The following is a 115,343-nucleotide window of genomic DNA, read 5'->3' as shown; positions in this document are numbered from 1 at the left end:
ATGCTTTGTCAATTCATTCATACCCAAGCAGAACAGGGCAAAAGATGCTTATTAATTATTCACGGCAAAGGAGGAATTCAAGGTGCCCCCCCTGTAATAAAAAATCTCCTTAATCGCTGGCTCCCTCAAATGAATGAAGTTATTGCCTTTCATAGTGCACTCCCTAAAGATGGCGGCAGTGGAGCAATCTATGTTCTCCTGAAAAGAAAAAAATAAGATCCGTTAAGATCGTACATGATCCTCATCCTTTACTTGCGTTCATTCTCTATTCTGGTGATAATTCGCTACATTAATAAAACATCAAGAGCGAAACATGGAACATTTAGGTCAATTTATTATAAATCACTGGCAACTATGGTTAGCCCTAATTGTGATTTTGCTGTTAACCTTTATTAATGAATTAATCACCCAAAAGAAAAAGGCGAAAGAGCTGACGCCTCAAGCAGCTGTCGATTTGATTAATAATGAAAATGCCGTAGTGATTGATTTTCGTGACAAAGAAGCATTCAAACAAGGTCATATTATTGATTCTATAAATGCTAAAAGTGAAGATTTTGAGCAACAAAAAATGAATAAATTCAAAAACAAACCTATTATTTTAGTCGGAGCTCGAGCCCTAGATACACAAAACATCGCGAAAAAAATACAAACACAAGGTTATCAAGCTTTAGTACTTAGTGGGGGAATTGCTGCCTGGCAAGAAGCAAATCTACCCCTGGTGAAAGGAAAATAAGGCAATGGCTGAAATAATTATGTACAGTACTGGCTATTGTCCGTACTGCACCAGAGCACGAGAGTTATTCCACAAGAAAAATGCTGTGTTTACTGATATTCGTGTTGATTTACACCCTGAATTACGTGAAGAAATGATAACCAAAAGTGGTAGACGTACAGTGCCACAAATTTTCATCGATGACCAACATATTGGGGGCTGCGATGACTTATATGCCCTGGATGCCCAGGGACAACTCGATCAATTACTAAGAGGATAGCGATACTATGAGCGAACAAGCGAACCAGATTCCACAAAACAATGAAACCCAATTTATGATTCAAAGAATTTATGTCAAAGATTTATCTTTTGAAACACCGAATACTCCTGCAGTTTTCCAACAACAATGGGAACCTGAGCTGAATCTCGACCTGAATACCACTACGACAAAACTCGAAGAAAATGTTTTTGAAGTTGTATTAACAGTAACTGCCACAGTGACTAATCAAAAAAGTACTGCCTTTTTAGTTGAAGTCAAACAAGCAGGTATTTTTACTATCCAGGGTGCGCCAGATAATCAATTGGACCATCTTCTAAACAGCTTCTGCCCCAATATCCTATTCCCGTACGCGCGAGAAGCAATAACAGCTCAAGTTATTCGTGGCAGCTTCCCGCAACTAGTACTAGCGCCTATTAATTTTGATGCTTTATACATGCAACAACTTGCAGAAAAACAAAAATCAGCTCAAGCTAATGAAGAAATCGCACACTAAAAATAAAATCATCTACGAAAATAGATAGGTGCGCCACTATTAAATTAAAAAATCGTTATTCCCGCGTAAGCGGGAATCTATTTTTTATGAAGAAATTAATTTAAGATATTCCTGGTTTTGCTTGTCAGGCATAACTGCAACTTGTTTAAGAACTTTAAAAATGAATCAAAAAACAATTGCCATATTAGGTGCAGGATCTTGGGGCACTGCCATTGCAATACATCTTGCTCATATAGGACATAGAGTTCTATTGTGGGGACATGACCCTCAGCAGGTCGCTCTTATGGCAGAGAAAAGAGCAAATCATCGTTACCTGCCCGACATTAATTTTCCTCAAACCCTTTTTCCTACTCATGATTTTGCCTACTGCCTCAAGGAGGCGGAGTACGTGATTATCGCTGTACCATCCCACGCATTTGCTGAAATTATCGCGAAAATTCCCCAGACACTCCAAGGCTTAGCCTGGCTCACTAAAGGGATTGATCCGCAAAATCATCAGTTATTAAGCGAGTTAGTCTCTAAAACTTTCGGCTCTTCTTTTCCTCAAGCCATTATTTCTGGCCCCTCCTTTGCCAAAGAAGTGGCCTGTTTATTACCTACTGCAGTAACTTTAGCCTCTAACAATCCAGAGTATCAAAAAAACATCCAAAATTTACTTCATCATCGTAACTTAAGAGTTTACTTAAGCAATGACCTTATAGGCGTCCAAATTTGCGGGGCAATTAAAAATGTTTTGGCGATTGGTTGTGGAATAAGTGATGGTTTAGGTTATGGTGCAAATGCTAAAGCTGCTTTAATCACCCGTGGCTTAGCAGAAATGGAACGCCTGGGACTTGCTTTAGGCGCACAACCAGAAACGTTTCTTGGCTTAGCAGGTGTAGGGGATTTAGTATTGACGTGTACCGATGATCAATCCCGTAATCGTCGTTTTGGCTTACTTCTTGGGCGCAATATAAGTATTACTGAAGCAGAGCAACAAATTGGGCAGGTAGTAGAAGGAAAAAGTAATGCATCCCAAGTCTGTTTCATAGCAAAGCAACATCAAGTAGAAATGCCTATCTGTGAACAAATTAATGCCCTTTTACAAGGAAAAATTAGTGCTAAAGAAGTAGTGCAAAACCTCATGAATCGCCCCCCCAGAGAAGAATAAATCTCAAAGTGAGTGCGACATGAAGGATTCCATTATATCGCTTTATAAAACAGGATTAGAAAAACACCACTTAGTCAATAACATGGGTATCATACAGTACTTGATTAATGAAGTTTCAAAAGCCCACTCTACTGAAGACTTGATTAAACTTTTTTCAAATTATCTTAATTCAGACAGAGCTCAATATGGAACCATAAGCTTGAATTCACAATTATCTGATTGGAAAAAAAATCTTGAAAATCTTAAGTCGGTTCAACAACAAATTCGTGTTGAATTAGGTAAAATATCAATCACATCCAGAAATAAAAACATCATTTTACTTCTTAAAGAAATCCTATCTGACTCTAATTTATTGTTACATAATCACATAATAAAATTCTTGAATATACTTAACAATAACTCCATATCGGAGCTGATTGGTTATATAGTACAAATACCCATTGCCCCCAAACCAAAAAATCCTCCAACCGACTCCTTAATTGCACAAACACCTAGAAGTGAGCAACATGCGGAATGTCTCGTTTTATTAAATAACTTAGCATCAGTTCAAGACAAAGAGCGTTTATGGGAAACGGCAAACTGTTTATTGCAAACATCACTGATTATGTATCAAGATTTGGAGTTTTTAGAGGTCAGCCTTGATGATGATAATGATGAAAAGAATTTGCAAAAAATAGATCACAACTGTTGTTCTCTAATGTAAAAAACCACCAACTGAAATACACCTCTCTATATCACTCTCTGCAAAAGGCTGATGAGCCCCTGATAAATACGTCACCTTCCGCAAAAGCGGAAGGTCGATAGTAGCAATAACCTTGGCAGTAGCTTCATATAGAAATATATATTCAATAGCCCCCCTGCTTTCGCAGAGGGTGACGGACTCCTATACATGCGCTACCTTCCGCAGAGGGTGACGAACTCCTATACATGCGCCACCTTCCGCAAAAGGCTGACGGGTTCCTACACATGCTTCACCTTGCAGAATATATTCAATAGCCCCCCTGCTTTCGCAGAGGGTGACGGGCTCCTGTACATGCGTCACCTTCCGCAAAAGGCGGAGTAGCTCCTCTACATTCGCCACTTTTTCTGGAAAAGCGGAAAGTCTATAAAAGCATCAATTGTAGTGACGCGGTAATATATAATTAACAAATATCTTCATATAAATCCCGCCATAAAGGATTAACAGACTCAATTAACTCAATCTTCCATGTTCGCGAGTATTTCTTTAATCTTTTTTCTCGTTTAATTGCCTCTAGGACATCTATGTGTTGTTCATATTCATAGTAGACAAGGCGCGTGCAGTTATATTTTTTTGTAAAACTCTCAACGAACTTATTTTTATGTTCCCAAATTCTTTTAACTAAATCTGTGGTTACCCCAATGTATAACGTTCCGTTTTTATGATTCGTTACAATATATACGTATGAATATTTTTCCATAACAACATCTTGTCCTACAAGTGCTCCCGTTTTTAGCCCCTGCTTTTGCAAAGGTTTGCGCTACATACGTCACCTTCCGTGAAAACGGAAGGTCTAAAAGCAACAACCCTTGCTAGAAAACTCTTCTTGCTGCATCCCTTTAAGAGACTGGCTAATACCGAGCACGTTAGCATTATCCCCTGACATCAACCAACTCAATATCCTCCAATGCTAAGGGCTCACCTAAAAATATCTCACCAACAGTCTGAAAGCGTTTGATCGAATCCGTGACTAAATAATTGACTCTCCGATACAGCGAAGGCACATCATTGAGTAAATCCTGCTTTTCTAACAGACGATATAATGCAATTGCTGTTGCATGTGCTGAATCAACTATGCTCACGCCTTCAGGTAATATGCGCGTCAACAATGACTTGAACACAGGAAAGTGCGTACATCCCAACAACACGGTATCTTCATGCGTAAAATCATCCAAATAATATTTTAAAGCTTCGCGTGCGACTTGATTATTAACCATTCCTTCTTCTGCTAAAGCGACTAAAACACTACAGGCTCGAGTATTAATGACTGCGCGTGGTAATTGCTGGGCAATGAGCTGTTGGTATGCATTTGAAGCAATCGTTGTTTCCGTAGCCAAAACAATAACATGATTATTTTTAGTCGCCGCAACTGCTGCTGCAGCACCTGGAGCAACAACACCCAATACTGGCATGTCCGGTAACATGGATTGCAAATAGGGCAATGCCGCTGTAGTTGCTGTATTACAGGCTATAACCAAAGCTTTAATACGTCGCTCTACCAATAGCTTAGCCATTTGCATTGCATATTGTTTTACCGTATCGGGACTCTTAGTACCATAAGGAAGACGTGCTGTATCTCCCAAATAGACAAATGATTCTTGTGGTAACCCCTCTCGTAAGGCACGTAAAACCGTTAGCCCCCCCATCCCGGAGTCAAATACACCAATTGCTAATTGGTTTGTATTCAATTGTATTCCCCTCTTATTATTTTATTTACCGCCACTCGTCATTCTTGCAACGTTGGATGATACCCCTGCTTGTTTTTGCCTTTCTTCGGCCTCGTGCTCCATTTTATCTCGGAGTCCAGTAACCCCATCTTTAATGTGAGTTTGCTTCTGTATTTGTTTATCGACGTCTTTTCCAACTTTAGCTTGTTCTTTATTTTCTTTAGTCTCTTTTACCATATCGTCAATAGTGTCTTTTATAAGGTTTTCTCTTGGTTTAAAGTGTTGTTCATATATCGAGTTAGGGGCAAATCCCGTGTCTCTTCCAAACATCCCTTTTTGTCTTTGTTGCAAAGGATTAAACCCAGAGCCACCTCTTACTACTATTGCTTCAGGGGGAAATTGCATGTTCTTATTTTTCTCACCAAGAACAACCAGAGCAGTCCACATAAGAGCTGCCTCACGCTCTTTTCCAGGAGGGCTTTTTATCACTATTGGATTGTCTTTACTAGGTGGTGGATCCATATTTTTTAAAATTTGCACAGCATCTTGCATGTATTTTTGTATTTCCTCATCCAGAAGCTCTTGGCGCACGTCGTCAGGAAGATTATCGTAATCTATAGGAGAGTTAATTAATTCAAATTTTCCTGTTCTGGCTGCGTGAATACCATCTCCCTTCAGAGTGGCAGAAGCTTCTCCTCGATAATCGGGATCGTAGGTCATGCGTCTTGTAACATCAAGAGTTTTGGCAGTGTTATCTTTAGGATCCAGATATTGTTTCCGGGATAACTTATCAAAACAAATCACCTCATTAGGACCAGGTTTACCCGTTGATTTAAATAGTTGATCTTCATTTTGATTTGCCAAGATTATGGTAGAATTCAAGCCTCCTTTAGCAGATATAATTTGTTCTTGTTTAAGACCACGTGGCACTGCTGGTTTTTGTGCCGTTGCACGATCTTGACAATAAATCACGACCCCTTCTGGCATATAAACATTCTTTTGCGAACCAGTCATTACGTTTTCAATGTTTTTTAGTATCTTTGACAGTTTAGGTTGGACTTCATCTCGATAATAACGCAGTTCACGTTCAATAAGTTCTTCTTCTTTTGCCAATTCTTTTTTAAGCTTTTCTACATCCTTAATGATCTCATTACGGTCTTTTACTTGTTGATCATTAGCAGGAGGGTTGCTCAAAGCGGGAGGAACGGTGATCTGTTGTCGAGCTTTTACCTCTTCTAAAGAATGTTGAAGATGATCAATGATATTAATGCATTCCTTATTCAAACCTTTATAATGTGCCTGCGTTTCCCTAAGTACCTTTCCTGATTTTCCCTTCAATCCCTGGGCAAAAGCGGAGGCTTCTTCATCAAGTTTTTGTAGAGAAGATAAATTTCCTTTATGCTTCAATATCTCCTTATCCACTTGCTGCAGTTTTTCTAAGTCTCCTTTTAGTTGCACAACTGCATCCTTCATAGGTGCATTATCTTTTCCTTTAAATAGATTTTGTGTCTGCTCTTCTTTTATTGAACGAAACTCTGCTTGAGTAAGCTCTTTACTTAGGGCATCTTTAAAAGGAGCCACATTAGGCTGCTCAAGAAATGCGCTCAAAGAAGAACTGTTATTAAATGCCTCCATTACTTCATCAATATTTTCCGCCGTGAACTCAGCTGTTTTTTCTAACCTTAAAAGTACCCCGATTAATCTTTGCTTATCTTGATTTGCTTCTGAATCTGGTGGTCTGGCTTCAGTAACCAAGTCCTGCAGCCTGTCTAATAGATTTGTATTATGCACATGTTGATCTTTGATCGGCCCTTGGTTTGTTTTTGATGGCTCAAACTCTCCAGTACCTTTATTAAAATCAAGAGACTTACAAAACCCCGTTTTATCTAAAATCTGGCATTGAGTACAAAGAACGTCAAGTACCGCGCCATATTGGACGTTATCATCCAAATTACGTTGTGCTAATAAAACTTCATTGATATTTTTAATTTGTTGGTCATTAAGAGTAATAGGAGGTGTATATTGATATAAATGTTTAGCAAGTGCAGCATTATGTATCTGTTGAAAATCTGCATTTCTTTTGTTCTCTTCCAAGAGTGCCGTCATATCAAGATCTTTTCCTAAAGAATCTTTTTTTCCTAAATAAAATTGCAGTACATCTTTATCATTTGCTTTAAATATAAAGGGCAAATTTTCTTTATTTTCAAGAAGCTTCAGTTGTTTCTCATGGGGTAATTTATTAAAAACAGCAATTAATTGCTCATGTGTTTTCTCACCAAAACGTGCGGCAGAAGGGGCTGTAACAAGCGCTTTAAATTGCTGGATACGTGCTTCTTCCTTTAAAGCAGGAAGATGAGTATCTTTAATAAAATCAACATCAGTTCCTATTGCTAAAGCCATTTTGGTTTTAAATTCTTGAAGATTATTTGCTTTTACAAGGCTATCTAGTTGATCAGGATTCAGCTTTTTAATATGGTTTTTCAACAGGGCCACTTGAAGTGAAACCATATTTTCCTTAGTGACGCCTTGAGTAATAATATTATCATGATCGGGAACACCGTCTTTTAATGCGTCGGTTAACGTCTCAGGAGTTGTTGCTTTAAGCGCTGCTTGCAATTGAACAAGTACACCAATTCCATCCTTTTCCAATTTTGCTGGCAAGTATCTCTCACATAATTTCTTTTGAATATCCTTTTCAACCTCCGTCTTGGCACTCTCCTTAATATCAGTTCTACTAATATGTTCAAATTTTGGATCAGCTAACAAACCACCAATAAACAAATGCTCATTTTCGGCGCAATCTATGCTTAAAAGATCTTTTTTACCTAAGATCCACTCATTATCAAGTCTCCGAACAACTTCATCGAGATTTTTCAAGGCGTTTGTATGTTTGAATTCCTTGGTTCGCTCTTCAGCAACTTTTTTTATTTCACTTTTATTCTTCGTAAAAATTTCGCTGAGAGTTGCAGAACTTTGGGGGTCATCTACCGGATATCCAAGCGTCTTAGCATTCTGTAGAAAGTTAACCTCATTATTTTCATTTATTGCTTTAATTAATTTGTCCAATGCATCCAATTTATTTTGTGGCGCATTTTTTAAAAGTTTCATTAAAATAAGTTGCGCTGCATGTTCTTTAATGGAGCCAATAGAATCCTCTGTAAGAACTTTTTGACCTTTATTCACTTCATCAAATTTCTTATTTATATCAGGGTTAGGAGTGGAAGCCTCCCATCCAGGAACTTGGGTTAATACACGGTCCCTTGTTGCTAAATAAGCTCTGCATTCCTCTTCATTGTATTTTAAAATGTTAAGTAAAACGGCTTTATCCTCTTCGGAGTCATTTTTTAAACCAAGTTTTACTCGTTCTTCGGCGGCTTTTTGTTGGAGTTCGATGAAACTTAAGTCATCCTCGGGGTCTAAGAAATCGTCTTCCTGGAAATAATGAAGATCATCGACCTCTTTTCTCATTCCATACACCCCTTCCCATTTTTTCCTGCACTTCATTAGATCACCAAATTCTTTCCAGACCTTTGCATGATCAACTACCGCTTGCCTAAACGCATCATCATTTTCTTCAGTTAAATCTATCATTAGCAACGCGTCTATGGCGTTAATCCGATCTTCTATTGGGATCTCTGAATCCTTTTTATCGCGTAACTGACCTATCGCTTCATGTAATTTTGTATTCTTAGGCATAATTGGACTCCACAAACCCTTATGTATCTATTTTAAGCATTATTAATTAAAGAAACCTTAAGTTTTCATCACTTACCCAGATCTTGTATGTATAGATACAGTAAAGATGGACTAACTTATAACCATAGTATAGCAATTTTTCAAATATGAAATGCTTAAAATCATACTGCTAATAAGATTACTTTTCATTAACAAATTCTATACCCTACACAACAAACTACCCATAGTAGCCATTCTCCCTTGCGCGAGAAGGACAAAGCTATTAAGTCAATGGCAGTGCTTCTCTGTCAAACTCACTTAAAGTAGCACATTACCCCATCATCAAACATGAATAATTATCTAATTCGGGCACCCTATTAACATGATCTCTTTGCGGCTTACTCGAGAAAAATGAGAAACAACCGGGCTCTTTGGCTTTGTGTTGTGCCAATGCCTGGTTAATGGTTGAATTAATTTCCCATTGGGTTGAAGTCCAGCCATATAAACCACGTAATTGACGAATAATCCATAGCTTGCTGCGCAATTGACGGATGTATTTGACGCCTGCTGATTCCTCATCCGCGGAATAGCCATTGATGTCGTCTCTTAACTGCAGCAGCCGGTTCTCAAAATTTGGGTGCTGCTTATTGACTTCTATAAAACGTTTAATGCATTGCACAGCCAAATTTTTTTGAAATTTTAAACAAAAACGATGGTCTTCACCGATGTTTCTTAAAATCCGTTTAAACTCACCATAGGATATGCTGACTCTGATCTCTTGCAAATAAGGATTCGAATAACGATACGCTTTAACGGCCGAATCAATATCAGAAAGTTTATATAGATTTGTTTTGCGGGCACCATTATTTAATAAATGCTTCATTATAAAATAGGCATTTTTACCCACATTTTGATCATTGCGAAATGTATGAACACGCTCTAAAGCCACATCCAAAGGTGTTTTACCTTCTTTATTCTTTACATTAATAAACTGGCCAAACATACTGATTGTTTCTTCATAGCGATATTCACCCATTTTAATGGCAGTGTGTAATGGCGTATCTCCGTTTTCAAACCCAAATTGTTCATGGCACAGTTGTTTGTAGCGCACTATGGATTCTTGAACCTGTTGGATGAGCGTCTCATTAGGACTATGAGGCAGGAGAATTTCTTTAAGCAAGGCCTTTGTTTCTTGTTCATTCAATTGAGAAACATAATCACGAAATTCTTTAATGGAAAACAATACCGCACGCAAACGAGCAAGCCTTGCTGTCAAAGTTTGAGTCACCAAGGCAACTTGGGCACGATCAGAAGCCTTTTTGATATTGCGTGATTCTTTTAAAGTCTGCTCAATTAATTGCGTCGGAATCAAAATATGCTTATAAAAAGACTTCCATTTCGCCTTGATAAAGGCATCGTTGTTGCTTAGGCTGGCAAAAGCATCAATGTCTGCATAATTACGGTATTCCTTATTATCGAAGGGATTCGCAATATAACCAAATTTAGTAGGCCAGTAGGAGTTGCATGAATTCTTTAAACAGGCAAGAGACATCAAATCATCTACAGTAATGTCAAATGCATGTGCCCCATGAGTTAAATGGAAAGGCCTTCGCGTCTGAAAACCCATAATGCTGTCCACGAACATAAGATCATGATCGATTTTAAAAAATACCGCATGCGGTTTCCCAGCTTTTTCTACCAAGTAAAAACCAAAATTTCCTTTATGTAAATCATCTTCTTCGAGAGTATACGAAGTAGAAAGAATACTGGCTAAAGACTCATAATCAATGGTTAAAATATCGTTTGCTTCAGCAGCCACCAAACTTGCATAAAAACCTTGAGGTAGACTATTCAAAAAATAAATGGGGATGTCTTTTGAATCATTAACCTTTGCTTTTGTGTATCCACAACCAAGTTGTTGAGAATCAGTTAAGCTGTAAAAAGGATGTTCCAATCCTTCTTTTTTAGCGATTACATGGGACAAATGTTCAATAGCCAAACCGAGGACATTTTTATCTTTATCAATGACCAAATGGGAACTAGGGGTTAAATTCGGTAATAAAAACAGACGAGCCAACTGACTAAATGTAACTTCTAAACGGGAAAAATCAGCACAACCATGCTTATTCTTTTTATAAATGATCCGATTGCCAGTTGGCTTATGTATTGCCTTGAGGTAAGCCTCATGTCCTGAGGAATTTGAAACGGGTCCTGGAGTAATCTCTTCAACACGAAAATTGCCAGCCATGGGACATTAGAATAGGAGTAAAAATTGTACTAAATTTTACCACACAGTTTAATATAGATCAATGCTCATCCGATTCTATAGTCAAGTCACCCTCAGGCGAATCAAAATTTTTACCACTATTCAAACGAATTTGTAAGCCCACATTATTTTTGGAATCTGCATATTTAATAGCATTTTCCTCTGAAATCAAACCATTTTTATAAAGCTCTAATAAAGCCTGATCAAAGGTCTGCATTCCTTGCTCGGTACTCCGTTCCATAACCTCTTTAATCTCATCAATTTTTCCTTTCTCAATTAAATCAGAAACATAAGGCGTATTTAATAGGATCTCTACAGCCACCATTCGTTGATGGTTTACCCCAGGAATGAGACGCATGGAAATAATAGCTCTTAAATTCAGTGATAAGTCCAAAAGCACTTGCTTTCTTGCATCTTCAGGAAAAAAATTAATGATCCGATCCATCGCTTGATTTGCATTATTCGCATGCAAAGTGGAAATGCATAAATGGCCTGTTTCTGCGTAAGCGATTGCATGTTTCATTGCATTGCGCTCGCGAATTTCACCGATTAAAATCACATCTGGCGCCTCTCGCATTGCATTGACTAATGCATTATCGTAACTCATCGTATCTATGCCTACTTCACGCTGATCTACTATGGATTTTTTGTGCTGATGGAGAAACTCTATAGGATCTTCGATTGTTAAAATATGCCCACTTTGATTCTGATTACGATAATCAATCATTGCCGCGAGAGTTGTTGATTTCCCTGACCCAGTCGCACCAACAACTAAAACTAAACCACGCAATTCCATGACTATAGACTTTAAAATAGGTGGTAAGTTTAATTGCTCTATAGAAGGAATTTTATTTTTAATATAGCGCACCACCATAGAGATATCACCGCGTTGACGAAATAGATTAATCCTAAACCGCCCTACTGCAGGAATCGAAAGTCCCATATTCAGCTCCATTGTGGCTTCGAATTCTTTACGCTGATCATCATTCATCAAAGACAAAGCAATTTCAGCCATCTGTTGGGCTTTAAGCGGAACGTGGCCAATGGGCAAAATAACCCCCTCAATTTTAATATTCGGTGGAGCGCCTACACTAAAAAAGAGGTCTGAAGCACTTTTATCCACCATTAATTTAAAAAAAGGTGTTATGTCCATATATCCGTCTCCAGAAAGCGCATACTTTTCTTTTAGTATATTCTACTTGGGCTATTTTATAAGAAAAAATAACAATCGCGCTAGAAACCTCACCTTGCGCAATAACTTCAACAGCCCCCTGCTTGCCAAGAGGGTGAGGTATTTACCAAGACCGTAGAATTTTAATCGGACCCTACATTTTTTCTAAAACTTCATGCAGGTATTTCACAGGTTCTATAGTCATAGAGGAGTTATTCTGCTTAGGTGCATTAGCAAAAGGAATTATTGCGCGTTTAAAACCATGTTTTGCTGCCTCTTTTAGACGCTCCTGCCCGCTTTGTACCGGTCTGATTTCCCCCGCTAATCCCACTTCACCAAAAATAATGGTTTCGCGATCAAATACTCGATTACGCAAACTAGAAACCACTGCTGCTAATAAAGCCAAGTCTGAGCCTGTTTCTGTTACCTTTACACCACCTACTACATTAATAAATATATCTTGATCATAGGTTGCAATTCCCCCGTGCCGGTGTAACACAGCAAGTAATATAGCCAAGCGATTAGATTCAAGACCCACTGTAACGCGTTTGGATTGCTGTCCGTGTGCTTCATCAACCAATGCTTGTACTTCAACGAGCATGGGTCGTGATCCCTCCCAGGTCACCATTACTGCGCTTCCGGAAGTAGGTTCTGGTTGACGCGATAAAAAAATTGCGGAGGGATTAGCCACCTCTTTTAAACCTTTATCCGTCATGGCAAATACACCCAATTCATTCACTGCACCAAATCGGTTTTTAATAGTGCGAATGACTCGAAAACGACTGTCATTTTGTCCTTCAAAATATAAAACACTATCAACCATATGTTCTAAAACTCGCGGTCCTGCCAACGCACCTTCTTTGGTTACATGCCCCACTAAAAACACGGCTGTTTGGGTCATTTTGGCAAAACGGACTAACTGTGCTGCCGATTCTCTAACTTGACTAACCCCGCCTGGGGCAGAACTTATAGTTTCTGTAAAAATAGTCTGCACCGAATCAATCACAATAATCTTAGGCTTTTCTTTTTGCGCTTGGGCAATAATTGATTCAACTTGTGTCTCTGCTAGAAGCTTTAGTCCCTCTAACGGTAATCCTAAACGTTTGGCTCGCATAGCGACTTGCTGCAACGATTCTTCACCCGTTACATAAAGTACCGTTTCTTGGAGAGAAAGATTGGCGAGTGTTTGTAATAATAAAGTAGACTTACCTATGCCAGGATCACCTCCAATAAGAACTACTGAACCATAAACCAAACCTCCTCCGAGTACCCGATTTAACTCTGATAAACCACAATCCATACGTACTTCTTTATCCATAACCACATCTTCAACAGCAGTGACTACTGAACGCTGATTGACCCAAGATCCGCTACGAATATTGCGTCCTGCAGCTATAACGCCTTCTTCTGCAATCGAATTCCATGCGCCACAGTGGGTACATTGCCCAGCCCATTGTTTAAAAAGTGCTGCGCATTGATTGCATACAAATTGGGTTTTTGCTTTCATCTTGATTCCGTTATATTGGTTGATAGCTACTATACACGATTTACGCTATGGAGGCGTTATGATCTATGTCTTAAGTTTCACAGTCTATTTGCTTTAAGTACAACTGAATTTTTAAGTTGAATCCTCAGAGCAACCCAGTATAATCATTACATTTTGCACACTCAGGATAAATTCTATGAGCAAAGGCTTCCATTTTGAACAATCAATCACGGAATTGGAAGAAATTGTCAGGCAATTAGAAAAGGGTGAACTCTCTTTAGAAGATTCCCTCAAACAATTTGAAAAAGGAATAAACCTAGCACGACATTGTCAAGATGCATTGCTAAAAGCCGAACAAAAAATAGAACTATTAACTTCTGCTGAACCAAGCTCGGACGAACAATTAAGTGATTAGCAATTATATAAATCGACATGAAGCATTTCTGAAGCAGGTCATTGCCCATTCATCTGTTCCTGCGGTGATCATACGCTCTGCAATAGACTACTCTCTTTTCCCTGGTGGAAAAAGAATCAGGCCAATTTTAGTTTATCTTACTGGAAGCCTGCTTGATCTGGATCTAAATATTCTCGATGCTATTGCTGCTGCAGTAGAATTAACCCATTGCTACTCTTTAATTCATGATGACCTTCCTGCAATGGATAATGATGATTTACGCCGCGGAAGACCAAGTTGTCATAAAGCATTTGATGAGGCTACTGCGATTTTGGCTGGGGATGGCATGCAAGCATTAGCTATTGATGTGCTTTTAACTTATCTTCCCCACTTGGTGCAACCTGAGCGCGTCATATCCATAACTCGCGAGCTTGTTCAAGCAACTGGTATCAGCGGGATGGTAAGCGGGCAGAGCCTCGATTTATCTGAATTAGCAAAATCGTCTGTTGATGACGAGCGACTCAAAGAAATCCACCATCTTAAAACTGGACGACTTATCCTTGCATGCATCGAAATGGTTTTGAGAATACAATCAACCCCTGAAGCGTATCAATCAGCTTTGCGAACTTATGCGAACCACATTGGTCTTGTCTTTCAAATGCAAGATGATTATTTAGACTACCATGCTCCAGCTGAATTTTTGGGTAAAGGACGTTCTTCTGATTTGGCGAACCAAAAAACTACTTTTGCTACTTTATATACCAAAGATAAATTAGAGCTGGAAATCAGCAAACATTATCAAATTGCTCTCGATGCATTACAAATATTTGGTCAAAAAGCACTCTTATTAATTGATTTAACTAAAGAATTGCAAGAACGTAGTAATCGATTTTAACCTCTTTAAATTGCTTATGGTCATCAGGTGTTACCTAGGAAAATTGACACCTTTTATCCTCTTTTCTCTGTAAAAACTACTATACTTAAATGTGTATTAATTGAGCAATAAAGCATATAAAGGAGCTCATATGTTCTTTAAAAACGACACATCTAACCCGCAAAAAAAAACCGATCCGATTGAAGAAGAGTTGAAAAAATCACTTAAAGGCGACTTATTAAACAATGAACCATTTATAAAAAATTGCGTAAAAATAGAAAATTTTCTCATGGATAAAGACGCTGTAGACCAACAGCTTATTCGTTTAAATGATCTACTCGCAACCAAGTTAGAAAATAGCAACTTAAAAGTAGGTAAAAAAGCAACGAAGCAATTACGAACACTGATTCAAGAACTACTAACCAGTGCCGGATTTAGAGAGGGAATGATCCAAACAATTGGCGATAAAGGATTGAGCAAAGAGGATTTTATGTTTTTAACCTCTTCAGGATTTATGCTCAAAGACAGTAGCCTTCGTGGTAAACCTCATGGCGAATTTACTCATGCTATCCAATGGTGTTTAATTATATTAAAACAACAAGAAGATCCGACTTTTCTTGATAATATGGAGATAAAAGATATTTGTAATCATATTTTTAAACTTTTAGGTCATGAAGATTCAACAACAAAATATCCATTTAATTGTTGGGACCAGCTTGTTGACAGGGCAGAAGACGATGCTCGATCGCCAGAATGGCTTTCTGGGCATATTCAGGATAACGAAAATGAGGATTACCCGTTATTAGCTGAAATGATAAAATTAAGAACTGAAAAAGGTAAAGGTTCTCTCTCTAAATCACACTTAGAAGAGAAGCTAAAAAATCCCCCTGAACGGTATGAAAAACATCCTGAAATTGAAGATATTCTTATGCCTAAATTGAATAAGTAAGATTGCCTCTACTGTTTTAATCCATTTAGCAGTAGAGGATACATAGCCCTGGTTGCAAGCTCATTAGGCTCAGTCATGTATTTTTGTATCCTACCTCACCCACTTATTTGCGCCTTGTCTCGAACTTAATGGATGATGCTCTAGGTAATTTAATAAAACCAAAAGCAGACCAACTGCAGCATGAGGCTAACTTTTAAGCTTCACTATTTGGGATACTGGCACCATTGTTTCTATTCCGAACTCTGTTTTCCTTTGCTCCCCCTTCCAGGCATGTCCGTAAACTACTTCATAAGTCAGAGGGTATTTTCCGTTGTCGGTTTGCATTGCGGTATAGTTTTGTTTAAATTGTTGCCAAGCTGTTTTTCCAGTTAATCCTTGGTTTCTTTTGGGATTAATGTTTTTGACTCCTTGAGCCTTCAAAGACTGTAACAATTTAGGCAAACTTTCATAATGCACCGCCAACAATTCCATATCGATAACTGGATCTAAGAAATGTTCCGACATTAACCAGTCCCCTACATCATGCATGTCAGCAAATTCATTAACGTGTGCGTAATGGTTCACGCCAAACCAAGCGGCTTTTAATTCCTGAAACGTGTCAGGCCCTAAGGTAGTAAACATCAAACATCCATTGGGCTTGATGATTCGATTTAATTCACGAAAGACCGAAGTTAAATGCCCCCCCCAATGAATCACTTGATTGGCAAAAACCAAATCAAACGCCCCATCGGCAAAAGGCATACGTTCCATGTCTGCTGCGACTAAAGACCAGCGACGCCGCCAACCTTGTCTTTTTCGTGCCTGTAATAACATGATCTGGGCTAAATCCAAACCTACAACTTGGGCTTTGGGATACATCCGCGCTAATTCTTGAGAAAAGAAACCTGGGCCGCAGCCTAAATCCAAAATGCGTTGCGGTTTCATGCTTAAATAATGCAAGCGCTCTAATAGACGCCCCCCTATTTCTTGCTGTACTTTAGCAGCAACTTCATATTCGGCGGCATGTCGATTAAATGCCTTGCTAATTTCATAGATAACAGCCATTATAGAACCAGGAAAGATTAAAGGAATCCAACTTACTCGTGCGTCAAAAAATATGGAGTTTAGCACAAAGTTTACGTATATACTCAATATGTATCTTATGTAATCAATACCACAACAACAAAATGGCCGTGTGTTCACATTGCCTTGAACTCATGCCTTTGCTAGGCCCTGGTTGTCGCTATTGTGCTTATCCCTTACCTGACACCCATTTTCTCGTCTGCGGAAATTGTATTAAAAAACCACCCTCTTTTGATAGAGCATTCATAAAGTATACTTTTGAAGAGCCACTGCGAAGCCTTTTACATCAATTCAAATATCATGAGGGGCTATATCTTACATCTTTTTTAAGCTATTTAATTTTTAAATCACTATCAAACCAAGCAGATATGCCTCAGTGTTTGATCCCTGTCCCCATGCATTCACAACGAATCAAACAACGTGGATTTAACCAAGCCGCCGTCTTAGCTCGTTCTTTAGCTAAAAAATTACAGCTCCCTTGTAATTTATTCAGTTGCCAAAAAACGCTCAACACAAAACCTCAAGCAGGTCTGGATGAAAAACAAAGGAGAAAAAATTTACGCTCTGCCTTTATAACCCAAAAACTTCCTTATCAGCATGTCGCCATTATCGATGATCTTCTTACCACCGGTAATACCGCAAATGAACTGGCACGCACCTTAAAGAAATCCGGAGTAAAGCAAGTGGATGTTTGGTGTTGCGCGCGCACCATAGAAAAACAGTGAAGACTTAAATTTTTTAATTAACTTAAAGTCTTTGCAAATCATTCATTAATAAATGAACTAATACCACGCAAAATATAATAAACACCAGTCTATGCAATAAAAGCTCCATCGCCACGGATACGGGTTTGCCGCGGATTTTTTCAATTAGAGCATAAACTATAGATCCTCCATCTAAACCTGGAATTGGAAATAAGTTTATCACCGCAACGGCAAGGCTTAACGTTGCGATAAAAAACATAAAAACCACTATTCCCTGGGTCAGCGAGGCCACTGAAGCAGCAAAAATGCCTATAGGACCTAGCAGTGCCGAAAAAGGGATTACTCCTGAAAATAACTGTTTTAATACCATTAGAAAAAAATAAATCATATGCATCATCGTGGCATTAGCCTGATAGAGTGCATCAACAAATGATGAAGCACGTAATTCACTTTGAGCGGCAGCTAAATTGGGCTCAATACCTAATTGCGCTAATAAAGATAATCTTGCTCCACGAAATTGTACATGGCTTAAATCAAGCATTGCCGTGGTCTGTTTGCCATCGCTGCGATTAAGCACTACAGGAATATCTTTTTTCCCCCAAAGAATCACTAACTGCATGCCCACATCACTCCAAGTTGGGGTGGCATGCTCACCAATAGATACAAACTTATCCCCTGAAAGCATGCCTGCTTGAGCGGCCGTGCTGTTAGGCTGCACTCCTTTGATTTCAGGGACATGGTAGCTAAGACCCAAAGAAAATACGATAACAAAGGCAAACCACGCAGTGATGAGATTGGCAACTGCTCCTGCTAACAAAATCAGAATACGCTGCCAAACTGGCTTCTTATCAAAACATCCCGGGTATTTTGCTGGCTTTACGGGACTAATTCGAGTGTTCTCTAATTGGACATACCCTCCCAAAGGAAAAAATGCCCATACCCATTCACAGCCGCTTTTGCCTCGCCAACGCAATAATGGCTTACCAAATCCTATGGAGATTTTTTTAATTTTTACTTGAAAAAAACGAGCTAATATTGCATGCCCACCCTCATGTATCCCTACTACAAGGATTAATGTGAGTATTATGGCGATAATTGCCAAAAGCATAGGTCACTCCTTTATCGTGAACGTGTGTTATCTACAACTAATTGCAGTACTGGAACTTTTTTTCCTTTACTCGAACTCAGTTCATATCCTTGACGATAAACTTCAAAAATTCGATACGCCTGATTTGATTCACTATCAATTAATTCCACGTCATCCCCTTGCTCATCAAGCAAAGTTACTGTTAAATGAATTTCACGAAATCCGGCGATTTGATAACGCTCCTTAAATAATTCTAATACACGTGCCAGGCTTTGTGTCGCTTCTTCACCACTATGCTCGCCTTGTAAGATTATGTCCATGATTCATTCCCCTCGTCAACTTGGGCATTTGAACAAAAACCCTCTACTATTGTTAGCGGCAAAACAACAATGTACTTTAATTTTACAAGAAGATATTTTCGAATCTTTTAATGCGTTATCTAAGCACTACTGAAGGCGAAGTGCGGCAAGAAACAGAGCACAGAACAAAAATGTATTAGCAGGTATGTTGACGAAGCAATTTAGTTCCTCACAATAGCGTTTAGAAAAGCGCGTTAATGGTAAGTAAATAAGCTCCGCAGCAACAATTCCAATAAATATGCCCCGGGTACACTACAAATTTAACAGGTAATCGTTTACAATTCACCGATTAACTCAATAATTTCAAATTCACTAATTCATAATCTTATGGTGTTTGTTGCTTGCGGACTCAATCATAAAACTGCTCCAATAAACGTGCGTGAAAAAGTCGCCATGACTCCGGCTGCCCAAGATTCGTTGCTCAACAGCTTATTCACTCTCTCAGGGGTCAATGAAGCTGCTATTTTATCTACTTGTAATCGCACAGAAATTTATTGTGATACACACGACCCGCAGGCTCTTACACATTGGCTCGCCCAAGAACATCACTTATCGTATGAATCGTTGTCTCCTTTTTTATACTTATATAAAGGCCATGAAGGGATAAAGCATACGTTACGAGTCGCTAGCGGTTTGGACTCGATGATGATTGGAGAGCCACAAATTCTTGGTCAAATGAAACAAGCTTATCAACATGCGTGTAATCTGGGCACCATAAAAACAGAACTGCGCCCGATTTTTGAATATATTTTTAGTGCATCAAAACGTGTACGCACTCGAAGTGGCATAGGTACCAATCCTGTTTCAGTAGCTTATGCTGCGGTTCAACTTATTGGTCAGCTCTTTACAAACTACAAATCCCTCAATGTCTTTTTGATAGGTTCAGGCGAAACTGCTTCTTTAGTAGCAAAGTATTTACACCAACAAGGTGTGAATCATTTCATGGTAGCAAGCAGAACCCAAGAAAATGCTGAGAAGCTTGCTAAAACCTTTAATGGAAAAACAATTCCTATCAGCGATATCGCTCAACATCTGTCTCAAGCTGATGTTATTGTTTCTGCAACAACTTGCCCCATTCCATTTATTAATAAAGATTTGGTAATGCAAGCATTAGATCAAAGAAATCATGCCCCCATGTTCTTTTTAGATTTAGCAGTTCCTCGAGATATTGAGGCCGATGTCAAAGAAATCGCACAAGTACACCTCTACAATATTGACGATTTACAAGCGATGATAGAAAAAGGCATCGAAGAAAGACGCCTTGCTGCATTTCATGCAGAGCAATTAGTTGATGAAGAACTGAAAAATTACATTCGCAAACACCGTTCTCTTAAAGCCAAAAAGGTTATTTGTGATTATCGTAACCAAATGTCTGATTTGGCACAAAAAGAATTGCAACGTGCTTTAAAAAAGCTTTCTGCAGGCCAATGTCAGCAGCTTGTTTTAAATGAGTTTAGCGAACGGCTGGTGAATAAGCTTACCCATAATCCCACAGCCGGCTTAAGACAAATAGCCAAAGACGGCCGAGAAGATTTATTTACCTTAGCACAATATCTTTTTACTACTACAACACGTCAATCATCTTATGAAGAAATCTCTTGAACTAAAACTGCAGCAAATGCTGGAGCGTTATCAGGAAGTGGGACGCTTACTATCTGAAGCATCCGTTATTGCTGATCAAAATCAATTTAAAACTTTGTCAAAAGAATACGCACAATTAGAGCCTATAGCGACTTGTTATGAAACATATATCGAAGCAAAAAATAATGTGTCTTCTTTAGAGGAGTTACTTGTTGGAGAAGATAAAGAGTTAGCAGCCATGGCTGACGAGGAGTTAGCAAGCGCCAAAAATGAAGTAGAAGAGCTCGATGAACAGCTACAATGGCATTTGATTCCCAAAGATCCTGATGATGAACGCAATATTTATCTCGAAATCAGGGCAGGAACTGGTGGCGATGAAGCAGCGATTTTTGCTGGTGATCTTTACCGTATGTATATTCGTTATGCAGAAGAGCAAGGCTGGCAACAGGAATTAATTAGTGCAAGTCATGGTGAACATGGAGGATATAAAGAGATCATCACGCGTATTAGTGGTAACGCTGTTTATTCACAACTCAAATTTGAATCTGGAGCTCATCGTGTACAACGTGTTCCTGAAACTGAATCCCAAGGGCGTGTACATACCTCGGCCTGTACTGTGGCCATCTTACCTGAGGTTGACGAAATTGATGACATTCAAATTAACCCAGATGATCTACGTATAGACACCTACCGCTCCTCGGGAGCTGGTGGACAGCACGTCAATAAAACAGACTCTGCTATTCGCATTACCCATATACCTACGGGTGTCGTGGTGGAATGTCAAGATGAGCGTTCTCAACATAAAAATCGTTCTAAAGCGATGTCCTTACTTAAAACACGCTTGTTGGATGCAGAACAAAGTAAACAGAAGAAAGAGCAAGCACAAACCCGTAAATCACTGGTGGGAACAGGTGATCGTTCTGAGAGAATTCGTACCTATAACTATCCCCAAGGTCGTTTAACGGATCATCGAATTAATTTAACAATCTATCAATTAAACGATGTAATGGAAGGTAAGCTTTCTTTAGTGATTGAACCCTTAAAGCGTGAATATCATGCTGAGTTACTGGCAGAACTAGGACGAAATGATTAGCATTGATAGAGTTCTGAAACAAAATCCAGAGAGAGAAGCAGAAATTTTATTAGGCTATGTTTTAGATAAAACCAGAGCCTATCTCTTTGCTCATCCTGAAGCATTGCTTACGCCCAAACAATTAGCTGCATTTGAACATTTAATGGCTCAAAGAGCTCAAGGAATACCCATTGCTTATCTCATGGGCCAACGTGAATTTTGGTCCCTTGATTTAAAGGTCAATGAACATACTTTAATTCCACGCCATGAAACAGAACTACTTGTGGCATTAGCCTTAGAATTTATCCCTGATCAGCCTGATACTCATATTCTTGAGCTAGGTACTGGCAGTGGGGCTATAGCCTTAGCTCTGGCCAAAGAAAGACCAAACTGGCGAATTGTTGCGTGCGACATTAGCGAAGATGCACTAAAAGTTGCAAAAGAAAACGCTCAAAACAACAAAATAGAAAATATAAATTTTTTTCTATCTAACTGGTTTAGTGGAATTCCGCAGCATCAATACCATGCTATTGTAGCCAATCCACCCTATATCGCAGAGGACGATCCTCATTTGCAACAAGGTGATCTACGTTTTGAGCCACGAAATGCACTAGTGAGTAGTCAAGAAGGCTTAGCTGATCTACAATGTATCATTGAACGCGGTTATGAATATCTTTTGCCTCAAGGTATACTTTTGCTTGAACATGGATTTGATCAAAAATTTAAAGTACAAGCTATACTTAATAGATTAAGGTATAAAAGTATAAGATGTTGGCAAGACATCCAGGGTCATGACAGAGTAAGCGGGGGCTGGCGATAATATTATTGATGATACAATAGTTTTTTGGTATACCTAAACCCTTTCCTTTCTGTAGTCCCAGGTTAAACGCTGGGGAGGGAGACTAAAAATGACCGAACAATTAATTGATAAAAATAATGAGAGACAATACAACGTGAAAAGCGACGCAATAGGTAGCATGGGAATTACCCCCTATCAGGAAACTGCGGGGGAAGAATATATGAATGAAAAGCAGTTGGCACATATTGAAAAAATATTGCTAGCTTGGCGTCAATCATTAATGGAAGAAGTGGATCGTACTGTGACCCATATGAAGGACGAAGCTGCTAATTTTCCCGACCCATCAGACAGGGCAAGCCAAGAAGAAGAGTTTAGCATCGAATTACGCACACGTGACCGCGAACGTAAACTTATCAAAAAAATTGAAGATGCATTAGAACGATTAAGAAATGAAGATTTTGGTTATTGTGAAGCATGTGGTATTGAAATTGGCCTCAAACGTTTGGAAGCAAGACCTACTGCAACCTTATGTATTGACTGCAAAACTTTGTCAGAGATTAAAGAAAAACAAAATCAAGGCTCTTAATAGCTACTTTCTTACCTAAGAAAAAGAGAGCTATTCTGCTTTTTTTAATTAACGAATTAGGCATATGTAGACGCCAACACGCGTACATCACCCCTCCGTGAAAACGGGGGGTTACTTGCCTATATGACCTCTTCAATTTGTCGTAAATGTCGGGCAACCGACCCTTTATTTTTTTCGAAAACAGCTGTAGCATTATGAATCATTTGCTGTCGGAGCATGGAATTTGCATGCAACTTAATAATGCCATCAATTACTTCTTTTGCACTTCCTGCTAATAAAATACCTTCGGCCGCCTCTAACTCATCACAAATCGCTTTAAAATTATGGACTTGATGCCCACTTAACACTGGAACATTCATCGCAATAGGCTCTAATACATTATGCCCACCAACAGGAACAAGGCTTCCTCCTACAAAAGCATAATCACTAATTTGATATAATCCTAGAAGCTCACCTAAACTATCGAGTACAACAATCTCATTTTCCGGATTCAGGGTGTGTAAGTCAGAACGCAACCCTGTTTTAAATCCAGATTGAAGGCATAATTGATAAACAGCTTGAAAACGTTCGGGGTGGCGCGGAGCAATTAATAAAATTACATCGGGAATTGCGTGTTGTAGGCGCTTCAACTGAGACAAAATCTGTGCTTCTTCATTTTCATGAGTACTTGCGGCAATCACTGCGATACGTGCCGATCCCCAGTGTCTTTTTAAATCACTAAAACGTTGGCTTTCGATGCTATTCGTTTGTAAATCAAACTTCATATTTCCTAATACATGTATTATTTCTTCTCGAGCTCCCAAAGTAATAAAACGTCGTGCATCCTCTTCTCCTTGGGTCAAAATAGCAGAGAATTTATTTAAAACAGGTTTAATGAGACATTTAATTTTCTTATAGCCTTGTAAAGAATCATCCGATATGCGTGCGTTGGCAAGTAATAATGGAATTTGAGCGGTTTGCGCCTGATAAATTAAATTAGGCCATAACTCGGTCTCCATAATCACACCTACTCGAGGTTTAATTCGTTGATAAAAGCGTTTTAATGCGCCGGGAAGATCATAAGGCAGGTATTGATGCATCACCTTATTGCCAAAACGAGCTTGTACGCGCTCAGAACCCGTTGGCGTCATCGTAGTCACCAACAAAGACCAATTTTTATCAAGCATTGCATCGATTAAAGGAGTAGCGGCAATAACTTCTCCTAAAGAAACAGCGTGCACCCAAACATCAACCGGTTTATACTCATAAGTACTTAGGAAAAAACGTTCTGCTATGCGTTTTCGATAAGCAGGTAAGCTTTTCCCTTTCCACCACAAACGTATTAAAATAAAAGGGACAAGCAGATACATCAAAAAAGAGTAAAAAAATCGCATATAAAACCAAACCCAAAAAGCGACAGTATATACTTAAAATATGGTATAAAGCGATAAAATGACATAATTTTGAAGGATCCTTGCTGATGACTTTTCGGGACTTCTTTATCATCACTACCTGGTGGGGGAAAATTATTGGCGCATGTTTTGGCTATTTAATTGCTGGACCTACGGGAACACTCTTTGGTCTTTTAATAGGTAATTTTTTTGACAGAGGTTTATCCCAATACTATTCCAACCCTCATTGGTCTTATTACAGTGAAAAGCGTAAAAACGTCCAAAAGACTTTTTTTGAAGCGACCTTTTCCATTATGGGGCATTTAGCCAAAGCGGATGGTCGCGTAACCGAAAATGAACTAGCGGTTGCACGTCAATTCATGGAAGAAATGCGTTTAAGCAAGGAACAAAAAATCGTAGCAAAACGTTTATTTAATGAAGGCAAACAACTCGATTTTAATCTAAATGAAATTCTCGAACAATTAAAAAAGTCCTGTAAAGATAATCGAGATTTACTCAGGTTATTTCTCGACATTCAGTATCGAGCAGCTCTAACTGATGGTCTTAGTACAAAAAAAATTCAACTGTTGGATGTTATTTTTTCCAAACTAGATTTTGCACCACTGCATAGACAATATCGATTTTATGAAGATTTTGGTACTAGTTATTCATATGAGCAACCCAAGGATGATGAGTCACAATCACAACAATATTCCTCATCTGAATCCTACTCGTCCTACAGCAGATATAATTATCAATCCACTAAATCAAATTTGGATTATGCATATGCGCTTCTGGAAATAGCCCCTAATGCAAGCAAACAAGAAGTAAAACGTGCCTACAGACGCTTATTAAGCCGAAATCATCCTGACAAATTAATTGCTCAAGGATTACCTCAAGAAATGATTAAAATAGCTAATGAAAAAACTCAAAAAATAGTCAAAGCATATGAACTAATTTGCTCCAGTAAAGGATGGTAGCTATCCATCCTCGAGGACCACCCAGTTGACTTTTAATTATAGGTTCAGCCTAAACTTCCAATATTATTTCTCTTGTTTGCGCTTAAATCCTAATGCTCGCAAACGCTGATCAACTGTAGGATGGGTTGCAAATGCAGTGTTAAGCGACTTCGCAGGATCGATATCTGAAGGGTCAAAAAGATAAGAAGCATGCCTTACTTGTTCATGAGCTGTATTACCATATTCTTCTGCATAACGCGTTGCATATTGTTTATGATCGACACTTATTTTAAGTAAAGCACGAGCCAAAGGCTCATTGTTCCGCATTAACTCCACGCATCCAGCATCCGCCATATATTCGCGGGTGCGACTTAAAAACAAGGTCAATACGACTGTAATTAAAGGCACGAGATAGCGCAGAATCATAATAACCATAACCAAGCGATTATCTTCACGCCGCTCATCATTACCTCTAAAAAGGACAGAATAAAATAACACATCAACAGCCATCAAAAGAATATTACTCAAGATAGCGACTGTTAAAGTTAATCTAATATCAAGATGGCGAATATGGCTTAGCTCATGAGCCATCACTGCTTGGATCTCTGCTCTATCCAATTTTTCCATTAAGCCTCGCGTAATTGCGACCATTGCCGATTTTTCACTATAGCCGCTTGCAAAGGCGTTCATATAATCAGCTTCAATAATATATACACTGGGCATGTAGTCTAATCCAGCTGCAATCGTCATTTCTTCTACGACATTATACAGTTGCTTTTCTTGTAAATTATTGGCTGTTTCTGGGGTAATTTCTCGATAATCAGTGCCCAATAACATAATCCGATCATAAAATGCATAGGTAATAATTAATGAAACTACGGCAAAACCAACCATAAGAATGGTGCCATAAGGAATAACTTGTAGACGGAGCAATACGAGAACACTTTGCTCAAGTGTAATATGAGGAAAATAAAGAGCTTGTAATATAGCAACGTCAGCAACGCAGCCAACTACAAAATAAATTCCAACATAAAACATCATCACCAATAATGTCTTGTGCTTATTTCGTCGAATTTGGGCGCGCCAATCGACAGCTTCGCTATCATAATCTTCAAGACTCATATTTTAAACTCAAAATTTTACGGTATAGTCTTCTTTAACTTTAATTTGCTCCTCGGAAAGTCCCCAATAAACAAAGTCCTTATCTAAGGAAGAAGAAAATATTGATACGATTATTGATTCAAAAAATGATTTTTTCTTAGCGTTATAACGTTCTATAGCGTCGTTATATGCTTGTTTCGAATAAGCTAATTTATTTTCGGTGTTGACTATTTCCTCTTGTAATTGCATCACATTTTGACTTGCCTTTAAATCAGGATATCGCTCAAATACCACATTAAGACCCGATGCAATTTGAGAGATTTGATTTTCTGCAGCAATACGTCCCTGTTCGTCCCCTGTGGCTTTTGCTGCTTGAGCCTGATTACGTAAAGCAACTACATCTTTTAAAGTAGTTTGTTCGTAATCCATATATTTTTTTACAGCCTCAATTAAAGACTCAAATACTTTAAAACGACGATCCAGTTGGATATCAATTTGTTTTTTATCATTATTAATTGCTTCAATAAACTGAATTAGAGTATTGTAGATACTAATAGCCCATATCAGGATCAGGACTACTATAACTATCAGAACAATAAAAAAGTACTCATTTCTATATCCTATGCAAAATTTCCTACAATTAAGTTATAGACCGAAAATTATAAAAAAAACAGTATAACCAAGGCTACGTTTCTACACTTTTATCTATTTTTAGTAAAGAAATAAATGAATTAATTCCTGTAAAATAGAGTTGACTAGCAACGGATTATAAAATGAGATAAATCAATGAATAACAATAAACTCGGGTGGTGTATCCATTTTCTATCCTACTATTTATGTTGGATAGCCTGCTTTTATTTTGCAGCACAAAACGACATATACCTTGGACCCATCATTGGTTTTTTAATTATTGCCGTACAAATTAGTTGGCAATTAATTAATCGCCTACCTTACTTAAAAGCGCTTTATTTTGCCCTTTTTATTGGCTTGATTGGTTCTATTACCGATACAATTTGGCTGCACCAAAACTATATTTATTTTAAAGCTAACCCTTTTGCTCCTTATTTCACAGCTCCATGGATGATATGTATCTGGTTAAGTTTTGGCTTAAATTTGATTATTCTTAATGAAAAATTGACACGCTATTATTTCACTTGGTTTTTGCTTACTCTTTTTTTGATGCCATTTGCTTACAAAATTGGTGCCACATGCAATATAGTGGTTATCGAACGAACTTACCCCTTTTATTTTTCTGTAGGAATTACATGGGCCTTACTTTTACCTCTAAGTTTTTACCTGTATCATCATTTCAAAAAATTCGATGTAATAGACGCTTAATTTGCGTTAATAGGTTTTGTTATACTCGCAAAATGGGTTTCAAAAATTGCCCTGTGTAGGACTGCTCACATTCAGCTACTTGCTCGGGAGTGCCTGTAGCTACAATACGACCGCCTTTACTGCCGCCTTCAGGCCCCAGATCAATAATCCAATCTGCCGTTTTAATCACGTCCAAATTATGTTCAATGATAATAACGGTGTTCCCCTGCTCGCGCAAACGAAATAGAACAGCCAATAACTGCTTGGTATCGTGAAAATGTAAACCAGTGGTTGGTTCATCAAGTATGTACAAAGTGCTTCCCGTACCTCGTTTGGATAATTCGCGGGATAACTTGATACGTTGTGCCTCTCCTCCAGAAAGAGTTGTTGCACTTTGCCCCAGTTTTATATAAGACAAACCGACATCCATCAATGTTTGGCATTTCCTAGCTAATGCAGGAATCGCTGAAAAGAAATGGCTCGCATCCTCAACCGTCATTTCTAAAACTTCATGAATATTTTTTCCCTTATATTGAATGTCCAATGTTTCTCTATTATAACGCTTGCCTTTGCATACATCACAGGAAACATAAATATCAGGAAGAAAGTGCATTTCAACTTTAATAAGTCCATCTCCCTGACATGCCTCACAACGGCCACCGCGTACATTAAAACTAAAACGTCCTGGCTGGTAGCCACGGGCACGGGACTCAGGAGTAGCAGCAAATAATTCTCTAATATGGGTGAAGATACCTGTATATGTAGCAGGATTAGAGCGAGGAGTCCTCCCAATTGGGCTTTGGTCAATATCGATCACTTTATCACACAAATTTAATCCTAAAATTTCTTTAGCTGCTCCTGGAGTATATAAACTCGCTCTATTTAACAAATTTGCCGCACTTGGATATAAAGTATCATTAATCAAACTGGATTTACCTGAACCAGAGACTCCCGTAATACAGGTTATTAAACCTAAAGGAATACTCACATCGACACTCAGTAAATTATTACAAACAACCCCTTTTAAATGGATCATTTTGTCTGGATTAACGGCTAATCGAGCGGCCGGAATAGAAATTGACTGTTTTCCTGATAGATATTGACCCGTTAATGAAGCTGGATTTTGCATCACCTCTTGAGGTGTGCCATAAGCAACAATTTCACCTCCATGTACGCCTGCACCAGGACCTATATCTAAAACAAAATCAGCATTCCGAATAGCATCTTCATCGTGTTCAACAACAATTACGGTGTTCCCCAGATTTCTTAAGTGCATTAAGGTTTTTAATAATCGATCATTGTCGCGTTGATGTAAGCCTATAGATGGCTCATCCAGAATATACATCACACCAACAAGTCCCGAACCAATTTGACTGGCTAAACGAATGCGTTGTGCTTCCCCCCTGATAACGTTTCAGCACTACGAGCTAATGAAAGATAATCCAAACCTACATTCACAAGAAAACCTAATCGCTCAACAATTTCCTTGTTTATTTTTGCTGCAATCTCACCTTTGTATCCGGTCATACGCAAATTTTTAAAAAAATCATAAGCGTTCTCAATTGAATAGGCAGTAATTTCAGGTAAATTTTTATTATCAATAAAGACATGGCGTGCCTCAACGCGTAATCGTGCACCTTGGCAGCTCAAACAAGGTCTAGACGACAAGTATTTGGCAAGTTCTTCACGAATCATTCCTGAATCAGATTCACGATAACGACGTTGCATGTTGGGAATAATACCTTCAAATGCATGACGCTTTACCATTTGTCCGCCGCTAGGCCTGTGATAATGAAACTCAATAAGCTCCTGTCCGCTTCCATATAAAATAATATGACGCATTTTTTCAGGCAAATCACAAAAAGAGGTATTTGTATCAAACCCATAATGGACCGCCAGTGATTCCAGCATTGAATAATAATAGGTGGTTTTTTTATCCCAACCACGAATAGCACCCTCAGCTAAACTAGCCGTTTGATCATGAACCACTCGTTCGGGATCAAAAAATTGATCCACACCCAGCCCATCACAGCTAGGGCACGCACCCACCGGATTATTAAAAGAAAAAAGTCTTGGTTCTAATTCACTAAGACTATAGCCACATTCAGGGCATGCAAATTTTGAAGAGAACACCAGTTCATTAAATTGATTATCCATGGAGGCGACAAGAGCGAGACCTTCGGCTAAATTTAAAGCATTTTCAAATGACTCACTTAATCGTTGGGCAATTTCTGGCCTCACTTTAAAACGATCTACCACTACTTCTATAGTATGTTTTGTACGTAAACCCAATTTAGGGGGAGCATCCAATTCATAAAGTTCACCATCAATACGGGCTCGCACATAACCTTGGGCTTGTAACTGCTGTAAAAGCTGAACCTGTTCTCCTTTACGTTCACGTACTACTGGGGCCAAAATCATCACTTTACTATCAGGAGGTAACGCCAAAACCTGATCCACCATTTGACTAATGGTTTGTGCATGTAAACTCTCATGATGAGTCGGGCAGCGAGGCTCTCCTACTCGAGCATAAAGTAACCTTAAATAGTCATAAATTTCAGTAATAGTCCCAACTGTAGAACGAGGATTATGAGAAGTTGCCTTTTGCTCGATTGAAATTGCGGGGGATAAACCCTCAATGGAATCAACATCAGGCTTTTCCATCATAGCCAAAAATTGTCGGGCATACGCGGATAAAGATTCTACATAACGGCGCTGTCCCTCCGCATACAAAGTATCAAAAGCCAAAGAAGACTTACCTGAACCAGATAACCCTGTAATGACGATCATTTTATCTCGTGGTAAATCCAAGTCGAGATTTTTTAAATTGTGGGTTCTTGCGCCCCGTATCGAGATAACATGCATATAATTCAATCAATGACTTAAAAGTAGCCTATTGTTTTTTTACTTAAAGAGGGTAAATTATAAGATAATACGATAAAAATGTGGAGCATTTAACCCAATTAAGTATCTGCTCTAGTAGTTCGTTTTTTTTAGACTGTTTTTATCAGGGATTTAAGTTTATTTTGTAGGCATTTGTAACTCCTAATTATGCTACAATGAATACATAAATCATTAATTTTGAACTAAAAAAGGATTTTAAAATGAAATCTCTTTTACAAAGAACACTCTTATACCTGGTACTTGTTACTTCCTCATTCAACCTCTATGCGCAAACTGATGCTGAAGTGTGCCAGTGGGTAAAACAAATTATCCTGAATACTCTGTCCATAGACTACAATTTTCGATTCAAGGACCATGTGGAATTTCGTAAAAATTATTCAGATAACGCCTGGAATGCTGTATTCGTATTCTTAGGGGGATACGTAAAAATTGTAAGGGAACAACATCTTACCCTTCACCCTAAATTTGCCAAGGAACCCTTTGTTGAAAGTGAAGGAGTTTCTAATGGAGTCCGCTATTGGCGGGTTGATTCAGTTGTCCTGGTTTCCGAATTAAATGAAATGGTTGCCTTTTCCATGATAGTCACAAAACCTTTTGATCGTTTTATTATTCAAAGTGTTGATATGGTAAAAAAGGATAATCCATGAATGTCCTGACTCATTTTAAGTTTTTTCTCTGGAGGTTCGGCCGTTTTAAAGTACCGATGATTGGCTATTTAAAACCCCGCATCATAAAACTTGACGATACAGAAATAATCATTTGTTTACCTTTGAATCGACGGAGCCGTAATCATTTAAACTCCATGTATTTTGGTGCTCTTTCGGTTGGTGCTGATCTCGCCGGAGGTTTGCATGGTTTTTATCATGCCAACCAAAAACAATGTCAGCTGTCTCTTGCCTTTAAATCCTTCCAAGCCCATTTTTTGCGCAGGCCAGAATCAGATGTCTATTTTATCTGCTCCGAAGGCGCATTAGTTGAAACGATGATACAAGAATCAAAAGCTTCAGGAGAAAGGGTTACCAAACCGATCCACATAAACGCGTTCACCGATTATCCGGCCTTTCATGAAAAGGTAGCGGATTTTATTTTAGAACTCTCCGTGAAAGTTCGTTCTTAATGTGATTGCCCTATCTCTATTTTCTAAAAACTCAGCCTGAATCCATACGCTACTGCAAGTAGGTCAACTGACTTTTTTACGTCGATTCATTGATTTATCGATAATTTTAGATGAAAATATTGCCAAACTGAAATATTCTTAATACTGACTTAAGTATTGTTTTGTAAAATGCTTGAGATCAAATCTTTTGGGTATCTGTAATGATTGAAGAATATATAAAATTATTAGAGTCATTTAAACGAAACCAGATATCAAAACTATTAGAACGCATTGATGCAAAATTATTTGAAATTCTCTACAGTAAACATGTTAGTCCACGCTTAATTCCTTTTTTTCCACGCTATGAACTTTGTTTCATGACTGATGAAACAAAATTAGAGCCCGGTAAACTCTATGTTCGGGAGCACGAAGGAAAAATTGCCTATTCGGTAATAGCCCCCAATGGCGAAACAATTAAAAATGCAGTCTTAGAAGAGCCTACAGCCCCCTCTCCTTTTAAATACAATCTTGCCTTAATGTCTGACCAAGTAAAGCCTCAAAAAGGTTTGTTTTATGTTCGTATGTTGGATAATGGATTTGAATATACAGTGCTTGATCCCAATGGAAAAACAGTAACTGGCCTCATAAAAAAAGAAGAACTGAAGGTGAACCCTAACTCTAATCTTTCTTTTAAAGACTTAGAGTCATTGATGCCTGAAATTATCGAAATAACCGCGAAAAAGAAGCATACCCATCCATTTATATTAAATGCACTTAGGCCTAACATACTTTCAGCTGTTGCAAGAAAAGGTCATATTCAATGGGCTCCCTTTACTGATTACTCCCTTGATCCCGATAACATTTCTCAAATCAAGAAACTCATTAATGCACTGTATCATGGGCGTCGAACCTTTATAGATTTGGAAAACGCCGATGTTAGAAAGCAACCTTATACTGATTTGAAATCACTGTGGGATAAGACAGTTGATTCAGCATACGAAGCAAGCTTTTTGCTGACCCATCTAGATGTCGATTTGAAAGACATGTTTAGTGAAGAATTAGCCGTTATCTTGCCATTATTTAGTCAAATCCAACATTTTGCAGAAAATCATGCAGAGGAACAAAAGGCTATAGTAGAAGCATTGCAACCCCAACCATTGGCTTACAATGCAGGTCAAGTAGCGGGGATTGCAGTCGATCAAATGCGCCCACTTGACGGGGATGTAGACTATAATTTTCTAACTCAATTTAGTGCCGTCCTGCCAAGTTACATTGATAAGTTAACCCAGCATATCCAACAGTTTTCATCCCAAATTAAAGAATCAGAACCTAAGCTTAATAAGAAAAAGTTAGATGAGTTACAAGATGCAGCCCTTCACTTATTAAATGATTTAGAGAATTTAAAAGGAGGCAGTGTTTTTGTTTCACTTAAGTTCTTAAATTATATCCATATCATTCGCAATATTATCACCTTATCAATGAGTTCTTTGGAACAAATTGGCGAACTTAGCGATTCGTCCCAAGATTTAGTACGTGATAAGTTAGCTCATTTAAAATATAGCCTGATACCCACTTTATTTGGGTTAGTCGACAAAATTGAAGATAATGCCATGTTAAAACCGGGAACATTATCAGTTCCCTTGATGGAAAAAATCAAATTACTCTACGAGGCAATACTTTATCTACCTAAAAAGGCAGTCGACTTTAAAACTCAGGGAGCAGAACTACTTGAAATTGAAGATCCACGCTTTATCGAGTTAAGATTAGAAATGTCTTACAAGCGGATTGATAAGGCGAATAAGGCATTGTACAAAATACAAAAAGCACAAAAAGCCTGCTCCGAATTTTTCGCAATACTCAATGATCCTCGTTATAAAGATTTTCGTTTGTATCAGTTTCCCACCGAGGTAAAAAATGAACTGATAAAAAATTATAAATTGATTAGCCCTTATATGTCTAAACTAGACATTGACTTAAATGCATTGATCATTGAAAAGCTCGGTGCAGAAAAAGAGGGCTGGAACTCTTATCTGAAAAGACAATGGCGTTGGATTCGAAGACAGTACCCCACAGACCATATTCACTTTGTTTTAGAAAAACAAAAGGCTATGGAAGATTTAATTACTAAAGCTGAAAACAGCCAGGTTTTTCATATTAAGTTAAACAAAGATCTCATTGAGTCAGTCCATAAAAACACCAAGTTATTTCTATTTCCTTACAGTGAAAAAGAAAGTGTCTATACTCTTGATGAATCCAGACCACTGCAAATTGAAAAAGACATCAATAAAAAAGCCAAGCTTACAAAAGCCGAATTTCAACGCATACAAAATGCCTATAATCGTTTTGCCCAAATAGTAAAAAGACAAATAACAGCACACCCTGATCTGGAGAACAACTTAACATTAAATAAGCTTGAAGGTACATTACAAACAGAATGTCAAAATTTATATAACATCTTTCAGCCTTATCTTTGTGCGTTTACCTCGCCCCAACATCAGGATGCGGCCAAAAATCTAGAGCAACATTTGACTGATTTTTTTGCAAACAAAACAAATACACACGCTCCAAAGACAACGCTTTTTCTAACCGTTGATAAAAACATTCAGGATTTTTTTAATCAAATTAATTATGAGTGGTCTAACAAAAGTGAACTTCAACAAGTTCAATCTGCTTATACTCAGTTTTCACAACTTATCAAAAAACAAATTGAACTAAAGCCAGAGTTTTACGGCAGCAACCTACTTCTGACCAATCTTGATGAGGATGTAAAAAGACAGTGCCAAAATTTGTATCAAATTTTTAAACCTTATTTCAAATTAGTGGTATCACCTAAGTTTAAAGAATCAGCGCAAAATTTTGAGCAATATTTAGCAGATTTATTTGCTAATAAACCATTAGATATTTTAGATGCGCCCTCTACTTCTTTATTTTTGCGATTGGATAAAGAAATTTTGGAGTTCTTTGAAAAATCGAAAGAGAAAAAAGATAAAGAATTCTTTACCAAATGGAAAGATAAAAGTGAATTTTATTATGACTTCTCGAAAAAAAGTTTTCTGTCTGAAGACGAATCAAAAGACTTAAAGCTTAAACGCGAGCAAGATGCAAAACTTCGTTTTAAAACAGAAAACAGTAATAAAATACTTCAAAATCCTGAACAATTAAGCGCGGATCAAGCGCTTGATATGTGGCAGTGGTATCTAAATAAACATACTAAATTTTTAGTTGTTCGCAATGCATATCTTCAATTTATAGAGCTTATAAAGCCTAAAATCAGCGGAAAAAGACTGCTTCTTGATCATCTTGAGCCCGAAGTAAAAGAGCAATGTCGCAATCTTTATAGTATTTTCCAATCCTATCTCATTAGTGCTGTTCCAGTAGAAAGAAGGGAAGATGCGTTAAACCTGGATAAATATATTGTGGCTTTATTATCAAATGGAAAGATAAGTAGCCAAGATAAGCCTTCAACCCAAACATTCAGAGACTTAGATCGCCTTTTTCAAGATTTTTTTAGTAGAACCCATAAAAACTGGCAAGGAAGAGCCCAAACTTATTATGATTTGGCACAAGAAAAGTTTACTCTTGAAAACGATTCCAATGACCTAGAGCTGGATCCAAAAACGAATAAACGAGCTCATTATGTCATTCCACATACTAATTACTCAGAAGCCATTCGTAAGTTTAGATCATCCTTATTTGAAATTACAAAACTGTTTAATAAAGCAATGAGAGCCGAGTTAAAGCCTCGACAATCAGGGGTGCCTTTCCCCGAAATGGAGGATGACAACCAAAGATTAGCACAAAGCAAACAAGTGTGTGCTTTAAAAGATATATTTAACAGTATGTACCATCTGGAAGGCATTGTTCTTGAATTAGAAAAATTAAATAATAAAAGTGCTAAAAGTCTTTATGTATATTATTTGTTACAAGCCTATGGACATGTTAATGAAATCATTAAATTAACTCAGCGCTTGGTTGCTGATCCTCACCTTGGATTCATTGCCCGCGAACTACAGGACAAAGCACAAAATCTATATGCAACTATACAAGAGCAATCTGATGCATACCAAGTTGGTCCAGAACAGGTCCATTATGGCTCTCCTAATGTACAATATAATGCACTTTGGTATGTTCTTAATGCCTTTTATATAGGACCTAAACACATAAGAGCATTAAAAAATACGAATTACCTAACTACAGAAGAACTCAACGACTTACATATTCGCGCTAAAAAAGCGACTTTATTCATTGAAAACCTAATAAACAGCTCTGACTCTTACTTCAAATTGTTTCTGCAAACACCAAACATGATTTATCTGTACCAAGAGCTAACCCAAAAACTCAATGAATTCACAACGACTTCTCACGATGCAGTGCTAAATAACATAAACCAAATGCATTCGACTGTATTTACTCCCATGCTTCTTGAAGCAGATCTTTGGGAAAACAGATTAGGATTAGAGCCAGGGAAATTATCAGAACCTTTAAGGCAAATAACCAATGAATTTTTTAAGGGATTGCTGCATCCATTTGGCCTAGATTCTAAAACACATCTATCGCTTGTTTGTGATAAAGCCCCCTTAAATAAAAGAACGGTTCTGACGAACAATCAAATTAAAAGTGCGAAAAAATATTTAAAAAATTTAGAGAAAGAATATAATGATATTGAAGATCTATACCAACGTTATCTTGTATATCTTGATCCTGAAAGTCTTTTTCCATCACAACAAGAATTAAATAATGACAAAGAGAATTTACGGAAAGCCTACCAAAAAGCACTCCCAAAAATTGCAAAATTAAAACATGATAAAAAAATTAATATTGAACCTAGTGAGTATCCAGAGGATCTTACACTTGATAATCTCTGTAATGCTGGACTTAAAGATTATGCTCCTCATTTCACTCAAATCGAAGCATTAATCAAAGCAAGCCACCATTACTATCTAGGTTTAAAAGCTACCCATGAAATGCGACTGGCTACTGCGGAAGAAAAGTTAACTTATCTTACTGATTTAGTTAAAGTTCAACAAAAGGAAAATATTGCATTTGTGGAACAATATACTACAGAATCATTTGATAAACATTTTACACTTTATTGCAATCGACACATTGGCCTGCAGTACACCGACAAAGAATATCAAGCTAAGTTAGAAAAATACTTACTTAATTTCAGAAATGAAATCATCGCTGAATCAAAAACAGCAAACGATATTAATTTCAACATACAAAAACGGTTGAAAGAAAAAATTAGTCTTTTTGAAAAAAGACATTATGCCGAATACTATCATCTTGATTCAGTCCGGGTTGCTTTAGCTCAATTTAAAAATTATTTTAGTTATTCTACGGTACAAATACAAAAAAATAATTCTTTATTTGAAAGTGAAACAACCTTAAACCAGAAAAGCAAATGCATTAAAGAACTTGAAGACATTGCTGAAAATCCCAATTTAGAGGTAAAAGAGCGTTTGGATCTGATTCAAAACAAAGTTAAGAATCCTAACTTTGAACGCATCATTCTTAAACATAGACAAACAGATACCTTTAGTTTTAATTTCTTAAAAATATGTTTCTTATCTTTGTTAGAGGCATTGCATTTATACACGCCAACCCGCAAAAAACTTTTAGATGGTGTTAATAATGCAGTACATCACCCTCCTGAAATAAGTGAACTGACAAAGCGCTTTGGTTTGTTTGCTTCCGTACCAACAAGGGATGTGACAAAAAAATACGAAGCGCCAACCCTTATTACAACGCCTACGGCTTAAATGATTTATTAACTATGATGCGGACCGCTTGAGCTGAGCATGTTTACTATCCATTTGAAGCAAATAGTTAATGGATCATCGTGGCGATACGTGGGGTTTAATCATTTCGGGTACTATACATAGATTGCTGTGTTATTTTTATCTAAATAGCTCGTCTTTATTCAATGCAAATCATAAAAATTCTTCGTCTTCAGGGGTTGCTCTTTTCGCATGATCTGCTGCTAACAATAAATACATAGAGGGAACAACAAAAAGCGTAAATAAAGTTCCAATTGAAATTCCCATTGCAATAACCAAACCAATATTAAAACGACTTTCTGCGCCTGCTCCCGTTGCAAAAATTAAAGGGATAACACCTAATACCATTGCTGCAGTAGTCATTAAAATAGGGCGTAGACGTATCGCCGCGGCCGCCTTAATTGCCGCTAATTTTTTTTGTCCTTCAGCTTGTAAGTCATTGGCAAATTGGACAATTAAAATACCGTGCTTGCTGATCAAACCAATTAAAGTAACAAGGCCCACTTCACTGTAGATATTAAGCGTAGCGTGGCCAATACCTAGACTCACAAAGATCATTGCGCCACAAATGGACATAGGCACGCTAATCAAAACAATAAGAGGATCACGAAAACTTTCAAATAAGGCTGATAATGCCAAAAAGATAATAATTAAAGCAAAGAAAAAGGTAAAAATGAGGTTGGCTCCTTCTTGAACAAATTGGCGTGATTGGGCACCATAGTCAATGTAATAACCTTGAGGTAAAGTCTCATTGGCAATATTGGCTAAGGTCTCTAACGCATGCCCCATAGTCACTCCGGGAAACGCAACTGCTGAAATTGTCGCTGAATTAAGTTGCTGGAAATGGTTTAGCGATTCAGGGACAATTTGTCGTTGTAAGTCCGCGACAGTAGACAGAGGGACAGAAGCCCCAGAAGAAGTCTTAATATAATAATTCAATAGTTCATCTGTATTTAATCGACTTTCTCTCTTCACCTGAGGAATCACTTGATAAGAACGACCTGCATAATTAAAATAATTAATATATCCTTCGCTTAAAGCAGACCCAAATAAATTGCCAATATCTTGCATGGTTAAACCAAATTCCGCAATTTTATCACGATCTAAATTAACCTTAGTTTGAATTTGATCGATTTTAAGATCGGGATCAATATAGGCAAAAATACCCGAACGATACGCTTTATCTAAAATACCTTGTAACACCACATTCAGGTTTTCAAATGATTCAGTCGTTGTAATAACAAATTGAATTGGCAGTCCACTTCCTCCCCCGGGTAATGACGGCAGTTGGAATGCGGCTACTTTAGCACCAGCAATTTGCTTAAGTTCTTTTTGAATCAACGGTTGCAGTTGATTTGTTGTTCGTTGACGCTGATCCCAAGGCTTTAAGACCATACCAATAATAGAGGTATTTAATCCCTGAGCGCCATCAACTTGAAAAATATGATCCGTTTCTGAGTACTTTTTGAAAATTTTGCCTACTTCATCGGCATACATCTTGGTTTGAGCTAATGAAGAATTTGCTGGCGCAGTGACTTGAGCAATGATCACCCCAAGATCTTCTTGTGGCGCTAATTCAGAAGCGGAGGTAATAAAAAGAAAATAATTGCTTGCAAGAATAATTATCGCAAAGACAACAACAACAGACAAATGGTTTAAAGTAGAAGCTAAAATGCGCTCATAAAACCGCTCCAATTTTGCAAATAAGCTATCCACATACGCCATAAAACTTCCTTTGGCACCTCCATTTCCAATCTTGAGCAATTTGGAACACATCATCGGCGATAAAGTAAGAGCAATAATCGCTGAAACGGTGACCGCGCCTGCAAGAGAAAAAGCAAATTCCGTAAATAAAGCGCCAGTCAATCCTCCCATAAAACCAATAGGTAAATAAACTGCAATTAAAACAATTGTAATCGCAATAATTGGATTAGCTAATTCACGCGCACCTAACAACGCTGCCTTTAATCGAGTTTGTCCTTCTTCTATATGACGCTGCACGTTTTCGACAACGATAATGGCATCATCAACTACTAAACCAATTGCTAGTACCAAAGCCAACAAGGTAAGAAGGTTAATCGAATATCCCAAAATAAGCATAATCCAGAATGCGCCAATAAGAGACAAAGGAATAGCAACAATTGGAATGAGAACCGAACGCATAGATCCTAAAAATAGAAAAATAACAGCTGTTACAATAAGAAATGCTTCCAAAAGGGAAACAATAACCTCATGAATTGATGAATGAACAAATAAACTCGCATCATAAACAATTTTTCCGTTTAAACCTTGAGGCAATTGTTCCTGAATCGTAGGAAATATTTTTTTATATCATCGATTACTGTTAAAAGATTAGCTGAAGGCGCAACCACAATACCAACATAAACCGCTGTTCGCCCATCAAAACTTACGGAGGAATTATAGTTTTGCGCTCCCAAAGAAACAGTGGCCACATCCTCCAAATGGATTATAGCCCCATTTTGGGCTTTAATAATCATTTTCTTAAATTGATTCACATCGGTTAAATTAGTACTGGCAGTTAAGTTTTGGATAAACATTTGACCGTCAGTACGTCCTACCGCGGAAATAAAGTCGTTATTCGCTAAAGCGGCACCAATTTCTGCTGCTGAAATTCCATAACCAGCCAGCTTAACTGGATCTAACCAAGCTCGTAAAGCAAAGGTTTGGTTTCCAAGAATTTGCGCATTTTGTACCCCATTTACTGCTTGAAGTTTAGGCTGTACCACGCGGATTATATAATCGGTAATTTTATTGATGGGTAACTCATCGCTATAAAATCCAATATACATGGAGTCAATTGTTTGACCTACTGAGACAGTGATTACTGGTTGCTGTGAGTTTTTAGGTAGCTGATTGAGCACTGCATTGACTTTAGTCGTAATATCAGACAATGCTTTTAATGGATCATAATTAAGACGAAGATTTACGGTAATTGTGCTTGTGCTCGGTGAGCTGATTGATGTCATATAATCAATACCATTCGCTTGAGCAATTGAATTTTCCAATGGTGTTGTAATAAATCCAGCAATTACATCAGGATCCGCACCAGTATAAGTTGTTGTCACTGTTACAATAGCATTTTCAGTAAATGGATATTGCATGATTGGCAAAGAATTAATCGAACGTAAACCCATAGCCAAAAGCATCAAGCTAATTACTGTAGCCAGTACTGGTCTTTTAATAAAAATATCCGTATACCGCATGGTGACAAATCCTTAGATTATTTCTCAACAACCTTCGGTGATGCTTCATTACTGGGTTGTAGTTGATTATTGATTACGACCTGACTGCCATTTTTAAGCTTCAATTGACCACTGGTCACTATCACATCCCCTTGATGTAACCCTTTTAATACAGCAATTTGATCGCCACGAGTATCACCAACTGTGACAAAAACTTGTTGCACCACAAGAATTGGTTGATTTTTATTATCCTTTTTTCCACTGTCTTTAACCAAATAAACAATGTCTCCATACGGATTAAACGTAATTGCTGACTGAGGTATTGTAAGATAGCTCTGCTTGTTTCCCACATCCACTTCAACTCGTGTGAACATTCCCGGCTTTAATTTGAAATCAGGATTAGAAAAAGTTGCCTCGACCTCTACATTACGAGTTGCACTGTCCACATTAGGTTCAATCGTAGTAATCGTTCCTTGAAACACTTGATTTGCAAAAGTATCCGTCACCATCTTGACTGTCTGTCCTAATTTGAGTCGAGCCAATGCTTGTTGTGGTAAATAGAAATCTGCATAAATAACATCTAAAGCCTGCAAACTGACTACAGTATCACCCACATTAAGATATTGCCCAGGGTTAACGTTTCTGACACCTAATTGTCCTGAAAAAGGCGCACGTATGGTTTTCTTTTCCACGGTTGCCGCTTGTTCTTCAACTTGAGCTTGCAAATTGCGCAGATTCCATTCATCGGTGTCTAGTGTTTGTTTACTTACGGCACGCACTGCATATTGAGCCTTATCTCGTTTGTAAGTAATTTTTGCTAATTCAACTTGTGCCTGCAGTGAATGCAACAGTCCCAGTTCAGTTCCCGCGTTCAATTGCACCAAAACAGAACCCTTTTGCACAGCAGAACCCGGTTTAAAATAGATTTTTTGCACCATACCAGCAAGCTCAGTTGTCACATTGACTCCAAGAACGGCACGTAGGCTACCTACTGCTTTTAAAGTAGGCTGCCATAATGAAGCCTCTACTTTCATCGTCGAAACAGTAACTGCAGGTGCTTGCATCTGGGAAAGATATTTTTTCAACATATAGCTGCTAAACCCTTTCCAACCGAAAATAAGGCTAAAAAGAATACCTACAGCAATTAGCATAATGATCATTTGTTTTTTTAAAAAAATCGCTTTCATCATAGACACTCTTTGACACACCAAGGTTTATGCCACCAGCCGCCACCCAAAGCCTGAAATAATGCCGCCGTATCGTTATAGCGTGTAGCTTGTGCTTGAATACGACTAATACGCGTCTGTTGGTATTGTTGTTGTGCGTTTAATAAATTGATATAACTAACTGCACCTAAACGATATTGTTTAAGAGTAAGATTTAGAGACGCTCGCGCTGCATCTTCAGCTCTTATTTGGGCTTGTAATGCACGCGCATCCAGCTCTAATCCTCTTAAAACATCGGCCACATTTTGGAATGCTTGTAACACAATCTGCTGATATTGTGCTGCGGTTTGTTGATAAGCAGCAATCGCTGCGCGTCGTTGTGCGAGCAACGCCCCTCCATGAAATAAAGGTTGCAGCACCGTGCCTGTTGCCGCCCACACATTATTTCTGGCAGTATATAGATTTGACCAGGAAGTATTAAGCCATCCCTCATTAGCACTAATAGTAAATTGGGGGAATAAATTTGCTGTAGCAACACCCACTTGCGCACAAGCCGCATGCAACAAGGCCTCAGAAGCACGTACATCGGGACGTTGACGAACAAGATTTGAAGGCAAACTTACAGGTAATTCTGTAGGCAACTTTAAACCATCTAAACGAATAGCAGGCAAAGGCCCGTCTGGAAATGCACCGACAAGAGTAGATAATGCATGCTTTGCTTGCGACAAGCTTTTTTGTAATGGAGGTAAAGTTGCTTTTGATTGCTCTAATAAGGTTTGTTGTGTGAACACATTCTCTTTTGAAACACTCCCTAAACGATATTGTTTGTTTAACAAGTTAAGAATTCCTTGTTCTGCCTGAATCAATTCAAGAGTTGCTTCAATTTGTGCTTGATAAGATGCAACCGCTATGGATGTGGTCACTATGTTAGAGGTTAATGTGAGATATGCGGCAATGACTTCAAATTGTTGATAATCAACTTGTGCTCGCAATGCCTCGATTTGTCGCCGCGCCCCCCCGAAAACATCCAAAGTATAAGATAAATTAAAAGAAGTATAATAAAGACTAAAAGTCACACTCTCCGAGGGGATGCCAATTTGTACCCCTGAATAACGCTGTCGTTGTATCGAATCCGAAACATCAATGGCAGGCCACATTGAATTGCCTATTTGCTCTTTTAAATTTTCCTCAGCCTGACGTAAGGCAGCAGATGCTGCGGCCAAAGTGGGACTGTTTGCTAAGCCTGTATGTATTAGCTGATTGATTTCAGGAGAACGATAAAGCTCCCACCACAATAATGGAATATCTTTATTGGTAATAAATGCTTGCTGTTGACCTCCTGAACCCGTGGTTTTTACCGTTTTATCGGGTAATGGTTTTTCGGTATAGTGTTTAACCTTTGGTGGTGCAGGGGAATGGAAGTTTGGACCCACCATACACGATGTATGAAGAAAAGCGCTGAGGAGCACTCCACTTAACATTCTTGTACGATGCCTAGAAACGAACACTAATTACAATCCCTTGCCAATCATGTAAAATTAATGATTAATTTAGCATGAATTAAAATGAGTTGACAGATTCAGATCTTGTTTTGCCTCTATCTCATTAAATTAATTTAAGTAAAACAAAAAAATTGAGTAATTATTAATCATGAAGTATAATAAATAACTTTGAACGACAATATACTTAATGCTTTTTTTCCACAAATTTAAGGTGAAAGCTACCGGTTTAAGCTTTAATGTTAACAAATAAGGACCAAAGATGCCTGCTGTAAAAATTACTGGAATGGGGCGTTATTTACCTAGAAACAAAGTCTTTTCTACAGAATTAGATGCAAAACTAAATTTACCAAAAGGAAGCGTTCAAAAAAAATCTGGCCTCATTTCACGTCATTTTGTTTCACCCGATGAAACAACTTCCTACATGGGAGCACAAGCCGCACTCTTTGCAATACAACAAGCAAGTATCAAATTAACCGATATTGATGCCATCATCAGTGCCTGTGGCGTGGGCGAGCAAGCCATTCCTTGCACTTCGGTATTGATCCAAAAACAATTAGGATTAGAACAATCGGGAATTGCCTGTTTTGATGTAAACAGTACCTGTTTAAGTTTCGTAAGTGCCTTGGATATTGCTTCCTATTTAATCGCAGGTAATCGATTTAATCGTATTCTTATTGTTTCCAGTGATATTGCTTCCGCTGGACTTAATTGGCAAGACATGGAAACCTGTACCATTTTTGGCGATGGAGCAGCTGCGTGTATCATTGAAAAAAGTGATGGTCAAAGTCGAATTTTATCGTCACATCATGAAACACATAGTATTGGTTCTACCTTCTGTCAAATAGAGGCAGGAGGAACTCGCTTACCGGCTAAAGACCCTCTTAAAAATAAAGAACAAGGTTTATTCTACATGGAAGGTAAAAGAGTATTCAAATTAGCATCTAAGTTATTAGATAGTCTCATGGATAACCTATTAACTAAGGCTCATTTACAAATGCAGGATATTGATTGGTTTATTCCGCATCAAGCAAGTTTACTTGCTATGCATCACATACAAAAAAGGCTTAATATCCCTCCTGAAAAATTCGTGTCCATTTACCCCTATCATGGAAATCAAATTGCAGCCTCTATCCCCACCGCGTTATCTACTCTCATTGATACAAATCAATTACACCGTGGGCAATTAGTACTACTATTGGGTACAGGCGCTGGTTTAGCCGCTGGTGGCGTGATACTGGAGTATTAAAATGATTTGTGTCGTTACAGGAGCAACGGGTTGTCTTGGAATGAATTTAACCAAGCGCTTAGTGGAAGAAGGACATGAGGTAATTGCCTTAGGGCGTAATGAGCAGCTCGGTAAAATCATTACCCAGCTAGGAGCTCAATTTATCGCCATGGATTTAGCAGATAACGCCAAATTAAAAAACACAGCGCTAAATGCCCAAACCATTTTTCATTGCGCCGCACTTTCGAGCCCTTGGGGTCGTTATAAAGATTTTTACGAAGCCAATGTAACAGGAACACAACATATCATAGACGCTACTCCAGATAATGCGCGACTCGTACATGTTTCTTCGCCCAGTATCTATTTTAATTTCAGGGAACAATATAACATCAAAGAAGATATGGCATTACCGCCAAAACCTGCTAATTATTATGTAAAAACTAAATTACTCGCCGAAGCTGTAGTGGACAAAGCCTACCAAGAAAAAAATCTGAATGTGATTACTTTGCGTCCGCGCGCTATTTTTGGTCCTTATGATCGAGCAATTTTTCCTCGTCTATTAAAGAATGAAAAGAAAGGCTTCTTGCCTATTATTGGTGATGGAAAAAATGTGATCGACATTACTTACGTTGAAAATGTTGTAGAAAGCTTGCTCCTAGCCGCTCGCGCAGACCAACAGTTTTGTGGTAAAAAGTACAATATAACCAATAATGAACCCCAGACACTTTTAAACATTCTGACACAGCTTTTCCATGCGTTACAAAAACCGTTTACACCTAAATTTATCCCTTATTCCGTTGCAAAAATTTATGCTGGCTGCATGGAAAAAGCGTTTAGCCTACCCTTTATTACCAAAGAGCCTCGCCTAACCCAATACAGCGCGGCGGTTTTATCTTTGGGGCAAACTTTGAATATTGATGCAGCTCAAAAAGATTTAGGCTATCAACCCAAAATAAATATTGCACAAGGCATTGAACATTTTGCTCAATGGTATCGAACATCATGATTGAATATCAATTATTTGAAGCAGGATTTTGTAGGCATTGTGAACGCATGACCTTAAAAAATGGCCGCTTGAAACAATGCGAATATCCAGCAATTTGCGCTTTAATAAAACATCCAAAACAAGGTTATATTTTATTCGATACAGGTTACAGCAACCGATTTTATGAGCTCACCCAAAAATTTCCATTTTCACTTTATAGACGCTTAACTCCTGTGACATTAAAAAAATCACTGAAACAACAATTAGAAGAAAAAAATATTCAAGCCTCTGAGATTAAAGCGATCGTGATCTCACATTTTCATGCAGACCATATAGGTGGCTTAAACGATTTTCCTAATGCCCAATTTTTCTGTCACTTAGATGCTATAAACAATATATCCAATAAAAAAGGCATTAAAGCCTTACTCCAGGGATTTTTACCTGGATTACTCCCCAAAGACTTTTATGAACGTCTGGTGATTTTAAAAAATGAAATACAACTTGAATCCAATTTAGCCCCTTTTACAAGAGGGTTTGATCTTTTTGATGATAAACATCTGATTGCTATTCCTCTACCAGGGCATGCGAAAGGACAAATTGGTTTGTATTTTAAAAGCGCCCCATTCCACGATCCAGAACAAAATACGCAAGAGGTCTTCTTAGTTGCGGATAGTTGCTGGCATCAAGAAGCATTTAAAGAATTCGTGTTTCCCAGTAACGTCACTTACTTAATTCATGACAATAAAGAAGCATACCAACAAACTATAAGAAATTTACATCACCTTTTTAATAACAATAAGACAATAGATATTATTCCTTCTCATTGCCAACATATACGTACTCGCATTTTGGAAAAACAATAATGATTTTTAGGCTTCTTTATTACTATTTTAAAACTCAATATCTTCAAAAATGTTTTAAATCACGCGAACAATTATCTGCCTATCAGGAAAAAAAGTTTAAACATTTAGTAAAAACAACTTTATATAAATCACCTTTTTATCAACCTTATCTGGATAAACCATTTGCCCAATGGCCGATTATTGATAAAAAAATAATGATGGAACATTTTGACGAGATAAATACTCAAAAAATCAAAAAAGACCAAGCATTAGCGTTAGCACTACATGCAGAGCGTACGCGTGACTTTTCTTCCTTAATTAACGATATTGCCGTTGGACTTTCTTCTGGAACTTCAGGAAATCGCGGGTTATTTCTTGTCAGTGCGAGGGAACGTGATGCCTGGGCGGGCATTTTAATGGCCAAAACATTACCTAAAGGACTGATGAGAAAAGAACGTATCGCTTTCTTTCTTAGAGCAAATAATAAGCTTTACACCAATCTAGATAAAAATAAAAAAATTCAATTTCACTTTTTTGATTTATTTGAAAATTTTGAAAGTCATATAGCTCCTCTTAACAAGCTGCAACCTACTATTTTATCCGCCCCTACCTCTGTATTATTGGCCCTAGCCCGAAAAAAGCATTGTTTATCCATTAATCCTGAAAAAATATTCGCAGTAGCTGAAGTTTTAGAACCCCGTGATGAACACATCATAAGTAACGCATTTAATTGCCAAATATCTCAAGTGTATCAGTGCACAGAGGGGTTTTTAGCAATCAGTAATAAAGAGAATAATCATTTATTAATGAATGAAGAATATTTAATTATCGAAAAACAATGGTTGGATGATAGGCGATTTGTGCCTATTATTACCGACCTATTGCGCACGACGCAGCCCATAATTAGATATCGTTTAGACGATGTTTTGATCGAGGAACAATCAGATGGTATATTTACTCGATTAGCGGGAATTGAAGGTCGGGAAGGCGATATCTGTTATGCTACCCAAGGAAACAAAGTGCTTCCTGTTTTTGCGGATCTCATTCGTCAAAAGATGGCCTCTTTCTCGTGTGAATTTGATGATTACACCATCAAACAGCACAAACTGAATCAATTTACCATTCAAATCACTCCTGACTTATCAGATAAGACTGCATTAATTGATCATTTAAATGAACTTTTTCAGGCACAAAACTATGACCGACCCACATGGCAATGGGAACCCTATATCCCCAAAGAATTAGGCACAAAAAATCGTAGAATTCAAGCAATGCCAGGAATAGTTACTCTCGAAAATTTAAGCTAAGTTGTGGAGCGGTGAAACATCAACCGCTCCCTAGACTATAAAAATTTATTGCGCCGCACGTTGTATGTCTTTACCTACATGAGATACATCTTTACCAAATCCATTTACAGTTCCACATGCGCTTAAGAATCCAAGTGTTGTCAAAACAATACCCATCATCACTATTTTTTTTAATATATCCATGATATTCCTCTCTTTTACTTTTTATTTAATGCTACTTAAATTATTCTAGTTCATATTTTATAAACATAGAAACCTGTAAATTCTTTTCATTATCAATAAGTCGGGTGATCCTTAATGTTTTTCTTTTAAAATGTTGATAAAGTACAACCTGATATAAAAACGGATTTAAATGTGCGCATAACCTTCATCCTCAGTATATTGAGTACTTTAACAATAACGGGTTGTTCATTATTTGGTGAAATACAGACCAAAACAAAACCCATTAAATCGGATAATTTATCCGTGAGACATATTTATAGAATTCCTAAAAATAAATCAATACATTACCTTAAACATTTTCATGATCCTCAACTAGACCAGCTCGTTTCTGTAGCACTTCATGATGCGCCAAATATACATAGCGCCAAGGCTCGTGTTGAGCGTGCCCAGCAGCTTGCAAAAATGGCCTATTCAACTCTTTGGCCGGCAATTAACCTGGATGGATATGTGGAGAAAGCATACTTTCCGATACATGGAACCATTCCCCCTGATCTACGCCCTCTTCTAACCAGAATCAATCAAGCAAACATAGCAGATATCGGTTTCAAATTTAATTATGAACTTGATTTCTGGGGAAAAAACAGGGAAAACTTAGCAAGCAAAATCAGTGAGTCATTTGCCACACAAATGGATCTGGCTGAAACTCGACTGGTGTTGAGTGCGGCAGTGGCAACAACTTATTTTGAAATACAAAATAATATTACCCAGCAACGCTTAGCGCAGGAAAATGTGCGCTTATTAAAACAACTTGCAGACATCATTTTGGACCGCGCAAAACAGGGCATCGCATCGAATATCCCAGTAAAAACTGCATTAGCCAATTACCAAACAGCCATACTCACTGTTGAAGATTTCAAACGAGCAGAGATGCAATCACGCCATCAATTGGCTGTATTAATGGGAAAAAATCCTTTTACCACTCAAGTTGATGTCGCGGCATTTGTATATGACAAAAAGCAACTTACTCTCCCCAGAATAATTCCTGCAAATATTCTGGCGCAACGACCTGATATTGCTTCGGCACGCGCACTCACAGAATCAGCAGCACATCAAATAAATGTCGCTAAAACTGCATTTTTCCCTAATATAAATTTGAGAGGTTTATTAAGCGTACAAAGCGTTTATTTTAATAAGGCCTTTAATATATGGTTTGAGAATGACAATGCCAGCGCCGCTTTTGATTTACCTGTTTTTGACGCAGGAGCACGACGAGCAAATCTTGGCGTAAGCTATACACAATATGAACTTGCAGTGAATCAATACAACCAAACAATTTTAAATTCCTTACAACAAGTGAGTGATCAATTAGCCACTTTAAAAACGCTTAACACACAAATTGCCGCACAAAATCAAGCATTCAACACTACAAAGTCCAATTACAAATTGTTCCAAGCACGTTATACTCAAGGAATTATTGATTACCCCCAACTTATTGAAATAAAACAATTATTAATACAGCAAAAAGCGACGTTACAACAGTTACAAACTCGTCAAAAACAAGCTTTTATAGCTTTATTAACAGCTTTAGGTGGAGAGCTCTAGATCATGGCTGAAAATAAAGAAACTGAAACTAAAAAAGAAGGAACAACACCCGAAACCTTACGTAAACGTAAAATCGCCATGCTAATACTCGGTGGGGGCTTTTTGCTTATTGCCTTATTATGGCTTACGTATTGGTTGATATGGGGACAATTTGAACTTTACACTGATGATGCATATATTAACGGCAATATGGTACAACTCATGCCCCAAGTAGCAGGAACGGTCATTGAAATAGATACTGATGAAACTCAATTAGTTATTGAAGGACAGACTATAATCAAATTGGACCCTGCAGATTATAAAGTCGCTTTACAAAAAGCTAAAGCAGATTTAGCTCAAGCCGTACGCCAAGTCCGCCAATATTTTGAGAATGCCGCTCAGGCACGACAAAAAGTAATTTTGGATAAAGCCAATTTGATTCAAGCTCAACTCGATTTGAAACGTCGGCAAGGATTAATGGGTAATCGCGCCGTATCGCGCGAAGAAATGCAACATTATAAAACTGCTTTGGAAGCGGCTCAAGCAACCTACGATCTTTCGTTGCATCAATTAGACGCAGCTTTAGCCTTGGTCGAAAATGCTCAACTCTATACTCATCCGCTCGTAGAAACTGCCAAAGCAAATTTAAAAAAGGCTTATCTAGACTTACAAAGAACGACCATTAAAGCCCCCATTACCGGTTATGTTGCTAAACGTAGTGTTCAGCCTGGTCAGCAAGTATCCATGAACTCTGTGATGTTAGCAATTATTCCGCTAAACGATACCTGGATTGATGCAAATTATAAAGAATCTGCACTTAATGATATCCGTATCGGTCAGCCCGTTACTATTTATGCCGATGCATATCCTGGAATTACCTATCATGGCAAAGTAGCTGGATTAAATGCAGGAACAGGTTCAGCTTTTGCCTTATTGCCACCACAAAATGCGACTGGAAACTGGATTAAAATAGTCCAAAGACTTCCTGTTCGTATTAGTTTAAATCCAGATGAATTGAGAAAGAATCCGTTACAATTAGGATTGTCCATGCGCGTTACTATTGATATTCATAATTTAAACGGAAGTAGGCTCCCTAGAAAGTCAGAGCCCGAATTTAAATTTCAAACAAATGTTTACAAAAAACAGTTAGCAGAAGTGGAACCTCTTATTAACGACATTTTAAAAGCGAACTCGCCAGATATGTTTTTACCCAGGAGCAAATCATAATGACTGATCTACCACCACTTACTGGCAGTAGATTGATCTTAATGACAGTTTCATTGTCTTTAGCAATATTCATGAATGTCTTAGACATTTCTATTGCTAATGTAGCCATTCCAACTATTGCAGGTGATTTAGGAGTAAGTCCTGATAATGGCACTTGGGTTATCACCTCATTTGCAGTCAGTCAAGCCATTATGCTACCGCTTACAGGCTGGCTTGCAAAACGTTTTGGCGAAGTTCGTCTTTTTGTTTTTTCCACCGCATTATTCACAATTGCTTCCATACTCTGTGGATTATCTATGAACTTAGGGATGCTGGTTTTTTTTCGCGTAGTTCAAGGTGCTGTTTCAGGACCTATGATTCCATTATCTCAAAGTATCTTACTTGCTAACTATCCTCCAGAAAAAAGAGGCCTTGCGACCGGCATATGGGCTATGACTGCAGTTGTTGGACCAATATTTGGCCCTATTATGGGAGGAATAATCACTGACAATTATACTTGGCCATGGATTTTTTATATTAACCTACCCGTTGGAATCTTTTCTGTTATTTTCACTATGATAACACTTAGTGGTAGAGAAAGTCCTACTGTTAAATTACCCATTGATTACATCGGATTATTGTTATTAACCATTGGTATTGGATGTTTGCAAGTTTTACTCGATAAAGGATACGATTCCGACTGGTTTCATTCTAATTTTATTATTACTTTAGCAATTATCTCCACAGTGACGCTAAGCTTTTTAATTGTTTGGCTTCTTACTCAAGATAATCCAATAATCGATTTACGTTTATTTGCCCAGAGAAATTTTTCAATTGGAACGATCAGTCTTACTTTGGGCTTTCTTGTTTATTTTGCCACAGTGGTTATTTTCCCATTATGGCTGCAAACACAAATGGGCTACACCCCAACGTGGGCAGGTCTTGCAGTTGCTCCAGTAGGGGTTTTACCGTTTTTTTAACACCTATTGTTGGTAATTACATGGGTAAATTTGATTTGCGTATTATTATCAGTATTGGGTTTATTGTATTTACCCTCACTTCGATGTGGCAGTCTACTTTTTACACAGGCATAGGTTTTGTTCAATTAATTGAACCCCGATTCCTTCAGGGTATTGGCCTTGCATTTTTCTTTACGCCCTTAATCGCTTTGATTTTAGCGGAGCTACCTCCTGAGCGACTAGCTAGTGCTCTCGGACTTGCTAATTTCTGTCGTATCTTGGGCAGTAGTTTTGGTACTTCTATCAGCCTCACTTTATGGAACAATAGAGAAGCATTACATCAAAGCCAACTTGTTGAGCAAATAACTGCCTATAATCCTTTGGTTCAAAAAACCACAGAACAATTGCATGCACTAGGCATATCGGGCATAAAAAGCTTCGGAATTCTCTATACTACGGTTATTAACCAAGCCTATATGTTAGCTACCAATGATATTTTTAGACTTGCAGCCTGGATTTTCATCTTTTTACTCGTCATAATTTGGTTCGCAAAACCAACTTTTGCCAGTGCATCGAAAGGCTTTGCAGCAGAATAGTTTAATGATTGTTTTATATCCAAGACTTCCCTATAATTTGCCCCGACTTTCACAATAAAAATAAAAAGGTGCTCCGAAATGAAAAAATGGATGGTACTGGCAGCAAGCTTAATGATGAGCAATATTCATGCAGAACAATCTTGGTGCGGTTATAAAGATTATTTTCGTATCTACAGTGCATCTCACCCTGGTGCTGTTATTACCCGTGGATATAGTGATCAAGATGTGATGCTGCAAATATTAGGTCCTCATAGTTTTGAGATCACTGACTCTTATCAATGCCACGCTGGATACGCACTAGTCACTGTTGGCGATGACCAAAACAACTGGTGTGTCCTCGATATTAAAGATGGACCATTAATAAATCATCCCGTAGTGCACGCTTCTTGCAACGGATTGCGTTATGTTAGTACTCAGTATGATGGGTTTAATACATACTCTTATACGATTTATCTTGACTAGAAGAATAAGCGTTACAGTATGGGTGGAATCACATCAGCAACAAGTTCTGCACTTTTGCTTTAAGTTTTGTCTCTTCGGCAAGCCCGCATGACGTTAACCCCAGATACTTTATAACCTGCAAGCCTTAATATGATTATTGAGGCTATCCCTACAAGAAAATCTCCTCTCCTTAAATGAAATCCAATTACAGTTTAAGCATTGCCGAGCAACACGCACAAGTCAGTGTGAACGAATTGCTGAATTTTGATGGAACCATGTTAAAACGCTTATTAATCGTTATGAATTGAAGAACATCACGCACTCAGAGTAAGTATCAGTCAAATAAAAGAGATGAAAAGCATTTTCGCAACACCATGAACGGTTCCATTTTAACAGTAGTCCTAAAGGTTATAAGTTTTGGTCAAGTAATATCAGTAAAATTAATCGTTATAAAAATACAATAAATCATATTGATTAATAATTTTGAAGTCCAAGCAAAATATTCTATTAAACGATTTAATTTTATGATTATACAAATCAGTTAATAAATTTTAAGATAATAAAGCATAATCATCGACAATTAATCGAAGGAGGATATATGAAAAAAGGAATCACTTTTTGTTTTTTATATAGTATAACAATGCTAGCCTATGCTCAAACCTGCCCAACAGTAAATGAGTTATTAGTGAAGGCGGGGGAAAATTATTATGTTGTTCCACCATCTGGCTGGAAACTTGTAGTAAACGATAAAAGCCCTAGCCAAAAAAATTTGGTTTTCAAAGTGGCGGCCTGGGGTGATCATAAACATCCAAGTGATAATGTCAGATGTCATTATTATCAAGGTGTTTCAGAGGATCATGTTCAAATTGAGACTCTAGCATTTATAGAGGAATCCAGGGTTCCATGGGGTGGAGTCGATCATTATCAATTATGTGTAAGCCGTTCTGATAATGTAAATGAATGCCCATTTGGATAGGTGCTAAATCTTAATCATTAAAACAAATTAAGGCTTATGAAAGCGCTTGAGCAGAATAGTTAAAATCAATTGTTCAATCCATCATAGTTTGAATGATAAGCACTTAAACGAGCCTGCCATACCTCGTCTCTACGATTTTATGATATGCGATGAGATTTCCACTAACTCACTTAACAGCCCTTTTGGTTAAATTATCTCAATAAAATCTCATAACCTAATTAAGGTCTGTTGACAATTCACCTGCCGGCTACGTGCCGCGGCTTGTCCGCGGCATCCATTCGATCTAAATCATTGGCACATTTCTTCATACAGGTCACGCGATTGAGGGTTTAGTTTCTCTATTAAATTTATTTTCCATTGTCTTGGCCAATTTTTGAAACGTTTTTCACGTCGTGCTGCTTCAACGTATAATTCATATGCTTCATGATAGACCAGCATATGTACGTTATACTGAGCAGTGAAACCAGGACTGACTTTATTTTTGTGTTCCCAAGTCCGTTTAATGATGTCTGACGTAGACCCTACGTAAAGAGTACCATGATGCTGACTCGCAAGAATAGAAACATAAGCCAGACTCATCGTACTTCCTTGACTGTTGGACAAACACGAAGATAATACCGGAAGCTGCGCTACATAGGTAGCCATAAAAATGCGCATGCCATAGCAACAAGAGAAGCATCGTTTCGCTTTAATTTATCAACTCTTGTGGCGATTGCACGAACGTGTTTTATTCTGACAAAAAATTTTCAACTCGATGTCTGTATTTATAAATACCCCAATCCATATCTGCATTGCCAGTTTTAGAATTGCTCTTTCCTGGAATCACGGGAATGGATGATTTTTTTCGAATGGTATCTCGAACCTCTTCGCTATCATAACCCTTATCTGCAATAGTATGTTCTGCAGCATGATCTCCCTCAGCTTTGACCAACGCTCGTCATTGAGCATAAGTCTAAGCATTGCAAACTCGTTTTATACTTGGTATCTGAGCCGTTATATTATGAGTTTACTTTTATTAATCAATCAATTAGGTTGTTCAGCTTTTAATTTCACCATCTACTGGATGCCGCGGACAAGCCGCGGCACGTAGGCGGCAGGTGAATTGTCAACAGACCCTAGTAAATTTCTAAAAATAATCAAATTGAAGCATGCATCACGACCGATAAATCCTCTCTAATACAGGAGCATTATCAAAGCGATTTGCTTCAATTTACAATGGGTTTGACTCAGTAAATAAGATCGACATAAACTGACTAATATTACCCCAACCGATGCTCTCCAATACAAACAACCTTTTACGGATGAAATCAGAGATCAGCAACAAGTGAGCACTATTGCTTTAAACTTGTCTTCATCCACCCTTAAGCAGTTAAATGGTCTCTATGTAAATTAAGTCCCGTTTTTTTGAGTATGAGAGAGAGCAAGAGCCGTTCTTTTTTGTCCCATATCTAAAGACCACCCGCCACCTAGAGCTTTAATTAATTGCACACTAGCCACTTGGCGCCGCGTTCGTACATTAACTAATGAAAGTTCTGATTGTAGTGCTATATTCTCCACAACCACCACTTGCAGAAAAGTAACTAAGCCACCCTTATATCGATATATCCCTTGATTCCAAGCTCTTATAGCCGCACGCGTTGCAGCTTCTTGAGTATGAATTTCTTTATCTAACTGGTGGATAGCTATAAGGCTGTCCTCTACATCTTGGAACGCAGTGAGGACTGTTTGCCGATACTGTGCCACTGTTTCAAAATACTGAGCTTTAGCCTGATTGAGCAATCCACGTAAGCGCCCCCCATCAATGAGTGTTTGCTGCACCAATGGTTGGGATAATGTGAATAAACTAAAGGGCCCAAGAGACCAGAAAAGGCTGGGTTTTGAAAAAAGATTTGAAAAACTCTGGCTTTGAAAACCACCTGTACCCGTTAAGCTTATCACAGGAAAAAAAGCAGCTCGTGCGACACCAATAGTAGCATTTGCAGCCTGGACACGCGATTCTGCTGCCACAATATCAGGTCTGCGCTCTAGAAGAGTAGAAGGTAGATTAGGACTAATTGCAAGTAACTTCTTAGGTAATTTACCTGGAGCTATTGAAAATTCGCTTGGTATTTGTCCTACTAAAACCGCAATCGCATGTTCTATTTGGGCTCGTTGTAAGCGGATGTCAGCAGCCAATGTTTTCGCGTTTTCTAATTGTGTTTCAGCCTCATCAACATTCGCAATAGGTGCTGCCCCTCCTTGATATCGTTGTTGCGTTAAATAAAGGGCTTTCTGATATGCAATAACCGTCTTATCCAAGATACGTTGTGCTTCATCGCTTCCACGCAGTGCAAAATAATTATTTGTAAGCTCAGCTTGCAAGCTCAAACGGACTGAGGCCATATCGGATGCACTCGCTTGAGCTAGGCTTTCACTTGCTTTAACTGCGTTACGAATACTCCCCCATGCATCAACCTCATAAGTTAGATACCCGCCGACTAAAACGTTATTGAAAAGAGATTGTTTAGCCGGATTTGCTATAGTGTTTGATGTTTGCTCTCTATTTCCATTTAATAAACCCTGGACATTAGGATAAAAATTGGAACGGGCAATTTGAACTATAGAAATCGCCTCTTGAAAACGTGCAAAAGCCAGTTTTAAATCTTGGTTGGCTAAATTCAGTTGTTTTTGCAGATCATTTAACACGGGATCCTGAAAAGCTTCCCACCAAGCATTCGGAGCTACCAATTTGGGTGTTGATTTAATTTCTACCCATTGCCCCGGTTCTTTAAAATGCTCTGGAATTGGCATCGCAGGTCGCTGATAATTCGGCGCCAGGGAGCAACCGGCTAATGCAAATACAAATACACCTAGGCTAATCAGTTTATTCATGAAACAACCCGCACCGTTTCTCCATTGATAATCCCATCTGGAGGATTCAATATAATTCGATCACCAGGCATAACACCTGTTGCAATTTCAATCTTGGAACCAAAATCACGGCGAACAGTAATAGACTTGAGCACCACTTTATTGTCTTGATCTAAAGCAGCTACTTGTAATCCCTGAGCACGAAAAAGTAAGGTATTCACTGGTAGAATCACGGTATTAGCTGGAACATCTAAACGAAACAATACTTCCGTATATCCCCCAGGCAATAGCTCTCCATTTTTGTTTTTAGTTGTGAATTGAGCCAATAAAGTGCGTGTTTTAGGATCAATAGCATGAGCTGTCTCATATAATTTAGCTGAAAATGTTTGCTTTGGATGCTCCGCAAAATTCAATTTTACCGCCATATCAGGCTTAATACGTGCAGAGTAATATTGTGGAATTTTTACATAAATCCGTAGAGGACTCGTCTGGGCAATGCGAAATAAAGGTTGTGTCGTCGTACTGCTTCCGGCATCAATAAGATCACCTATATCCGTTGCACGATCTGTAATAACCCCATCGAAAGGTGCTATGACGCGTTCAAAACCAACTAACTCTTGTAAGCGTTGAAGATTAGCCTGAGCTGCATATACTGCAGCTGCTTGAGCTGCTGCCGTGCTCACTTTTTCATCGGTTTCTTGTTGCGATACAGACTCCGTTTTTACCAAATGAAGCCAACGTTTTGCGGTAATTTGTGCGATTTTATTATTAGCAATGGCAACCTTCAAATCAGCCCGTGCCTGACGTTCTTGTGCATCAAGCTCGGGAGTTTCTATTACAGCAAGCAGATCTCCCGTTTTAACACGACTACCTATATCTACATACCATTGTTTCACATACCCATTCGTACGGGCATAGATAGGTGACTCATGCCAAGCCTGAACATTACCCGGCAAAACAATTCGATCCATACCTGTTTCTTGTTTTGCCGTCATTACTCTTACTACAGGTACAGCATCAGCTCTAGTCTCATTACGCAAACGAATAGATGCATACACACGCATAAAAATAATAGTAAGTAAAATCAGTAAAAACACAGCTAGAGCGATAATGAGTCGCTTATGTGTATGCTTATGCAAATGGGAGTGAATTGTTTTAAGCATGCTCTTTCCTTTGCTTTTTCTTCAAATTACGCTCATGAATTACATAAAAAACAGAAGGGACAAAAAAAAGCGTAGCAAGGGTAGCAAATGATAAACCACCAATTACTGCTCGTCCTAATGGAGCGTTTTGCTCCCCTCCATCTCCCAAACCTAACGCCATAGGAAACATACCAATAATCATCGCTAAAGCAGTCATCATCACAGGTCTTAAACGCGTCTTCCCTGCTTCAAGAGCTGCTTGCATTGGATTATTTTCTGTAGCCAAGTGATCTCTGGCAAAGCTAATAATAAGAATACTATTTGCCGTTGCAACCCCCATACACATAATTGCGCCTGTCAAAGCAGGCACACTTAATGGGGTATGAGTCATAAATAACATCCAACTAATTCCCGCAATTGCAGCGGGTAAGGCTGTGATAATAATAAAAGGATCTGTCCATGATTGAAAATTAATCACAATTAATAAATAAACTAATAAAATGGAGAAAGCCAAGCCCCAATAAAGGCCACTGAAGGCATGGTCTTTAGTATCAATTTGACCACGAATAGCCACAGACGATCCTTTAGGAACATCCTTTTTAGTTTGCTCAATAACTTTCTCTATATCACTTGCTACCGACCCCAGATCTCTATCTTGTATTGTTGCAAAAATATCAATTACTGGCTGAACGTTATAATGTGATTCAACAACTGAAGTCCATGTGCGTTTCAGTGTGGCAAAAGCACCTAAAATTTGCAACTGACTCGGGACTGTTAAGCTTCCAATAGGAATATTTCGTAAATCGTTTAATGAAGTCATTACATATTGAGGAGCCTGAGTCACAATAGGGTAGGAAACTCCATTTCGAGGGTCCAACCAAAAAGTAGGTGTAGTTTGAAAACTACCGGACAATGTGATCAACAAATCAGAGGCAACATCGTATTGAGTAAATCCTAGTTCACGAGCCAAGCTACGATCCACATCAACAAAAAACTCAGGATAATTATTTCTTTGTCTTATTCTTCCATCAACGAGGCCCGGAATCAATTTGAGTTGATTTAATAATTTATTGGCATATTCAGCATTTTCCTTTTTCTTTAACCCAATTACCTGAATATTAATCGGCGAAGGTAAACCAAAATTAATAATTTGATTGACAATATCTGCAGGTAAAAAGCAAAGGTTACTGATGGAAAATGCTCTCGTAAAATCGATCTGAGTTGACGTACATAATCGGAACTTGGGCGATGTCCTTCTTTTAGAGAAATTAAAATATCAGCATCTTCTGGTCCATTCGTCGCCGAATTACTGTACGATAAGTTAATGCCGCTGGTAGGTAAACCTATATTATCCACAATACTCTCTAAGTCTTTAGGAGGGATTATTTGGCGAATAAGAGTATCAATATTATCTACAGTCCGTGCGGTTTCTTCTACTCGCGTCCCTGTTGGCGTACTAATATGTAACTTAATTTGCCCAGCGTCCACATCAGGAAAAAAATTCGAACCCAGCCATGGCCATAGTAATACTATTGAAATCCCAACAAATCCTAAAAAGCAAGTAATAAAAAATTTAGCATTATTTAATACCCAAGAAAGCGCATCAAAATATCGAGAACGTAAAAGTGTAAATTTTTCTTCAAACTTTCCATGGATGCGCTCCAGAGGACTTTTCTTTTTTTCTTCTGGGGCATTGAGCTCATGCTTGCGTAACCAATATTTCGCCAGGGTAGCAACGAGAGTACGTGATAATATGTAGGACATAAGCATGGCAAAAATTACCGCCTCAGCTAAGGGTACAAATAAATATTGTGCCACTCCACCAAGAAAAAACATGGGTACAAAAACAATACAAATACACAAAGTTGATACAAGCGCGGGTATAGCAATTTGTTTTGCTCCATCTAGAATAGCTTGTTCGACTCCTTTTCCTTGTTCCAAATTCCAGTTAATGTTTTCAATGGCTACTGTAGCATCATCCACTAAAATTCCCACGGCTAGGGCTAATCCCCCTAAGGTCATAATATTTATTGTTTCACCGAGTGCGGAAAGAATAGTTATCGAGGTAATAATCGATAGAGGAATTGACAAAGTGATAATCAACGTACTACGCATGCTCCCCAAAAAGAGCAGGATCATTAACCCGGTTAATACGGCAGCGATTACTCCTTCTGTAATTACCCCACGAATAGCGGCAGTGACAAATATGGATTGATCTGCAAAATAAGACAATTGCAGCCCCTCAGGCAACATATCCTTTATTTTAGGAATCATACCCTTCACACGACTGACGATATCTAGTGTTGATGCATTTCCAGTTTTTTCTATGGACATCATTACTGCCCGTTGCCCATCTACCCTGACAATATTCGTTTGCGGTGCGAAACCGTCACGTACATGGCCTACGTCACGTATGTATAATACTCGGCCAGGTGTCGTTTTCACGGGCACATCATTTAATTCGACTGCAGCAAGAGGACTACCATTGAGTTTAACAATATATTCATACTCACCTATTTTTTGCGTACCAGCAGGAATAATCAGGTTCTGGGCAAGTATGGCCTCATTTACTTCTTTAGCAGAAATACCATAAGTTTGCATCGCTTGTGTATCCAGATCGACCATAATTTGGCGAATTTTACCGCCATAAGGATACGGTAGTGATGCACCTTGGACTGTTGCAAGCTGAGTACGAATGAAGTTATTGCCTAAATCATTTAACTTTTGTTCAGGAATCGTTGAACTCGATAACACCAGTTGTAACACCGGGACAGTTGAAGCTTTATAACTTAAAACTAAAGGAGGTAACGTTCCTGGAGGCAAATTACGTAACACGGTTTGAGCGATTGCAGTAACTTGGCTTAAAGCCATATCCACATTCACGCCTTTTTGAAAATACAATTTGACAACGCTCACACCAATCAATGATTCCGATTCGATGTGCTCAATATCATTCACAGTAGTAGTAACTGCCCGTTCGAATACACTCGTTATACGATCACCCATTTCATCAGGAGGCAATCCGGTGTAAGTCCATACCACACTAACAACTGGAATATTGATATCAGGGAAAATATCAGTGGGGGTACGCATAATTGCTAAAGGCCCAATAATAAGAAGCATAAGAGCCATAACAATAAACGTGTAAGGTCGCGAGAGAGCAATCCATACAATCCACATAAATATCCATACCGCAAATAAAAAGAGAAGCATTATAACAATGAAATAGATCAAATTTTAAGAATAAAATGAAATAAAAATCATCAATTAATTACTTTCGCAATAATTTTGTTTTTTCCATTTTTTTTAGCTTGATATAACGTACGATCTGCAGTTGTAATCACTGTTTGAAGATCCAACGACTGAACTGAAGAAATACAGATCACCCCCATACTCAAAGTAACATTTTTATGTTGGTTGTGATTTTCAAATCTATTTTGTAAAGCACCGCAAAAATGCATGACATCAGAAAGCAACATATTGGATAATATTAAGGCAAACTCATCACCGCCTAGGCGGAAAATAATATCATTAGCGCGTTTTGCAGATTCTCTGAGTGAACTTGCGACATAAACTAAAAAATCATCTCCTGAAGGATGGCCAAAAGTATCATTAATGTATTTAAAATTATCGATATCAATAAGGACTAAATTTATAGCGTATCGGTTACGTTGTGCTTTTTTTAATTCATTATAAAAAATCATATCAAAATAACGTCTATTATATAAACCCGTCAACGAATCAGTGATTGACAGGGTTCTAGCCTCATCAATAGATTTTTCAAGCTTAAGGTTAGAACTCTTTAACTCTCTAATTAACATATCTTTTTCTCTATCTAATTTGAGCGTAGTGTAGAGCAAGCGAGAATTTAATCTTGCTGTCATACAGATCAATATCAAAAACATGGAATACAAAACTCCAGTAAAGACCTGATCTGGGTTCAACGAATAAAAGTCATAAATAATGATAGGTACAAACATAGGCAATACATACGCATAAAAAGCAACAAGATAAATTGCTAATACAGCGATTCCACCAGCTGACATACCTCCTAGCACAAGAACAAGAATAGCTTGTTGTGCACTATTTGTAATGGGTAAAAAGATAAAAAATGCCGCGCCCCAAGCTAAACCAGTAAAAAAAATAAAGATGAGAAAAAGAAAAAGCGTTAGCTCAAAATGAGTCTGATAGTATTTTTTTGCAATAATTTTTTGATTAAAAATCAACCGAATGATGCTGAGAAAAAAATCGTCCCAAACCAAGTAAATACTAAGCTATGAGGCACCTGGTGGTAAAAAAGTCAAGACCAAGTAAGCCCGCACCAATAATATTAAAAGGAATAGAGATTAAGGTTCCCTTCAATAATACAAAAAAACTCTCTACTCCTATTTCATTTTGGATTTTTTGTTTCATAGGATATGAATAACAGCGTTGGGGAATGATTAAATTATAGTCAATTATTTATTTAAGTTCGATTATCTGACCACATTGAACAAAACCAAGAAAACCATGGAATTGAGCATCAGGTAATTTACCATCGTTGTAATGATATAACCAAAGCTTCGCTTTAATCTCAGGTGCAAGGGTATCTAATTGGCTAAAATGAGCATGCACTCCACTTGGCACCTCTAGTGTTTCGCAATCGTGAAAAATTAATGTTGCTTCTTGATAATATTTTTCAAACCGCTCAGGGGTAAATTGTGTATCAGTAGTGATAAAAAATTTTTATCCTGATACTTTATATATAAACCATAACTTGGCATTAATTTTCTATTAGAATGAATATGAACTGTTTTAATTAAATTAAAATGCAATCCTTCCCATTGAAAAACTTGACCATCATTTACAGTAGTGACCCTAAAATAATCATTCAAGGTAGCTTCTTTTTCATTCAGTGTTTTTAACCCACCGCTGAGGGAGTGACTCCATAATAGATCAACTAAATGTTCATGTATAATGAGCTGAGGAGGCTCACTCTCCACCGCGAACTTACGCTGAAATGCAAGCCACTCTATCCCGCCAATGTGATCGGCATGCAAATGGCTAATGTAAACTGCATCAATATCATGAGAAATATAACGAGCACGCGCTAATGAAAAGCGAATGTCAGTGCCACAATCTATTAATAGTTTCTTACCTTTATCCGTGAGAAGAAGCATATTTGATTGAAAATTTTTAGAATCCGTTCCTAAACCACTACCAGCTCCTAAGAATAATAGTTTCATGAATAAATCCCTGAGTAAGTTAAAACTCGAGTCTGAGTTCTAAAAATTCCTTGATGAATATATTTCTATTTTAATAAATACTCTTCTTATTTTAGAATAGCATTTAAAATCAGTTATTAGAAATAGCCCAATTAATATAAATAAGCTATTCTTCAACGTAAGTTGATAAAACTTTAGCGCCAAATGCCAATAACCAAGCTCAATCTTAAAAATACTTATCTTTTAAAGTATTTCTTCTTTTTTCTGACTCTCTCACTTTTGGGTCTCATAATAAGTTTATTTGCACTAAAACATATAGCGGTACAAGAAGCTCTTGACACCGATGAACGTTATCAATCCTATCTAATTGCTGATGGCCTTCGTCAAAGCTCCGATGACTTAACCGATATGGTGAGACTGTATGTGATGACGGGCGAGAAGAAGTACCGTGATTATTATAATGAAATTATATCCATAAGAGAGGGAAAATCTCCTAGACCATTAAATTATGATGAGATTTATTGGGATTTAGTTATTGGTAACAAACGCCCTCAACCTTATGGCGAAAAAAATCTATAACTGCGATGATGCTAGAGCATAATTTTACGCTGAAAGAATTTGCTATGCTCACTGAAGTTGAGCATCGGAGTAATGAGCTGGTAAAGTTAGAGATTAAAGCAATGAATATGGTAGAGGGAAAATATCAAGATAAGGATGGCAATTATACCATAGTTGGCAAACCCAATCCCAAACTCGCCCAAAACCTGGTCTTTAGCGATGAATATGCACAAGCCAAATTAGGTATCATGAGGCCGCTCCAGGCTTTTTTTGCTCATGTTGAGCATCGGACCTTACTAACCAATGAAAAAATTGATAAAAAAATGTCAAGAATTATTATTCTAACACTTATCTTTACATTTTTATCAACAATCCTCATGGTCTTCTTTATCATTCATGCACTCAAATCTATTTCCAGAGTTAATGATGAAAATGATTTATTACTCTTAAATATTTTGCCAGAACCCATTGCGTCACGCTTGAAAATGGGAGAGGTAGATATTGCGGATGAGTTTTCTCAAGCCAGTGTCATGTTTGCAGACATTATCAATTTTACTCAGCTAACAGAACAATTAGGGGCAAAAAAAACTGTAAATATCTTAAATCGCCTATTTGCAGAATTTGATAACCTCACTGAAAAATATCATGTTGAAAAGGTAAAAACTATAGGTGATAACTATATGGCTGTATCAGGCGTTCCAGAACAAACGACCAGGCATGCAATCAATATAGCAAACTATGCCCTAGCGATTCTGGAAAGAATGCTGACCTTTAATCAAGAAAATAAGATGCAACTCGAATTTCGCATTGGCATTACTTATGGTACTGTGATTGCAGGTGTTATTGGCCATAAAAAATTTGTTTATGACATATGGGGTAATGTAGTCAATTTAGCAAGCCGATTGGAAGAAACGTCCCTTCCTAATAAAATTCATATTTCTGAAAAAATGGCGTTTATGCTTGAAGATGAGTTCATTATGGAACCCAGAGGAACTATAGAGATGAAAGGGATTGGCACTCTTAAAACTTTTTTTCTACTCGGAAAAAAAGAAAGATAGTTTCATCCACCAAGCGCTATAAAAAGTGGTGATAAAGAGATTACTCAAGTGCCTGGCGGCAGTCGAGCGAGTTTGCAACGATGTAAAGAACTTTGTAGTCAGTGCTATATAACATTGCGAATGTACATTAGCCTAGTTATTGGCACTTAGGGCATATTCCATAAATATTTAACGCATGATCGGTCATCTGAAAATGGGCTCTATCCGCGATAGTTTTCTGCCTTTGCTCGATGATTTCATCGACAAACTCTTCTACACAACCACATTTAATACATACCAAATGGTCATGATGTTCGCCTTGACTCAATTCAAATACTGAATGCCCCCCTTCAAAATTATGACGAGTAACTAATCCTGCAGCTTCAAATTGCGTTAATACACGATAAACTGTGGCAAGCCCAACATCCTCTCCTGTCTCTAGCAATGCTTTATAAACTCCTTCTGCACTTAAATGATGATTGGGAGATTGCTCTAAGATTTGTAATACTTTTAAACGTGGTAAAGTAATTTTTAATCCAGCATCTTTTAGCTGTTTACTTTCTTCCATTAGTGCTCCTCAGTGCAGTGAAGTTGTCTTCGCTATTGCAGGTGTGTTTCATTAAATGACGTGTTATTATGGCGAAATTTTTCATGATAGGCAAAAAAATGAGAATAATAATTTTTCTACTTGGAATTGTATGTACTTTAACCCTAACCCAATGTACCTCGTTTGACCTTTCTCGACGTGTAGTACAACAAGGAACCCTATTACCAAAAGCAACTCTCGATCGTTTAAAAATTGGAATGAGCAAAAATGAAGTAGCTATATTATTGGGAACAAGCTTATTAAGTCCTGTATTTAATCACGATCGCTGGGATTATGCATATACTTGGCGTAGGGGACATGGACCGATTACTATGTCCACTGTAAGCTTATATTTCCATAATGATCGACTGGCTCGTGTAGAGCAAGACAAACTCAACGCAGGCGTAGGTATAGCACTGGCACACCCAGACATCAATCAGGAATAAATGATGCAAGCTTCATGCCTCATGCACCGAAAGGCTGCATTGGGCACATCTTGTGTGAAGCTCTAACCTTTCACCAAGAGGCAAGCATATCTCCCAAACAGATAACAGCACTAACTTAAGTGCGTACAGCCCGGATTAAACCTACTCGTAATCCGGGAGTTGCTTTTTGCCTCATTCCCGGATTACAGTTTTGCCTAATTTCAGCTCCGGAGGAATAGGAATCAGTTTTCCTTTAATGTTCGTGATTACCTAAGCAGATAGTGAATATCATTTTAATACTGCTGGAAGTGGGGCATAACCTTTAACTTAATTCCCTGCTTTCATTAAAGATTTAGCACCATTGTATCCAAGGATTAAATTTTGTTTTTTTCTGAGAGAACATTCGCTTTTTTCCGTCGGCTTTCTTTAGGATCCAAAATCAACGGTCTGTATATTTCTATCCTATCTCCTTCTTTAAGCACATGCGCTAAAGAAACCTGTTTTGAAAAAATGCCCACAGAGTAACCGCGTGTTTCAGGATGAATTTCGTATATTTCTGATGCATGCAGCGCATCAGAAACAGTTGCTCCTGGTTTGAGATCAAGTGCCCTATGTACAACAGCCTTTGTTACAGGCACATAAACCACCTCAACTTTTATCATAAATTGTTTTTGCTCGTTCACAGAAAGAATCTACCATTTTATCAGTTACTTGCTCAAATACTGGCCCAAGAAGCATGGAAAACATTCGCCCCGCGAATTCAAACTCCAGATCAAAAGAAACTTTACAACCTTCGTCTACTTCATCAAAACGCCAAAAACCTTCTAAATGACTGAAAGGGCCATCAACAAGACGAATTTCTATCATTTTATTAATTTGGAGCCGGTTACGTGTAGTAAATGATTTGCTCATCCCAGCGGCACCAATCACTAAAGTTGCCTGGACCTCATCTTCATCACGATGATGCACTAAGCTTTCTGAACAATAAGGTAAAAATTCAGCATAACGCTCTACTTCATTTACCAAAGCAAACATTTGCTCACAAGTATAGTTAACAGTACGTGATTTTTTCACTATGGGCATTATGCTTCTCCCGCCACTTGTTTTAACCAAAAGCTCAGATCTTTAATTTCTTCGAAACACACAGAGTGTTCCATAAGATATTTATAATCGGAAATATTTTTATACCCTTTATCCAATAGCCAGTCTTTACTTAACTCAGTCCATTGCGGCAAGACGAGAGGATCATATTGGCCAGAGCCTATAAAAAAAGGCGTGCTTTTATCCAGTTTTGGCCTATTATGTTCGGCTAAAGGCAAATAGGCAGACAAAGCAATTACTCCGGCTAATTGAGCTGGAGTATGAAGAGCTGTATGTAACGCCATAGCCCCTCCTTGCGAAAAACCCGCTAAAAAAATCTGATTATATGAAAACCCTGCATTTAATTGTTCATCGATAACCTTACGGATTAACAATTCAGACTGCTCAATGCCTTCTTTATCTTCCCTATCAATTAATTTCATACCCCTAATATCATACCATGCGGGCATAACCATTCCACCATTTAGCGTAACCGGACGCTGAGGCGCATTGATAAATATATGGCGTAACACTATATCAGTAACTGTTAATTGATCTACTAAACCCATCATATCGGAAGCATCAGCGCCTAATCCATGCATCCAAATAACACATGCTTGAGCGTTCTCCTCAGACTCATTTATCAACTCATTCAAAACCAATCCCCTGACATAAAAAAAGAAATTATCGCTAATGCATAAGCACAGTGCAAGTTATACTCTTTAAATACTCTGAGTAAAAAAGGCAGTGCAGTAAAATGTGTGTCATGGATGAACAAAATAACATCAATCCTTATCATTTATTACTTGCACTTTTACTTTAATAAGTGGTAAATAACCTCTACTCGCAATTAATGACACTTTTTAATGAAACGACTACACTTTGTATTGATAGTTGGCATCACCTTAATCATATCTGGTTGTGGACAAAAAGGACCACTTTATTTGCCGGAGCCAACAAGAAATGCCTCAAGTAAGTAATATTCAATAGGAAAAATGATGACTATTAGATTTACCAAAATGCATGGACTAGGCAATGATTTCATAGTGATTGATGGCATTAATCAAAATATAGACCTTAATCCTCAACAAATTGCAATGATGGCTCAGCGGAATACGGGTATTGGTTTTGATCAATGCTTGCTTATTGAATCCAGTCAGCAAAAAGGAATTGACTTTAATTATCGAATTTTTAATGCCGATGGTCAGGAAGTAGGGCAATGTGGAAATGGAGCACGATGTCTTGCCTTATTTGTCAAATACTATGGCTTAACAAATAAAAATCATTTAACTGTTGCCACTAAAACCACAAAAATGAATTTATATATTAATGCGGATCAAAGTGTGCGGGTGGATATGGGCATTCCAAAATTAGCACCAAAAGACATTCCACTCCTGAATGCAGAACCATCTGAACAATACGTTTTAGAGCTTTCAAACAATGAAAAACTATTGCTACATGCTCTCAGTGTTGGTAATCCGCATGCGGTTATATTAGTTCCAGATATACAAAAAGCTCCTGTGCTTACTTTAGGCAAACAAATTAGTCTTCACCGGTGTTTTCCCGAACAAGCAAATGTAGGATTTATGCAAATTTTAAATCCGCAACATATTAAGTTACGGGTTTTTGAGCGGGGTTGTGGTGAAACTCAAGCATGTGGCAGTGGTGCTGTTGCTGCTGCAGCAGTAGGATGTTTGTATTACAAGCTGGATAAGCAAATAAAAGTAACTTTACCTGGTGGTGATTTACTCATTGATTGGCCTGAGTTTAATAAGCCAATCAGCTTAACAGGCCCTGCTGTTTTTGTTTACGAAGGCAGATTATTTTAAACGATCTGTCTCTTGCTGGTTAGTCTCAGTAACACTTTATCCAGAATACATAAGCCATTTCGTATCAATTTACCAATAACGACAAAACCATTCCATACAAGACAAAAAATTTATCCTATGTCGATGCAAAATTAACACAAGTATTGAATTTTTTTTACAAAGAGTTATGCTGGATGAAGGCTCAATTCGTATCTTTCAACTTGGAAGCCGATGTGAGCCTTATAGGAGAGGGCTATGACAGGAAGCAAAATACAAAGTTTTGATTTATTCAAAGCGGCTATGGGAAATCCAGATTATTTAACTGCAATTAATAAAAATACCGCAACCCAAGCACAATTTTTAACAACACTCAAAGAAGGAAATTTGACATTCCAAGAAATTCTTGACTCAATTCAAATTGTCAAAAACTCACAGGTAAAATCCTTATTAATAATATATCTGTTAAGTCAAAAAGAGTATTTGAATTCTTTAAAGGGTTCTTCTTTGTTACAGCGATTAACCATTCGCGATAATCATACCCCCTCTCGTCTTAATGCACTAATACATCAACTCGATTTACACGTACTTACAAACGCGATGATTAGCGAATTAGAGCCCGAAGCTGCCGTAAGTATTCTTTGTTCTGTTCCTCATTTTCATCACCTGACTCGAGAACAAACAGAAGCTTTAATTGGAAGATATCCGAAACATGAACTTATAGTGTACTGGATGAACCATTTTGCACTCATGCCTAATGCCCATTATTTGTTAGCTCATTTAATGAAATTGGCGGGGACAAATATTATTGATGAATTAAGCAAAATAGAATCGAATCAAAAAGAAGCAATTATTGTGAATATTATTGAACATTTTGAATTATTTCATTACATACCGCAAAGATTTTTAGAGCATGCAAATAAAGAGTCACATTTGATTTTAGCTATTAGGCTCTATCTTAATGGCCATTATAATAAAACACTCGCCACTTATATTAATCAATTAACTAAGAAATTATTAGAAAAAAATCATTCATTTTCAACTCCTGCAATTGAATTACTTTTTTTCTTGAATGATAAACTTGCTTTCAAAGAGTTGGCCAATAAAAGTGCGTTCTTAACAAATCGCTATTTAAAAAATAATGCTCAAGAAGGAAATATTGCCTTATTTTACCAAAATAATCAGCTTAATCTGCAACGAATGATCCAAAATGTTAATTTAAACCCAGTGATTCCTGAATTTTTTAAAGAACAACAGAAACAGCTTGGAGCCCTTAATGAAAGTTCATTTGTAAATGGCCTAATCAAATATAACAAATCCATTAATTGTTTTGAGTATTTTTTAATACATTATCAGGGAAACTCTGAATCCATCAGAAAACTACTCAGTGATTATATGGAGTCTTATGAACACTCCGATAATTTTAAAAGTCGTTCGCAAGCAATACATCATCTGGGTTTTATGTTGACTCGTCCTGAACTGGACCCAACAGTTAAAGAGGCCATCTTTACAACTTTTTTAAATCATCCATCATTCTTTGATGAACAAATTAGTTATCAATTATTTTTATTTGATGCCAAAAGAATTATTCGCTATTTTGGTCTTCGTGGAGGTAAAGAAAACTATCAAAGGGTAATCGATTTGTGTACCTTAGCCCTAAAAAATCTCCATTCAGAAAAAACTCCGGAAATTATTCAAATTTCTCAAAAAGCATTTATGGAGGCAAAGCTGGAACTAAGCTTTACTAAAGAGCAAGGTTTTTTTTCGAGTGTAATCAAATGGATAAAACGATGTTGGGCGTATGGTTGGACCGGCTTTTTCAAACCTAATCAACCTGAATATATTACTCCAGAATCATTGATTTTTGAGCCCTCCCCTAAAAAATCATCTAAAAAATATATTAAGAAATTGCTCTCTGTTGATACACCAGAAAATGAGCTTCTAATTTTATTAAATAAAATAGCTCTTCCCTTAACACAAGAAAAATTTGAAGACATCATCAAAGCATTGGATCTTTATTCATTACAAACACTACCTAAAAACGAGCTTGAAACTCGGCACAAGCTTCATAAGCTATATCATTATGTCATTAGTAAAAAAGAAGAAAATCAAGCGCTTTATCGCTGGTTAAAGGATAATCAAAATCCATTTGTCATAAATCAATTGCGCCTATTAGAATTGGTTATAAAAGAGAAATCTCATAATGAGGTGAGTTTTTTACTGAAACAAATCAATGAAGATTCAGATCAACTTCAACATATATCTGATGAGTTAAATTGTGAAATGCCTGAATTAGGAGCAACAACCATTCCAAAATTGATTAAAAACGCCCAAACATCTGATTTTGTAGCAAGCACAACTAAAGTTTTATCCGAGTATGCAACTGAGGCATCAGAATATGCACAAAACGCATGGCAATGGGCTGGATGTTTTTTAGCTAAAATTGGAACCCCTCCTAAAGAAGAAGAAGATTGTTTTAAAGTAGAACATGTTCCTGCATTTCATACATCGACAAGTAAGTAATTGAGGGTATTTTTAATGCGCTAAAGTTTGAGTTTCCAACGCTTATGCATCCAGTTCCATTGCTCAGGGTGAGCTAAAATAATACGTTCTAAAGCCTGATTATATGCAAGTGTATTATAATAAAGAGACTCTGAGACTGTATCATAATCTTTCCAAGGAATTGGATCATAAAACTCTAAAACATGCTTCCCATTCGGTAACCTATAACCGGCGGCAGGAACAACAGGAACCCCAGTATAACGAGATAAAGTTGCTAAACTCCGGTAGGTTCCCGCCTTTGTACCAAAAAACTCTACTGCGATACCATCTCTATTGGCTAATGAGGCATGTTGATCAAGAACAAAAATTACGGCATGATTTTTTTCCAGTGCGGCACAAACTTTATCTAGAGAATTTTTTTGGGAATCACATTCAAACCGACTTGATAGTATTGCTTAAATAAGCTTCGCTCAATAGACTTAATGGATAAAGTTCTTCGGATAAAATGAAACTGTCCTTGAAATTCTTTAAAATTTAAAACCCCACCTATAGGAGCTACCTCCCAATTACCGAAGTGGCCCGTAAGAACTAAAACTCCTTTTTTTTGCGCTACAACTTCCAACATTTTCTCATGACCACGAACCTCGACTTGATTTCGTAAAGTCTCCTCTGACATAAAACGCAATTGTATTGCTTCTTTAAAGGATTTAAATAGGTGTGAATAATAAGATAAGGCAAGACGTTTTTTTTGATTTATATCTAATTGATCACCATAGACGCGATCGATATTCGCCATAATGACTTGCCGCTTGTAAGGTAAAAATTGATACACAAAACGCCCTAGTAAACTCACCGGCAATTCATTAATTTTTTGTTCTAAATCAGTCACAAGCTTTAATCACCAAACATGCGTTCATACTTGCAAATCCTCGATTAATAGTCAACACATAAGGACTTTGTAATGATCGGTGATCTGCGCTTACTGACAAACCATCACAACTCGGTGCAATACGTTGAAAATTAGCCACGCCGGGGATACATTTTGACTCGAGGGCATAAGTAGCAAGTACAGCATCAATTAATCCTGAGGCACATATAGTATGTCCAGTCGACCATTTAAATCCAGTTACAGGCTGTTGCTGACCAAAAACTTTTTGTATTGCTTGGGATTCACTATAGTCTGATTTGCTATTCCCATTTCCATGAGCAACAATAAAACCTACGTCCGTCGGATTTAATGCGACAGACTCCAGAGTATGCTGAATTAAATCCGCCAGTTGTTGGCCACTTGTATCTAAAGAAAATAATCCTTGTGCTTCACTCGTTGACAACCCACCGATAACCTCACCATAACAAACTGCAGAACGCATACGAACACTTGCTTCACTTTCTAAAACGAAAGCAGCAGCACCATCGGCTAGAATGGTACCATCATGTTCTTCATCGAAAGGTTTTAAATGTTGGTGGCTTAAAACACCTAGTTGCTCATAATAAAATAAAGATTGAGGTTCTACAGCCATATCATAAGATATCACTATCGCCCGCTCTGCTTGTCCACTGCGTATTGCATGATATGCTTCTAATAAGGCTTGTGTCCCTCCAACAGCATGGTTGGTTACATTATGATTGGGTCCTTTAAATTCATAAGTAATGCCTGTATATGCAAGAACATTATTAGGCAATATACGTAATAACCACATAGGATGTACTGTTTCAAACAAATGTTCTGCAAAATCTTGCATATTCCCTTGAGCCTTTGCCAGCAAAGGTAAAAAATCATATTGTTGAAAATATTTATTTCCAGGGGAGCCCACAAAAACTGCAGTTTGCTCATTAAATTGATCGGGAGTTTCAAGCCCATCACGATAAGAGATGATCTGACTATGCTCTACAGCCTGCACTGCAGCGTTAATCCCCATCACGTCTTGGCGTGAAATCACTTTAGCTAATTTTCGATCCGGCAACATTTTTCCAGGATTGAATTCTTTTAGCTCTCCACCCAAACGGTAGGACCATTGCGATAGATCCCAATTGGTTATTTCTGCAATTCCACTTTTACCTGAAATAATTGCATCCCAGGTTGTATCAGCAGTGACTCCTGATGCAGTTAATGCACTTCGTCCCGTGATAAATACTCTGTTATTCTGACTCATTGGCCTGCTCCTTCAAATTCAGGATGCTTAAATAACAAGCAACTATTAGAGCCCCCAAACCCAAAAGAATTAGATAAAACCACACCTAAAGAGCGCTCCCGTGGTCCATCTACCACATAATCCAAATCACACTCTGGATCAGGCGTGGATAGGTTAGCTGTTTTAGGTACTTGTGCCTTTTCTATAGACTTAACAGCTAAGACTGCTTCAAGTGCCCCGGCCGCAGCGATTAAGTGTCCTGTTTGACTTTTAGTAGAGCTAACTGGCAAACTTGAAATACATTCACTGAATACTGCTTTAATTGCATTGGTTTCGCTTAAGTCATTCATTTTAGTAGATGTACCATGTGCATTGATATAATCCACATCAGAAGCTTTTACTCCGGCATCCTGGAGCGCGCGTTCGATAGCTTGAATTGCACCGTCTCCATTAGGATGTGAGTCTGTAATTCGATAAGAACTTAAAGAGTTCCCCTCTCCGGCTAATTCAGCATAAATAGACGCACCTCGCGCTTTTGCCTTACTCCATTCTTCTAAAATTAAAAATGCAGCTCCTTCGCCTAGGACAAAACCATTACGTGTCGCATCAAAAGGCCGGCTTGCAGTCTCTGGGGTGCTATTATAGGTCGATAAAGCACCCAATAAACAAAAACTCGATAACCCTAAGGGATTAATCATTGAATCAAATCCACCAGCCAGCATAAAATCAGCCTCACCGCGACGAATGACCTGCATAGCCAATCCTAAAGCCTGTCCTCCTGAAGCACATGCCGTATGGACAGAAGATGCATAACCTTTGATGCCGAATTGCTGGATCAATAACGACAAACCTGAATTTGGAGTAGTTTTACCAAAATCCGATAATTTATAAAATTCTTGTGTGTTTGCAAGCAGCTGCATCCAATTAGTTTCACCGCCTGGAGCACACATTTGTTGAAATCGCGACAGATAATCGAATTCAGCGGTCATCATGCCACTACCTGTAACCACGCCCCAGCGTGATGCTGTCTGTTCAGTGGGTAAAATACCAGCGTCATTGAAAGCTTGTTGGGCAGCTTCAAGCGCATATTGTGTAAAGGACATGGAAAAACGCGTACGCTTTGTAGACAACTTGGGATCAAGAACAAAATTTTTTACTTCGGCTGCTATATAAGTTGGAAACGCGCTTGCATCAAATTGTTTGATTTCAGCAATTCCGGACTGCCCCGCTAATAAATTGGACCATGTGGATTGAACATCAAGACCTATAGGTGAAATCGCCCCTAAACCCGTAATTGCTACTCGTCTTTTTTTCACTTTTAGTTACCTCTAGGAATAAGCACCACATCCACTACACAAACACGTTTCCCTAAAACTTCACTACGAAAAGTAAGAATTAATTCTTCATCTGTTTGTTTTTTGACGTTTACATAGCACTCGAGAATATCACCCGGATGAACAAATTCATTCATTTTCATTTTGCGAAATTCACTAACACTATAGCTTAACGCATATCCAGAACGTGCCACAAACTCGCGCGCTAAATTTAATTTACATTCCAATAAAACCGTTAACGGCAATACTGGCTTTTTTGGAAAATGATCCGCAAAATAAAGGGCTGCCCGTGTAATTCGCTTTTCAGCAGTTAAACTGACTTTGGGTTCAAAAGAACAAACTCTATCAAAAGCCATGGATACCAGAGGCAATTCCACGTTAAGCATGAGATCACTATCCAATAGGGGAGTACTTTTTGAACTAATTATGGACCAATCACCTGGTCTATCAATTTCCGCAAATTGTTGTTTTACCTCATCGGGATCGATAAAGTCATTCATAGGCAATAAAGGACCTAACGCACCCTCAAGAGTAAAAACAACCTCATTTCCTATGCGTGCCACACTATGATATTGCATCACTGAATCTTCAATTCGCTCAATGAATGATTCTAATAATAAGGTTTCTCCAACGTATGCGGCTCTGTGCATTGCAGCTTTAGCAACAATGCCAGCAACAGGCCTATGAGAAAACTCCAAACAGTGCATCACATTCCATGCTGCTAATTGACCTAGTGTTTCTCCGATTAAAGAAGGGATAAAGCACGGACGTCCCTGTTCATCAACCGTAAGAAATGTGTCATCTTGGGTAATGTGTTTAATTCCCCGAATCAACTGACCAGGAAATGACTCAACGATACGATCAACGAATAAAAATCTCATTAGTATTTATTAAACCCTATTGACCAAGATAAAGAAACAACTGAGAGACTAAGCTTCAGTTGCAATAGTTTGTTGCTCTTCAATTGCAGAAACAACTAATTTACAAAATGTTTCTATCGTAAAGAGCATGGGTATTTCATTCACTTTCATATTAGGCTTGAATTGCTCTGCCGGAACTTCACTTAAATAACTTTGTAATGCTTTTAGGCCCTCGGCAGTGATGACTCCACCCTTTTCAAATTCACTCTCTGCGAGCTCGCCACGTGCATTTTTTTCCAATTGACCACGAGGGATTTTAATTTTAAACTCTTTTTCCAGTTGGAAAACTAAATCAAGAAAATCAATAGATTCAGCGCCCAGATCTACTATTAATCGACTATTAAGAGATATTTCTTCTTCGTCAATTACTAGTACCTCAGCAACTATTTCCCTAACTTTAGGATAAACATCTGCTACATTCATATATTGTCCTCAGAAATCAGCTAATTTACAAAGCCCAAAATTATATCATATTTTTTCTTAAAGGCATAAAGCATAAAAAAGATGGGATATTAACCAACTCGACTATATCCTGCATCAACAAATAAAGTATGTCCATTTATCATTGCCGCTTCTGGCAAACACAATAGATAAATAGCATTAGCCACATCTTGTGTTGTTAAAGGCCTATCTGATAAAGAATGGGCTTGGTATTCATCCAGTAATTGTTCTCTATTAGGAAAATGCTTCAATGCATCCGTATCCACCACTCCGGCCGAAACAGTATTCACAGTAATTCCATCAACTGCTAACTCAAGACTTAAAGATCGTACTAAAGCTTCAAGAGCAGCTTTAGATGCTCCAATAAAGGCATAATTAGGAATTGCTCGATGAGCACCAAGACTTGATAAAGCAATAATGCGTCCACCTTTAGGCATCAATGAACGTCCTTCAACAGCCAGATGATTTAACGCCAGGGCATTAGTCTCCAAACACCAGCGCCAATGTTTAGTAGACATTTTAAGGGCTGATTTTAAAACACCACTAGCAGCATTACTAACTAAAAAATCAAGCCGGTTAAAATGCTCTTTAAATTGAACAAACATTTCTTTTACAGACTGATGATCCGCTACATTCGCTTGTAAAGCAATTGCTTTACGGCCCATAGCCTGTATTTCTTCCACCAATGCCTGGGCTTCATCAGAACTATTATAATAAACCACCGCAATATTGCTCCCTGCTTGAGCTAACTTTAATGCAGTTGCCTTACCGATGCCTCGAGCACCGCCAGTAATTAATCCTACTTTATCTGCAAAAACTAAACTCATAGCATTCCTCAATTTCTAATTTACAAAAATTTGTACAATTGGTTAAGTTAACACCATTAGATGGATAACTAAAAAACCTACATTTTCGTGCGTATTCTTCGATAAAGCAATGTTTAGAGCATTAAATTTTTAAATATCTTGTTTCTAGAGTGCTAACTTTGTACTATCGGCACACGATTAGATTATATGCATATTATTGAATGAAGCTATCTTGGACTAATACTGTATTCCCTATTGCAGCAATTTTTTCCTTTCGGATGTTAGGTTTATTTTTCCTAATCCCTGTATTTAGTATTTATGCGGAAGATTTGCAAGGTTCAACACCTGCGTTGATAGGTTTTGCCTTTGGAATATATGGTCTTGCGCAAGGATTACTGCAAATACCTTTTGGCATGCTTTCCGATAAATTGGGTAGAAAACCAATAATCACAACAGGCTTGCTTTTATTTGCTTGTGGCAGTCTCATTGGAGCATTAACTCATTCTATTTATGGGATGATTGTTGCACGAGCGCTCCAAGGAACTGGAGCAATTGGCAGTGTGCTCATTGCGCTACTTGCAGATTTAACTCCTGAGGAACAACGAACTAAAGCAATGGCAGTTATTGGCATGACCATAGGCACTTCATTTAGTCTAGCAATGGTAGTGAGCCCAATACTCACCTCTCATTTTGGCTTAGCAGGAATTTTTTACCTTACTACCTTGTTATCCCTATTCGGTATCATTCTGCTTCACTGTGTCATCCCTAAACCACTGAAAGAGCGCTTTCATGTTGATAGCGAGACTAATCCTGCTCTCTTAAAGCACGTTATTTTTAATGAACAACTACAACGTCTTAATTTTGGCATTTTCTGCCAACATTTTATTCTTACATCTACATTTTTTGTGATTCCTTTTATCTTAAAAAAGCAAGTAGAACAAGGCCATTTAACCCAGCAGTGGCATTTTTATTTGCCTATTATGTTGCTTTCCTTCATCCTCATGATCCCCTTTATTGTGCTTGCTGAAAAAAGAAAAAAAATGAAAGGCGTGTTTCTTTCCTCCGTTTTTGTCATCGCAGCAACCCAATTATTGTTTCTCTATACGCTCCAAAATTGGCTTGGCTTATGTCTCATGATGCTAACTTATTTTATTGCATTTAATATCCTTGAAGCTGCATTACCATCGCTTATCTCTAAACAGGCCAATCCTAAAAGCAAAGGGACTGCCATGGGAATATATTCTACAAGTCAATTTCTCGGACTTTTTTTAGGGGGTGCTTTTGCTGGCCTGTTATTCCAATGGAATGGTAGCCAAGGTATTTTTATAACCAATGGAGTTTTAGCGCTTTTATGGTTAATTATCGCCAGCGCTATGAAACCTAATCTCTCTATTTCAACGCTTATTCTCCATTATCCTTGGCCTGAGAAAAAAGAAGATATACTTGCGCGATTGTTAAATACTCAAGGAATTATTGAAGCTGCATTAGTCCAAGAAGAAGAGGCTATCTATTTACGTATTGACAAAAAGCATTATATTGCAGGCAGTGCAGAGAACATTCTTATGACTTCATCGAATGGACGTTCCTAACACTGTTTTCCTCTTCGAGCTCAGGAGCCCTTGCTGCAAACACAGGATACTCTGTATTAACTATTATTTCCTTATCCTCCTTAAAAAACAAAGGAATAGTACCTGTTAATGTGCGATATGCCAGTTTGCTCGTTTCCCCTGGAAAAGGTTCTGTCGAACATTGAACATGAATTGATAATTTCGGATTTTTATAATGTTCATTTAACAAATGGTTTCTAATTAATTCGGAAGATATCAATGAACGGTCATTCTCTACATTTTGTCTAATGCACAATTTAATTTCTACAGGTTCAACCTCAGGTAGCTGTGATTCTAATAAGCGTTCTACTAATTCCTTGGCATCAATGGTTTTACATGAAACCGAATTTGGCACAGACGCTAACATCCCAGTCATACCATCTGCCTCATAGGCTAATATATAGATTTTGCAATTTTTAGAGTTTTGCGGGATGTGGAATTTATCATCAGCGCTTAAAACAGTACAAGACACAGCATGTCCCTCATATGCTGTTTTGTTCCATTGATTCGCGTGTTTGATTAATTTTGTATTCCCTTCGTTTCGCTTAAATGGAATGTATAAATAAATCATCATCAATCCAAAATATACTCATATTAGACTTAATTTAAGCTCTAAAGGCTCTTGACTGTCAAGCATTTCCTCATAATCAGTCAAAGCAAAAGAACTGGCTCCATTAAATGCTGTAAATGAAGTATCAAGTGCCCCCAGATAATCGGTTTCATCAATCCATCCGTGTTTCGATTGGGTACTTTTTGATGGTGAAGTGATAGGCTTATCTTCAATTATGACGCCTGATTTTATTAAAAACTCTTCAAGGCGAGATTTATTGATCAGCATTTCAAACTTCATATTTTTCCCGCTGATAGTAATTGAGTCTACTAAATAATCCGAAATATCAAGCGGCAAACTCCTAAGCAATTCATCAATAATCATGGATTGGTTTTTTGAAAAGAACTTATCATTTTGAATCATTTTTACTAATTCGCGGGCTAAATGATGTAACATAGGATGAGAAAATTTAGGATATTTCACTGCCTTAGGAACACTTGTAAAAAAGTCGTATTTTGTTGAAGTGTCTTCTACGACATCCAATCCTTGTCGAAAAGCCCGTGCGCGCCCAACCACACCCGAGAAGTTAAAGCAAAATAAATCACTCTTCATCTGAAATGCTCTTACAGCACCTTTAGAGCTTAATAAACCATCTGTACCAGTACCAGGCAAGCCTATGCTGACGTCACTATAATACTTTATTTCCATGGATTGATGGGATTCGCCAAGTTCCGTACGAAATTGTTCTGCCATTAGGCGTGGTTTATTTTTTTTTGCATATTCATCACAAAAAAATAACTTTACAATATTACTATTACTAAATCCTTCTATCACTACATCACTTTTAAAATTTCTAGCAACTTCTTCTATGGTCAACTCCTTATAATTTTCATCTTCTTTAGTTTGATTCCCTACAATCAAATCAGGGGTATTAATACCATGACTTAAAATATAAATCTGACAATTACCTTCCTTCAAGGCTGTTTGAACTTGTTCACTTTGGACAATTTCATTGCTGTCATGATAGACCACGACGACTTCCTTTTCTTTAGATTCATAATCTTTACGCCATTTACTGGCTTTGGCTTCTAGATCAAATAGGGAGTCTTCAAAAGTAAAGGGGATATACAATATTTTCATATAACAACATATTTAGTCAATCTGGCATAATTATAATCTATGAACATTAATAAAATATTAAACATTTATTTTATTAATAGGTTAAATGGTTGAGTTAATAAAGGCGAGGTTCTGTAAATTTTTATTTAGAATAATTTAGGATTTAAATACTCCTGGCTAAATCCTAAATTAAAAATGACATTATTGACGGGGCAGGCGTATATTTTTTCCTAAAAACAAGTTCTTTTCAGTGGACCGATAAGGATTAATATCCAAACCGCCACGTCGGGTATATCGTCCATAAACTGTCAATAATTCAGGCTGACAACGGTTCATAATATCTACAAAAATTCGCTCGATACATTGCTCGTGAAATTCATTATGGTTTCTAAAGGAAACAAGATATTGCAACAGCCCTTCACGATTAATTTTTTTTCCTCTATAACTAATTTGTATGCTGCCCCAATCAGGTTGGTTTGTTACTAAACAATTTGATTTAAGCAAATTAGAGTATAAAGTTTCTTCAATAGTTTCATCACTCACTGAAAGAAATGAAGGCTCTACGAGATATACAGAGCACTCGACATCAAGTTCATCTATACATTCACCCATAAATGAAGGTTGAATTGCAAACTGTTTTACATTATCTAAAAGATAAATATTTACCCAAACTTCAGCCCCTATTCGTTCTTGTAAATCTCTTTTGACAATATTTTGCAACTCATTCGCATTTGGAATGCGAGTATTATTAAATGAATTAAAATATAGTTTTAATGACTTAGATTCGATTAAATAAGGTGAACTGCAGTCATAATATAATTCAGCAATTGCAACCATAGGTTTTCCCTTGGCATTAAGCCAAGATACTTCGTAATGATTCCAACAATCAAATCCGTAAAAAGGGAGTTGGGAGGGATTTATACCAATTTCTTGCCGCTTTCCAGCCCTTGCAATAGGATATAATCGATTAGGATTGTAGGCATCATCGTAGCTTGATTTTCTTCCTAATTCTGATTCTTCTTCCAGGGTTTTATATTTTTTTAAAACAAGATCATTCATGTTATTTAACTCCAATATTTCTATAATTTTGGCAGTGCTTTTCCAGTTTACCGGTTGATTCATTGCCATTTGGCTGGAAATATAGTTTAATAAGGATGCAGCTTCATTAATGCGCGCTGCCTTTTCCTTAAGCTCACGAGCTTGAATAATTACAGAAGCAATAACATCAAAATTTGGATTCTCAATAATCTTTCTTATCGTTGATAACGAAAAGCCAAGGAATTTTAAGGTAGTGATCTGTTGTAAGCGAATGAGATCCTGCTCCGAATATAAACGATAACCACTTGCCGTACGCTTAGCTGGTTTTAAGAGACCAATATCATCATAATATTGTAATGACCTGATTGTTAACGCAGTCATTTGGCTAATTTGTTTGATTTGATAAAATTTCATTCAATTTCTCCCCAGAACTGATTCTAAGCTATCACGTACCGTGAGAGTCAATAGATATAATGAAATAAACGAGTATTGGGCGTATCTAAGATGTATATTACTATGATAGATACATCGAATATCTTAGGCGCTAACCTTGAAAAGCCTGATTCAATTCCAGTGCAAGCCCTATATAAATTAAGGTATACTCTCCTCCTAACTTTCGCATACAGGAGAAAATGAATGGCACGTGGAATAAATAAAGTGATACTCATTGGTAACGTAGGTGTTGATCCTGACGTACGATATTTACCTAACGGTAATGCAGTGACTACACTTTCAATTGCTACTAGTGAGGCATGGAAAGATAAAAGCACTGGAGAAAAACAAGAAAGAACCGAATGGCATCGGGTGGTTTGTTTTAATCGCTTAGGAGAAATTGCTGGCGAATATGTTCGCAAAGGCTCAAAGCTTTATGTTGAAGGCAGCTTAAGAACCAGAAAATGGCAAGATCAACAAGGACAAGATAGATATACTACGGAAATTGTAGCTAACGACATACAAATGTTAGATAACAAAGTGGGAGCATCTTCAAGTTTTGATGATAACTCACAGGCTCAATTTACACCAACCAATCAAAATTTTGCAAAACAACAACCTGCGCAACAAGTTCCGCATGATGCTTTTGATCAATTAGATGATGATGTACCATTCTAATTTCTATCTTAAATAACAACTGTGTTCATAAATATTTTCTGCCCTTATAAATAAGGGCAGTTTACATAGATATACTTCACGAAAGCCGCTAAAATTGATCATGAGCAACTTATTACGCCTGTAGCCCTAGTTGGCGCAATTAATAATTAGAGTATCAGTTCCATAAAGAAAAGTGGCTAGAAAATCAGATATAATAAGCTTTAGTGTAAAATAAATTAAAAAATATAAAAAACCCGCATAAGGCGGGTATTTTAAAACACAAAATAGCAGTTATATTATTCTTCAGCATCAGTACTAACAACTGGTCTGTCTAATAACTCAACAATCGCCATAGGTGCATTATCACCATCTCTGAAACCACATTTAATAATTCGTATATAACCGCCTGGGCGTTTTACAAAACGTGGACCTAAATCAGTAAATAACTTACCTACTGCAGATTTTGATCTTAATATATCAAATGCATGTCTACGGGTTGCCACTGAATCAACTTTAGATACAGTGATTAAAGGCTCTATGTACCGACGAAGATCCTTTGCCTTAGGCAAAGTAGTCTTTATCAATTCATGCTCAATTAACGAGCAACACATATTTGCAAACATAGCCTTTCTATGGCTACTTGTACGGCCAAAACGACGGCCTGAATTACGGTGACGCATAACAAAACTCCTAAACTTTATTCGCCAAGATTAGCTGGCGGCCAATTCTCAAGCTTCATACCAAGCGATAATGAACGGGAAGCCAAAACATCCTTAATTTCAGTTAAAGATTTTTTACCAAGATTAGGAGTTTTTAAAAGTTCATTTTCAGTTCGTTGTACCAGATCGCCTATATAATGAATATTCTCTGCCTTTAAACAGTTCGCTGAGCGAACAGTTAATTCTAGATCATCAACAGAACGTAAAAGAATAGGATCGAAATCATTACGTTCCTTCTGATCTGATCGTGACTCTTCAAATCTCATATCAACAAAAGCATGTAACTGCCGTTGTAAAATGCTAGCTGAAATACGGATTGCTTCTTCTGAATCAATAGTCCCGTTGGTTTCTAATTCAATAGTCAACTTATCCAAATCAGTACGATTCTCAACACGAGCACTATCAACATAATACGCTACTTTTTTAACTGGTGAGAAGCTGTTATCAATTTTGAGCTTGCCAACAGACTTTCGCTCTACTTCATCATCAAAATGTTTAATAAATGAATCCGTACTATGGAAACCAATCCCTCTTTCAACCTTCATTGTCATATTTAATTTGCCCTTTTCGTTCAAATTAGCAATAACAAGATCAGGGTTAATCACTTCAAGTCCATGAGATAATTGAATATCACCAGCAGTAACTTGACAAGGACCTTGCTTATTAAGAGATATTATAGCCTCTTCCCCTACCGTCATTTTAATTGCAACCAATTTAAGATTCAGTAGTATATCGACAACATCTTCTTGTACACCTTCAATTGTGCTGTACTCGTGAAGAACACCTTCAATTGAAGCTTCCGTAATTACACTGCCAGGCATAGAAGACAATAATATACGTCTCAAAGCATTGCCGAGAGTATGACCAAAGCCGCGCTCCAAAGGCTCTAAAACTATTTTAGCTTTAAAGGGCGATTCAGCCTGTACCTTAAGAACATTAGGTGTCAACATTTCATTGATTTCAGTATACATTCAGCTATTTCTCCGAGCTTACTTAGAGTAAAGTTCTACAACCAAGTTTACGTTGTAGTCTGAAGATAAGTCAGTTAACGTCGGCGCTGTAGAAAAAGTTCCTTTAAATGAAGAAGTATCTACAGTAAGCCAATCACATGGTACTCTTTGCTCAGACAAAGCTAAAGCAGCTTGAATGCGGCCTTGATTTTTTGCTCTTTGTCTCACAGATATAACATCACCAGGCTTTATTAAATAAGATGGTACGTTAACTATTTTATCATTAACTAATATGGCCTTATGAGTTACTAACTGACGTGCTTCTGCACGAGTGCTTGCAAAACCCATACGATAAACGACATTATCCAAACGTCTCTCGAGAAGAGTCATCAGGTTTTCGCCTGTAGCACCCTTCATACGTGCAGCCATTTTATAATAACCACGAAATTGCTTTTCAAGAACACCATAAAATCTTCTAATTTTTTGTTTTTCTCTAAGCTGCAAACCATAGTTGTTTAGACGTGGTTTCTTATCACCATGTTGCCCAGGTAACTTCTCTGATTTACATTTTGATTTGTGATCACGAACACCACTTTTCAGTAATAAATCACACCCCTCGCGACGTGATAATTTACATTTTGGACCAAGATATCTAGCCATTAATTACTCCTGAGTCTTATACACGACGTTTCTTAGGTGGCTTACACCCATTATGAGGGATACCAGTAACATCGGTTATTTCAACAATTTTGAAATCCTGAGATATTAATTCACGAATAGTGGACTCTCGACCAGGGCCAGGACCATGAACAAATACAGCTACAGATTTCATACCATATTCTTTAGCGACAGCAGCTGCACGCTCAGTTGCAACCTGTGCAGCGTAGGGCGTACTCTTTCGTGAACCTCTAAAACCTGAGCCACCTGATGTTGCCCAGCAAAGAGCATTACCTTGTCTATCAGTGAAAGTCACTATGGTATTATTAAAAGATGCATGAACATGTACTATACCATCTGATACAACACGTTTTGCCTTTTTGCGTACTTTTTGTTGTTTTGACTTTGTTATTGCCATCTTACTATCCTACATGAAATATCAAACGGTGGTGCCTTTTCTGCGACCCTTTCTTGTACGTGCATTAGTTTTTGTACGTTGGCCATGTACAGGCAGCCCTCTTCTATGTCTTAAACCTCGATAACATCCTAGATCCATAAGTCGTTTAATGTTCATTGTTACAACACGACGTAAATCACCTTCAACAGTTATTTTAGCAATTTCTGTTCTTAAAGACTCTAGTTGAGCATCTGTTAATTCTGAAACCTTTTTTGAAGGATCGATTCCAACTGCTGAACATAGTTTTATAGATGTAGGTTTACCAATACCATATATTGCTGTTAAAGCAATCACAAGATGTTTGTGATCTGGTATATTTACTCCTGCAATACGAGCCATTAACTTCTCCGAACGTTATTTGTTCTGTCGAAAGGGACAGAAGAATACTATTTTTATAAAATTAAATCAAGCAAAGATATTAACCTTGTTTTTGCTTATGCCTGGCATCTTTACAAATAACTCGTATCGTGCCACTTCTTTTAATAACCTTACAATTGCGACAAATTCGCTTTACAGATGCTCTTACTTTCATTCCTAACTCCGATAAAGATCATAAAAGACCAGGTAATTTAGTACCTTTAAAATTAGCCTTTTTCATTAAAGAATCATATTGCTGTGTCATTAAATGAGCTTGTACCTGAGCTACAAAATCCATAATAACAACCACGATAATCAGCAATGACGTTCCACCGAAATAAAAAGGGACATGCCATGTATACATTAAAATCTGAGGTAAAAGACAAACTAAAACCAGATAAATTGAACCAACCAGCGTTAAGCGAGTCATCACAGCATCAATATATTTTGTAGTTTGTTCCCCTGGTCTAATTCCAGGAATATATGCACCAGATTTCTTTAAATTATCTGCAGTATCTTTAGGGTTAAATACCAACGCTGCATAAAAGAATGCAAAGAATATAATAGCCACTGCATAAACAATTAAATAGAGTGGTTGTCCTGGGGATAAAGCCATTCCAACATCAGCTAACCATCCCATGCCTTTAGCATGCGAAAAAAACTGAGCTAAAGTCGCGGGCAACAGTATAATACTCGATGCAAAAATAGGTGGAATCACACCAGACATATTAATCTTTAATGGTAAGTGGCTTGTTTGTGCAGCATAAACTTTTCTGCCCTGTGTTCTCTGAGCATAGTTTACCCTAATTCGTCTTTGGGCTCGCTCCATAAACACCACAAAACCAGTCACAACTACTACAACTACTGCAATGATTACCAGAGTTAATGCTTGCATTTGTCCTTCTTTAACCTGCTGAAGAACGGAAGCAATAGCAGTAGGCATGCTTGAGACGATACCTGAAAATATAATTAGTGAAATCCCATTTCCAACACCTTTCTCAGTGATTTGCTCACCTAACCACATTAGAAACATTGTTCCTGTAACTAATGTAACCACGGCAGTAAAATAAAATGAAAAGTCAGCTTGCAAGGCAATTTGTTGGCCAGCCAGCCATCGAGCCATTCCAAGCGATTGGAAAATAGACAACACGAGCGTCAGATAACGTGTGTATTGATTTATTTTTCTTCTTCCTGACTCACCTTCTTTTTTAACTGCTCAAGCTTGGGAGAGACTACAGTAAAAAGTTGAAGAATAATCGATGCAGAAATGTACGGCATAATTCCTATGGCAAAAACCGTTACTCGTGATAAGGCTCCGCCAGAAAACATATTGAACAAGCCAAATATTGTATTTTGTTGTTCATTAAAAAAATTAGCCAATCGAGCAGGATCTAGACCTGGTACAGGTATATGTGCTCCTAGTCGATAAACTAAAATACCTAAAACAACAAAAAACAATCTTGATTTTAGTTCAGCCAATCCACCACGTGATTGGCTTGTATTATGCTTTTGGTTTTTCATAGTCACTCTTCTACGCTGCCGCCTAAACCTTCAATGGTTGCACGAGCTCCTTTAGTGACCCTTAAACCTTTAAGTTTTATGGCAGTAGTTAATTCACCGGATAAGATTACTTTTACATCTTTGATAGAACGACTTACAATACCTGCTTCTTTCAAAACGTTTAAGTCAATTACATCGTTAGTTAATTGTGCCAGCTCACTTAAACAAACTTGATCTACTGTTCTACCAACGCGTGATTTGAAACCCATTTTAGGTAAACGTCTCTGAATAGGCATTTGTCCGCCTTCAAAGTTAATCTTATGGTAGCCACCAGCTCTAGCTTTTTGACCTTTATGTCCTTTACCACTTGTTTTTCCAAGCCCAGATCCTATACCACGTCCTAATCGTTTTTTGGGACGACGTGAACCGGGATCAGGTGATAGTGAATTTAAATTCATTATACACTCTCCTCGACCAACAACAGATAATCAACTTGGTTAATAAGACCACGTATTGCTGGAGTATCATTATGAGTTACACTGGAATTAGTTTTACCCAAACCTAATTGCTTCACAATAGAAATATGCTTAGGCTTTCGGCCTATAGTACTTTTAACTAAAGTAATTTTAATTTTGTTTTCCATAATTAGCCCGCCATCACTTCTTCAACAGTTTTACCACGCTTGGCTGCAACATAATCAGGGGTACCAATATTAGTTAAAGCTGCAATTGTAGCGCGTACAATATTGCTTGGATTGGTAGATCCTATATTTTTTGCTAATATGTTTTGGACACCTAAAACTTCAAGTACTGCTCTCATTGCACCACCAGCAATAATTCCTGTACCTTCAGAAGCTGGTTTCATAAATACTTTAGAAGCACCATAGCTCCAGGTGATTTCATGATAAATAGTTGAGCCACTGAGTGGGATATAAACCATGTTTTTCTTTGCTTGTTCCATTGCTTTTTGAATTGCAATTGGAACTTCACGAGCTTTACCTCTACCAAATCCAACTTTACCCTTACCATCGCCAACAACAACAAGAACAGCAAAGCCAAAAACTCGTCCGCCTTTCACAACTTTAGCAGTACGATTGACTGATACTAATTTCTCTTGGTAGCCATCTGATTTAGGTGATGATTCATCGAATGCCATAGTTGTTCCTTAAAAATCTAATCCAGCCTCGCGCGCACCTTCTGCAAGGGCTTTCACTCGGCCATGATATTTATAACCAGCACGATCAAACGCAACTTCAGTAATTCCTTGCTCACTTGCACGTTTGCCTAGTAATTTACCAACAAGGTTCGCTTGCTCTACTTTACATTTACCGGCTAGACTGGCTCGTATCTCTTTATCATTAGTTGAACAAGCAACTAATACTTTATCTCCAAGCTCATCAGCTCGAATGATTTGAGAGTAGATATGTAGACCACTTCTATAAACTACCAATCTTGCTCTACCCGATTTGCGAATCAGCGCCTTTGCTTTTAATCCACGTCGAATACGTGAGTTTTGTTTATTCATAGCTTAAACCTTATTTCTTCTTCGCTTCTTTACGAACAATATACTCACCAGCAAGTTTTACACCTTTACCTTTGTATGGCTCAGGTGGTCGAAATGCACGTATCTCAGAAGCAACTTGCCCCAGAATTTGTTTATCAACACCCTTAAGTAAAATTACTGTATTACTTGGAGTTTCTACTAAAACGCCTTGCGGTAAGTGGTATTCTATAGGATGAGAATATCCTAAAGATAAAGTGATAGATTTCTCTTTTGATTGTGCTCTATAACCTACACCAACTAACTCAAGCGTCACTACAAAACCTTCAGTAACACCTTTAACCATATTATTTACTATCGCTCTCGCTGTACCAGCTTGAGCCCAAGCTTTAGGATCATTAGCTGCAGGAGCAAATTCAATATGATTAGCTTCTTGATTTTTACTTACTTTTACTAACCGGTTTAGTTTTTGGGTTAGTGTTCCTTTTGGCCCTTTTACAGTAATCTCACCATCACCTAATGTAATTTCTACATTTGCTGGTTGGACTACTGGGGCTTTTGCTACTCTAGACATATTATTCCTCGCAAGTATTAAGCCACTTCACAAATGACTTCACCACCAACGCCTTTCATCTTAGCAGAGATATGGGTCATTATACCTTGGGATGTAGACAATATGGCCACACCAAAACCGGGTATTGAAGTTAATTCTTTATAAGATTTATAAACTCTTAAACCAGGCCTGCTTATTCTTTTTATTAATTCGATAACTGGTCTACCGTGGTAGTACTTCAGTTTGATCGTCATTAATTTAAGATTATTATCTAGTGATTCAACAAAGAAGTCTTCAACATAACCTTCTTCTTTTAAAACACGAGCAATCTCTTCCTTCAGTTTTGAAGATGTTAAAGTTACTTGCTGATGTTTTGCTTGTTGACCATTTCTAATTCTGGTCAGCATATCAGCAACTGGATCATGCATACTCACAATCGTTCTCCAATTAAAATTACCAGCTAGATTTTCTTCCGCCTGGTATATTACCAACCATTAGTTGTTGTCTTAAGCAAATCCTACAAAGGCTAAATTTACGATATACCGCATGTGGGCGACCACATTGTTTGCACCGTGTTTTAAAACGGACAGGATTTGAGTTAATAGGTAGTTTAGCTAATTTAGCTTGGCTATCCATAATTACTTGAAAATCATCTGATGATTTAATTAACGTCTTTAATTCGTTTCTGCGCTTTTTGTATTTTTCTACGAGTTTGCTACGTTTTAGCTCTCTCATAAGCATTGATTTTTTAGCCACAATTTCACCCTTATTTTTTATCTCTATCTTTCAATGGAAGGTTAAAGGCCTCTAATAAAGCTTTAGCTTCTTCATTAGTTTTTGCACTTGTAGTGATACAAATATCTAAACCACGAATACCATCAGTTTTATCGTAATCAATTTCAGGAAATACGATTTGCTCTTGTATTCCCATACTGTAATTACCAGTTCCATCAAAGGACTTAGGATTTAAACCCCGAAAGTCTCTTACACGAGGTAAAGTTATTGAAATCAATCTGTCTAAAAATTCATACATACGCTGCCGACGGAGCGTGACTTTGCATCCTATTGGCCAACCTTCCCTAATTTTAAAACCAGCAATTGAGTTTCTTGCTTTTGTCACAACTGGCTTTTGTCCTGCAATTAAAGTCATATCTTCAACTGCATGATTCATTACTTTTTTGTCACCTACTGCCTCACCGACACCCATATTCAAAGTGACTTTGAGCAATTTAGGAACTTCCATCACACTGGAATAGTTGAACCGCTTCATCATCATAGGGACAATTTCTTTTTTGTATAATTCATTAAGTCTTGTCATTTCGATCACCTAATCAAACACGGTCAATTATTTCATTGTCAGACTTAAAATATCTGACCTTCTTATTTGTACCGTTACTCTCTATAAATTTAAATCCTACTTTATCTGCTTTCTGCGTATTTGGATTGTAATGAGCAACATTTGAAACGTGTACAGGTGATTCAAGAGTGATAATACCACCTTTATGCTCTGGTTTCTGTGGATTTGCTTTAACATGCTTCTTAATTAGATTTCCACCTTCTACTACAACACCATTTTCAGTCACACGTAGCACTTTACCTTTATGACCTTTGCTTTTACCAGCGATTATAATTACTTCGTCGCCTTTTTGAATGCGTTTCATATCTCAATCCTTCTCACAAAACTTCAGCAGCTAGAGATATTATTTTCATAAATCTCTCTCGTAGCTCGCGAGTAACAGGGCCAAAAATACGAGTACCAATAGGCTCGTTTTGATTATTTAAAAGTACAGCTGCATTGCCATCAAAGCGTATTAAAGATCCATCATCTCTACGAACACCTTGTGCTGTTCTAACAACAACAGCTTTCATCACTGCACCTTTTTTAACTTTACTTCTTGGTATTGCGTCCTTAATGCTCACTTTAATGATATCACCGACACGGGCATATCTTCGGTGTGAGCCACCAAGTACTTTAATACACATAACTTTACGTGCTCCGCTATTATCAGCAACTTCGAGCACTGTCTGCATTTGGATCATTTTATTCTCCAGCTCTGATTTCGACCAGAAAAAGGTTGCTGATTATATCAGGCCTTTTAGGGTTTTAAAAGTAAATCAACAGTGTTGATTAAGAAATTACTTCAACTAATACCCAGCTTTTTGTTTTAGAGAGTGGTCTTGACTCACGTATCTTAACTATATTACCAATTTGACATACTTGATTTTCGTCATGGGCATGAAATTTAGATCTACGCTTGATAATTTTTCCATATTTTGGATGCTTAACAGAGCGCTCGATCATCACGACTATAGTTTTATCCATTTTGTCACTAACAACTTTTCCAACTAACGTTCTGGCATTTGATTCACTATTAGACATGTCACTTACCTGCCTTTTCAGTCAACATTGTTTTAACTCTTGCCACTGATTTACGCACCATAGTGATAAGATGTGTTTTATCTAGTGAGCCACTTGCTTTTTTCATTCGTAAATTTAACTGTTCTTTACGTAATGAAAGTAATTCATTTTGCAGTTCTTCAATTGACAAACTGCGCAGTTCATTAATTTTTTTCATTACATCACCTTCCTTTCTTCAAATATAACTTTGAAAGGAAGTTTTGCTTTAGCCAGATCAAAAGCTTCCATCGCAAGCTCTCTGGACACGCCTTCCATTTCAAACAGAACCTTGCCAGGCTGAATTTGAGCAACCCAATATTCGACACTTCCTTTACCTTTACCTTGTCTCACTTCTAATGGTTTTTGAGTAATAGGCTTATCAGGAAAGACTCTTATCCAAATCTTGCCACCACGTTTAATATGACGGGTCATTGCTCTACGAGCAGCTTCAATTTGTCTTGCTGTCAAACGGCCACGTTCTAACGCTTTTAAACCAAATTCACCAAAACTGATGTTACTGCCTCGTAAAGCTAGACCTCTATTACGGCCTTTCATCTGTTTTCGGTATTTTGTTCGTTTCGGTTGTAACATGATTCTTAATCCTCACTTACTGCGCACTGTCAGTTGATCTTTTCTTTTGTGGTAGAACTTCACCCTTATAGATCCAGACTTTTACGCCAATAATACCGTAGGTAGTTTTAGATTCTGCTGTACCATAATCTATATCTGCTCTAAAGGTATGTAACGGTACACGTCCTTCTCGATACCATTCACTTCGGGCTATTTCTGCTCCACCGAGTCGTCCACTAACACAAATTTTGATTCCTTTGGCACCTGCTTTTAGAGCTCCAGTCACTGCGCGCTTCATAGCACGTCTAAACATGACTCGTTGCTCTAACTGCTGTGCGATACTTTCAGCAACAAGGGTGGAATCCAGTTCAGGCTTTTTAATTTCTTCTATGTTAAGATGAACAGGAACACCTAATTTGCTAGATATTTCAGCACGCAACGCTTCAATTCCACCACCTTTTTTACCGATAATAATACCAGGTCTTGCAGTAAGTATTGTAACAACCGCGTTGTTTGCTGGACGTTCTATAAGAATCTTACTTACAGCTGCTGACATCAGTTTCTTTTTCAACTCAGTACGTAATTTAATGTCTTGAATTAGAAACTCAGCGTATTTTTTACCAGCAAACCACTTGGAATTCCAATCTTTAATAATACCAAGGCGAATGCCTATTGGGTTAACTTTTTGTCCCATTGCTATTCCTCGTCAGATACTTTAATCGTGATATGGCAGGTACGTTTGCAAATTCGATTTGCACGTCCTTTAGCTCTGGGACTAATGCGTTTCAAAGTCATCGCTTCATCAACGCAAACCATACCCACTTTTAAATCATCAATATCTGCTCCATTATTGTTTTCAGCATTAGCTATCGCTGACTCTAATAATTTAAGCATTAATTGAGCACCTTTTTTTGGTGTAAACTTGAGGACATCAAGTGCACCAGATACTTTCATATTACGTATCATGTCTGCCACCAATCTGCCCTTTTGAGCGGATAAGGGAGCACCTTTCAATTTAGCTGTAACTTCCATCATATCCTCTTATTTGCCTTTAGCCTTTCTGTCACCAGAATGACCTTTGAATGTTCGAGTCATGGCAAACTCACCTAATTTATGACCGACCATATTATCTGTTATATACACAGGGATATGATCTTTGCCGTTATGCACTGCAATTGTAAGGTCAATCATTTCAGGAACAATTGTTGAACGTCTTGACCAAGTTTTAATTGGTTTCTTTGATTTAGATTCGATTGCAGCTTCAACTTTGCTAATCAAATGATGGTCAACAAAAGGACCTTTTCTTATAGAACGAGCCACTTGATATCCTCTCAATAATTATTTCTTCTTGCGTCTTCTGACAATAAAATCATCAGTACGCTTATTACTTCGGGTTTTATAACCTTTAGTTGGTACTCCCCAAGGTGATACTGGATGACGACCACCAGAAGTACGTCCCTCACCTCCACCATGTGGGTGATCAACTGGGTTCATAGCAACACCACGAACAGTTGGGCGAATACCTCTCCACCGTTTAGCTCCTGCTTTTCCTAAAGAGCGTAAACTGTGCTCGCTATTGCTAACTTCCCCAATTACTGCTTTGCATAAAACATGTATTTTACGCATTTCACCTGAACGCAGTCTTAATGTTGCATAAACACCTTCTTTTGCAACAATTTGACCACTAGCGCCAGCACTTCTCAGTACTTGTGCCCCTTTTCCGGGCTTCATTTCCACACAGTGAATCGTAGTACCAACTGGGATGTTTTTCAATGGTAAGCAATTTCCAATGCTAATTGGTGAATCAGCACCACTAACAACGGTATCACCAACATTTAAATTGGCTGGTGCGATAATATATCTTCTTTCGCCATCATTATAAACAATCAAAGCAATAAGAGCTGTTCTGTTGGGATCATATTCAATACGCTCAACACGAGCTTCAACACCATCTTTATTTCGTTTAAAGTCAATAATCCGGTATTGATTTCTCTGTCCACCACCAATATGCCTTACAGTGATTCTACCTTGGTTATTTCTTCCGCCAGTTTTCTTTAGTTTTTCAACTAAAGCTGCGTGAGGTTTCCCTTTGTGGATGTGATGATGAACCACACGTAACTCGCCACGCTTTCCTGGCGATGTAGGTTTAGATTTTAATAGTGCCATCTTAATCTGCCTTATTCGGTAGCTGTAAAGTCAATATCTTGATCTGCGTGAAGAGTTACAAAAGCTTTTTTCCAATCACTTCGCTTTCCATTCATTTGTTTGAAACGTTTTGTTTTTCCCTTCACATTAACAACAGATACATTTTTAACTTTTACGTTAAATATATTTTCTACCGCCATTTTAATTTCAGTCTTAGTTGCAGTTTTCAATACTTTGAAAGTAAACTGTTTAAGCTTATCCGCTATGACAGTAGCTTTTTCAGAAGTATGTGGTTCACGTAGAACCATCAACAATCTTTCAGCGTTCATTGTAACTGTTCCTCAATTTTTTTAATTGCAGCTTCTGTAACAACAACCTTTTCAAATCTTAATAAGGATACTGGATCTACAGTTGTAACGTCACAAATATCATAATCAATTAAGTTTCTTGATCCAAAATATTCATTTTCACCAACTTCGGTCATTATAATCAGAGCATTTGTTACATTTAGCTGATTCATTTTGTTGATGAAATCTTTAGTCTTCTTACTTTCACATTGAAAGTCGCTGACGACTAACAGGTTGCCTGTACGACAAAGTTCGGAGATTATACTACGTAATGCACGTTTGTACATTTTTTTATTAAGTTTTTGTGAATAATCTCTTTTTTTAGATGCAAATGTTACTCCACCGCTTCTCCAGAGAGGGCTTCTAATCGTGCCAGCACGTGCACGACCTGTACCCTTCTGATTCCATGGCTTTTTCCCACCACCTCTTACTTCAGAGCGAGTTTTTTGAGCGCTATTACCACTACGAGCATTATTCATATATGCAACAACTGCTTGATGAATCAAGCCTTCATTGTAACCATATGCAAATACATCTTGGTTCAGTGCTAATGTTGATTTTGTATCTATAGTAGTAATTTCCATCACTCACCTCGTGCTTGCTTTTTAGCTGCAGGCTTAATTTCTACTCTTGAACCAGGTGCGCCAGGTATTGCACCTTTTATTAGAAGTAAATTTCTTTCAGCATCTACACGTACGAGTTCAAGACTTTGAACTGTACAACGAACATTACCCATATGCCCAGCCATCTTTTTACCTTTAAAAACACGACCAGGAGTTTGGTTTTGACCAATAGAACCAGGAACACGATGTGATCTAGAGTTACCATGTGTAGCATCTTGAGTTCTAAAATTGTATCGTTTAACAGTACCGGCAAAACCTTTACCTTTAGTAGTACCGGATACGTCAACGTATTGACCCGCTGTAAAAACATCAGAGATAGAGATCACTTGACCAGCAGTGTACTCTTCCTCAGAGTCAATTAGAAATTCAACGAGCATATCACCTGCTTCAATCTCAGCTTTTGCAAAATGCCCTGTTAAAGGTTTGTTTACCTTTCCAGCCTTTTTTGCACCACCAGTCAACTGAATTGCAGAATATCCATCTGTGGTTTTTGTTTTAACCTGTGAAACTCGATTAGGATGTACTTCAACAACAGAAACAGGAACTGACACTCCATCTGCCATGAAGACTCGAGTCATACCGACTTTACGGCCTAATAAACCGATCATCATTGTAACACCTCTTTAATATCCTTCACCTTAAAATTAGTCATCAAGGCTTATCTGAACATCAACCCCTGCAGCCAGATCCAACTTCATCAAAGCATCTACTGTTTTTTCAGTTGGATGTACGATAACGACCAGGCGTTTATGAGTACGTAATTCATATTGATCTCGTGCATCTTTATTAACATGCGGTGAAGTCAATACAGTAAATTTTTCCTTACGAATCGGCAATGGTATTGGTCCACGTATTTGTGCACCAGTACGCTTTGCGGTCTCCACTATTTCTCGAGTTGATAAGTCAATCAACCGATGATCAAAGGACTTTAATCTTATTTTAATGTTTTGATTGCTACTCATTGTAATTACTCGATAATTTTAGCGACAACACCGGCGCCAACAGTGCGGCCACCTTCCCGAATTGCAAAACGTAAACCTTCATCCATCGCAATGGGTGCATGTAAATTTACAACCAACTGTACGTTATCTCCAGGCATTACCATTTCAACTCCAGATGGTAAATCACATGTTCCTGTTACGTCTGTTGTTCTAAAATAAAACTGTGGTCTATAGCCATTGAAAAACGGGGTATGTCGTCCACCTTCTTCTTTAGATAACACGTATACTTCCGCTTCGAACTTTGTATGAGGCTTAATTGTACCTGGTTTTGCTAACACTTGACCACGCTCAACTTCATCTCGTTTCGTTCCGCGCAATAGTATACCTACGTTATCACCAGCACGTCCTTCGTCTAACAACTTACGGAACATCTCAACGCCAGTACAGGTTGTCTTCGAAGTATCTCTAATTCCGACAATCTCGATCTCTTCACCAACCTTGATAATTCCGCTTTCGATACGTCCTGTTACTACTGTTCCTCGGCCAGATATTGAAAATACATCTTCAATCGGTAATAAGAACGATTTATCAATGTTTCGTACAGGCTCTGGAATATAGGAATCCATAGTTTCTACTAGCTTCTCAATCGCTGGCACTCCAATATCACTGGTATCACCTTCTAGTGCTTTTAATGCTGAACCCACAACAATTGGAATGTCATCACCAGGAAAATCATAGCTGCTTAACAGATCTCTGACTTCCATTTCAACAAGCTCTAATAACTCAGGGTCGTCAACCATATCCGCTTTGTTCATAAACACTACGATGTACGGCACGCCTACTTGTCGTGACAACAGGATATGTTCTCTTGTTTGTGGCATAGGACCATCAGCGGCTGATACTACCAGTATCGCTCCGTCCATTTGCGCAGCACCTGTAATCATGTTTTTTACATAGTCAGCGTGTCCTGGGCAATCCACATGCGCATAGTGTCTATTTGCTGATTCGTATTCAACGTGCGCTGTAGAAATTGTAATACCTCGCTCTCTTTCTTCTGGCGCAGCATCGATCTGATCGTATGCTTTTGCTATACCACCAAATTTCTTCGCCATAATCGTGGTAATCGCCGCTGTTAATGTGGTCTTACCGTGATCTACGTGACCGATCGTTCCCACATTCACATGTGGTTTTTTACGTTCAAATTTTTCCTTCGCCATTTCAATAACCTCGTTAACTTTTTATTGTTTCTTAATAATTGCTTCAGCAATGTTAGTTGGTGCTTCCGCATACTTAGAAAATTCCATAGTATAAGTTGCTCTTCCTTGAGTAGCAGAACGTAAATCGGTCGAGTAACCAAACATCTCTGCGAGTGGAACTTCTGCTCTAACAATTTTTCCTGCTGGTGAGTCTTCCATTCCTTGAACCAAACCACGTCGTCTGTTAAGGTCGCCCATAACATCACCCATATAGTCCTCTGGGGTTACAACTTCGACGCTCATTATTGGTTCAAGTAGTACTGGTTTAGCTCGTAATGCGCCTTGCTTGAAGCATTGAGAACCAGCAATTTTAAATGCCATTTCACTAGAATCCACTTCATGGAAGGAACCGTCGAATAAAGTGACCTTAACGTCCACGACTGGATATCCAGCGATAACACCATTTTGCATTTGCTCTTGAATTCCTTTGTCAACTGCGGGTATGTATTCTTTAGGAATAACACCACCTACAATTGCGTTAACGAATTCATAGCCTTTACCCGGCTCTTGGGGTTCAATCTTCAACCAGACATGGCCATATTGACCACGACCACCTGATTGTCGAATGAATTTGCCTTCCTGTTCTATTGGTTGCTTGAGTGTTTCACGATAAGCAACCTGAGGTTTACCAACATTGGCTTCAACATTAAATTCTCGCTTCATACGGTCTACAATAATTTCCAAATGAAGCTCGCCCATACCTTCAATAATGGTTTGCCCTGATTCTTCATCAGTATGAACGCGGAAAGAAGGATCTTCTTGAGCAAGTTTCCCAAGCGCGATTCCCATTTTCTCTTGGTCTGCTTTTGTTCTGGGTTCAACAGCTACAGCAATAACTGGATCTGGAAAATCCATTCTCTCTAATATGACTACATTTTCGGTATCACACAAAGTATCACCAGTAGTCACCGATTTTAAACCAACTGCTGCGGCAATATCACCTGCTCTAACTTCTTTAATTTCTTCACGCGAATTAGCATGCATTTGTAATAAACGACCAATACGCTCTTTCTTACCTTTAACAGAGTTGTAAACGGTATCACCACTTTTCAGCACACCTGAATATGCTCGAAAATAGGTTAGCGTTCCAACAAATGGGTCTGTAGCAATTTTAAAAGCCAAAGCTGAAAATGGTGCATCATAACTTGTTTTTCTAGAAGCTTCATCACCATGTTCGTCAACACCTTGAACATCAGGTATATCAGTAGGTGAGGGCAGATATTCAATGACACCGTCAAGTACCGCTTGTACACCCTTATTTTTGAATGCAGAGCCACAGAAGACAGGAACAACCGCATTACTGATGGTTAGTTGACGTAGTGCCTTCTGAATTTCTTCTTCAGAAATCTCTTCGCCTTCCAGATACTTTTCCATTAGATCTTCAGTAGCTTCCGCAGCTGCTTCTACTAGCTTTGCTCTATACTCTATACACTGATCTTTTAGATCAGCAGGTATCTCTTTATACTCAAAAGTCATACCTTTGTTCTCTTCATCCCAATGAATTGCTTTCATTTTGATGAGGTCAATAACCCCTTTGAATTCTTCTTCAGCTCCTATCGGGAGCTGAACAACTACAGGGTTTGAACCGAGTCTTTGCTTAATTTGGCTAACTACCCTAAGGAAGTTTGCACCCATTCTATCCATTTTATTAACAAATACAATTCGTGGGACACCATATTTATTCGCTTGTCGCCATACTGTTTCGGATTGAGGTTCTACTCCAGCAACCGAATCAAATACTACAACTGCGCCATCTAGCACACGTAAAGAACGCTCAACTTCAATCATGAAGTCTACGTGTCCTGGCGTATCAATGATGTTGATACGATGTCGTTCGAACTGTTTGTCCATACCTGACCAGTAGCATGTTGTTGCTGCTGAGGTAATGGTAATACCGCGTTCCTGCTCCTGAACCATCCAGTCCATTGTTGCAGCACCGTCATGAACTTCACCAATCTTATGAGACATACCAGTATAATACAGTACGCGTTCTGTTGTTGTCGTTTTTCCTGCATCAACGTGCGCTGCAATGCCTATGTTTCTATATAGTTTTAATGGAGTAGACACGGACTACCTCTCTTTTAGTTCCATCTAAAATGGGCAAATGCTTGGTTCGCTTTTGCCATTTTATGGGTATCTTCACGTTTTTTCACTGCAGAACCTTTACTTTCATAAGCATCCAGCAGTTCCCCAGCTAGGCGCAACATCATACCTTTTTCACCACGAGTACGTGCAGCCTGAACGATCCATCTCATACCTAAGGCAATGCTTCTATCATTTCTAACTTCGACTGGCACTTGGTATGTAGCACCACCAACTCGGCGTGAACGCACTTCGACACTTGGTCGAACATTATTTAGTGCATCTTCAAAGTAACGAAGAACTGTAGCAGATCCACTAGAGCTACCAGACTCACCGCTCTCATCATCTGTCTTTTTCATCTTTTTAACACGCTCTTCCATAACAGATAAAGCGCCATAGATTATTTTTTCAGCAACAGATTTTTTGCCACTAACCATGAGCACGTTAATAAACTTTGCTAACAACTCACTGTGATGCTTTGGATCTGGCAAAATTTCTCTTTTGGGGACTTCTCTTCTTCTAGGCATTTCTATTTCCTACAATCAGTTATTTTTTATCTTTTGGCTTCTTAGTACCATATTTTGAACGACCTTGCTTACGATCGTTAACACCTGATGTATCTAAGCTACCTCGAACAGTGTGATAACGCACACCAGGTAAATCTTTAACACGACCACCTCTTATAAGAACTACAGAGTGTTCTTGGAGGTTATGGCCTTCACCACCAATATAGGATGTTACTTCAAATCCATTGGTTAAACGCACACGAGCAACCTTACGCATAGCTGAGTTAGGTTTTTTAGGTGTAGTAGTGTAAACACGCGTACATACTCCACGTCGTTGTGGACATGATTCCAGTGCAGGCACGTTACTTTTCTTCTTTACGTCCACACGAGGCTTTCTTACTAACTGATTAATAGTAGCCATTTATACTTAACTCCGATCTGTCTCTTTTGATTATTTCGAATACATAAGGAGGCCGGATTCTATATAGCTACGGCAGATTTGTCAAGTTTTAATCTGCCGTTTTCGATCCGAACTAGTGCTCTTGATTATCTGCGTTTAATGCTTCACTTAACGCATGCTCAACATCACTTGCAGTTACAGTATGTACGGGGTACTCACCGGCTGCAGCCTTAGCTCTCTTTATTTTACGACCTTGATGATAGGCATAACCTGTTCCAGCAGGGATCAGCCGTCCAACCATCACGTTCTCTTTCAAACCACGTAAATCATCTATTTTACCACTTACAGCTGCTTCTGTTAGAACTCTTGTAGTCTCTTGGAATGAAGCTGCTGATATAAATGATTCGGTAGCCAAAGAAGCCTTCGTGATACCTAATAAAATAGGTATTCCTCTAGCTACTTGTTTTCCTTCTGCAATAAGTTTGTCATTCTCTTGCAGTAAGACGCTTTCTTCTATTTGCTCTCCTACCAAGAATTTTGAATCCCCAGCAAAAGTTATAACTCGTTTACGTAACATCTGTCTTACAATGACTTCGATATGTTTGTCATTTATTTTAACGCCTTGTAAACGATATACATCTTGTACTTCATTTACGATGTAATTTGCTAATGCGCCCACACCAAGTAAGCGTAATATATCATGCGGATTAAGTGCCCCTTCCGCAATGATTTCCCCTCGTTCGACGTGCTCTCCTTCGAAGACAGAGATATGGCGCCATTTAGGAATAAGCTCTTCATGACATTGATCTTCAGAAACATTGATGATTAATCTTCGTTTACCTTTTGTTTCTTTCCCGAAACTTACCATTCCTGAGACTTCAGCCATTACCGCAGAATCTTTCGGTTTACGCGCTTCAAATAGATCTGCAACCCGAGGTAGACCCCCGGTAATGTCACGTGTCTTAGACCGTTCTTGGGGAATACGAGCGATGACGTCTCCAACTCCTACGTGACCACCATCTTCAAAGTTTACGATAGCATCAACTGGAAGATAGTATTGAGCTGGAACATTAGTGCCGGCAAGATAAATATCCTCTCCAGTTTCAGTTACCAATTTTACCATGGGTCTTAAATCTCGTCCTGCAGCACTTCTTTGTTTCGCATCAATTACTACAATGTTACTTAAACCTGTTAACTCATCCGTTTGTCGATTCATGGTGATACCATCAAATAAATCAACAAATTTCAAATATCCGCCAACTTCTGAAATAACTGGATGTGTATGAGGATCCCATGTAGCAATAATCTGACCAGCTTCAACATTGGAACTATCATGAACTGTGATTACAGCACCATAAGGAACTTTATAACGCTCACGTTCGCGCCCAAATTCATCTACAATTGTTACTTCACCTGAACGTGATACTGCAACTAAGTTCTTATTCTCATGAGTTACTGTCTTAATATTATGTAATCTAATAACCCCTTTTGTCTTGATTTGAATATTATTCGCTGCAGTAGCTCTTGAAGCTGCCCCTCCGATGTGGAATGTACGCATGGTTAACTGAGTTCCAGGTTCACCAATTGATTGAGCAGCAATAATTCCAACAGCTTCACCCGTGTTTACCAGATGACCTCGGGCTAGATCGCGTCCGTAACACTTGGCACATAATCCAAATCTAGTTTGGCATGTAATTGGTGAGCGAACTAAAATTTGATCCACACCTTGCTTTTCTAACTTTTCAACCCATGCTTCATCCAACAAGGTTCCCGCTGTAACAACAGGTTCACTTTGATTAGGAATGTAAACATCAGCTGCTACTACTCGTCCCAATACTCGCTCATGAAGTGGTTCAACAATATCACCACCTTCAATCAATGGTTGCATCAAAACACCAGTATCAACACCGCAATCATCCTCTGTAATAACCACATCTTGAGCCACATCAACAAGGCGTCGTGTCAAATAACCAGAGTTAGCAGTTTTCAACGCTGTATCAGCCAAACCTTTGCGCGCACCGTGAGTTGAAATAAAATATTGAAATACGTTCAACCCTTCGCGGAAGTTAGCAGTAATAGGAGTCTCAATAATGGAACCATCTGGAGCTGCCATCAATCCCCGCATCCCAGCGAGCTGTCTAATTTGTGCAGCAGAACCCCTCGCACCTGAATCGGCCATCATAAAAATAGGGTTAAAGGACTCTTGCCTTATGAGTTCACCTTTCACATTAGCAACTTGTTCGGTTGCAATCTTACTCATCATTGACTTAGCAACTAATTCATTAGTACGAGACCAAATATCAATAACCTTATTATAACGCTCGCCGTTAGTTACTAAGCCAGAACGGAATTGTGATTCAATTTCTCGAACTTCATTATAAGCGTGATCAATAATACTCGCTTTATCGTCAGGTATTTCCATGTCGTCAATACCAATAGATGCACCGGAACGTGTTGCATACTTAAAGCCTGTATACATCAATTTATCTGCAAAAATTACAGTTTCTTTCAGACCAAATGTTCTATAACACGTATCAATAACTTTAGTGATTACCTTTTTAGTCATGGTACGGTTTATTTGCACAAAGGACATTCCTTTAGGAAGTATCTGAGCAAGAATGGCTCGACCAACTGTAGTCTCAACAAGATGATGCCCCGGTTCATTTTCTTTAGGCATACGAATCTTGATTTTCGCATGAATATCAAGATGACCTGCTTCGTAAAAATTCTGCGCTTCTTGTGCACTCACAAAAATTTTACCTTCACCTAAAGCGTTCACCTTTTCTCGGGTTAAGTAATACAAGCCTAAAACGACGTCTTGGCTGGGAACAATAATTGGCTCTCCACTTGCTGGCGACAGAATGTTGTTTGTCGACATCATTAGTGAGCGTGCTTCCAATTGTGCCTCAAGTGTTAACGGCACATGCACAGCCATTTGGTCACCGTCAAAGTCTGCGTTGTATGCTGTACAAACAAGTGGATGCAGTTGAATTGCTTTACCTTCGATTAATACTGGCTCGAACGCTTGGATACCCAAACGGTGCAATGTAGGCGCTCTGTTAAGTAGAATTGGGTGTTCACGGATAACGTCATCTAAAATATCCCAAACAACGGACTCTTCACGCTCAACCATTTTCTTAGCCGCCTTAATCGTGGTAGCTAATCCTCTAAATTCCAACTTACTGAAAATAAAGGGCTTAAAGAGCTCTAGTGCCATTTTCTTTGGCAATCCGCATTGGTGTAGCTTTAGGGTAGGCCCCACTACAATTACAGAACGACCCGAATAATCAACACGTTTACCCAACAGATTCTGACGAAAACGTCCTTGCTTCCCTTTAATCATATCTGCAAGTGATTTCAGAGGTCGTTTATTAGTACCGGTAATTGCACGACCACGACGACCATTATCCAACAGAGCATCAACAGATTCTTGCAACATACGTTTTTCATTACGAACGATGATGTCAGGAGCATTGAGATCTAATAGACGCTTTAACCGATTGTTTCTGTTAATAACACGTCGATACAAATCGTTAAGATCAGAAGTAGCGAAACGTCCACCATCTAACGGAACCAATGGCCTTAGATCTGGTGGAAGAACGGGCAATACATCCATGATCATCCATTCAGGTTTGTTGCCTGAATCATAAAACGCTTCAAGTAGTTTTAATCGTTTAGTGATCTTTTTAATCTTTGTTTCGGAACTGGTGGTTGGTAACTCTTCACGCAGACTCTTGATCTCATCTTCTAAATCAACTTGACGCAGTAAATCACGAATTGCTTCTGCCCCCATACGAGCATCAAACTCATCACCATATTGTTCCATTGCGTCCAGATATGCTTCATCGTTTAATAACTGACCACGTTCAAGCTCAGTCATTCCTGGATCGACGACAACAAATGCTTCAAAGTACAAAACGCGCTCTATATCTCTTAAGGTCATATCTAAAAGCAGACCAATTCTAGATGGCAATGATTTTAGGAACCAAATGTGCGCGACTGGACTTGCAAGTTCAATATGGCCCATACGCTCACGCCGTACTTTTGCTAAAGCCAATTCAACACCGCACTTTTCACAAATTACACCACGATGTTTTAGTCGTTTATATTTGCCGCACAAACATTCATAATCTTTTACTGGACCGAAAGTTTTAGCACAGAATAAACCATCACGCTCAGGTTTAAATGTACGATAGTTAATAGTTTCAGGTTTTTTTACTTCACCATATGACCATGAACGAATTAGCTCAGGAGAAGCTAAAGCGATTTTTATTGCATCAAATTCTTCACTTTGTCCCTGTTGTTTGAGGATACCTAGCAGGTCACTCATTACCGGGGCCTTTCTCATTGGTTCATTCATTGGGTCGTCGCTTAGAGTACTCAAGTCTATGCCTCCAAAAATTTGTTAATCAGTATGTATCGCTGAAAAGTTAATCGTGTTCGAGTTCTATATCTATTCCCAATGCACGGATTTCTTTCAATAGTACGTTGAAAGATTCAGGCATTCCTGGATCCATGCGATGGTCTCCATCGACTATATTTTTGTAGATTTTTGTTCTACCTCCAACGTCATCTGATTTCACAGTCAACATTTCTTGTAATGTATATGCTGCACCATATGCTTCAAGCGCCCATACTTCCATCTCTCCAAAGCGTTGCCCCCCAAACTGTGCTTTACCGCCGAGAGGTTGTTGCGTTACTAAACTGTAGGAGCCAGTTGAGCGTGCATGCATTTTATCATCAACTAGATGGTTTAGCTTTAACATATACATGTATCCAACTGTTACAGGGTTATCAAATTGATTACCTGTTCTACCATCATATAAAATAGTTTTTCCATCAGGTGATAGATCAGCCAGTTGCAACATGCTTTTTATTTCTGCTTCAGAAGCACCATCAAATACAGGCGTAGCCATTGGAACACCAGCACGCAAATTATCCGCTAAGCGATATAACTCTTCATCGTTTAGACAATCCAGATTTACTCTTTGAATGCCATCGTGATTGTATATTTTAGTTAAGAAAGTCCTAATTTCAGTTGAACTTTGCTTTAAATCCAGCATTTGTGAAATTTTGTTTCCTAATCCTTTAGCAGCTAAACCAAGGTGAGTTTCTAGTACCTGGCCGATGTTCATACGTGAAGGTACACCTAATGGATTCAATACGATATCCACAGCTGTGCCGTCTTCCATATGTGGCATATCTTCGACTGGAACAACAATAGAGATAACACCCTTATTACCATGACGACCTGCCATTTTATCACCAGGTTGTATTCTTCGTTTAACAGCTAGATATACCTTAACAATTTTTAGTACACCAGGAGCTAAATCATCTCCTTGAATAATTTTCTTTCTGCTATCATTAAAGCGCTTTTCCATCTCTTTTGTCAGCATTTCAAGTTGCTTCGAAAGCTGTTCTAATTGCTGGCTTGAAGTATCATTTTCTAAACGTATATCAAACCATTTATCTCTAGTTATACTTTGTAAATATTCTTGTGTCACTTTTGAACCTGGCCTCAAGTTTCCTGGGCCACCAGTAGCAATCTTATCAAGAATAATATTTGATACACGATGATAAATATCTTCTTCACGAATACGTCGTTCATCAACAAGATCCTTACGAACTCGTGCAAGATGCTCTTCTTCAATGCTTTTTGCACGGGCATCCTTTTCCAATCCATCACGTGTAAATACTTGTACATCAATTACAGTACCGTTCATACCTGATGGTACTCGTAAAGACGAATCTTTAACATCAGATGCTTTTCACCAAAGATCGCCCGCAGTAATTTTTCTTCAGGAGTAAGCTGAGTTTCACCTTTAGGTGTTACCTTTCCTACTAATATATCTCCTGCATTAACTTCAGCACCGATGTATACAACACCAGATTCATCTAAACTTGAAAGAGCTGACTCACCCACATTAGGAATATCTGCAGTAATTTCCTCTGCCCCTAATTTAGTATCGCGCGCAATACAAGTTAACTCTTCTATATGAATTGTTGTAAAACGATCATCTTGAACAATACGCTCAGAAATAAGAATCGAATCTTCGAAGTTGTATCCATTCCATGGCATAAAGGCAACTAATAAATTTTGCCCTAGTGCCAGTTCACCCATATCAGTACAAGGACCATCAGCTAAAACATCGCCTCGTTGAATCATGTCACCAGTTTTCACAATTGGGCGCTGATTGATACAAGTATCTTGGTTTGAACGAAAGTATTTCGTTAAATTATAGATATCAACCCCTGTTTCACCAGCAGTCGTTTCGTCATCATTCACACGAACAACAATACGCGAGGCATCAACTAAATCGATTACTCCACCTCGCTTTGCTACTACAGAAACTCCTGAGTCTGATGCAACAATACGCTCCATACCAGTACCTACCAATGGTTTTTCAGAACGCAATGTAGGAACTGCCTGGCGTTGCATGTTTGATCCCATTAGGGCACGGTTGGCGTCATCGTGCTCTAAGAAGGGAATCAGGGAGGCCGCTACAGATACAATCTGTTTGGGCGAGATATCCATGTAGTTGATCTTATCCGGTGTTGTTAACGAGAATTCGTTTTGATGTCTACAAGGAACCAAATCCGCTAAAATATTTCCATCATCATCAAGAGCTACACTTGATTGAGCAATATATTGGTCAACTTCTTCGATAGCTGATAGATATTCAATTTCATCTGTGACTCGACCATCAACTACTTTTCTGCATGGAGTTTCGATAAAGCCATAATCATTTGTTCTTGCATATACAGATAAAGAGTTAATCAGCCCAATGTTTGGACCTTCAGGGGTTTCAATTGGACATACTCGTCCATAGTGTGTCGTATGGACGTCACGGACTTCAAAGCCAGCACGTTCACGTGTCAAACCGCCTGGTCCCAAAGCAGAGACTCTGCGTTTATGAGTTACCCCTGATAATGGGTTTACTTGATCCATAAATTGAGATAACTGACTTGAACCAAAAAATTCTTTAATCGCTGCTGAAACCGGTTTTGCATTTATTAAATCTTGTGGCATTAAATTTTCAGATTCAACTAAACTTAGTCGCTCTTTAACTGCTCTTTCAACACGAACAAGTCCAACCCTAAATTGATTTTCAGTCATTTCACCGACACTGCGAACTCTTCGGTTGCCAAGATGATCAATATCATCAACCATTCCAATGCCATTTCTGATGTCTATTAATGTCTTAATGACAGACATTATGTCTTCTTTCGTCAACGTGCCTGGACCATCATCATTTTTTCTACCAACACGACGATTAAACTTCATTCTACCTACTGCAGATAGATCATATCGCTCTTCTACAAAAAATAGATTTTTAAATAAGGCTTCTGCTGCTTCTTTTGTTGGAGGCTCTCCGGGGCGCATCATGCGATATATTTCTACAAGTGCTTCTAGTTGACTCGAAGTAGGATCAATTTTTACCGTGTCAGAAATGTAGGAACCATGATCTAAATCATTTGTATAGATCATATTAAATTCATGAATACCACTAGCAATCATTGCATCGAGCAAATCTTCTGTAACTTCATCATTTGCTTGTGCAACCAGCTCACCAGTTAAAGTATCAATAATGTTTTTTGCTAATATTTTGCCTATCAAATAATCTCTAGGCACTATTAAATCTTTCATCTGCGCCTTTTCCATCTGCTTGATGTGACGCGCAGTGATTCTTCTTCCTTGTTCAACAATAAGCTCACCAGTTCCTGGTACAAGAATATCGAATGATGCAATCTCACCACGTAGGCGCTGAGGAATTAGATCAATATGGTATTCTCCATTTTTAAGATGACAACTTGTCATTTCAAAAAATTCACCGAGAATATCTTCTGTTTCATATCCTAGTGCTCGTAACAAAATACTAACAGGTAGCTTACGTCTTCTATCAATACGAACATAGACACAATCCTTGGGATCGAACTCGAAGTCTAACCATGAACCTCTATATGGAATAATTCTTGCTGAATAGAGTAGTTTTCCGGATGAATGTGTTTTACCCTTATCATGTTCAAATATAACACCTGGTGAACGATGTAACTGTGAAACAACAACTCTTTCGGTACCGTTTATGACAAATGTCCCAACATCCGTCATTAATGGGATTTCACCCATAAATACATCTTGTTCTCTAATGTCTTTGATTGGCTTAGGATCTTCGCTTGCATCTTTATCAAGAATAACAAGTCTTATTTTAACCCTGAGTGGTGCAGAATAAGTTAACCCTCTTAATTTGCATTCGCGCACATCAAATGCTGGTTCACCAAGCTTATAGCCAACATATTCAAGTCTTGCATTGCCAGAAAAACTATCAATTGGGAACACAGAAGAAAATGCAGCATGCAATCCTGTATTAAAGTGTTCATTAGCTTTGCTATTGGCCTGAAGAAAATCCCTATAAGATTTTAATTGAATTTCAAGCAGATTTGGTATTGCCATTTTATCGGCCTGCTTACCAAAGCTTTTGCGAAATCGTTTTTTCTCAGCATGCGAATATTGAGGTTTAGCTTCTGCAACGGCCATGGTGTTTCCTCTGTAAATTATTGATGACTTCAAACACGTAAACCCAGCCATGAAAACATGGCTGGGTTCCTATCTCTTTGATATACTATATTATTTAACTTCTACTGAAGCACCAGCTTCTTCAAGTTCTTTCTTGATATTAGCAGCTTCATCTTTAGATACAGCTTCTTTAATTGTTGAAGGAGCACCTTCTACTAAATCTTTAGCTTCTTTTAAGCCAAGTCCAGTGATTCCGCGAACTGCTTTAATAACGTTTACTTTGTTTGCACCAAAGCTGGTCATAACAACTGTAAACTCAGTTTGTTCTTCAACAGCAGCAGCAGCAGCGGCAGGCGCAGCAACAGCAACAGCAGCAGCGGCAGCAGAAACATTAAATTTCTCTTCCATCGCTTCGATTAGTTCAACTACTTCCATAACAGACATGTTCGCTATGGTTTCTAAAATATCATTTTTTGACACAGCCATTACTAGCTCCTGATTTAAAATTAATTTATTGATTTAAAGAGATTTAACTTGCTTTCTTATCTTTTACTGCTGCTAAGGTTCTTACTAATTTAGCATGTGGCTCAGCAAGAGTTCTGACAAATTTTTCAACTGGCGCTTTCATCACATACATTAACTTGGCTATTGCTTCATCACGTGTTGGCAAGCTTGCAACAGCATCAATTTGATCTGCTGAATAAACTTTGCCTCCAACTGATAATGCTTTAACTTCAAGTTTTTCAAATGTCTTTGAAAACTCTTTAAGTAGTCTTGCCGCATCACTAGGAGCTTCTAATGACAAAGCAACAAACAACGGCCCTACCAGCAGGTCGTTTAAGCACTCAAATTCAGTGTTCTTAAATGCTCTTCTTGTTAAAGTATTTCTCACAACACGAAGATAAACACCTGACTTACGTGCTTCACTACGTAAATGCGTCATTTGATTAACAGTTAAACCTCGATAATCAGCAACTACTGCCGAAATAGCCTTTGAGGCGACCGCAGTCACTTCTTCAACAACAGCTTTTTTTGCAGCTAAATTTAATGTCACGTTACTGACCTCCTAATAGTTACAAATCACGAGGATTTGCCAGTTATGGTGGCCGTCTCTGTAAATTGGAGCCGGTTCACCGTCTGCGCAGGAAATTAAGCGATTGCACCTGCGGTCTTCGACGGCATGGAACCAAATCTATGCCGTGAATTCTTAAAATGGGTGGATATCTTACACAGGTATTGATGAAATATCAATAGACAAACCAGGTCCCATTGTCGTTGATAAAGAAATTTTCTTTAAATACTGCCCTTTTGATGAAGAAGGCTTTGCCTTTTTCAAGTCATTTATTAAGGCAACGATGTTCTCAATAATATCTTCAGCTGCAAAATCAACTTTTCCAACAGTACAATGAATAATACCATTTTTATCAGTTCTGTAGCGTACCTGACCTGACTTTGCATCTTTCACTGCAGCTTCAACATTCGTAGTTACGGTTCCAACTTTTGGATTTGGCATCAAACCTCTTGGACCTAAAACTTGTCCGAGCTGACCAACAATACGCATTGCATCTGGAGTTGCAATGACAACATCAAAGTCCATTGCCCCACCTTTAATTTTTTCAGCTAGATCTTCAAATCCAACTATGTCTGCACCAGCATCTTTTGCTTTAGTTGCATTATCACCTTGTGCAAAAACAGCAACACGGACAACTTTCCCTGTACCTTTGGGTAAATTAGTTGATGAACGCACTACTTGGTCTGATTTCCGAGGATCAACACCCAGGTTCACACTGATATCAAGGCTCTCACGGAATTTAGTTGATGCAAATTGTTTTAAAATTCCTATTGCGTCGTTTGCACTATACAAATGACCCGCCTTAACTACGTCTAAAATCTTTTTTTGCTTCTTAGATACTTTTGCCATGGCAACCCCCTATTCTAAACCTTCAACGTCAATACCCATACTGCGTGCTGTACCTGCAATGCATCTAACTGCTGCTGCTAGACTCGCTGCTGTTAAATCAGGTTCCTTAAGTTTTGCAATTTCTTCGAGTTGCTTGACGTTAAGTGTGGCCACTTTTTTCGTGTTGGGTGTGCCACTTCCGCTTTGAATACCTGCTGCTTTTTTCAAGAGAACTGAAGCAGGAGGTGTTTTTGTAACGAAAGTAAAACTGCGATCACTATATACCGTGATTACGACAGGAGTAGGTAAACCTTGCTCCATCTGTTGTGTCGCTGCATTGAAGGCTTTACAAAATTCCATAATGTTAACACCTCTTTGACCTAATGCTGGCCCTACAGGTGGACTTGGATTTGCTTTACCAGCTGGAATTTGTAACTTAATATAAGCTTCTACTTTTTTGCCATGATTACTCCTTACGGGTTAAGCGCTAGGCTTGGTGATTGCTTAAGCTCTAGCTCCCCTAACATATAACAGTTCACGATTAAATTATTATCTTTATTTATAAAGAGAGATTTAATCAGAACCCCTTAGCGAACTAAGTCTTCTCTACTTGACTAAATTCAAGTTCTACTGGAGTTGAGCGTCCAAAAATTAGAACTGCCACTCTCAATCTGCTTTTCTCATAATTAACTTCTTCAACAACTCCATTGAAGTCAACAAATGGACCTTCTTTTACTCGTACAACCTCTCCAGGCTCAAATAGAATTTTGGGTCTTGGCTTAGTTACTCCATCTTCTACTCGCTGCATAATTGCGCGAGCCTCTTTGTCTGTGATAGGCGTAGGAGTTTGACTTGTTCCACCAATGAATCCTAAAACTCTTGGTATCGCTCGTATCATATGCCAAGTTTGGTCATCCATTACCATGTTCACTAATACATAGCCTGGGAAAAATTTTCGTGTACTCTTGCGCTTTTGGCCTGAACGCATCTCAACAACTTCTTCTGAGGGTACAACAACTTCACCAATTCTATCTTCTAAATTATGATGCTTTGCGCGGGATATAATTTCACGCATAACAAAATTTTCATAGCCAGAATAGGCATGTACAACATACCATTGTTTGGATTTTTGCTCTTCCACCGAATCACCCTAAATGCGTTATTTTTGCGATAGCCCACATCATTATTGAGTCCACTCCCCAGAGTATAAATCCGGTTAATGTAACCATAACAATAACGATTGTTGTTGTTTGTACCGTTTCTTGACGTGTAGGCCAAACGACCTTCAACAGCTCAACTTTTGATTCTTGAGCAAAGTGATACACTTTTTTCCCTACAGAGGTTAGATAAGCCAAAAACATAGCTAATAAAAACCAAACAAGCCATATTATGGAAACTATAGGGCCTGATAAAGTGTAGTAATAAGTGCAAAAAAAGGCGGCTAAAGTTATAAAAACTATAGCGACCCAAGAGACTATATCTTTTGTATTACTTTGAGCTTCGTTCGAACTTTTCATATTCACTTGTTTGTTGGCAGGCCAGGAGGGAATCGAACCCCCAACCTGCGGTTTTGGAGACCGCCACTCTGCCAATTGAGCTACTGGCCTATATTTATTTGGCATGGACCATCATAGCACATGCCATAAAATTCACCTTATTACTCGATAATTTTAGCGACAACACCGGCGCCAACAGTGCGGCCACCTTCCCGAATTGCAAAACGTAAACCTTCATCCATCGCAATGGGTGCATGTAAATTTACAACCAACTGTACGTTATCTCCAGGCATTACCATTTCAACTCCAGATGGTAAATCACATGTTCCTGTTACGTCTGTTGTTCTAAAATAAAACTGTGGTCTATAGCCATTGAAAAACGGGGTATGTCGTCCACCTTCTTCTTTAGATAACACGTATACTTCCGCTTCGAACTTTGTATGAGGCTTAATTGTACCTGGTTTTGCTAACACTTGACCACGCTCAACTTCATCTCGTTTCGTTCCGCGCAATAGTATACCTACGTTATCACCAGCACGTCCTTCGTCTAACAACTTACGGAACATCTCAACGCCAGTACAGGTTGTCTTCGAAGTATCTCTAATTCCGACAATCTCGATCTCTTCACCAACCTTGATAATTCCGCTTTCGATACGTCCTGTTACTACTGTTCCTCGGCCAGATATTGAAAATACATCTTCAATCGGTAATAAGAACGATTTATCAATGTTTCGTACAGGCTCTGGAATATAGGAATCCATAGTTTCTACTAGCTTCTCAATCGCTGGCACTCCAATATCACTGGTATCACCTTCTAGTGCTTTTAATGCTGAACCCACAACAATTGGAATGTCATCACCAGGAAAATCATAGCTGCTTAACAGATCTCTGACTTCCATTTCAACAAGCTCTAATAACTCAGGGTCGTCAACCATATCCGCTTTGTTCATAAACACTACGATGTACGGCACGCCTACTTGTCGTGACAACAGGATATGTTCTCTTGTTTGTGGCATAGGACCATCAGCGGCTGATACTACCAGTATCGCTCCGTCCATTTGCGCAGCACCTGTAATCATGTTTTTTACATAGTCAGCGTGTCCTGGGCAATCCACATGCGCATAGTGTCTATTTGCTGATTCGTATTCAACGTGCGCTGTAGAAATTGTAATACCTCGCTCTCTTTCTTCTGGCGCAGCATCGATCTGATCGTATGCTTTTGCTATACCACCAAATTTCTTCGCCATAATCGTGGTAATCGCCGCTGTTAATGTGGTCTTACCGTGGTCTACGTGACCGATCGTTCCCACATTCACATGTGGTTTTTTACGTTCAAATTTTTCCTTCGCCATTGGAAAGTCTCCCCATTTGCTATTTTACGTTATGGTGCCCACAACTGGACTCGAACCAACGACCTCTTCCTTACCAAGGAAGTGCTCTACCGCCTGAGCTATGTGGGCCTTACATACTCGCTTGCTGACTATATGAGCAAGCAAATATTACTAATAATTTGGAGCGGGTGATGGGAATCGAACCCACGCTATCAGCTTGGAAGGCTGAAGTTCTACCATTGAACTACACCCGCTTATTTTCGTCCATTCTTAAAATGGTGGAGGGGGAAGGATTCGAACCTTCGAAGGCTGAGCCGTCAGATTTACAGTCTGATCCCTTTGACCGCTCGGGAACCCCTCCAAAAAGAACGTTATTGTCTTTTAAGATGAATAGAATGTCAACATTTTGTTAACGGTTAACCTCTTTAGATGGTGCCGGCACTAGGAATCGAACCCAGGACCTACTGATTACAAGTCAGTTGCTCTACCAACTGAGCTACGCCGGCATATACTTCTTATTTGCTTATATTCTAAGCATTATTGTGACTTTGGTTTTTATTTACTTAACCTGTCACTTTAAATAAAACCCTGGCGATGACCTACTTTCACATGAGGAAGCCTCACACTATCATTGGCGCATGTTCGTTTCACTTCTGAGTTCGAGATGGAATCAGGTGGTACCAAACCGCTATGGTCGCCAGGAAAACTGTTTTGAGTATCGTGCATTAGCCGCATGATACTCAGGTAAATAAAGAGAGTAACATTATATCTTATATTCAGCACAATCTGAAGTAACTCAGATTATATGGTCAAGACAATCAGCCAATTAGTACAAGTTAGCTTCACGCATTACTACGCTTCCACACCTTGCCTATCAACGTCGTAGTCTTCAACGGGCTTCAAGGGAAAACTCATCTTGAGGGAGGCTTCCCGCTTAGATGCTTTCAGCGGTTATCCCGTCCGAACTTAGCTACCCGGCAATGCCACTGGCGTGACAACCGGTACACCAGAGGTTCGTCCACTCCGGTCCTCTCGTACTAGGAGCAGCTCCTCTCAATTTTCCTACGCCCACGGCAGATAGGGACCGAACTGTCTCACGACGTTCTAAACCCAGCTCGCGTACCACTTTAAATGGCGAACAGCCATACCCTTGGGACCTGCTTCAGCCCCAGGATGTGATGAGCCGACATCGAGGTGCCAAACACCGCCGTCGATATGAACTCTTGGGCGGTATCAGCCTGTTATCCCCGGAGTACCTTTTATCCGTTGAGCGATGGCCCTTCCATACAGAACCACCGGATCACTAAGACCAACTTTCGTTCCTGCTCGAGCCGTCGCTCTCGCAGTCAAGCACCCTTATGCCTTTACACTCTTGGTACGATGTCCGACCGTACCGAGGGTACCTTTGTGCTCCTCCGTTACTCTTTGGGAGGAGACCGCCCCAGTCAAACTACCCATCATACACTGTCCTTATCCCAGATAATGGGACCAAGTTAGAACCTCAATAACAACAGGGTGGTATTTCAAGGTCGGCTCCATACCCACTAGCGTGGATACTTCATAGCCTCCCACCTATCCTACACAGTCATCATCAAAGTCCAGTGCAAAACTATAGTAAAGGTTCACGGGGTCTTTCCGTCTAGCCGCGGGTACACTGCATCTTCACAGCGATTTCAATTTCACTGAGTCTCGGGTGGAGACAGTGTGGCCATCGTTACGCCATTCGTGCAGGTCGGAACTTACCCGACAAGGAATTTCGCTACCTTAGGACCGTTATAGTTACGGCCGCCGTTTACCGGGGCTTCGATCAAGAGCTTCTCCGAAGATAACCCCATCAATTAACCTTCCGGCACCGGGCAGGCGTCACACCCTATACGTCTTCTTACGAATTTGCAGAGTGCTGTGTTTTTAATAAACAGTCGCAGCCACCTGGTCTCTGCGGCCCTCTTCAGCTCAGAAAGTAAATTCCTTCACCGAAAAGGGCGTACCTTCTCCCGAAGTTACGGTACCATTTTGCCTAGTTCCTTCACCCGAGTTCTCTCAAGCGCCTTAGTATTCTCTACCTGTCCACCTGTGTCGGTTTGCGGTACGGTTCTCTATAAGTTATGGCTAGCAGCTTTTCCTGGAAGCC

The 115,343-nt window shown here is 38.3% G+C and carries 109 protein-coding genes, 5 tRNA genes, 2 rRNA genes and 8 pseudogenes (2 of these 124 only partly in view); 37 read left to right on the top strand and 87 right to left on the bottom strand.

Translation table 11 applies throughout. The features are described 5' to 3' along the window. From EL220_RS02785 to EL220_RS02760, 6 genes are all read left to right on the top strand, one after another. Window positions 1-216: the 3' end of a Smr/MutS family protein gene (locus tag EL220_RS02785; protein ID WP_027270771.1), read on the top strand. 321 nt of this gene lie to the left of the window's left edge; only the last 216 of its 537 coding nucleotides appear in the window; the start codon falls outside the window, past its left edge; it ends in the stop codon at window positions 214-216. A gap of 97 nt (window positions 217-313) precedes the next feature. Next, window positions 314-733 carry a rhodanese-like domain-containing protein gene (locus tag EL220_RS02780; RefSeq protein ID WP_027270770.1) on the top strand — a complete coding sequence of 140 codons (420 nt, stop codon included), beginning with the start codon at window positions 314-316 and terminating at the stop codon, window positions 731-733. A 4-nt stretch (window positions 734-737) separates the two neighbouring features. Beyond that, window positions 738-992: a glutaredoxin 3 gene (grxC, locus tag EL220_RS02775; protein ID WP_027270769.1), complete on the top strand. Its 255-nt coding sequence runs from the start codon at window positions 738-740 to the stop codon at window positions 990-992. Window positions 993-999: 7 nt separating this feature from the next. Beyond that, the gene (gene secB / locus EL220_RS02770) at window positions 1,000-1,485 is read left to right on the top strand and encodes a protein-export chaperone SecB (protein ID WP_027270768.1); all 486 of its coding nucleotides are present in this window, start codon (window positions 1,000-1,002) and stop codon (window positions 1,483-1,485) included. Between the two features lie 160 nt (window positions 1,486-1,645). Next, window positions 1,646-2,635 carry an NAD(P)H-dependent glycerol-3-phosphate dehydrogenase gene (locus EL220_RS02765; protein ID WP_027270767.1) on the top strand — a complete coding sequence of 330 codons (990 nt, stop codon included), beginning with the start codon at window positions 1,646-1,648 and terminating at the stop codon, window positions 2,633-2,635. 19 nt (window positions 2,636-2,654) lie between these two features. Then, on the top strand, window positions 2,655-3,338 hold the full coding sequence (locus tag EL220_RS02760; RefSeq protein WP_027270766.1) for a hypothetical protein: 684 nt from the start codon (window positions 2,655-2,657) through the stop codon (window positions 3,336-3,338). A 439-nt stretch (window positions 3,339-3,777) separates the two neighbouring features. On the opposite strand, the gene EL220_RS02755 is transcribed toward EL220_RS02760, so the two are convergent. From EL220_RS02755 to radA, 6 genes are all read right to left on the bottom strand, one after another. Continuing rightward, the gene (locus EL220_RS02755) at window positions 3,778-4,074 is read right to left on the bottom strand and encodes a GIY-YIG nuclease family protein (protein WP_027270765.1); all 297 of its coding nucleotides are present in this window, start codon (window positions 4,072-4,074) and stop codon (window positions 3,778-3,780) included. 172 nt (window positions 4,075-4,246) lie between these two features. Beyond that, window positions 4,247-5,062 (bottom strand): glutamate racemase, encoded by an 816-nt coding sequence (gene murI / locus EL220_RS02750; protein ID WP_027270764.1) that lies wholly within the window; start codon window positions 5,060-5,062, stop codon window positions 4,247-4,249. A 21-nt stretch (window positions 5,063-5,083) separates the two neighbouring features. Further along, window positions 5,084-8,737, bottom strand: a complete 3,654-nt coding sequence (locus EL220_RS02745; RefSeq protein WP_027270763.1) for a hypothetical protein — start codon at window positions 8,735-8,737, stop codon at window positions 5,084-5,086. A 310-nt stretch (window positions 8,738-9,047) separates the two neighbouring features. Continuing rightward, the gene (ankK, locus tag EL220_RS02740; RefSeq protein ID WP_027270762.1) at window positions 9,048-10,964 is read right to left on the bottom strand and encodes a Dot/Icm T4SS effector AnkK/LegA5; all 1,917 of its coding nucleotides are present in this window, start codon (window positions 10,962-10,964) and stop codon (window positions 9,048-9,050) included. 58 nt (window positions 10,965-11,022) lie between these two features. Beyond that, complete coding sequence (locus EL220_RS02735; protein WP_027270761.1) at window positions 11,023-12,135, bottom strand: PilT/PilU family type 4a pilus ATPase; 1,113 nt, start codon at window positions 12,133-12,135, stop codon at window positions 11,023-11,025. Between the two features lie 172 nt (window positions 12,136-12,307). Next, complete coding sequence (gene radA / locus EL220_RS02730; RefSeq protein WP_027270760.1) at window positions 12,308-13,660, bottom strand: DNA repair protein RadA; 1,353 nt, start codon at window positions 13,658-13,660, stop codon at window positions 12,308-12,310. A 175-nt stretch (window positions 13,661-13,835) separates the two neighbouring features. Between radA and EL220_RS02725 the strand changes: the two genes are divergently transcribed. The 3 genes from EL220_RS02725 (at window position 13,836) to EL220_RS02715 (ending at window position 15,856) form a co-directional block, all read left to right on the top strand. Further along, window positions 13,836-14,054, top strand: a complete 219-nt coding sequence (locus EL220_RS02725) for an exodeoxyribonuclease VII small subunit (RefSeq protein ID WP_027270759.1) — start codon at window positions 13,836-13,838, stop codon at window positions 14,052-14,054. Then, window positions 14,047-14,928: a polyprenyl synthetase family protein gene (locus EL220_RS02720; protein ID WP_027270758.1), complete on the top strand. Its 882-nt coding sequence runs from the start codon at window positions 14,047-14,049 to the stop codon at window positions 14,926-14,928. Before EL220_RS02725 ends, EL220_RS02720 begins: the two co-directional genes overlap by 8 nt. A gap of 130 nt (window positions 14,929-15,058) precedes the next feature. Beyond that, entirely contained in the window at window positions 15,059-15,856 is a 798-nt protein-coding gene (locus tag EL220_RS02715) for a LirA/MavJ family T4SS effector (RefSeq protein WP_035905958.1), read from the top strand. A 186-nt stretch (window positions 15,857-16,042) separates the two neighbouring features. Here the strand turns inward: EL220_RS02715 and bioC are convergent, their stop codons facing one another. Next, complete coding sequence (gene bioC / locus EL220_RS02710) at window positions 16,043-16,900, bottom strand: malonyl-ACP O-methyltransferase BioC (RefSeq protein ID WP_027270756.1); 858 nt, start codon at window positions 16,898-16,900, stop codon at window positions 16,043-16,045. A 38-nt stretch (window positions 16,901-16,938) separates the two neighbouring features. Here bioC and EL220_RS02705 point away from each other — a divergent pair, with 38 nt between their 5' ends. Beyond that, window positions 16,939-17,643 (top strand): ComF family protein, encoded by a 705-nt coding sequence (locus tag EL220_RS02705; protein WP_414092931.1) that lies wholly within the window; start codon window positions 16,939-16,941, stop codon window positions 17,641-17,643. A 22-nt stretch (window positions 17,644-17,665) separates the two neighbouring features. Here the strand turns inward: EL220_RS02705 and EL220_RS02700 are convergent, their stop codons facing one another. Both EL220_RS02700 and EL220_RS02695 read right to left on the bottom strand, forming a co-directional pair. Then, window positions 17,666-18,730, bottom strand: coding sequence for a M50 family metallopeptidase (locus EL220_RS02700; protein ID WP_027270754.1), 1,065 nt, complete (start codon window positions 18,728-18,730; stop codon window positions 17,666-17,668). An 11-nt stretch (window positions 18,731-18,741) separates the two neighbouring features. Then, window positions 18,742-19,029, bottom strand: a complete 288-nt coding sequence (locus EL220_RS02695) for a hypothetical protein (RefSeq protein ID WP_027270753.1) — start codon at window positions 19,027-19,029, stop codon at window positions 18,742-18,744. A gap of 366 nt (window positions 19,030-19,395) precedes the next feature. Between EL220_RS02695 and hemA the strand changes: the two genes are divergently transcribed. The 4 genes from hemA (at window position 19,396) to dksA (ending at window position 23,106) form a co-directional block, all read left to right on the top strand. Next, window positions 19,396-20,670, top strand: coding sequence for a glutamyl-tRNA reductase (gene hemA / locus EL220_RS02690; protein WP_027270752.1), 1,275 nt, complete (start codon window positions 19,396-19,398; stop codon window positions 20,668-20,670). Further along, window positions 20,654-21,742 (top strand): peptide chain release factor 1, encoded by a 1,089-nt coding sequence (prfA, locus tag EL220_RS02685; RefSeq protein ID WP_027270751.1) that lies wholly within the window; start codon window positions 20,654-20,656, stop codon window positions 21,740-21,742. Before hemA ends, prfA begins: the two co-directional genes overlap by 17 nt. Then, entirely contained in the window at window positions 21,735-22,541 is an 807-nt protein-coding gene (gene prmC, locus EL220_RS02680) for a peptide chain release factor N(5)-glutamine methyltransferase (protein ID WP_027270750.1), read from the top strand. The genes prfA and prmC overlap by 8 nt, the downstream gene beginning before the upstream one ends. 88 nt (window positions 22,542-22,629) lie before the next feature. Further along, a complete protein-coding gene (gene dksA / locus EL220_RS02675; RefSeq protein ID WP_027270749.1) occupies window positions 22,630-23,106 on the top strand; it encodes an RNA polymerase-binding protein DksA in 477 nt (158 codons plus the stop codon). 119 nt (window positions 23,107-23,225) lie between these two features. Here the strand turns inward: dksA and waaA are convergent, their stop codons facing one another. After that, window positions 23,226-24,479: a lipid IV(A) 3-deoxy-D-manno-octulosonic acid transferase gene (waaA, locus tag EL220_RS02670; RefSeq protein WP_027270748.1), complete on the bottom strand. Its 1,254-nt coding sequence runs from the start codon at window positions 24,477-24,479 to the stop codon at window positions 23,226-23,228. Between the two features lie 86 nt (window positions 24,480-24,565). On the opposite strand from waaA, the gene djlA reads away from it, so the two are divergent. Beyond that, window positions 24,566-25,456, top strand: coding sequence for a co-chaperone DjlA (gene djlA, locus EL220_RS02665; protein ID WP_027270747.1), 891 nt, complete (start codon window positions 24,566-24,568; stop codon window positions 25,454-25,456). 63 nt (window positions 25,457-25,519) lie between these two features. On the opposite strand, the gene htpX is transcribed toward djlA, so the two are convergent. Both htpX and EL220_RS02655 read right to left on the bottom strand, forming a co-directional pair. Further along, the gene (gene htpX, locus EL220_RS02660) at window positions 25,520-26,557 is read right to left on the bottom strand and encodes a zinc metalloprotease HtpX (protein ID WP_027270746.1); all 1,038 of its coding nucleotides are present in this window, start codon (window positions 26,555-26,557) and stop codon (window positions 25,520-25,522) included. A 9-nt stretch (window positions 26,558-26,566) separates the two neighbouring features. Next, window positions 26,567-27,160 (bottom strand): LemA family protein, encoded by a 594-nt coding sequence (locus EL220_RS02655; RefSeq protein ID WP_128130812.1) that lies wholly within the window; start codon window positions 27,158-27,160, stop codon window positions 26,567-26,569. A gap of 162 nt (window positions 27,161-27,322) precedes the next feature. Between EL220_RS02655 and EL220_RS02650 the strand changes: the two genes are divergently transcribed. Beyond that, window positions 27,323-27,874 carry a DUF2878 family protein gene (locus EL220_RS02650; protein ID WP_027270744.1) on the top strand — a complete coding sequence of 184 codons (552 nt, stop codon included), beginning with the start codon at window positions 27,323-27,325 and terminating at the stop codon, window positions 27,872-27,874. Between the two features lie 19 nt (window positions 27,875-27,893). Here EL220_RS02650 and uvrA read toward each other — a convergent pair. Next, window positions 27,894-30,718, bottom strand: a pseudogene (gene uvrA, locus EL220_RS02645) (excinuclease ABC subunit UvrA). Between the two features lie 239 nt (window positions 30,719-30,957). Here uvrA and EL220_RS02640 point away from each other — a divergent pair. The 3 genes from EL220_RS02640 (at window position 30,958) to EL220_RS02630 (ending at window position 37,615) form a co-directional block, all read left to right on the top strand. After that, on the top strand, window positions 30,958-31,404 hold the full coding sequence (locus EL220_RS02640) for a hypothetical protein (protein WP_027270742.1): 447 nt from the start codon (window positions 30,958-30,960) through the stop codon (window positions 31,402-31,404). Next, a complete protein-coding gene (locus tag EL220_RS02635; protein ID WP_027270741.1) occupies window positions 31,401-31,874 on the top strand; it encodes a PaaI family thioesterase in 474 nt (157 codons plus the stop codon). Before EL220_RS02640 ends, EL220_RS02635 begins: the two co-directional genes overlap by 4 nt. Window positions 31,875-32,074: 200 nt before the next feature. Further along, window positions 32,075-37,615 (top strand): hypothetical protein, encoded by a 5,541-nt coding sequence (locus EL220_RS02630; protein WP_027270740.1) that lies wholly within the window; start codon window positions 32,075-32,077, stop codon window positions 37,613-37,615. A 171-nt stretch (window positions 37,616-37,786) separates the two neighbouring features. Here EL220_RS02630 and EL220_RS02625 read toward each other — a convergent pair. The 3 genes and pseudogenes from EL220_RS02625 to EL220_RS02615 all read right to left on the bottom strand — a co-directional run bounded on the left by EL220_RS02625 (window position 37,787) and on the right by EL220_RS02615 (window position 43,510). Beyond that, window positions 37,787-40,857: pseudogene (locus tag EL220_RS02625) on the bottom strand (efflux RND transporter permease subunit). Window positions 40,858-40,874: 17 nt separating this feature from the next. Next, window positions 40,875-42,023, bottom strand: coding sequence for an efflux RND transporter periplasmic adaptor subunit (locus EL220_RS02620; RefSeq protein WP_035905971.1), 1,149 nt, complete (start codon window positions 42,021-42,023; stop codon window positions 40,875-40,877). Then, window positions 42,023-43,510: an efflux transporter outer membrane subunit gene (locus EL220_RS02615; RefSeq protein WP_232002584.1), complete on the bottom strand. Its 1,488-nt coding sequence runs from the start codon at window positions 43,508-43,510 to the stop codon at window positions 42,023-42,025. The genes EL220_RS02620 and EL220_RS02615 overlap by 1 nt, the downstream gene beginning before the upstream one ends. 253 nt (window positions 43,511-43,763) lie before the next feature. Here EL220_RS02615 and EL220_RS02610 point away from each other — a divergent pair, with 253 nt between their 5' ends. From EL220_RS02610 to EL220_RS02595, 4 genes are read left to right on the top strand one after another with little or no spacing between them, the layout of a single operon-like run. Continuing rightward, window positions 43,764-44,750, top strand: coding sequence for a beta-ketoacyl-ACP synthase III (locus EL220_RS02610; RefSeq protein WP_027270736.1), 987 nt, complete (start codon window positions 43,764-43,766; stop codon window positions 44,748-44,750). 1 nt (window position 44,751) lies between these two features. Beyond that, window positions 44,752-45,735, top strand: coding sequence for an NAD-dependent epimerase/dehydratase family protein (locus tag EL220_RS02605; RefSeq protein ID WP_027270735.1), 984 nt, complete (start codon window positions 44,752-44,754; stop codon window positions 45,733-45,735). Further along, a complete protein-coding gene (locus EL220_RS02600) occupies window positions 45,717-46,577 on the top strand; it encodes an MBL fold metallo-hydrolase (protein ID WP_027270734.1) in 861 nt (286 codons plus the stop codon). Before EL220_RS02605 ends, EL220_RS02600 begins: the two co-directional genes overlap by 19 nt. Beyond that, window positions 46,577-47,863 (top strand): F390 synthetase-related protein, encoded by a 1,287-nt coding sequence (locus EL220_RS02595; RefSeq protein ID WP_027270733.1) that lies wholly within the window; start codon window positions 46,577-46,579, stop codon window positions 47,861-47,863. Before EL220_RS02600 ends, EL220_RS02595 begins: the two co-directional genes overlap by 1 nt. 45 nt (window positions 47,864-47,908) lie before the next feature. Here EL220_RS02595 and EL220_RS02590 read toward each other — a convergent pair whose 3' ends face one another. Next, on the bottom strand, window positions 47,909-48,046 hold the full coding sequence (locus EL220_RS02590; RefSeq protein ID WP_003632999.1) for an entericidin A/B family lipoprotein: 138 nt from the start codon (window positions 48,044-48,046) through the stop codon (window positions 47,909-47,911). Window positions 48,047-48,217: 171 nt separating this feature from the next. On the opposite strand from EL220_RS02590, the gene EL220_RS02585 reads away from it, so the two are divergent. The 6 genes from EL220_RS02585 (at window position 48,218) to EL220_RS02565 (ending at window position 53,784) form a co-directional block, all read left to right on the top strand. Beyond that, complete coding sequence (locus tag EL220_RS02585) at window positions 48,218-49,627, top strand: efflux transporter outer membrane subunit (RefSeq protein ID WP_027270732.1); 1,410 nt, start codon at window positions 48,218-48,220, stop codon at window positions 49,625-49,627. Window positions 49,628-49,630: 3 nt separating this feature from the next. Continuing rightward, complete coding sequence (locus EL220_RS02580; RefSeq protein ID WP_027270731.1) at window positions 49,631-50,833, top strand: efflux RND transporter periplasmic adaptor subunit; 1,203 nt, start codon at window positions 49,631-49,633, stop codon at window positions 50,831-50,833. Then, window positions 50,833-51,792, top strand: coding sequence for a DHA2 family efflux MFS transporter permease subunit (locus tag EL220_RS19470; protein ID WP_269471001.1), 960 nt, complete (start codon window positions 50,833-50,835; stop codon window positions 51,790-51,792). Before EL220_RS02580 ends, EL220_RS19470 begins: the two co-directional genes overlap by 1 nt. Before the next feature lie 20 nt (window positions 51,793-51,812). Beyond that, the gene (locus EL220_RS19465; RefSeq protein WP_269471000.1) at window positions 51,813-52,367 is read left to right on the top strand and encodes an efflux MFS transporter permease; all 555 of its coding nucleotides are present in this window, start codon (window positions 51,813-51,815) and stop codon (window positions 52,365-52,367) included. Window positions 52,368-52,445: 78 nt separating this feature from the next. After that, window positions 52,446-52,829: a hypothetical protein gene (locus EL220_RS02570; RefSeq protein ID WP_027270729.1), complete on the top strand. Its 384-nt coding sequence runs from the start codon at window positions 52,446-52,448 to the stop codon at window positions 52,827-52,829. Between the two features lie 577 nt (window positions 52,830-53,406). Beyond that, complete coding sequence (locus tag EL220_RS02565) at window positions 53,407-53,784, top strand: hypothetical protein (protein WP_027270728.1); 378 nt, start codon at window positions 53,407-53,409, stop codon at window positions 53,782-53,784. 288 nt (window positions 53,785-54,072) lie between these two features. Here EL220_RS02565 and EL220_RS02560 read toward each other — a convergent pair whose 3' ends face one another. The 8 genes and pseudogenes from EL220_RS02560 to EL220_RS02530 form a co-directional block, all read right to left on the bottom strand. Continuing rightward, a complete protein-coding gene (locus tag EL220_RS02560) occupies window positions 54,073-54,363 on the bottom strand; it encodes a GIY-YIG nuclease family protein (protein WP_128130969.1) in 291 nt (96 codons plus the stop codon). A gap of 50 nt (window positions 54,364-54,413) precedes the next feature. Then, window positions 54,414-54,688: pseudogene (locus EL220_RS02555) on the bottom strand (transposase); the annotation flags it as partial. Window positions 54,689-55,173: 485 nt separating this feature from the next. After that, complete coding sequence (locus EL220_RS02550; RefSeq protein ID WP_051544777.1) at window positions 55,174-56,655, bottom strand: efflux transporter outer membrane subunit; 1,482 nt, start codon at window positions 56,653-56,655, stop codon at window positions 55,174-55,176. Next, a complete protein-coding gene (locus EL220_RS02545; protein ID WP_027272107.1) occupies window positions 56,652-57,797 on the bottom strand; it encodes an efflux RND transporter periplasmic adaptor subunit in 1,146 nt (381 codons plus the stop codon). Before EL220_RS02545 ends, EL220_RS02550 begins: the two co-directional genes overlap by 4 nt. Next, window positions 57,790-58,884 (bottom strand): efflux RND transporter permease subunit, encoded by a 1,095-nt coding sequence (locus tag EL220_RS19875; RefSeq protein ID WP_269471015.1) that lies wholly within the window; start codon window positions 58,882-58,884, stop codon window positions 57,790-57,792. The genes EL220_RS02545 and EL220_RS19875 overlap by 8 nt, the downstream gene beginning before the upstream one ends. Further along, a complete protein-coding gene (locus tag EL220_RS19455; protein WP_269470999.1) occupies window positions 58,884-60,956 on the bottom strand; it encodes an efflux RND transporter permease subunit in 2,073 nt (690 codons plus the stop codon). The genes EL220_RS19875 and EL220_RS19455 overlap by 1 nt, the downstream gene beginning before the upstream one ends. Before the next feature lie 83 nt (window positions 60,957-61,039). Further along, window positions 61,040-62,002, bottom strand: coding sequence for a GGDEF domain-containing protein (locus tag EL220_RS18315; RefSeq protein ID WP_232002583.1), 963 nt, complete (start codon window positions 62,000-62,002; stop codon window positions 61,040-61,042). 235 nt (window positions 62,003-62,237) lie between these two features. Next, window positions 62,238-63,001, bottom strand: a pseudogene (locus EL220_RS02530) (MBL fold metallo-hydrolase). 183 nt (window positions 63,002-63,184) lie between these two features. Here EL220_RS02530 and EL220_RS18485 point away from each other — a divergent pair. Both EL220_RS18485 and EL220_RS02525 read left to right on the top strand, forming a co-directional pair. After that, window positions 63,185-63,559: a hypothetical protein gene (locus EL220_RS18485; RefSeq protein ID WP_232002582.1), complete on the top strand. Its 375-nt coding sequence runs from the start codon at window positions 63,185-63,187 to the stop codon at window positions 63,557-63,559. A gap of 44 nt (window positions 63,560-63,603) precedes the next feature. Continuing rightward, a complete protein-coding gene (locus EL220_RS02525; RefSeq protein ID WP_232002581.1) occupies window positions 63,604-64,596 on the top strand; it encodes an adenylate/guanylate cyclase domain-containing protein in 993 nt (330 codons plus the stop codon). A 136-nt stretch (window positions 64,597-64,732) separates the two neighbouring features. Here EL220_RS02525 and fur read toward each other — a convergent pair whose 3' ends face one another. Next, the gene (fur, locus tag EL220_RS02520; protein ID WP_027272102.1) at window positions 64,733-65,143 is read right to left on the bottom strand and encodes a ferric iron uptake transcriptional regulator; all 411 of its coding nucleotides are present in this window, start codon (window positions 65,141-65,143) and stop codon (window positions 64,733-64,735) included. Between the two features lie 98 nt (window positions 65,144-65,241). Here fur and EL220_RS02515 point away from each other — a divergent pair, with 98 nt between their 5' ends. Next, entirely contained in the window at window positions 65,242-65,607 is a 366-nt protein-coding gene (locus EL220_RS02515) for an outer membrane protein assembly factor BamE (RefSeq protein WP_414092925.1), read from the top strand. Window positions 65,608-65,960: 353 nt separating this feature from the next. Here EL220_RS02515 and EL220_RS02510 read toward each other — a convergent pair whose 3' ends face one another. Genes EL220_RS02510 through EL220_RS02500 form a run of 3 tightly spaced genes read right to left on the bottom strand, consistent with a single transcriptional unit; the run spans window position 65,961 to window position 67,268 of the window. Continuing rightward, window positions 65,961-66,248 carry an RnfH family protein gene (locus tag EL220_RS02510; protein ID WP_027272100.1) on the bottom strand — a complete coding sequence of 96 codons (288 nt, stop codon included), beginning with the start codon at window positions 66,246-66,248 and terminating at the stop codon, window positions 65,961-65,963. Then, window positions 66,235-66,669: a type II toxin-antitoxin system RatA family toxin gene (locus EL220_RS02505; protein ID WP_027272099.1), complete on the bottom strand. Its 435-nt coding sequence runs from the start codon at window positions 66,667-66,669 to the stop codon at window positions 66,235-66,237. The genes EL220_RS02510 and EL220_RS02505 overlap by 14 nt, the downstream gene beginning before the upstream one ends. Further along, complete coding sequence (locus tag EL220_RS02500) at window positions 66,669-67,268, bottom strand: alpha/beta hydrolase (protein ID WP_051544778.1); 600 nt, start codon at window positions 67,266-67,268, stop codon at window positions 66,669-66,671. The genes EL220_RS02505 and EL220_RS02500 overlap by 1 nt, the downstream gene beginning before the upstream one ends. 264 nt (window positions 67,269-67,532) lie before the next feature. Here EL220_RS02500 and lptM point away from each other — a divergent pair, with 264 nt between their 5' ends. The 3 genes from lptM to EL220_RS02485 all read left to right on the top strand — a co-directional run bounded on the left by lptM (window position 67,533) and on the right by EL220_RS02485 (window position 70,994). After that, window positions 67,533-67,646, top strand: a complete 114-nt coding sequence (gene lptM / locus EL220_RS02495; protein ID WP_081779091.1) for an LPS translocon maturation chaperone LptM — start codon at window positions 67,533-67,535, stop codon at window positions 67,644-67,646. Between the two features lie 18 nt (window positions 67,647-67,664). Continuing rightward, the gene (gene dapF, locus EL220_RS02490; RefSeq protein WP_027272097.1) at window positions 67,665-68,495 is read left to right on the top strand and encodes a diaminopimelate epimerase; all 831 of its coding nucleotides are present in this window, start codon (window positions 67,665-67,667) and stop codon (window positions 68,493-68,495) included. A 234-nt stretch (window positions 68,496-68,729) separates the two neighbouring features. Continuing rightward, on the top strand, window positions 68,730-70,994 hold the full coding sequence (locus EL220_RS02485) for a hypothetical protein (protein WP_027272096.1): 2,265 nt from the start codon (window positions 68,730-68,732) through the stop codon (window positions 70,992-70,994). A gap of 20 nt (window positions 70,995-71,014) precedes the next feature. Here the strand turns inward: EL220_RS02485 and EL220_RS02480 are convergent. The 6 genes and pseudogenes from EL220_RS02480 to fabL all read right to left on the bottom strand — a co-directional run bounded on the left by EL220_RS02480 (window position 71,015) and on the right by fabL (window position 76,627). After that, window positions 71,015-71,862, bottom strand: a pseudogene (locus EL220_RS02480) (lysophospholipid acyltransferase family protein). Further along, entirely contained in the window at window positions 71,855-73,126 is a 1,272-nt protein-coding gene (locus EL220_RS02475) for a beta-ketoacyl-[acyl-carrier-protein] synthase family protein (protein WP_027272094.1), read from the bottom strand. The pseudogene EL220_RS02480 and the gene EL220_RS02475 overlap by 8 nt, the downstream one beginning before the upstream one ends. Next, window positions 73,123-74,421 carry a beta-ketoacyl-[acyl-carrier-protein] synthase family protein gene (locus EL220_RS02470; protein WP_027272093.1) on the bottom strand — a complete coding sequence of 433 codons (1,299 nt, stop codon included), beginning with the start codon at window positions 74,419-74,421 and terminating at the stop codon, window positions 73,123-73,125. The genes EL220_RS02475 and EL220_RS02470 overlap by 4 nt, the downstream gene beginning before the upstream one ends. A gap of 2 nt (window positions 74,422-74,423) precedes the next feature. After that, window positions 74,424-75,320, bottom strand: a complete 897-nt coding sequence (locus EL220_RS02465; RefSeq protein WP_027272092.1) for a hotdog family protein — start codon at window positions 75,318-75,320, stop codon at window positions 74,424-74,426. 48 nt (window positions 75,321-75,368) lie between these two features. Further along, window positions 75,369-75,782: an acyl carrier protein gene (locus tag EL220_RS02460; protein WP_027272091.1), complete on the bottom strand. Its 414-nt coding sequence runs from the start codon at window positions 75,780-75,782 to the stop codon at window positions 75,369-75,371. Window positions 75,783-75,871: 89 nt separating this feature from the next. Continuing rightward, entirely contained in the window at window positions 75,872-76,627 is a 756-nt protein-coding gene (gene fabL / locus EL220_RS02455; RefSeq protein ID WP_027272090.1) for an enoyl-[acyl-carrier-protein] reductase FabL, read from the bottom strand. A 200-nt stretch (window positions 76,628-76,827) separates the two neighbouring features. Between fabL and EL220_RS02450 the strand changes: the two genes are divergently transcribed. Next, entirely contained in the window at window positions 76,828-78,195 is a 1,368-nt protein-coding gene (locus EL220_RS02450; protein ID WP_027272089.1) for an MFS transporter, read from the top strand. Here EL220_RS02450 and EL220_RS02445 read toward each other — a convergent pair. The 4 genes and pseudogenes from EL220_RS02445 to EL220_RS18480 all read right to left on the bottom strand — a co-directional run. Then, window positions 78,167-78,787, bottom strand: a complete 621-nt coding sequence (locus EL220_RS02445) for a hypothetical protein (protein ID WP_232002580.1) — start codon at window positions 78,785-78,787, stop codon at window positions 78,167-78,169. The two genes, EL220_RS02450 and EL220_RS02445, sit on opposite strands and share 29 nt — an antisense overlap. 15 nt (window positions 78,788-78,802) lie before the next feature. After that, a complete protein-coding gene (locus EL220_RS02440) occupies window positions 78,803-79,903 on the bottom strand; it encodes a hypothetical protein (protein ID WP_035906468.1) in 1,101 nt (366 codons plus the stop codon). Between the two features lie 180 nt (window positions 79,904-80,083). Continuing rightward, window positions 80,084-80,941 carry an NADPH-dependent 7-cyano-7-deazaguanine reductase QueF gene (gene queF / locus EL220_RS02435; RefSeq protein WP_027272086.1) on the bottom strand — a complete coding sequence of 286 codons (858 nt, stop codon included), beginning with the start codon at window positions 80,939-80,941 and terminating at the stop codon, window positions 80,084-80,086. 240 nt (window positions 80,942-81,181) lie between these two features. Then, window positions 81,182-81,301: pseudogene (locus EL220_RS18480) on the bottom strand (MerR family DNA-binding transcriptional regulator); the annotation flags it as partial. A 255-nt stretch (window positions 81,302-81,556) separates the two neighbouring features. Between EL220_RS18480 and ssb the strand changes: the two are divergent. Beyond that, window positions 81,557-82,030 carry a single-stranded DNA-binding protein gene (gene ssb / locus EL220_RS02430; RefSeq protein ID WP_027272085.1) on the top strand — a complete coding sequence of 158 codons (474 nt, stop codon included), beginning with the start codon at window positions 81,557-81,559 and terminating at the stop codon, window positions 82,028-82,030. A gap of 275 nt (window positions 82,031-82,305) precedes the next feature. Here ssb and rplQ read toward each other — a convergent pair whose 3' ends face one another. From rplQ to EL220_RS02190, 48 genes and pseudogenes are all read right to left on the bottom strand, one after another. After that, a complete protein-coding gene (rplQ, locus tag EL220_RS02425) occupies window positions 82,306-82,689 on the bottom strand; it encodes a 50S ribosomal protein L17 (protein WP_027272084.1) in 384 nt (127 codons plus the stop codon). Between the two features lie 17 nt (window positions 82,690-82,706). Next, a complete protein-coding gene (locus EL220_RS02420) occupies window positions 82,707-83,699 on the bottom strand; it encodes a DNA-directed RNA polymerase subunit alpha (protein ID WP_027272083.1) in 993 nt (330 codons plus the stop codon). 18 nt (window positions 83,700-83,717) lie between these two features. Beyond that, window positions 83,718-84,338, bottom strand: a complete 621-nt coding sequence (gene rpsD / locus EL220_RS02415; protein ID WP_003633050.1) for a 30S ribosomal protein S4 — start codon at window positions 84,336-84,338, stop codon at window positions 83,718-83,720. A 16-nt stretch (window positions 84,339-84,354) separates the two neighbouring features. Next, the gene (rpsK, locus tag EL220_RS02410; RefSeq protein ID WP_003633055.1) at window positions 84,355-84,753 is read right to left on the bottom strand and encodes a 30S ribosomal protein S11; all 399 of its coding nucleotides are present in this window, start codon (window positions 84,751-84,753) and stop codon (window positions 84,355-84,357) included. Window positions 84,754-84,774: 21 nt separating this feature from the next. After that, window positions 84,775-85,131 carry a 30S ribosomal protein S13 gene (gene rpsM / locus EL220_RS02405; RefSeq protein ID WP_003633056.1) on the bottom strand — a complete coding sequence of 119 codons (357 nt, stop codon included), beginning with the start codon at window positions 85,129-85,131 and terminating at the stop codon, window positions 84,775-84,777. Window positions 85,132-85,210: 79 nt separating this feature from the next. Beyond that, window positions 85,211-85,324, bottom strand: coding sequence for a 50S ribosomal protein L36 (gene rpmJ / locus EL220_RS02400; protein WP_012978806.1), 114 nt, complete (start codon window positions 85,322-85,324; stop codon window positions 85,211-85,213). Between the two features lie 18 nt (window positions 85,325-85,342). Further along, window positions 85,343-86,670 (bottom strand): annotated as a pseudogene (gene secY / locus EL220_RS02395) (preprotein translocase subunit SecY). A 2-nt stretch (window positions 86,671-86,672) separates the two neighbouring features. Next, the gene (gene rplO, locus EL220_RS02390; RefSeq protein WP_027272081.1) at window positions 86,673-87,107 is read right to left on the bottom strand and encodes a 50S ribosomal protein L15; all 435 of its coding nucleotides are present in this window, start codon (window positions 87,105-87,107) and stop codon (window positions 86,673-86,675) included. Further along, window positions 87,107-87,292: a 50S ribosomal protein L30 gene (gene rpmD / locus EL220_RS02385; protein ID WP_027272080.1), complete on the bottom strand. Its 186-nt coding sequence runs from the start codon at window positions 87,290-87,292 to the stop codon at window positions 87,107-87,109. Before rpmD ends, rplO begins: the two co-directional genes overlap by 1 nt. Window positions 87,293-87,294: 2 nt before the next feature. Continuing rightward, a complete protein-coding gene (gene rpsE, locus EL220_RS02380) occupies window positions 87,295-87,804 on the bottom strand; it encodes a 30S ribosomal protein S5 (RefSeq protein WP_027272079.1) in 510 nt (169 codons plus the stop codon). A 9-nt stretch (window positions 87,805-87,813) separates the two neighbouring features. Next, on the bottom strand, window positions 87,814-88,173 hold the full coding sequence (gene rplR / locus EL220_RS02375) for a 50S ribosomal protein L18 (protein WP_027272078.1): 360 nt from the start codon (window positions 88,171-88,173) through the stop codon (window positions 87,814-87,816). A 10-nt stretch (window positions 88,174-88,183) separates the two neighbouring features. Further along, window positions 88,184-88,723 (bottom strand): 50S ribosomal protein L6, encoded by a 540-nt coding sequence (gene rplF, locus EL220_RS02370; protein ID WP_027272077.1) that lies wholly within the window; start codon window positions 88,721-88,723, stop codon window positions 88,184-88,186. 17 nt (window positions 88,724-88,740) lie between these two features. Beyond that, window positions 88,741-89,130 carry a 30S ribosomal protein S8 gene (gene rpsH / locus EL220_RS02365; protein ID WP_197718826.1) on the bottom strand — a complete coding sequence of 130 codons (390 nt, stop codon included), beginning with the start codon at window positions 89,128-89,130 and terminating at the stop codon, window positions 88,741-88,743. A 25-nt stretch (window positions 89,131-89,155) separates the two neighbouring features. Continuing rightward, window positions 89,156-89,458 carry a 30S ribosomal protein S14 gene (rpsN, locus tag EL220_RS02360; RefSeq protein WP_027272075.1) on the bottom strand — a complete coding sequence of 101 codons (303 nt, stop codon included), beginning with the start codon at window positions 89,456-89,458 and terminating at the stop codon, window positions 89,156-89,158. A gap of 10 nt (window positions 89,459-89,468) precedes the next feature. After that, window positions 89,469-90,020: a 50S ribosomal protein L5 gene (gene rplE / locus EL220_RS02355; protein ID WP_027272074.1), complete on the bottom strand. Its 552-nt coding sequence runs from the start codon at window positions 90,018-90,020 to the stop codon at window positions 89,469-89,471. A gap of 13 nt (window positions 90,021-90,033) precedes the next feature. Then, the gene (rplX, locus tag EL220_RS02350; protein WP_027272073.1) at window positions 90,034-90,363 is read right to left on the bottom strand and encodes a 50S ribosomal protein L24; all 330 of its coding nucleotides are present in this window, start codon (window positions 90,361-90,363) and stop codon (window positions 90,034-90,036) included. 13 nt (window positions 90,364-90,376) lie between these two features. After that, the gene (rplN, locus tag EL220_RS02345; protein ID WP_003633077.1) at window positions 90,377-90,742 is read right to left on the bottom strand and encodes a 50S ribosomal protein L14; all 366 of its coding nucleotides are present in this window, start codon (window positions 90,740-90,742) and stop codon (window positions 90,377-90,379) included. Between the two features lie 88 nt (window positions 90,743-90,830). Beyond that, window positions 90,831-91,082 carry a 30S ribosomal protein S17 gene (gene rpsQ, locus EL220_RS02340; RefSeq protein WP_027272072.1) on the bottom strand — a complete coding sequence of 84 codons (252 nt, stop codon included), beginning with the start codon at window positions 91,080-91,082 and terminating at the stop codon, window positions 90,831-90,833. A gap of 1 nt (window position 91,083) precedes the next feature. Then, window positions 91,084-91,278, bottom strand: a complete 195-nt coding sequence (gene rpmC, locus EL220_RS02335) for a 50S ribosomal protein L29 (RefSeq protein ID WP_027272071.1) — start codon at window positions 91,276-91,278, stop codon at window positions 91,084-91,086. Beyond that, complete coding sequence (rplP, locus tag EL220_RS02330; RefSeq protein ID WP_003633085.1) at window positions 91,278-91,691, bottom strand: 50S ribosomal protein L16; 414 nt, start codon at window positions 91,689-91,691, stop codon at window positions 91,278-91,280. Before rplP ends, rpmC begins: the two co-directional genes overlap by 1 nt. Before the next feature lie 16 nt (window positions 91,692-91,707). After that, window positions 91,708-92,364, bottom strand: coding sequence for a 30S ribosomal protein S3 (gene rpsC / locus EL220_RS02325; RefSeq protein ID WP_027272070.1), 657 nt, complete (start codon window positions 92,362-92,364; stop codon window positions 91,708-91,710). 2 nt (window positions 92,365-92,366) lie between these two features. Further along, entirely contained in the window at window positions 92,367-92,702 is a 336-nt protein-coding gene (gene rplV / locus EL220_RS02320) for a 50S ribosomal protein L22 (RefSeq protein ID WP_003633087.1), read from the bottom strand. 9 nt (window positions 92,703-92,711) lie between these two features. After that, window positions 92,712-92,990 (bottom strand): 30S ribosomal protein S19, encoded by a 279-nt coding sequence (gene rpsS / locus EL220_RS02315; RefSeq protein ID WP_003633088.1) that lies wholly within the window; start codon window positions 92,988-92,990, stop codon window positions 92,712-92,714. A gap of 18 nt (window positions 92,991-93,008) precedes the next feature. Continuing rightward, a complete protein-coding gene (gene rplB, locus EL220_RS02310; RefSeq protein WP_027272069.1) occupies window positions 93,009-93,836 on the bottom strand; it encodes a 50S ribosomal protein L2 in 828 nt (275 codons plus the stop codon). A gap of 11 nt (window positions 93,837-93,847) precedes the next feature. Further along, window positions 93,848-94,144 carry a 50S ribosomal protein L23 gene (gene rplW, locus EL220_RS02305; protein ID WP_027272068.1) on the bottom strand — a complete coding sequence of 99 codons (297 nt, stop codon included), beginning with the start codon at window positions 94,142-94,144 and terminating at the stop codon, window positions 93,848-93,850. Next, complete coding sequence (rplD, locus tag EL220_RS02300; protein ID WP_027272067.1) at window positions 94,141-94,746, bottom strand: 50S ribosomal protein L4; 606 nt, start codon at window positions 94,744-94,746, stop codon at window positions 94,141-94,143. Before rplD ends, rplW begins: the two co-directional genes overlap by 4 nt. Continuing rightward, the gene (gene rplC / locus EL220_RS02295; RefSeq protein WP_058390693.1) at window positions 94,746-95,396 is read right to left on the bottom strand and encodes a 50S ribosomal protein L3; all 651 of its coding nucleotides are present in this window, start codon (window positions 95,394-95,396) and stop codon (window positions 94,746-94,748) included. Before rplC ends, rplD begins: the two co-directional genes overlap by 1 nt. Before the next feature lie 33 nt (window positions 95,397-95,429). Further along, window positions 95,430-95,747 carry a 30S ribosomal protein S10 gene (gene rpsJ / locus EL220_RS02290; RefSeq protein ID WP_003633094.1) on the bottom strand — a complete coding sequence of 106 codons (318 nt, stop codon included), beginning with the start codon at window positions 95,745-95,747 and terminating at the stop codon, window positions 95,430-95,432. Between the two features lie 5 nt (window positions 95,748-95,752). Further along, the gene (gene tuf, locus EL220_RS02285) at window positions 95,753-96,943 is read right to left on the bottom strand and encodes an elongation factor Tu (RefSeq protein ID WP_058390692.1); all 1,191 of its coding nucleotides are present in this window, start codon (window positions 96,941-96,943) and stop codon (window positions 95,753-95,755) included. Between the two features lie 21 nt (window positions 96,944-96,964). Next, a complete protein-coding gene (fusA, locus tag EL220_RS02280) occupies window positions 96,965-99,049 on the bottom strand; it encodes an elongation factor G (protein WP_027272354.1) in 2,085 nt (694 codons plus the stop codon). A 14-nt stretch (window positions 99,050-99,063) separates the two neighbouring features. Next, a complete protein-coding gene (rpsG, locus tag EL220_RS02275) occupies window positions 99,064-99,591 on the bottom strand; it encodes a 30S ribosomal protein S7 (RefSeq protein ID WP_027272355.1) in 528 nt (175 codons plus the stop codon). Between the two features lie 19 nt (window positions 99,592-99,610). Then, on the bottom strand, window positions 99,611-99,991 hold the full coding sequence (rpsL, locus tag EL220_RS02270) for a 30S ribosomal protein S12 (protein WP_004450478.1): 381 nt from the start codon (window positions 99,989-99,991) through the stop codon (window positions 99,611-99,613). 112 nt (window positions 99,992-100,103) lie between these two features. After that, a complete protein-coding gene (rpoC, locus tag EL220_RS02265; RefSeq protein ID WP_027272356.1) occupies window positions 100,104-104,300 on the bottom strand; it encodes a DNA-directed RNA polymerase subunit beta' in 4,197 nt (1,398 codons plus the stop codon). A 100-nt stretch (window positions 104,301-104,400) separates the two neighbouring features. Next, window positions 104,401-108,506, bottom strand: a pseudogene (rpoB, locus tag EL220_RS02260) (DNA-directed RNA polymerase subunit beta). A 90-nt stretch (window positions 108,507-108,596) separates the two neighbouring features. Beyond that, window positions 108,597-108,971, bottom strand: coding sequence for a 50S ribosomal protein L7/L12 (gene rplL, locus EL220_RS02255; protein WP_004450483.1), 375 nt, complete (start codon window positions 108,969-108,971; stop codon window positions 108,597-108,599). A 43-nt stretch (window positions 108,972-109,014) separates the two neighbouring features. Then, complete coding sequence (gene rplJ / locus EL220_RS02250; protein WP_027272358.1) at window positions 109,015-109,539, bottom strand: 50S ribosomal protein L10; 525 nt, start codon at window positions 109,537-109,539, stop codon at window positions 109,015-109,017. 171 nt (window positions 109,540-109,710) lie between these two features. Then, entirely contained in the window at window positions 109,711-110,406 is a 696-nt protein-coding gene (gene rplA / locus EL220_RS02245) for a 50S ribosomal protein L1 (protein ID WP_004450487.1), read from the bottom strand. Window positions 110,407-110,415: 9 nt separating this feature from the next. After that, complete coding sequence (gene rplK, locus EL220_RS02240) at window positions 110,416-110,826, bottom strand: 50S ribosomal protein L11 (RefSeq protein WP_128130810.1); 411 nt, start codon at window positions 110,824-110,826, stop codon at window positions 110,416-110,418. A 154-nt stretch (window positions 110,827-110,980) separates the two neighbouring features. Continuing rightward, window positions 110,981-111,526 (bottom strand): transcription termination/antitermination protein NusG, encoded by a 546-nt coding sequence (nusG, locus tag EL220_RS02235; protein WP_027272359.1) that lies wholly within the window; start codon window positions 111,524-111,526, stop codon window positions 110,981-110,983. Between the two features lie 4 nt (window positions 111,527-111,530). After that, the gene (secE, locus tag EL220_RS02230) at window positions 111,531-111,902 is read right to left on the bottom strand and encodes a preprotein translocase subunit SecE (RefSeq protein WP_027272360.1); all 372 of its coding nucleotides are present in this window, start codon (window positions 111,900-111,902) and stop codon (window positions 111,531-111,533) included. Between the two features lie 14 nt (window positions 111,903-111,916). Beyond that, window positions 111,917-111,992: transfer RNA gene (locus EL220_RS02225), tRNA-Trp, on the bottom strand. Between the two features lie 50 nt (window positions 111,993-112,042). After that, entirely contained in the window at window positions 112,043-113,233 is a 1,191-nt protein-coding gene (tuf, locus tag EL220_RS02220; protein ID WP_058390692.1) for an elongation factor Tu, read from the bottom strand. Between the two features lie 32 nt (window positions 113,234-113,265). Then, window positions 113,266-113,341, bottom strand: a tRNA-Thr gene (locus EL220_RS02215). Between the two features lie 51 nt (window positions 113,342-113,392). After that, a tRNA-Gly gene (locus EL220_RS02210) sits at window positions 113,393-113,466 on the bottom strand. Window positions 113,467-113,488: 22 nt separating this feature from the next. Next, window positions 113,489-113,573, bottom strand: a tRNA-Tyr gene (locus EL220_RS02205). A 69-nt stretch (window positions 113,574-113,642) separates the two neighbouring features. Beyond that, window positions 113,643-113,718: transfer RNA gene (locus EL220_RS02200), tRNA-Thr, on the bottom strand. Window positions 113,719-113,798: 80 nt separating this feature from the next. Further along, window positions 113,799-113,914 (bottom strand): 5S ribosomal RNA (gene rrf / locus EL220_RS02195). A 103-nt stretch (window positions 113,915-114,017) separates the two neighbouring features. Continuing rightward, window positions 114,018-115,343: ribosomal RNA gene (locus EL220_RS02190) — 23S ribosomal RNA — on the bottom strand (it continues 1,571 nt past the right edge of the window).

Origin of the sequence: Legionella sainthelensi, from assembly GCF_900637685.1 — a bacterium.
Taxonomy (GTDB): domain Bacteria; phylum Pseudomonadota; class Gammaproteobacteria; order Legionellales; family Legionellaceae; genus Legionella; species Legionella sainthelensi.
The sequence above is the reverse complement of the archived record's forward strand: the minus strand, read 5'-3'. Positions and strand labels throughout refer to the sequence as shown.

Coding starts and splice junctions, on each gene's coding strand:
- EL220_RS02780 (WP_027270770.1), top strand. CDS start 314: ATGGAACATTTAGGTCAATTTATTATAAATCACTGGCAACTATGGTTA.
- grxC (WP_027270769.1), top strand. CDS start 738: ATGGCTGAAATAATTATGTACAGTACTGGCTATTGTCCGTACTGCACC.
- secB (WP_027270768.1), top strand. CDS start 1,000: ATGAGCGAACAAGCGAACCAGATTCCACAAAACAATGAAACCCAATTT.
- EL220_RS02765 (WP_027270767.1), top strand. CDS start 1,646: ATGAATCAAAAAACAATTGCCATATTAGGTGCAGGATCTTGGGGCACT.
- EL220_RS02760 (WP_027270766.1), top strand. CDS start 2,655: ATGAAGGATTCCATTATATCGCTTTATAAAACAGGATTAGAAAAACAC.
- EL220_RS02755 (WP_027270765.1), bottom strand. CDS start 4,074: ATGGAAAAATATTCATACGTATATATTGTAACGAATCATAAAAACGGA.
- EL220_RS02745 (WP_027270763.1), bottom strand. CDS start 8,737: ATGCCTAAGAATACAAAATTACATGAAGCGATAGGTCAGTTACGCGAT.
- ankK (WP_027270762.1), bottom strand. CDS start 10,964: ATGGCTGGCAATTTTCGTGTTGAAGAGATTACTCCAGGACCCGTTTCA.
- EL220_RS02735 (WP_027270761.1), bottom strand. CDS start 12,135: ATGGACATAACACCTTTTTTTAAATTAATGGTGGATAAAAGTGCTTCA.
- radA (WP_027270760.1), bottom strand. CDS start 13,660: ATGAAAGCAAAAACCCAATTTGTATGCAATCAATGCGCAGCACTTTTT.
- EL220_RS02725 (WP_027270759.1), top strand. CDS start 13,836: ATGAGCAAAGGCTTCCATTTTGAACAATCAATCACGGAATTGGAAGAA.
- EL220_RS02715 (WP_035905958.1), top strand. CDS start 15,059: ATGTTCTTTAAAAACGACACATCTAACCCGCAAAAAAAAACCGATCCG.
- bioC (WP_027270756.1), bottom strand. CDS start 16,900: ATGGCTGTTATCTATGAAATTAGCAAGGCATTTAATCGACATGCCGCC.
- EL220_RS02700 (WP_027270754.1), bottom strand. CDS start 18,730: ATGCTTTTGGCAATTATCGCCATAATACTCACATTAATCCTTGTAGTA.
- EL220_RS02695 (WP_027270753.1), bottom strand. CDS start 19,029: ATGGACATAATCTTACAAGGCGAGCATAGTGGTGAAGAAGCGACACAA.
- hemA (WP_027270752.1), top strand. CDS start 19,396: ATGGTGTTTGTTGCTTGCGGACTCAATCATAAAACTGCTCCAATAAAC.
- prfA (WP_027270751.1), top strand. CDS start 20,654: ATGAAGAAATCTCTTGAACTAAAACTGCAGCAAATGCTGGAGCGTTAT.
- prmC (WP_027270750.1), top strand. CDS start 21,735: ATGATTAGCATTGATAGAGTTCTGAAACAAAATCCAGAGAGAGAAGCA.
- dksA (WP_027270749.1), top strand. CDS start 22,630: ATGACCGAACAATTAATTGATAAAAATAATGAGAGACAATACAACGTG.
- waaA (WP_027270748.1), bottom strand. CDS start 24,479: ATGCGATTTTTTTACTCTTTTTTGATGTATCTGCTTGTCCCTTTTATT.
- djlA (WP_027270747.1), top strand. CDS start 24,566: ATGACTTTTCGGGACTTCTTTATCATCACTACCTGGTGGGGGAAAATT.
- htpX (WP_027270746.1), bottom strand. CDS start 26,557: ATGAGTCTTGAAGATTATGATAGCGAAGCTGTCGATTGGCGCGCCCAA.
- EL220_RS02650 (WP_027270744.1), top strand. CDS start 27,323: ATGAATAACAATAAACTCGGGTGGTGTATCCATTTTCTATCCTACTAT.
- EL220_RS02640 (WP_027270742.1), top strand. CDS start 30,958: ATGAAATCTCTTTTACAAAGAACACTCTTATACCTGGTACTTGTTACT.
- EL220_RS02635 (WP_027270741.1), top strand. CDS start 31,401: ATGAATGTCCTGACTCATTTTAAGTTTTTTCTCTGGAGGTTCGGCCGT.
- EL220_RS02630 (WP_027270740.1), top strand. CDS start 32,075: ATGATTGAAGAATATATAAAATTATTAGAGTCATTTAAACGAAACCAG.
- EL220_RS02620 (WP_035905971.1), bottom strand. CDS start 42,023: ATGAAAGCGATTTTTTTAAAAAAACAAATGATCATTATGCTAATTGCT.
- EL220_RS02610 (WP_027270736.1), top strand. CDS start 43,764: ATGCCTGCTGTAAAAATTACTGGAATGGGGCGTTATTTACCTAGAAAC.
- EL220_RS02605 (WP_027270735.1), top strand. CDS start 44,752: ATGATTTGTGTCGTTACAGGAGCAACGGGTTGTCTTGGAATGAATTTA.
- EL220_RS02600 (WP_027270734.1), top strand. CDS start 45,717: ATGGTATCGAACATCATGATTGAATATCAATTATTTGAAGCAGGATTT.
- EL220_RS02595 (WP_027270733.1), top strand. CDS start 46,577: ATGATTTTTAGGCTTCTTTATTACTATTTTAAAACTCAATATCTTCAA.
- EL220_RS02590 (WP_003632999.1), bottom strand. CDS start 48,046: ATGGATATATTAAAAAAAATAGTGATGATGGGTATTGTTTTGACAACA.
- EL220_RS02580 (WP_027270731.1), top strand. CDS start 49,631: ATGGCTGAAAATAAAGAAACTGAAACTAAAAAAGAAGGAACAACACCC.
- EL220_RS19470 (WP_269471001.1), top strand. CDS start 50,833: ATGACTGATCTACCACCACTTACTGGCAGTAGATTGATCTTAATGACA.
- EL220_RS19465 (WP_269471000.1), top strand. CDS start 51,813: ATGGGTAAATTTGATTTGCGTATTATTATCAGTATTGGGTTTATTGTA.
- EL220_RS02570 (WP_027270729.1), top strand. CDS start 52,446: ATGAAAAAATGGATGGTACTGGCAGCAAGCTTAATGATGAGCAATATT.
- EL220_RS02565 (WP_027270728.1), top strand. CDS start 53,407: ATGAAAAAAGGAATCACTTTTTGTTTTTTATATAGTATAACAATGCTA.
- EL220_RS02560 (WP_128130969.1), bottom strand. CDS start 54,363: ATGAGTCTGGCTTATGTTTCTATTCTTGCGAGTCAGCATCATGGTACT.
- EL220_RS02550 (WP_051544777.1), bottom strand. CDS start 56,655: ATGAATAAACTGATTAGCCTAGGTGTATTTGTATTTGCATTAGCCGGT.
- EL220_RS02545 (WP_027272107.1), bottom strand. CDS start 57,797: ATGCTTAAAACAATTCACTCCCATTTGCATAAGCATACACATAAGCGA.
- EL220_RS19455 (WP_269470999.1), bottom strand. CDS start 60,956: ATGTGGATTGTATGGATTGCTCTCTCGCGACCTTACACGTTTATTGTT.
- EL220_RS18485 (WP_232002582.1), top strand. CDS start 63,185: ATGCCAATAACCAAGCTCAATCTTAAAAATACTTATCTTTTAAAGTAT.
- EL220_RS02525 (WP_232002581.1), top strand. CDS start 63,604: ATGCTCACTGAAGTTGAGCATCGGAGTAATGAGCTGGTAAAGTTAGAG.
- fur (WP_027272102.1), bottom strand. CDS start 65,143: ATGGAAGAAAGTAAACAGCTAAAAGATGCTGGATTAAAAATTACTTTA.
- EL220_RS02515 (WP_414092925.1), top strand. CDS start 65,242: ATGAGAATAATAATTTTTCTACTTGGAATTGTATGTACTTTAACCCTA.
- EL220_RS02510 (WP_027272100.1), bottom strand. CDS start 66,248: ATGATAAAAGTTGAGGTGGTTTATGTGCCTGTAACAAAGGCTGTTGTA.
- EL220_RS02505 (WP_027272099.1), bottom strand. CDS start 66,669: ATGCCCATAGTGAAAAAATCACGTACTGTTAACTATACTTGTGAGCAA.
- EL220_RS02500 (WP_051544778.1), bottom strand. CDS start 67,268: ATGCATGGATTAGGCGCTGATGCTTCCGATATGATGGGTTTAGTAGAT.
- lptM (WP_081779091.1), top strand. CDS start 67,533: ATGAAACGACTACACTTTGTATTGATAGTTGGCATCACCTTAATCATA.
- dapF (WP_027272097.1), top strand. CDS start 67,665: ATGACTATTAGATTTACCAAAATGCATGGACTAGGCAATGATTTCATA.
- EL220_RS02485 (WP_027272096.1), top strand. CDS start 68,730: ATGACAGGAAGCAAAATACAAAGTTTTGATTTATTCAAAGCGGCTATG.
- EL220_RS02475 (WP_027272094.1), bottom strand. CDS start 73,126: ATGAGTCAGAATAACAGAGTATTTATCACGGGACGAAGTGCATTAACT.
- EL220_RS02465 (WP_027272092.1), bottom strand. CDS start 75,320: ATGAGATTTTTATTCGTTGATCGTATCGTTGAGTCATTTCCTGGTCAG.
- EL220_RS02460 (WP_027272091.1), bottom strand. CDS start 75,782: ATGAATGTAGCAGATGTTTATCCTAAAGTTAGGGAAATAGTTGCTGAG.
- fabL (WP_027272090.1), bottom strand. CDS start 76,627: ATGAGTTTAGTTTTTGCAGATAAAGTAGGATTAATTACTGGCGGTGCT.
- EL220_RS02450 (WP_027272089.1), top strand. CDS start 76,828: ATGAAGCTATCTTGGACTAATACTGTATTCCCTATTGCAGCAATTTTT.
- EL220_RS02445 (WP_232002580.1), bottom strand. CDS start 78,787: ATGATGATTTATTTATACATTCCATTTAAGCGAAACGAAGGGAATACA.
- EL220_RS02440 (WP_035906468.1), bottom strand. CDS start 79,903: ATGAAAATATTGTATATCCCCTTTACTTTTGAAGACTCCCTATTTGAT.
- queF (WP_027272086.1), bottom strand. CDS start 80,941: ATGAATGATCTTGTTTTAAAAAAATATAAAACCCTGGAAGAAGAATCA.
- ssb (WP_027272085.1), top strand. CDS start 81,557: ATGGCACGTGGAATAAATAAAGTGATACTCATTGGTAACGTAGGTGTT.
- rplQ (WP_027272084.1), bottom strand. CDS start 82,689: ATGCGTCACCGTAATTCAGGCCGTCGTTTTGGCCGTACAAGTAGCCAT.
- EL220_RS02420 (WP_027272083.1), bottom strand. CDS start 83,699: ATGTATACTGAAATCAATGAAATGTTGACACCTAATGTTCTTAAGGTA.
- rpsD (WP_003633050.1), bottom strand. CDS start 84,338: ATGGCTAGATATCTTGGTCCAAAATGTAAATTATCACGTCGCGAGGGG.
- rpsK (WP_003633055.1), bottom strand. CDS start 84,753: ATGGCAATAACAAAGTCAAAACAACAAAAAGTACGCAAAAAGGCAAAA.
- rpsM (WP_003633056.1), bottom strand. CDS start 85,131: ATGGCTCGTATTGCAGGAGTAAATATACCAGATCACAAACATCTTGTG.
- rpmJ (WP_012978806.1), bottom strand. CDS start 85,324: ATGAAAGTAAGAGCATCTGTAAAGCGAATTTGTCGCAATTGTAAGGTT.
- rplO (WP_027272081.1), bottom strand. CDS start 87,107: ATGAATTTAAATTCACTATCACCTGATCCCGGTTCACGTCGTCCCAAA.
- rpmD (WP_027272080.1), bottom strand. CDS start 87,292: ATGGAAAACAAAATTAAAATTACTTTAGTTAAAAGTACTATAGGCCGA.
- rpsE (WP_027272079.1), bottom strand. CDS start 87,804: ATGGCATTCGATGAATCATCACCTAAATCAGATGGCTACCAAGAGAAA.
- rplR (WP_027272078.1), bottom strand. CDS start 88,173: ATGAATAAACAAAACTCACGTATTCGACGTGGATTAAAAGCAAAGGCG.
- rplF (WP_027272077.1), bottom strand. CDS start 88,723: ATGTCTAGAGTAGCAAAAGCCCCAGTAGTCCAACCAGCAAATGTAGAA.
- rpsH (WP_197718826.1), bottom strand. CDS start 89,130: ATGCATGATCCAGTTGCTGATATGCTGACCAGAATTAGAAATGGTCAA.
- rplE (WP_027272074.1), bottom strand. CDS start 90,020: ATGACAAGACTTAATGAATTATACAAAAAAGAAATTGTCCCTATGATG.
- rplX (WP_027272073.1), bottom strand. CDS start 90,363: ATGAAACGCATTCAAAAAGGCGACGAAGTAATTATAATCGCTGGTAAA.
- rplN (WP_003633077.1), bottom strand. CDS start 90,742: ATGATCCAAATGCAGACAGTGCTCGAAGTTGCTGATAATAGCGGAGCA.
- rpsQ (WP_027272072.1), bottom strand. CDS start 91,082: ATGTCTAATAGTGAATCAAATGCCAGAACGTTAGTTGGAAAAGTTGTT.
- rpmC (WP_027272071.1), bottom strand. CDS start 91,278: ATGAAAAAAATTAATGAACTGCGCAGTTTGTCAATTGAAGAACTGCAA.
- rplP (WP_003633085.1), bottom strand. CDS start 91,691: ATGTTACAACCGAAACGAACAAAATACCGAAAACAGATGAAAGGCCGT.
- rpsC (WP_027272070.1), bottom strand. CDS start 92,364: ATGGGACAAAAAGTTAACCCAATAGGCATTCGCCTTGGTATTATTAAA.
- rplV (WP_003633087.1), bottom strand. CDS start 92,702: ATGGAAGTTACAGCTAAATTGAAAGGTGCTCCCTTATCCGCTCAAAAG.
- rplB (WP_027272069.1), bottom strand. CDS start 93,836: ATGGCACTATTAAAATCTAAACCTACATCGCCAGGAAAGCGTGGCGAG.
- rplW (WP_027272068.1), bottom strand. CDS start 94,144: ATGAACGCTGAAAGATTGTTGATGGTTCTACGTGAACCACATACTTCT.
- rplD (WP_027272067.1), bottom strand. CDS start 94,746: ATGGAAATTACTACTATAGATACAAAATCAACATTAGCACTGAACCAA.
- rplC (WP_058390693.1), bottom strand. CDS start 95,396: ATGATGATCGGTTTATTAGGCCGTAAAGTCGGTATGACTCGAGTCTTC.
- rpsJ (WP_003633094.1), bottom strand. CDS start 95,747: ATGAGTAGCAATCAAAACATTAAAATAAGATTAAAGTCCTTTGATCAT.
- tuf (WP_058390692.1), bottom strand. CDS start 96,943: ATGGCGAAGGAAAAATTTGAACGTAAAAAACCACATGTGAATGTGGGA.
- rpsG (WP_027272355.1), bottom strand. CDS start 99,591: ATGCCTAGAAGAAGAGAAGTCCCCAAAAGAGAAATTTTGCCAGATCCA.
- rpsL (WP_004450478.1), bottom strand. CDS start 99,991: ATGGCTACTATTAATCAGTTAGTAAGAAAGCCTCGTGTGGACGTAAAG.
- rpoC (WP_027272356.1), bottom strand. CDS start 104,300: ATGAGTGACCTGCTAGGTATCCTCAAACAACAGGGACAAAGTGAAGAA.
- rplL (WP_004450483.1), bottom strand. CDS start 108,971: ATGGCTGTGTCAAAAAATGATATTTTAGAAACCATAGCGAACATGTCT.
- rplA (WP_004450487.1), bottom strand. CDS start 110,406: ATGGCAAAAGTATCTAAGAAGCAAAAAAAGATTTTAGACGTAGTTAAG.
- secE (WP_027272360.1), bottom strand. CDS start 111,902: ATGAAAAGTTCGAACGAAGCTCAAAGTAATACAAAAGATATAGTCTCT.
- tuf (WP_058390692.1), bottom strand. CDS start 113,233: ATGGCGAAGGAAAAATTTGAACGTAAAAAACCACATGTGAATGTGGGA.